Source organism: Flavobacterium sp. TR2, assembly GCF_025252405.1.
Taxonomy (GTDB): Bacteria; Bacteroidota; Bacteroidia; order Flavobacteriales; family Flavobacteriaceae; genus Flavobacterium.
In genome coordinates this window covers 4,612,793-4,728,135 of record NZ_CP104307.1, presented here as the reverse complement: position 1 = coordinate 4,728,135, position 115,343 = coordinate 4,612,793, and the positions used below count along the sequence as shown (strand labels likewise).

General features: G+C 34.9%; 100 protein-coding genes and 2 tRNA genes (2 of these 102 running past the window's edge). 31 read left to right on the top strand and 71 right to left on the bottom strand.

The genetic code is table 11. From position 1 onward, the window contains the following. The 3 genes from fumC to arsC all read right to left on the bottom strand — a co-directional run. Positions 1 to 1,261, bottom strand: the 5' portion of a protein-coding gene (fumC, locus tag N4T20_RS20145) for a class II fumarate hydratase (protein ID WP_260670847.1). Its footprint begins 125 nt before the window's first position; the window shows 1,261 of its 1,386 coding nt (coding positions 1–1,261); its start codon is at positions 1,259 to 1,261; its stop codon lies beyond the left edge, outside the window. A gap of 931 nt (positions 1,262 to 2,192) precedes the next feature. Continuing rightward, the gene (locus tag N4T20_RS20140) at positions 2,193 to 4,697 is read right to left on the bottom strand and encodes an outer membrane beta-barrel family protein (RefSeq protein WP_260670846.1); all 2,505 of its coding nucleotides are present in this window, start codon (positions 4,695 to 4,697) and stop codon (positions 2,193 to 2,195) included. A gap of 92 nt (positions 4,698 to 4,789) precedes the next feature. Beyond that, a complete protein-coding gene (gene arsC / locus N4T20_RS20135) occupies positions 4,790 to 5,134 on the bottom strand; it encodes an arsenate reductase (glutaredoxin) (protein WP_260670845.1) in 345 nt (114 codons plus the stop codon). A 115-nt stretch (positions 5,135 to 5,249) separates the two neighbouring features. On the opposite strand from arsC, the gene N4T20_RS20130 reads away from it, so the two are divergent. Both N4T20_RS20130 and N4T20_RS20125 read left to right on the top strand, forming a co-directional pair. Then, entirely contained in the window at positions 5,250 to 6,182 is a 933-nt protein-coding gene (locus N4T20_RS20130; RefSeq protein ID WP_260670844.1) for a CPBP family intramembrane glutamic endopeptidase, read from the top strand. Between the two features lie 4 nt (positions 6,183 to 6,186). Further along, entirely contained in the window at positions 6,187 to 7,230 is a 1,044-nt protein-coding gene (locus N4T20_RS20125) for an AMP-binding protein (RefSeq protein WP_260670843.1), read from the top strand. 174 nt (positions 7,231 to 7,404) lie between these two features. Here N4T20_RS20125 and N4T20_RS20120 read toward each other — a convergent pair whose 3' ends face one another. The 3 genes from N4T20_RS20120 to N4T20_RS20110 form a co-directional block, all read right to left on the bottom strand. Next, the gene (locus tag N4T20_RS20120; RefSeq protein ID WP_260670842.1) at positions 7,405 to 8,619 is read right to left on the bottom strand and encodes an RsmB/NOP family class I SAM-dependent RNA methyltransferase; all 1,215 of its coding nucleotides are present in this window, start codon (positions 8,617 to 8,619) and stop codon (positions 7,405 to 7,407) included. Positions 8,620 to 8,754: 135 nt separating this feature from the next. Further along, positions 8,755 to 10,728, bottom strand: a complete 1,974-nt coding sequence (locus N4T20_RS20115) for a KUP/HAK/KT family potassium transporter (protein WP_260670841.1) — start codon at positions 10,726 to 10,728, stop codon at positions 8,755 to 8,757. Between the two features lie 133 nt (positions 10,729 to 10,861). Then, positions 10,862 to 12,160, bottom strand: coding sequence for a hypothetical protein (locus tag N4T20_RS20110; protein WP_260670840.1), 1,299 nt, complete (start codon positions 12,158 to 12,160; stop codon positions 10,862 to 10,864). A gap of 252 nt (positions 12,161 to 12,412) precedes the next feature. Between N4T20_RS20110 and N4T20_RS20105 the strand changes: the two genes are divergently transcribed. Then, positions 12,413 to 13,474: an oxidoreductase gene (locus N4T20_RS20105; RefSeq protein WP_260670839.1), complete on the top strand. Its 1,062-nt coding sequence runs from the start codon at positions 12,413 to 12,415 to the stop codon at positions 13,472 to 13,474. Between the two features lie 70 nt (positions 13,475 to 13,544). Here the strand turns inward: N4T20_RS20105 and N4T20_RS20100 are convergent, their stop codons facing one another. From N4T20_RS20100 to N4T20_RS20085, 4 genes are all read right to left on the bottom strand, one after another. Beyond that, a complete protein-coding gene (locus N4T20_RS20100; RefSeq protein ID WP_260670838.1) occupies positions 13,545 to 14,003 on the bottom strand; it encodes a sensor of ECF-type sigma factor in 459 nt (152 codons plus the stop codon). 31 nt (positions 14,004 to 14,034) lie between these two features. Continuing rightward, the gene (locus tag N4T20_RS20095) at positions 14,035 to 14,454 is read right to left on the bottom strand and encodes a hypothetical protein (RefSeq protein ID WP_260670837.1); all 420 of its coding nucleotides are present in this window, start codon (positions 14,452 to 14,454) and stop codon (positions 14,035 to 14,037) included. Positions 14,455 to 14,487: 33 nt separating this feature from the next. Then, positions 14,488 to 15,030 carry an RNA polymerase sigma factor gene (locus N4T20_RS20090; protein ID WP_260670836.1) on the bottom strand — a complete coding sequence of 181 codons (543 nt, stop codon included), beginning with the start codon at positions 15,028 to 15,030 and terminating at the stop codon, positions 14,488 to 14,490. Positions 15,031 to 15,109: 79 nt separating this feature from the next. Next, positions 15,110 to 16,300, bottom strand: coding sequence for an SRPBCC family protein (locus N4T20_RS20085; protein ID WP_260670835.1), 1,191 nt, complete (start codon positions 16,298 to 16,300; stop codon positions 15,110 to 15,112). A 419-nt stretch (positions 16,301 to 16,719) separates the two neighbouring features. Between N4T20_RS20085 and N4T20_RS20075 the strand changes: the two genes are divergently transcribed. Continuing rightward, positions 16,720 to 17,100, top strand: coding sequence for a nucleoside triphosphate pyrophosphohydrolase family protein (locus N4T20_RS20075; protein ID WP_198856490.1), 381 nt, complete (start codon positions 16,720 to 16,722; stop codon positions 17,098 to 17,100). Between the two features lie 215 nt (positions 17,101 to 17,315). Here N4T20_RS20075 and N4T20_RS20070 read toward each other — a convergent pair whose 3' ends face one another. After that, positions 17,316 to 18,386: a branched-chain amino acid aminotransferase gene (locus N4T20_RS20070; protein WP_260670834.1), complete on the bottom strand. Its 1,071-nt coding sequence runs from the start codon at positions 18,384 to 18,386 to the stop codon at positions 17,316 to 17,318. A gap of 308 nt (positions 18,387 to 18,694) precedes the next feature. Between N4T20_RS20070 and mnmD the strand changes: the two genes are divergently transcribed. Beyond that, positions 18,695 to 19,357 (top strand): tRNA (5-methylaminomethyl-2-thiouridine)(34)-methyltransferase MnmD, encoded by a 663-nt coding sequence (gene mnmD / locus N4T20_RS20065; RefSeq protein ID WP_260670833.1) that lies wholly within the window; start codon positions 18,695 to 18,697, stop codon positions 19,355 to 19,357. Positions 19,358 to 19,523: 166 nt separating this feature from the next. After that, complete coding sequence (locus N4T20_RS20060; RefSeq protein ID WP_008468486.1) at positions 19,524 to 19,721, top strand: hypothetical protein; 198 nt, start codon at positions 19,524 to 19,526, stop codon at positions 19,719 to 19,721. A 28-nt stretch (positions 19,722 to 19,749) separates the two neighbouring features. Here N4T20_RS20060 and N4T20_RS20055 read toward each other — a convergent pair whose 3' ends face one another. Further along, entirely contained in the window at positions 19,750 to 20,697 is a 948-nt protein-coding gene (locus N4T20_RS20055; RefSeq protein ID WP_260670832.1) for a LysR substrate-binding domain-containing protein, read from the bottom strand. Positions 20,698 to 20,804: 107 nt separating this feature from the next. On the opposite strand from N4T20_RS20055, the gene N4T20_RS20050 reads away from it, so the two are divergent. The 4 genes from N4T20_RS20050 (at position 20,805) to can (ending at position 24,168) form a co-directional block, all read left to right on the top strand. Continuing rightward, complete coding sequence (locus N4T20_RS20050; RefSeq protein ID WP_260670831.1) at positions 20,805 to 21,284, top strand: Dps family protein; 480 nt, start codon at positions 20,805 to 20,807, stop codon at positions 21,282 to 21,284. A gap of 122 nt (positions 21,285 to 21,406) precedes the next feature. Beyond that, positions 21,407 to 21,688 (top strand): hypothetical protein, encoded by a 282-nt coding sequence (locus N4T20_RS20045; RefSeq protein WP_260670830.1) that lies wholly within the window; start codon positions 21,407 to 21,409, stop codon positions 21,686 to 21,688. A gap of 83 nt (positions 21,689 to 21,771) precedes the next feature. Next, positions 21,772 to 23,418 carry a SulP family inorganic anion transporter gene (locus tag N4T20_RS20040; protein ID WP_260670829.1) on the top strand — a complete coding sequence of 549 codons (1,647 nt, stop codon included), beginning with the start codon at positions 21,772 to 21,774 and terminating at the stop codon, positions 23,416 to 23,418. Positions 23,419 to 23,532: 114 nt separating this feature from the next. After that, a complete protein-coding gene (can, locus tag N4T20_RS20035) occupies positions 23,533 to 24,168 on the top strand; it encodes a carbonate dehydratase (protein ID WP_008468497.1) in 636 nt (211 codons plus the stop codon). Positions 24,169 to 24,210: 42 nt separating this feature from the next. Here can and N4T20_RS20030 read toward each other — a convergent pair whose 3' ends face one another. Together N4T20_RS20030 and N4T20_RS20025 are read right to left on the bottom strand one after the other, a co-directional pair. Continuing rightward, the gene (locus N4T20_RS20030; RefSeq protein WP_260670828.1) at positions 24,211 to 25,413 is read right to left on the bottom strand and encodes an LETM1-related biofilm-associated protein; all 1,203 of its coding nucleotides are present in this window, start codon (positions 25,411 to 25,413) and stop codon (positions 24,211 to 24,213) included. A 109-nt stretch (positions 25,414 to 25,522) separates the two neighbouring features. After that, positions 25,523 to 26,050 carry a superoxide dismutase family protein gene (locus N4T20_RS20025; RefSeq protein WP_260670827.1) on the bottom strand — a complete coding sequence of 176 codons (528 nt, stop codon included), beginning with the start codon at positions 26,048 to 26,050 and terminating at the stop codon, positions 25,523 to 25,525. A 212-nt stretch (positions 26,051 to 26,262) separates the two neighbouring features. Here N4T20_RS20025 and N4T20_RS20020 point away from each other — a divergent pair, with 212 nt between their 5' ends. From N4T20_RS20020 to N4T20_RS20005, 4 genes are all read left to right on the top strand, one after another. Continuing rightward, positions 26,263 to 26,688: an META domain-containing protein gene (locus N4T20_RS20020; protein WP_260670826.1), complete on the top strand. Its 426-nt coding sequence runs from the start codon at positions 26,263 to 26,265 to the stop codon at positions 26,686 to 26,688. A 4-nt stretch (positions 26,689 to 26,692) separates the two neighbouring features. After that, positions 26,693 to 27,211 carry a DUF4251 domain-containing protein gene (locus N4T20_RS20015; RefSeq protein WP_260670825.1) on the top strand — a complete coding sequence of 173 codons (519 nt, stop codon included), beginning with the start codon at positions 26,693 to 26,695 and terminating at the stop codon, positions 27,209 to 27,211. Between the two features lie 42 nt (positions 27,212 to 27,253). Next, positions 27,254 to 28,168, top strand: a complete 915-nt coding sequence (locus N4T20_RS20010; protein WP_260670824.1) for a transporter — start codon at positions 27,254 to 27,256, stop codon at positions 28,166 to 28,168. An 82-nt stretch (positions 28,169 to 28,250) separates the two neighbouring features. Continuing rightward, positions 28,251 to 28,736: a hypothetical protein gene (locus N4T20_RS20005; RefSeq protein ID WP_260670823.1), complete on the top strand. Its 486-nt coding sequence runs from the start codon at positions 28,251 to 28,253 to the stop codon at positions 28,734 to 28,736. 54 nt (positions 28,737 to 28,790) lie between these two features. On the opposite strand, the gene N4T20_RS20000 is transcribed toward N4T20_RS20005, so the two are convergent. From N4T20_RS20000 to N4T20_RS19965, 8 genes are all read right to left on the bottom strand, one after another. Beyond that, complete coding sequence (locus N4T20_RS20000) at positions 28,791 to 29,885, bottom strand: glycoside hydrolase family 18 protein (protein WP_260670822.1); 1,095 nt, start codon at positions 29,883 to 29,885, stop codon at positions 28,791 to 28,793. A 231-nt stretch (positions 29,886 to 30,116) separates the two neighbouring features. Beyond that, the gene (locus N4T20_RS19995; protein ID WP_260670821.1) at positions 30,117 to 31,907 is read right to left on the bottom strand and encodes an acyl-CoA dehydrogenase family protein; all 1,791 of its coding nucleotides are present in this window, start codon (positions 31,905 to 31,907) and stop codon (positions 30,117 to 30,119) included. Between the two features lie 49 nt (positions 31,908 to 31,956). Continuing rightward, positions 31,957 to 32,307: a four helix bundle protein gene (locus N4T20_RS19990; protein WP_260670820.1), complete on the bottom strand. Its 351-nt coding sequence runs from the start codon at positions 32,305 to 32,307 to the stop codon at positions 31,957 to 31,959. A gap of 130 nt (positions 32,308 to 32,437) precedes the next feature. Then, complete coding sequence (locus tag N4T20_RS19985; protein WP_260670819.1) at positions 32,438 to 33,619, bottom strand: thiolase family protein; 1,182 nt, start codon at positions 33,617 to 33,619, stop codon at positions 32,438 to 32,440. Between the two features lie 97 nt (positions 33,620 to 33,716). Beyond that, on the bottom strand, positions 33,717 to 36,107 hold the full coding sequence (locus tag N4T20_RS19980) for a 3-hydroxyacyl-CoA dehydrogenase/enoyl-CoA hydratase family protein (RefSeq protein WP_260670818.1): 2,391 nt from the start codon (positions 36,105 to 36,107) through the stop codon (positions 33,717 to 33,719). Between the two features lie 35 nt (positions 36,108 to 36,142). Next, entirely contained in the window at positions 36,143 to 36,628 is a 486-nt protein-coding gene (locus tag N4T20_RS19975; RefSeq protein ID WP_260670817.1) for a MarR family winged helix-turn-helix transcriptional regulator, read from the bottom strand. 221 nt (positions 36,629 to 36,849) lie between these two features. After that, positions 36,850 to 37,887, bottom strand: a complete 1,038-nt coding sequence (locus N4T20_RS19970; protein WP_260670816.1) for a YafY family protein — start codon at positions 37,885 to 37,887, stop codon at positions 36,850 to 36,852. A 186-nt stretch (positions 37,888 to 38,073) separates the two neighbouring features. Next, positions 38,074 to 38,688 carry a hypothetical protein gene (locus tag N4T20_RS19965; protein WP_260670815.1) on the bottom strand — a complete coding sequence of 205 codons (615 nt, stop codon included), beginning with the start codon at positions 38,686 to 38,688 and terminating at the stop codon, positions 38,074 to 38,076. 558 nt (positions 38,689 to 39,246) lie between these two features. On the opposite strand from N4T20_RS19965, the gene N4T20_RS19960 reads away from it, so the two are divergent. The 9 genes from N4T20_RS19960 to N4T20_RS19920 all read left to right on the top strand — a co-directional run bounded on the left by N4T20_RS19960 (position 39,247) and on the right by N4T20_RS19920 (position 57,292). Beyond that, positions 39,247 to 39,363: transfer RNA gene (locus tag N4T20_RS19960), tRNA-OTHER, on the top strand. 244 nt (positions 39,364 to 39,607) lie between these two features. After that, the gene (locus N4T20_RS19955; RefSeq protein WP_260670814.1) at positions 39,608 to 41,848 is read left to right on the top strand and encodes a hypothetical protein; all 2,241 of its coding nucleotides are present in this window, start codon (positions 39,608 to 39,610) and stop codon (positions 41,846 to 41,848) included. Positions 41,849 to 42,447: 599 nt separating this feature from the next. Then, positions 42,448 to 43,869 carry an RtcB family protein gene (locus N4T20_RS19950; protein ID WP_260670813.1) on the top strand — a complete coding sequence of 474 codons (1,422 nt, stop codon included), beginning with the start codon at positions 42,448 to 42,450 and terminating at the stop codon, positions 43,867 to 43,869. Between the two features lie 994 nt (positions 43,870 to 44,863). Continuing rightward, the gene (locus N4T20_RS19945) at positions 44,864 to 45,661 is read left to right on the top strand and encodes a TatD family hydrolase (RefSeq protein ID WP_260670812.1); all 798 of its coding nucleotides are present in this window, start codon (positions 44,864 to 44,866) and stop codon (positions 45,659 to 45,661) included. Between the two features lie 209 nt (positions 45,662 to 45,870). Beyond that, positions 45,871 to 46,809, top strand: coding sequence for a DUF1837 domain-containing protein (locus N4T20_RS19940; RefSeq protein WP_260670811.1), 939 nt, complete (start codon positions 45,871 to 45,873; stop codon positions 46,807 to 46,809). Further along, positions 46,806 to 49,466, top strand: coding sequence for a DEAD/DEAH box helicase (locus N4T20_RS19935; protein WP_260670810.1), 2,661 nt, complete (start codon positions 46,806 to 46,808; stop codon positions 49,464 to 49,466). The genes N4T20_RS19940 and N4T20_RS19935 overlap by 4 nt, the downstream gene beginning before the upstream one ends. A gap of 388 nt (positions 49,467 to 49,854) precedes the next feature. Further along, positions 49,855 to 50,289 carry a hypothetical protein gene (locus N4T20_RS19930; RefSeq protein ID WP_260670809.1) on the top strand — a complete coding sequence of 145 codons (435 nt, stop codon included), beginning with the start codon at positions 49,855 to 49,857 and terminating at the stop codon, positions 50,287 to 50,289. Positions 50,290 to 50,406: 117 nt separating this feature from the next. Further along, on the top strand, positions 50,407 to 55,479 hold the full coding sequence (locus N4T20_RS19925) for a DUF4132 domain-containing protein (RefSeq protein WP_260670808.1): 5,073 nt from the start codon (positions 50,407 to 50,409) through the stop codon (positions 55,477 to 55,479). Positions 55,480 to 56,788: 1,309 nt separating this feature from the next. Continuing rightward, positions 56,789 to 57,292, top strand: a complete 504-nt coding sequence (locus N4T20_RS19920) for a hypothetical protein (protein ID WP_260670807.1) — start codon at positions 56,789 to 56,791, stop codon at positions 57,290 to 57,292. Between the two features lie 428 nt (positions 57,293 to 57,720). On the opposite strand, the gene N4T20_RS19915 is transcribed toward N4T20_RS19920, so the two are convergent. The 5 genes from N4T20_RS19915 to N4T20_RS19895 all read right to left on the bottom strand — a co-directional run bounded on the left by N4T20_RS19915 (position 57,721) and on the right by N4T20_RS19895 (position 63,718). Further along, the gene (locus tag N4T20_RS19915; RefSeq protein WP_260670806.1) at positions 57,721 to 58,044 is read right to left on the bottom strand and encodes a phytanoyl-CoA dioxygenase family protein; all 324 of its coding nucleotides are present in this window, start codon (positions 58,042 to 58,044) and stop codon (positions 57,721 to 57,723) included. 3 nt (positions 58,045 to 58,047) lie between these two features. Then, positions 58,048 to 58,629 carry a hypothetical protein gene (locus N4T20_RS19910; protein WP_260670805.1) on the bottom strand — a complete coding sequence of 194 codons (582 nt, stop codon included), beginning with the start codon at positions 58,627 to 58,629 and terminating at the stop codon, positions 58,048 to 58,050. 142 nt (positions 58,630 to 58,771) lie between these two features. Then, positions 58,772 to 60,550, bottom strand: a complete 1,779-nt coding sequence (locus tag N4T20_RS19905; protein WP_260670804.1) for an AMP-dependent synthetase/ligase — start codon at positions 60,548 to 60,550, stop codon at positions 58,772 to 58,774. Between the two features lie 178 nt (positions 60,551 to 60,728). Further along, the gene (locus N4T20_RS19900) at positions 60,729 to 61,163 is read right to left on the bottom strand and encodes a hypothetical protein (RefSeq protein WP_260670803.1); all 435 of its coding nucleotides are present in this window, start codon (positions 61,161 to 61,163) and stop codon (positions 60,729 to 60,731) included. 143 nt (positions 61,164 to 61,306) lie between these two features. Continuing rightward, on the bottom strand, positions 61,307 to 63,718 hold the full coding sequence (locus tag N4T20_RS19895) for a TonB-dependent receptor domain-containing protein (protein ID WP_260670802.1): 2,412 nt from the start codon (positions 63,716 to 63,718) through the stop codon (positions 61,307 to 61,309). 183 nt (positions 63,719 to 63,901) lie between these two features. On the opposite strand from N4T20_RS19895, the gene N4T20_RS19890 reads away from it, so the two are divergent. After that, complete coding sequence (locus tag N4T20_RS19890) at positions 63,902 to 64,237, top strand: hypothetical protein (protein ID WP_260670801.1); 336 nt, start codon at positions 63,902 to 63,904, stop codon at positions 64,235 to 64,237. A 174-nt stretch (positions 64,238 to 64,411) separates the two neighbouring features. Here the strand turns inward: N4T20_RS19890 and purL are convergent, their stop codons facing one another. From purL to N4T20_RS19875, 3 genes are all read right to left on the bottom strand, one after another. After that, the gene (purL, locus tag N4T20_RS19885; protein ID WP_260670800.1) at positions 64,412 to 68,080 is read right to left on the bottom strand and encodes a phosphoribosylformylglycinamidine synthase; all 3,669 of its coding nucleotides are present in this window, start codon (positions 68,078 to 68,080) and stop codon (positions 64,412 to 64,414) included. 387 nt (positions 68,081 to 68,467) lie between these two features. Continuing rightward, positions 68,468 to 70,312, bottom strand: coding sequence for an endonuclease (locus N4T20_RS19880; protein WP_260670799.1), 1,845 nt, complete (start codon positions 70,310 to 70,312; stop codon positions 68,468 to 68,470). Positions 70,313 to 70,707: 395 nt separating this feature from the next. Further along, positions 70,708 to 72,219 carry a hypothetical protein gene (locus N4T20_RS19875; protein ID WP_260670798.1) on the bottom strand — a complete coding sequence of 504 codons (1,512 nt, stop codon included), beginning with the start codon at positions 72,217 to 72,219 and terminating at the stop codon, positions 70,708 to 70,710. A 329-nt stretch (positions 72,220 to 72,548) separates the two neighbouring features. Here N4T20_RS19875 and N4T20_RS19870 point away from each other — a divergent pair, with 329 nt between their 5' ends. The 4 genes from N4T20_RS19870 to N4T20_RS19855 all read left to right on the top strand — a co-directional run bounded on the left by N4T20_RS19870 (position 72,549) and on the right by N4T20_RS19855 (position 75,111). Beyond that, positions 72,549 to 72,980, top strand: coding sequence for a PaaI family thioesterase (locus N4T20_RS19870; RefSeq protein WP_012026684.1), 432 nt, complete (start codon positions 72,549 to 72,551; stop codon positions 72,978 to 72,980). 3 nt (positions 72,981 to 72,983) lie between these two features. Next, entirely contained in the window at positions 72,984 to 74,054 is a 1,071-nt protein-coding gene (locus N4T20_RS19865) for a chorismate-binding protein (RefSeq protein ID WP_260670797.1), read from the top strand. A 187-nt stretch (positions 74,055 to 74,241) separates the two neighbouring features. After that, positions 74,242 to 74,958: a bacillithiol biosynthesis deacetylase BshB1 gene (bshB1, locus tag N4T20_RS19860; protein ID WP_260670796.1), complete on the top strand. Its 717-nt coding sequence runs from the start codon at positions 74,242 to 74,244 to the stop codon at positions 74,956 to 74,958. Positions 74,959 to 75,037: 79 nt separating this feature from the next. Continuing rightward, positions 75,038 to 75,111, top strand: a tRNA-His gene (locus tag N4T20_RS19855). Between the two features lie 516 nt (positions 75,112 to 75,627). Here the strand turns inward: N4T20_RS19855 and N4T20_RS19850 are convergent. From N4T20_RS19850 to N4T20_RS19810, 9 genes are all read right to left on the bottom strand, one after another. Next, positions 75,628 to 76,479 (bottom strand): neutral zinc metallopeptidase, encoded by an 852-nt coding sequence (locus N4T20_RS19850; protein WP_260670795.1) that lies wholly within the window; start codon positions 76,477 to 76,479, stop codon positions 75,628 to 75,630. A gap of 168 nt (positions 76,480 to 76,647) precedes the next feature. Beyond that, positions 76,648 to 80,697 carry a PAS domain S-box protein gene (locus N4T20_RS19845; RefSeq protein WP_260670794.1) on the bottom strand — a complete coding sequence of 1,350 codons (4,050 nt, stop codon included), beginning with the start codon at positions 80,695 to 80,697 and terminating at the stop codon, positions 76,648 to 76,650. Positions 80,698 to 80,786: 89 nt separating this feature from the next. Further along, positions 80,787 to 81,584, bottom strand: a complete 798-nt coding sequence (locus tag N4T20_RS19840; protein ID WP_260670793.1) for a hypothetical protein — start codon at positions 81,582 to 81,584, stop codon at positions 80,787 to 80,789. A gap of 118 nt (positions 81,585 to 81,702) precedes the next feature. After that, positions 81,703 to 83,031 (bottom strand): aldehyde dehydrogenase, encoded by a 1,329-nt coding sequence (locus N4T20_RS19835; RefSeq protein WP_260670792.1) that lies wholly within the window; start codon positions 83,029 to 83,031, stop codon positions 81,703 to 81,705. A 75-nt stretch (positions 83,032 to 83,106) separates the two neighbouring features. Beyond that, positions 83,107 to 83,796 (bottom strand): RluA family pseudouridine synthase, encoded by a 690-nt coding sequence (locus N4T20_RS19830; RefSeq protein ID WP_260670791.1) that lies wholly within the window; start codon positions 83,794 to 83,796, stop codon positions 83,107 to 83,109. 56 nt (positions 83,797 to 83,852) lie between these two features. Beyond that, positions 83,853 to 84,203, bottom strand: coding sequence for a four helix bundle protein (locus tag N4T20_RS19825; protein WP_260670790.1), 351 nt, complete (start codon positions 84,201 to 84,203; stop codon positions 83,853 to 83,855). A 137-nt stretch (positions 84,204 to 84,340) separates the two neighbouring features. Next, positions 84,341 to 85,159, bottom strand: coding sequence for a 3-methyl-2-oxobutanoate hydroxymethyltransferase (gene panB, locus N4T20_RS19820; protein WP_260670789.1), 819 nt, complete (start codon positions 85,157 to 85,159; stop codon positions 84,341 to 84,343). 51 nt (positions 85,160 to 85,210) lie between these two features. Continuing rightward, a complete protein-coding gene (locus N4T20_RS19815) occupies positions 85,211 to 86,404 on the bottom strand; it encodes an SH3 domain-containing protein (RefSeq protein WP_260670788.1) in 1,194 nt (397 codons plus the stop codon). Positions 86,405 to 86,581: 177 nt separating this feature from the next. Continuing rightward, complete coding sequence (locus N4T20_RS19810; RefSeq protein ID WP_260670787.1) at positions 86,582 to 88,009, bottom strand: L-serine ammonia-lyase; 1,428 nt, start codon at positions 88,007 to 88,009, stop codon at positions 86,582 to 86,584. Positions 88,010 to 88,303: 294 nt separating this feature from the next. Here N4T20_RS19810 and N4T20_RS19805 point away from each other — a divergent pair, with 294 nt between their 5' ends. Genes N4T20_RS19805 through N4T20_RS19795 form a run of 3 tightly spaced genes read left to right on the top strand, consistent with a single transcriptional unit; the run spans position 88,304 to position 91,273 of the window. Further along, positions 88,304 to 90,451 carry a cation:proton antiporter gene (locus tag N4T20_RS19805; RefSeq protein ID WP_260670786.1) on the top strand — a complete coding sequence of 716 codons (2,148 nt, stop codon included), beginning with the start codon at positions 88,304 to 88,306 and terminating at the stop codon, positions 90,449 to 90,451. A gap of 15 nt (positions 90,452 to 90,466) precedes the next feature. Beyond that, a complete protein-coding gene (locus tag N4T20_RS19800; RefSeq protein WP_260670785.1) occupies positions 90,467 to 90,898 on the top strand; it encodes an SMI1/KNR4 family protein in 432 nt (143 codons plus the stop codon). A 12-nt stretch (positions 90,899 to 90,910) separates the two neighbouring features. After that, positions 90,911 to 91,273 carry a glyoxalase gene (locus N4T20_RS19795; protein WP_260670784.1) on the top strand — a complete coding sequence of 121 codons (363 nt, stop codon included), beginning with the start codon at positions 90,911 to 90,913 and terminating at the stop codon, positions 91,271 to 91,273. Between the two features lie 98 nt (positions 91,274 to 91,371). Here the strand turns inward: N4T20_RS19795 and N4T20_RS19790 are convergent, their stop codons facing one another. The 32 genes from N4T20_RS19790 to N4T20_RS19635 form a co-directional block, all read right to left on the bottom strand. Beyond that, positions 91,372 to 92,055, bottom strand: coding sequence for a 2'-5' RNA ligase family protein (locus N4T20_RS19790; RefSeq protein ID WP_260670783.1), 684 nt, complete (start codon positions 92,053 to 92,055; stop codon positions 91,372 to 91,374). A 6-nt stretch (positions 92,056 to 92,061) separates the two neighbouring features. Continuing rightward, entirely contained in the window at positions 92,062 to 92,430 is a 369-nt protein-coding gene (locus tag N4T20_RS19785; RefSeq protein ID WP_260670782.1) for an iron chaperone, read from the bottom strand. A gap of 1,148 nt (positions 92,431 to 93,578) precedes the next feature. Continuing rightward, a complete protein-coding gene (locus tag N4T20_RS19780; RefSeq protein ID WP_260670781.1) occupies positions 93,579 to 94,046 on the bottom strand; it encodes an SRPBCC family protein in 468 nt (155 codons plus the stop codon). A gap of 110 nt (positions 94,047 to 94,156) precedes the next feature. Further along, a complete protein-coding gene (locus N4T20_RS19775; protein ID WP_260670780.1) occupies positions 94,157 to 94,810 on the bottom strand; it encodes a porin family protein in 654 nt (217 codons plus the stop codon). A 61-nt stretch (positions 94,811 to 94,871) separates the two neighbouring features. Then, positions 94,872 to 95,453 (bottom strand): TIGR00730 family Rossman fold protein, encoded by a 582-nt coding sequence (locus tag N4T20_RS19770; protein ID WP_260670779.1) that lies wholly within the window; start codon positions 95,451 to 95,453, stop codon positions 94,872 to 94,874. Between the two features lie 75 nt (positions 95,454 to 95,528). Further along, positions 95,529 to 96,065 carry a GNAT family N-acetyltransferase gene (locus N4T20_RS19765; protein WP_260670778.1) on the bottom strand — a complete coding sequence of 179 codons (537 nt, stop codon included), beginning with the start codon at positions 96,063 to 96,065 and terminating at the stop codon, positions 95,529 to 95,531. A 128-nt stretch (positions 96,066 to 96,193) separates the two neighbouring features. Beyond that, a complete protein-coding gene (locus N4T20_RS19760; protein WP_260670777.1) occupies positions 96,194 to 97,318 on the bottom strand; it encodes a lactonase family protein in 1,125 nt (374 codons plus the stop codon). Positions 97,319 to 97,340: 22 nt separating this feature from the next. Next, positions 97,341 to 97,871: a GNAT family N-acetyltransferase gene (locus tag N4T20_RS19755; protein WP_260670776.1), complete on the bottom strand. Its 531-nt coding sequence runs from the start codon at positions 97,869 to 97,871 to the stop codon at positions 97,341 to 97,343. A 209-nt stretch (positions 97,872 to 98,080) separates the two neighbouring features. After that, on the bottom strand, positions 98,081 to 99,184 hold the full coding sequence (locus N4T20_RS19750) for an MBL fold metallo-hydrolase (protein ID WP_260670775.1): 1,104 nt from the start codon (positions 99,182 to 99,184) through the stop codon (positions 98,081 to 98,083). A gap of 1 nt (position 99,185) precedes the next feature. After that, entirely contained in the window at positions 99,186 to 99,608 is a 423-nt protein-coding gene (locus N4T20_RS19745) for a DUF1801 domain-containing protein (RefSeq protein WP_260670774.1), read from the bottom strand. A gap of 6 nt (positions 99,609 to 99,614) precedes the next feature. Further along, on the bottom strand, positions 99,615 to 100,655 hold the full coding sequence (locus tag N4T20_RS19740; RefSeq protein WP_260670773.1) for a serine hydrolase domain-containing protein: 1,041 nt from the start codon (positions 100,653 to 100,655) through the stop codon (positions 99,615 to 99,617). Between the two features lie 138 nt (positions 100,656 to 100,793). Then, positions 100,794 to 101,162, bottom strand: coding sequence for a nuclear transport factor 2 family protein (locus tag N4T20_RS19735; RefSeq protein ID WP_260670772.1), 369 nt, complete (start codon positions 101,160 to 101,162; stop codon positions 100,794 to 100,796). 79 nt (positions 101,163 to 101,241) lie between these two features. Beyond that, a complete protein-coding gene (locus N4T20_RS19730) occupies positions 101,242 to 101,454 on the bottom strand; it encodes an ArsR family transcriptional regulator (RefSeq protein WP_260670771.1) in 213 nt (70 codons plus the stop codon). A gap of 4 nt (positions 101,455 to 101,458) precedes the next feature. Further along, on the bottom strand, positions 101,459 to 101,875 hold the full coding sequence (locus N4T20_RS19725) for a hypothetical protein (RefSeq protein WP_260670770.1): 417 nt from the start codon (positions 101,873 to 101,875) through the stop codon (positions 101,459 to 101,461). Between the two features lie 35 nt (positions 101,876 to 101,910). Then, on the bottom strand, positions 101,911 to 102,399 hold the full coding sequence (locus N4T20_RS19720) for an SRPBCC family protein (protein WP_260670769.1): 489 nt from the start codon (positions 102,397 to 102,399) through the stop codon (positions 101,911 to 101,913). Between the two features lie 155 nt (positions 102,400 to 102,554). Beyond that, complete coding sequence (locus tag N4T20_RS19715) at positions 102,555 to 103,148, bottom strand: NAD(P)H-dependent oxidoreductase (protein ID WP_260670768.1); 594 nt, start codon at positions 103,146 to 103,148, stop codon at positions 102,555 to 102,557. A 62-nt stretch (positions 103,149 to 103,210) separates the two neighbouring features. Beyond that, a complete protein-coding gene (locus tag N4T20_RS19710) occupies positions 103,211 to 103,417 on the bottom strand; it encodes a helix-turn-helix domain-containing protein (protein ID WP_008468622.1) in 207 nt (68 codons plus the stop codon). 10 nt (positions 103,418 to 103,427) lie between these two features. Further along, positions 103,428 to 103,970: a DUF2975 domain-containing protein gene (locus N4T20_RS19705; RefSeq protein WP_260670767.1), complete on the bottom strand. Its 543-nt coding sequence runs from the start codon at positions 103,968 to 103,970 to the stop codon at positions 103,428 to 103,430. A 136-nt stretch (positions 103,971 to 104,106) separates the two neighbouring features. Beyond that, positions 104,107 to 104,787, bottom strand: coding sequence for a DUF4919 domain-containing protein (locus tag N4T20_RS19700; protein WP_260670766.1), 681 nt, complete (start codon positions 104,785 to 104,787; stop codon positions 104,107 to 104,109). Positions 104,788 to 104,951: 164 nt separating this feature from the next. Further along, positions 104,952 to 105,623, bottom strand: coding sequence for a DUF2625 domain-containing protein (locus N4T20_RS19695; protein WP_313771879.1), 672 nt, complete (start codon positions 105,621 to 105,623; stop codon positions 104,952 to 104,954). 75 nt (positions 105,624 to 105,698) lie between these two features. After that, on the bottom strand, positions 105,699 to 106,097 hold the full coding sequence (locus tag N4T20_RS19690; RefSeq protein ID WP_260670764.1) for a DUF1801 domain-containing protein: 399 nt from the start codon (positions 106,095 to 106,097) through the stop codon (positions 105,699 to 105,701). A gap of 16 nt (positions 106,098 to 106,113) precedes the next feature. Beyond that, positions 106,114 to 106,548, bottom strand: a complete 435-nt coding sequence (locus tag N4T20_RS19685; protein ID WP_260670763.1) for a GNAT family N-acetyltransferase — start codon at positions 106,546 to 106,548, stop codon at positions 106,114 to 106,116. Positions 106,549 to 106,647: 99 nt separating this feature from the next. After that, positions 106,648 to 107,154 carry a TPM domain-containing protein gene (locus N4T20_RS19680; RefSeq protein WP_260670762.1) on the bottom strand — a complete coding sequence of 169 codons (507 nt, stop codon included), beginning with the start codon at positions 107,152 to 107,154 and terminating at the stop codon, positions 106,648 to 106,650. 153 nt (positions 107,155 to 107,307) lie between these two features. Beyond that, positions 107,308 to 108,057, bottom strand: a complete 750-nt coding sequence (locus tag N4T20_RS19675; protein ID WP_260670761.1) for a DUF2314 domain-containing protein — start codon at positions 108,055 to 108,057, stop codon at positions 107,308 to 107,310. A 100-nt stretch (positions 108,058 to 108,157) separates the two neighbouring features. After that, the gene (locus N4T20_RS19670) at positions 108,158 to 109,114 is read right to left on the bottom strand and encodes a DUF6620 family protein (protein WP_260670760.1); all 957 of its coding nucleotides are present in this window, start codon (positions 109,112 to 109,114) and stop codon (positions 108,158 to 108,160) included. A 26-nt stretch (positions 109,115 to 109,140) separates the two neighbouring features. Continuing rightward, positions 109,141 to 110,085: a hypothetical protein gene (locus tag N4T20_RS19665; protein WP_260670759.1), complete on the bottom strand. Its 945-nt coding sequence runs from the start codon at positions 110,083 to 110,085 to the stop codon at positions 109,141 to 109,143. Between the two features lie 12 nt (positions 110,086 to 110,097). Further along, positions 110,098 to 110,340 (bottom strand): hypothetical protein, encoded by a 243-nt coding sequence (locus N4T20_RS19660; RefSeq protein WP_260670758.1) that lies wholly within the window; start codon positions 110,338 to 110,340, stop codon positions 110,098 to 110,100. After that, positions 110,340 to 111,293: an SPFH domain-containing protein gene (locus tag N4T20_RS19655; RefSeq protein ID WP_260670757.1), complete on the bottom strand. Its 954-nt coding sequence runs from the start codon at positions 111,291 to 111,293 to the stop codon at positions 110,340 to 110,342. Before N4T20_RS19655 ends, N4T20_RS19660 begins: the two co-directional genes overlap by 1 nt. A gap of 224 nt (positions 111,294 to 111,517) precedes the next feature. After that, complete coding sequence (gene lpdA / locus N4T20_RS19650) at positions 111,518 to 112,906, bottom strand: dihydrolipoyl dehydrogenase (RefSeq protein WP_073416603.1); 1,389 nt, start codon at positions 112,904 to 112,906, stop codon at positions 111,518 to 111,520. 438 nt (positions 112,907 to 113,344) lie between these two features. Beyond that, positions 113,345 to 113,929, bottom strand: a complete 585-nt coding sequence (locus tag N4T20_RS19645) for an NUMOD4 domain-containing protein (protein ID WP_095928832.1) — start codon at positions 113,927 to 113,929, stop codon at positions 113,345 to 113,347. A 223-nt stretch (positions 113,930 to 114,152) separates the two neighbouring features. Beyond that, complete coding sequence (locus N4T20_RS19640; RefSeq protein WP_260670756.1) at positions 114,153 to 114,917, bottom strand: LytR/AlgR family response regulator transcription factor; 765 nt, start codon at positions 114,915 to 114,917, stop codon at positions 114,153 to 114,155. Between the two features lie 133 nt (positions 114,918 to 115,050). Further along, positions 115,051 to 115,343 carry the end of a RagB/SusD family nutrient uptake outer membrane protein gene (locus N4T20_RS19635; protein ID WP_260670755.1) on the bottom strand. 1,027 nt of this gene lie beyond the right edge of the window, so the window shows 293 of its 1,320 coding nt (coding positions 1,028–1,320); its start codon lies beyond the right edge, outside the window — the gene reads right to left on this strand; it ends in the stop codon at positions 115,051 to 115,053.

Here is a 115,343-nt window from a genome sequence, read left to right as displayed (position 1 = left end):
TGTAATAGCCAATTTTAGTATTTAACGCCGTAACGAGCATTAACGAATTATCAACTAATTCTTTGATGCGTTTGTGATTTGGTTCGATTCCTTGAGCGCAATGTTCGTCAAAAGAAACACAGGCATCTCCTAACAATTGAGCCGATTGTAAAAAGTTGGCAGCCATAACAGGTTTGAAAACATTCAATTCGTAATGGCCTTGCATACCGCCAACAGCAATTGCCATATCATTTCCGATAACTTGTGCGCAAACCATTGTTAAGGCTTCGCATTGGGTCGGATTTACTTTTCCTGGCATGATAGAAGACCCCGGTTCATTTTCAGGAATATGGATTTCACCAATTCCAGAACGCGGACCAGAAGCTAGCATTCTCACATCGTTGGCAATTTTGTTTAATGAAACAGCCAGTTGTTTTAAAGCTCCGTGAGTTTCGACAATTGCATCGTGTGCGGCCAGCGCTTCAAACTTGTTTTCTGCGGTCACAAAAGGATGTTTTGTGAATTTGGCAATATATTCTGCAACTTTTACGTCGTATCCTTTCGGGGTATTTAGTCCAGTTCCGACCGCTGTTCCTCCTAGTGCAATTTCTGATAAATGGGCTAAGGTGTTTTTTAATGCTTTTAAACCAAATGCCAATTGAGCTGCGTAGCCAGAAATTTCTTGGCCAAGTGTTAATGGCGTTGCATCCATTAAGTGTGTGCGCCCGATTTTGACAACGTCTTTATATTCTGCTGCTTTTTTAGCTAAAGTAGCATGAAGTTTTTCTACTCCGGGAATAGTAGTTTCTACGACCATTTTATAAGCTGCAATGTGCATTCCGGTTGGGAAAGTATCGTTTGAAGATTGCGATTTATTGACATCGTCATTGGCTTTTATGAATTGCTCGCCTTCACCAATTTCGAAGCCTTTGAGAACCTGTGCGCGGTTGGCAATTACTTCGTTTACATTCATGTTGCTTTGCGTTCCAGAACCAGTCTGCCAGATTACGAGAGGAAACTGATCGTCTAGTTTTCCTTCAAGAATTTCGTCGCAGACTGCAGCGATCGCATCTCGTTTTTCGATTGGTAAAACGCCTAAATCATAATTGGCATAAGCGGCTGCTTTTTTTAGATAGGCAAAACCTTCTATGATTTCTTTTGGCATTGATGCTGCGGGTCCAATTTTAAAATTATTTCTAGAGCGTTCTGTTTGTGCGCCCCAATATTTATCGGCTGGGACTTGAACTTCGCCCATAGTGTCTTTTTCTATTCTGTATTTCATTATGTGGGATGTAAAATGTTATTTGTAAAATGTGATATGTTGTTATGATGTTAAATAGAACACGGATAACGTTGATTTACTTCGTAAAGCCGCGGACTGAAACGGATTTTTTATTTTTAAGATTAAGATTTCTTTTGAATACAGATGCCCTAGCCCCGATAGTAGTGAAAATCCTTTTGCTTTTTTCTTTAAAAAGCAAAAGATTGTAACGGATAGCGGGAAACAGCTCCTGAAAACACTCCTATTATTCTTTTTTGGACAGTGGAATAAAAAACGGTTAAAAAAGCTTATTTAAAATGAGTATAAATATACGGATAAATGTTATTTAACGAAAATTGATTTAGATTTTATTGCTGAGAAAAAATATATACCCTACATTTGTCGTAACATTCAAAAATTCCGGAAAACATGTTTGAATTTTCACAGTACTTAGGCTTTTTACTTTTCTTAACCATACTTACTATAGGGTTTTGGTTAATGTTTTTCTTAGTTGGTTTCGTATCTTACTGGGTTACGGGTGCTAGCTGGGAAATGATTAAAGAAAAGAGAGCCAGAAAAAGACAAGAAGAACAATCTATTTAATTTTAGATTGATGTCATAAAAAAAGAACCCAAAAGGTTCTTTTTTTTTTGTGCCAAAAAAAAGGAAATTCCAATATTTGAAATTCCAAATTCCAAATTGGATCGTATTTAAACCCAACAGGTTTTTAAAACCTGTTGGGTTTAATTATAAAATGAGAAATTCAATTTAATATAATTTGCGTTTAGAACTTTGTCAAAGTTTTAAACTTGGACAAAGTTGGATAATTAAGAATAGGCTTAAAAAGAAAAATTCCAAATCCCAATTGTAAAGTTGGAATTTGGAATTTTAATATTGAGTTTTCCAAAAAGAATTGGAATTTGGAATTTTTGATATTGGAATTTAAACAAGTTTATCCAGGAAAATCTCCGCCGCCTTCTCCGCCGCCGTCATTTCTTGGCTGTGCATTTTTGTCTCTTTCGCTTTTGGGTTTATTGAAACGGTAAGTGAATGATAAATTGAATTGGCGTTTACGGAATTGGAATTCGCTATATGAATTTACATCATCTAAATAGGTGTAAGATCTCATTTTTCTTGAATTAAATACGTCGCTAATGTTAAAAGCAATGGTTGCCTTGTCCTTCATGACGTCTTTACTGAAAGCAGTATTCATTCCAAATTGGCCTAAGTTTTTACCTTGAGCTGTTTTTTGCTCTCCGTTGTACATTGCCGTCAATTGCCAGTCAATTTTGTACGGAAGGGTAACTTTAGAGTTTACTCTTGCGAACCAAGAATTAGCTTGATTATCTAAATTTTGAACAATAACATTTCCACGCGTATCTGTGTAGCTGTGTTCTCCAGTTGTTTTTACGTTGAAAAAGTTGAAGTTGCTGTTTAATTTCCACCATTTGTATGGAGTGTAATTGAATGTAAATTCAAAACCAAATTTTTGCTCTTTTCCTAAGTTGATAGGCTGGCTTTTGATTATTGGCGTACCTTCAACAGTCTCGCCAGGCGCAGGAGTTACCACTTCGCCGTCAGGAGTTACAACATCTCCTGTAGGAGATCTTACAAAACTGAAAACATCTTTTGTGTCTTCAAAATAGGCAGATGTATTGAATGTTACTTTGTCCCATTTTTTGATGTATCCAATGTCGTATTTGTCTGTTAAAGAAGGATCTAAATCTGGGTTTCCTTGAAAAATATTAACATTGCTGGCATAGTTTACCGCAGGGTTCATGAAACGACCTCTTGGTCTAGACAAACGTTTGCTGTAGCTTGCAGAGAAGTTGCTTTGATCTGAGATTTCGTAACTAACAAAAGCACTTGGAAACAAGTTGTTGTATTTTTTAGTGTTGAAAACGCTGTTGTCTAATAAGTTAACATGAATATCTGTGTCTTCCCATCTTAAGCCAAATAAATAAGAGAATTTATTTACTTTGAAGCCATATTGCGTGTAAAGCGCGTTGATATTTTCTTTGTATTCTAAAGTATTAGATAAATTAGGGTTTTTTATAGAAACACCATCTACTAATGTAGCAACATAGTATTCATTATTCAAATCTCCGAAGCTTCCTTTATATCCTGCTTCAAACTGACCTCCTTTTCCTAATGGAAGAACATAATCTGCTTGAAATAATACTTGTTTTTGTATTTGGTCGTTTAGTGTATTATTGAAATTTGGTGAAGCTGTAATGGTGCTAAAACTGTCATCTGTATTTCTTGAAATAGAAAGATCTGCAGTAAGTTTATGTCCTTTATCGTTGAAATTTTTGATTAAGTTTGAAGTATACTCAAAGTTTTCACTTCCAGTATCTGCATCGTTTAAACGGTATGATGTTCCAGTATAAACACGATTGGCATCATAATTATAGTAATTGATCAAATCCCTGTCGTCACCAGTATTTTTTTGGTAGTTGATGGCATTTGTCCAGAATGTAGATGGCGTTATTGTCCATTCTACACCAGCTCTTCCATTAAAACCGTTTCTGATACGTTTTGTATCACGATCTTCATCTAAGAAATTTTTTGTTGTTTTATCTGGATTTAAATATTCAGAATTTGTCTTACCAGCTCCTTCTGTGGTTCTGTAGTTGTAGCCAGCAGTTGTAAAATAGTTTAGCTTCTCGGTTTTATAGTTCACATTGGCACTTAAGCCGTACGTTTCTGGTAAACCTGTTGAAGCAATAAAAGTTCCGTTAAAGCCTTGATTTTTACCTTTTTTAAGGATAATATTGATGATTCCTGAACCTCCTTCAGCATCGTAACGCGCTGATGGATTTGTAATTACTTCTACTTTGTCAATTGCATCTGCTGGAAGCTGTCTTAATGCTTCTGCTATATTTATGGCTTGAGAAGGTCTTCCGTCAATTAAAATGCGGATGTTGTCGCTTCCTCTCAAACTTACATTTCCTTCAGTATCAACAGAAACAGAAGGAACGTTGTCTAAAACATCACTAACGCTTCCGCCTTTTACAATCATATCTTGGCCAACATTGTAAACTTTCTTGTCGAGTTTAATTTCTACAGTTGATTTTTCAGCGCGAACTACCACTTCATTAAGTTGCGCAGCATCTTCTGATAAGTTTACAACGCCCAAATTGGTGTCGCCTTGAATGCTTTTTTGTTTAATTTCAGTCGATTTGAACGAAATAAACTCCACTTTTATGTCGTAAGTTCCAGGTGCAACTGCAACTTCAAATTCTCCTTTTGGATTTGTAATACCGCCAGCGACAACTTTGGTGTCATTTGGGGCAGTAAGCGAAATTGTAGCATACTCTAATGGTTGTTTGCTTACTTTCTCGAAAACTTTTCCGGTGACTTTTACTTTGGGTCTGCCTCCCGGACCTTGTTGAGAGTAATTGTAAAAACTTGTAAACAAGAATACAAGCAATACAGCAAATTTGATTTTTTTCATTTTTCTGGTTTTCTTTTTCTCTTTAGACCGCAAATGTAGTTTTTGGTTTAAAGCTAAAAATCACAAAAAAATGTTAACAGTATATTTTAGAATCAATCTAAAAAAGAAGCTACCAATTCTGGATCTCGGCCAATTATGGCTTTTCCGTCTTTTACCACAATCGGGCGTTCAATTAAAATAGGATTTTCTACCATTGCAGTTATGATTTCTTCATCAGTCAAAGTCTTGCCTTTAAAGTTTTCAATCCAGATTTTTTCTTTGGTTCTAATCAGCTGTATCGGCTCAAGATTTAATTGGCCTAATAATGTTTTTAACTCTTCAAAAGTAGGAGTTTCGGTTAAGTAAGGTATGATTTCAAAATCTTGGTTCGATTGTTCAATAAAAGCAAGGCAATTTCTTGATTTTCCGCATCTCGGATTGTGGTAAATTTGTATCATTTTGTTATTTTTAAATGTTCAAATATTCGTAAAATAAAAAAGGGGTATTTTAGCAATGCCAAAAGTAAGATTTACTTACCGAATTTGAATTCTCATTTTTTAAAATTTTAAATTTATGTTTTTAGAACAAGGGATTAAACCCGAAAATAAATTTTGGAAATATCTTTTAGGATCAGTCTTTATTATTTCAGCATCTTTTATAGGCCAAATTCCAATTACCCTAGCTGTATTTTATAAAACATTTACCGATCATATTGCTTTTCCGACAACAAATGAAGGGATAATGAAAATGTTTGAATCGAATACCACTCTTTTTTTGATAATGATTTCATTTGTTTTTGCTTTTGCAGGAATTTATTTTGTTGTAAAATATATTCATCATCAAACTATATTGTCCGTTACAACTTCAAGGCCTAAAGTAGACTGGAAAAGAATCTGGTTTTCTTTCTTTTTGTGGTCTTTTTTCTCGTTCCTCAGCTTTTTGTTTGTGTATCTAAAGGCGCCCGAACAATTTGTGTTTCAGTTTAAATTAATTCCTTTCTTGATATTGGCAGTTTTAGGAAGTGTATTGATTCCAATTCAGACTACTACTGAAGAATATGTCTTTAGAGGTTATCTCATGCAGGGATTTGCCAATTTAGCTCAAAACAGATGGTTTCCGCTGCTGATGACTTCTCTTATATTTGGCTCGATGCATTGGACAAATCCTGAAGTTGGCAAAATGGGGAATATCATAATGGTTTATTATATCGGAACGGGATTGTTTTTAGGGATTGTCACTTTGATGGATGAAGGAATGGAATTGGCACTCGGTTTTCATGCCGCAAACAATCTTGTTGGAGCTTTATTGGTGACTTCAGATTGGACCGTTTTTCAAACAAATTCAATATTTAAAGACCTTTCAGAACCGTCAGCAGGTATAGATGTAATTCTGCCTGTTGTTGTTATTTATCCTATTCTGTTGTTTATTTTTAGTAAAAAATACGGTTGGACAAATTGGAAGGAAAGGCTAACAGGAAAAATTAGTAATGTCAAATTAAATGCTTAAGAATATGCAAAACTTAACTCAAAATAACGTTCATAATTATTTTAAATTAAATGGCTATCATCTAAATGCAAAAGATTTGTGCCGTGTCGCTTATAGTTACATAAAAGAAGGCGATGCCTACGAACAGTCAATTGGAGAATTCTTCTTGGATTGGTTTGATAAAAAAGATTTTATAGAAATGACCACTTCTGGCACAACAGGTCTTCCAAAATTAGTCAGGCTCAAAAAGCAGGCTATGATTCAGTCGGCATTAGCAACGGGTGATTTTTTTGATTTGAAACCTGGCGATAAGGCTTTATTATGTCTGCCAACGCAGTTTATTGCGGGAAAAATGATGCTGGTAAGGAGTTTGATTTTAGGATTAGAATTGGATGTCGTTTCGCCAAGCCTGCATCCGCTGGAGTTAAATACGACTACCTACGATTTTGTAGCAATGGTGCCGCTTCAAGTTCAAAATTCTATAAAAGGGCTTTCTAAAGTGCGCAAACTTATTATTGGCGGTGCAAAATTAGATTCGGCTCTTGAAGAAAAACTTCTGCCTCTAAAAACAGAAATCTATGAAACATATGGAATGACCGAAACGATCACGCATATCGCAGCGAAACGTTTGGGCGATTCTGTTTTTTCGATTCTGCCGAATGTGAAAATTTCTCAAGACGATCGCAGCTGTCTGGTAATTCATGTGGCAACAATCTCAGACGAACCAATTGTTACGAATGATTTGGTAGAATTGCTGAATGAACAGCAGTTTAAATTTTTAGGAAGAATTGATAATGTAATCAATAGTGGAGGAGTGAAGCTGATTCCAGAACAGATAGAAGCTAAATTGATCGGAAAGATTGCCAACAGATTTTTTGTCACGGGACTTCCAGATACTACTTTAGGAGAAAAATTAGTTTTAGTCATCGAAGGAGAAAAACAAGAATTTGCTCCTGATTTCTTTGATGTTCTGGGGAAATACGAAAAGCCAAAAGAAATTGTTTTTGTCTCAAAATTCAAAGAGAACGAAAACGGAAAATTGCTACGCAAACCCACCCTTCAAGAGTAAAATTCCAATATTTTATCCCGAAGCTTCGGGACCAAATTCCAACGTTTTGAGTTTAGAACTTTGTCAAAGTTTCAAACTTTGACAAAGTTGGACTAAAAAATAAAAAATCCCAAATTTCAATAACTCAGATTGAAATTTGGGATTTTAAATATTAAGCAATTCCAAGGTTGGAATTTATTTTTTACGTTCCAGTAAAGCCATATAAAATCCGTCAAAACCAGACTCTGAAGCTAACATTTTACGGTCTTCAATAAAAGTAAACTGCTTTCCGATTTCTGTTTTTAAGAACTTTTCTACCTGCTCTTGGTTTTCTGATGGAAGAACCGAACAGGTTGCATAAACTAATTTCCCGCCTGGCTTTACAATTTTAGAATAGCTTTCTAGAACTTCGCTCTGAACTTTACGAATGTTGTCGATAAATTCTGGCTGTAATTTCCATTTAGAATCAGGGTTTCTTTTCAAAACTCCCAATCCGCTGCAAGGTGCATCAATTAAAACGCGATCAGCTTTTTCGTGTAATTTTTTAATCACTTTTGTACTGTCGATAATGCGGTATTCAATATTAAATGCGCCGTTTCTTTTGGCTCTGAGTTTCAATTGTTTCAATTTGCTTTCGTACAAATCCATTGCAATCAGCTGTCCTTTATTTTCCATTAAAGAAGCCATATGCAATGTTTTTCCGCCCGCACCTGCACAAGTGTCAACCACACGCATACCAGGTTTTACGTCCAAAAATCCTGCAACCAATTGTGAATTGGCATCTTGAACTTCAAAAAGTCCCTGTTTGAAAGCATCTGTCAAAAATACATTGGCTCTTTCTTTTAAAACAAGAGCATCTGGCTGGTCTTTTAAATATTCTGTTTCAATATTTAAATCCATTAAAGTATTTCTAAGGCTTTCTTTGGTTCCTTTTAAAGTATTAGTTCTCAAAATAACTTTTGCCGGCTGATTTTGTGCAGCAATTTCTTTTGCCCAAACTTTTTCTCCAAGTTCTTTCACACCCAATTCATCCATCCAATCTGGAATAGATTCTTTAATTGCTCTAGTTTTTGATAATTCGTCAAAACGCCCTTTGATTTTTCTTTCAGGAGTTCCTTCCAGTTGTCTCCAATCTGGAATTGGGTAACCGCGTAAAACAGCCCAAACGGCAAACATTCTCCATAGATTGTCTCTGTCGTAAGGTTCTTTTACTTCGGCAATTTCAGCGTATAATCGTTTCCAGCGAACAATTTCGTATATCGTTTCAGCAACAAATTTCCTGTCAGAACTTCCCCAACGTTTGTCTTTTTTTAATGCTCTGGCTACCACTTTATCAGCATATTCTCCTTCGTTGAAAATTGCATTCAAAGAGTCAATGGTAGTATAAACTAAATTTCTGTGTAATCTCATTTCTATAATTTGAGTTGCAAAGGTACTATTAATTGATTGAAAGTTAAATTTTTAATACCGAATCTTGTTCCGACTCGCATTAAAAGAAAAAAACACTCCATATTAGAGTGTTTTTTTGAATTATTTAAAAGTGTATTATTTTGTAATACGCGTTAATCCAATGTTTTCTGGAGCGTGAAGCACCATTGGGAATTTCTCTATTTTAACAGAACTGCTGTCTAGACCAAAAGCTCTTTCTTCAGACAAACTCAGTTTTTTAATGAAGAAATAAGAATTCATGATAATGTTTTCATGCCATCTTAAATCGTTGTCGTTTGATAGGAATTTCTCAGACAATACAAATTTAAAGTCTCCAATAATATTGTTTTTGTTTAAAGATTCATAACGGCTCGTAATATCTACTTCGCCTCGTTTTACCATGTCTTTGATAACTTCTCTAAACATTAAATTGATTTTGGTTGGTTCTCTAAAACCTAAGTTGAAATCAATTCTGTAAATATCATCTTTAGCAATTTCAGTTACTTTATACTGTGTTTTGTATGGCTCAGTCAAAATATTTACGTGAACAAACCAATAAATATCGGCTCTTTTTGGACGTTTTTGAAGGATAGAATAAATGATTTTTTCCTCCAATTCATCCACACGATTCGCATTGGTCATATAAACCAAGTGCGTAGCATATTTTGGAATAGATAAATCTTGGCTTAACTCTACTAGAACTTGTTTGTAATCGTCAACTTTAACCACTTTCGTGTAGTTTTTGTTGATTTTCTTAGCCAAATACCAGATTGTCATTACAGAAATCAATAAACTCGCAATGATTAACGTTACATAACCGCCTTCTGCAAATTTGGTAATATTAGCAAAAAGGAAACTGAACTCAATCAACAGATAAATAGTGATCAACGGCACCATAAAGTACAGTTTTACACGTTTCATGATCAAGTAATAGTTTAACAGAATCGTTGTCATGATCATACATAAAATAATGGCAAGACCATACGCGTGTTCCATGTTTCCTGATTTCTCGAAATGCAAAACAATTCCAACACAGCCAAAAAACAACAGCCAGTTGATGGATGGAATGTATAATTGGCCTTTTACTTCTGTCGGATATTTGATTTTTACTTTTGGCCAGAAGTTCAGACGCATTGCTTCGTTAATTAATGTAAACGAACCAGAGATAAGCGCTTGTGAAGCAATTACCGCTGCAAGAGTTGCAACTACAATTCCGAAAGGTAAAAACCAATGCGGCATGATTAAGTAAAACGGATTTCCGTTTTCTCCGCCTAATTGCTGCAAAGTGCTTCCTTCGTGGTGGATTAAATAAGCTGCTTGACCAAAATAGTTTAAAACCAATGTCGCTTTTACAAACATCCAGCTGATTCTAATGTTTTTTCTTCCACAGTGACCCATGTCAGAATACAAAGCTTCGGCTCCAGTTGTACATAAGAATACGAAACCAAGAACGAAGAAACCGTCAGGATGTATCGATAATAAATGATAAGCGTAGTATGGATTAATCGCTTTGATAACTTCTGGGTAGTTAATTACTTGAATTGCCCCTAAGGTGCCTAGCATAGCAAACCAGATCAGCATCATCGGGGCAAAGAATTTACCAACCAATTTGGTTCCGAACTGCTGAATTGTAAATAAAACGAATAAAATGGTTATTACGATATACACAATGGTTTGGGTCTCCATTGTCGGGTAAAATGCCCTAATTCCTTCTACAGCAGAAGAAATTGAAATGGGAGGCGTAATAATTCCGTCTGCAAGCAGGGCGCTACCTCCAATAATTGCGGGAACTATGAGCCATTGAATTTTTGTTTTCTTGACCAATGCATACAAAGCAAAAATTCCTCCTTCACCATGGTTATCTGCACTTAAAGTAATAAGTACATATTTAATTGTAGTTTGTAATGTTAAGGTCCAAAACACACAAGAAATACCTCCTAGAACAATGTCGGCATTTATCGTGTGATCGCCCAAAATAGCCTTCATTACGTATAATGGAGAAGTACCAATATCTCCATAAATAATCCCTAAAGTAATCAATAAACCCCCAATAGACAACTTACTATGTAAGTTTTTATGCGATGCGCTCATGTATAATTTTATAAAAAGACGGTTGCAAATTTACTGTTTTAAAACAAATTAGCAGCAATTAAAATTAAAAAGATAAAAAAAAGCACAATCGTAAAATTGTGCTCTCTTTTTTGAGTATTATTTATTTTGAAAATTAACCTCTTCTTCCATAATTTCTAGAATTAGAACTGTTATCTCTTTGGCTTTGTCCGCCTCGAGATTCTTGGCCTCCTCTAGAAGATTCCTGGCTCACTCGTGGAGATTCTGAACGCTGGCTTTGTTGCGGTCTAGCAGAGTAATCTCTGTTTGAATTGCTAGATTGGTTTTCAGAATAGCTTCTTGAACTTCTTTCGGCTCTTGGAGCAGATGCTTCGCGTGTCGAATATCCTCTTGATGTACTTGAATTATTGCTATTTCCGTAATCTACTCTTTGAGTATTTTGTACTCTTGCGCTGTTTTCTGTTCTTTGAGGATTGTAGCCATTATTTGAATAACCGCCACGGTTTGTGCTTCTTTCTGTGCTTACGCTTTCAGAACTTCTGCCTGTAGAGTTGTATCCTCTATTGCTGTTGCTGCTTCTGTCTGCAGATGTTCTGTTTGTTGCATTTCTGTTTTCGGCGTATGTTCTGTTAGAATTTCCGTAGTCAGATGTTGTTCTTCCAGTATAATTTCTGTTGGTATTATATGTATTTCTATTAGCATCTCTGCTCGCTACACGTCTTTGGTCCAACTCGTATCTGTTTGTTGTGTTAGAATGTCTTTCGGCAAAGCTATAATTCGGACGCATTCTTTCGTACCCGTAAGTACGTCTTGTTTCATAAATAGCAGGAGCTCTGTAACTTCTTCTCACGTTTACATAGTTGTATGTATTGTGTACATTGATGCAAACATTAATGTTGTTTCTATATCTGTAAACTGGATAAGGTCTCCATGCGCTATAGTATGTTGGATAATATCCCCAATACCAAGTAGAATAGTAAGGTCTATAATTTGTTACCCAAAATGAGGTGTAAATTACAGGGACAACACTATAAACAGGTTCGTAAATATAATTTGCTCCATACAAGTAAGAGTTTCCAACAATTTGAACGCTAACTTTATTGTAATTGTCTCTTTCTACATCTATTGTAGCAACGTCTTGGTAAACATCACGATCTAAAACCGCTTGGATAATAACAACGTGAGTTCTGTTTTCAACACTTTCGATTACACGAAGATAATCTACTTCGTCGTCACCGTTAAGGTCAAGGTTTGATATTTGATATTTAGGATCATTCAAACGTCTTTCAAAATCTTGAAGGTTAGCAGATTCTCCAAACATCGAAGCAACTGCTCTTAAATCTAAATTATCGCTTATATCTGAGTTTTTTGCATATACAGTAGTTTGGCTTTGTGCAGCACAAGAACCAAAAAGTAAGGCAGTTATCGCTATAAAAAGTAAATTCGCTTTCATGGCTAATTTGTATTAAATTATTTTCTGTAATGAGATATTCAATTACTGTGCCACAAAATTTATGTGCTAAAATATAGTTATTAAAGTATTGGTTATTAGTTTGTTGTTGTTTGTTTGGAATTATTTGGAATGTTTTTTAGATAAATATCTGTAAATGAAATAACATATATTCTTCTCGAAAAAAATAAAGAAATTAATTTTCCATGTGGGAATTAATTGTATTTTAGCGTTAACCAAATTTTTAAGTTTCCTATGAAAAAACTCTCTTTATTTTGTGTTATTTTTATTTTATTGATGTCTTTTAGATCATTTAATAATAAAACTGATATTGTTTACAATAACGGCTTTACTTCAATGACAATTGATACATTATTTAAGGACAGAATTAGTATTAGAGCAATTCTTATTGATAAAAATAAAGTTTGGTACGGAGCAGATAATTCTCGTTTTGGTTGCTATGATTTGGATAAAAAAGAAAAATTCGAAGAGCATATTTATCGCGATACGCTCAAATTAGAATTTAGAAGCATCGCGCAAACCTCAAAAGATATTTTTTTATTGAGTGTGGCAAATCCAGCGCTTCTTTATTCAGTTTCAAAAAAGGACCGCAAGGTCAAATTGGTTTATAAAGAAGTTAATCCGAAAGTTTTTTACGATAGTATGCAGTTCTGGAACGATAAGGAAGGAATTGCGATTGGAGATCCAACAGAAGATACTTTTTCTATTATTGTTACTCGCGACGGCGGAGAAACTTGGACAAAACTGCTTTCTGATAAATTGCCAACAAATAGTACTGGAGAAGCTGCTTTTGCAGCCAGCAATACGAACATTGTTATAAAAGGTAATGATACTTGGCTAGTTTCGGGCGGGAAAAAAGCGCGTGTTTTTTATTCTCCTGACAAGGCAAAAACATGGAAAGTTGTAGAAACTCCAATTGTGCAGGGAAAACAAATGACAGGAATTTTTACTGCTGATTTTTATGATTCTAAGCAAGGTTTTATTGCTGGAGGAGATTATGATCTTCCTAATAATAAAGCCAATAATAAAGCTTTTACAAAAGATGGTGGCAAAACTTGGCAATTAATTGGCCAAAATATGGGATTTGGTTATGCATCATGCGTACAATATGTTCCTGGAGGCAATGGAAGAGAAATTGTTTGCGTAGGTTCTGAAGGAATACAATATTCTCAAAATGGAGGAGAAAACTGGATGCAGCTTTCTACAGATACCAAATTTTTCACTATTCGATTTGTGAACAGAAATACTGCCATCGCAGCTGGACATAACAAAGTGGTTAGGCTTAATTTTAAATAAAAAATAAGAACCCTAAATAATAAAGTAAGTATTATTATATAGGGTCCTTATCACTGTTGTATCGTTAAGTTTAATCCTTATTAGCTTTATCGCGGTATTGCTGCAATAATTTTCGATTAAAATCGTCTTCAGATTTTTTAAGCAATAGTATCTTTTTTGCAGGAAGCACTTTTTTCAGACTGCTCATGTATTTTTCGCGAAGCTGGTATATTTCTTTATCTGTACTTTCGATTTGAGATAGTAACGTTGCCGCTTCTTTATCTGAAAGGTTTTTAAGATTGTCATCTTTTAACTGTTTCAGATAAGTTTTCATTTTCAAATACTTCAATTCATACTGTTTATCGTCATAAGCATTATAAATTGGCCAAAACTTTTCGGCTTCAGTTGAAGTCAATTCTAATTCTGTAGTTAAAAATGACACTTTAAAAGCTTTAATCTTTTCACGCTTTTCATCAATTTTTCCATTTTGTGCAAAAATTGAAAAACTTGTCAGAAAGAGCAGTAGCGGTAAAATGTTTTTTATTTTCATTGTTAAGCTAAGTTGTTGAGTTAAGTTTGATTTAATTTTGTTCTGAAATTAAGTGTTCTAGGTTTGGACTTGTTGCCAAGATGTCTTCTAAGGTTTCATCTTCCAAAGTAACATCGTTGCCTAATTTTTCGATATCGCTGTCGTCTAATTTTTGTATCAAGTCGTACTGGCTTATATTCGAATGATAAGACAAATAATTTTCTAAAGTTGCTTCGTCAAGATCGTTTGAATTTGCTTTATAATTATTTATTGCAGGAATTAACAATGCAAAGCCAACTACGGCAGCTGCAGCCGTCCAAAGTGTTTTTTTACGTTTGTAAAAAGGAATTACTTTAACTTCTTTTTCGTTTAATTGCTGTAAAACCTTTTCTGAAAAATGATCAAAATAGTTTTCCGGAGTTTTAAAGCCGGATTTTATCTTGGGTTCGTTTTCTAATTTAAATGTTTTCATAATACTTATAAGACAGTTTTAGTTACAAAAGGTTTAATTTGATGTAACATATAATTCGATTTTTTTTACTGCGTGATGATAAGATGCTTTAAGAGCTCCGACGGATGTTCCTAAAATATCTGCAATTTCTTCATATTTTAATTCTTCAAAATATTTCATTTTGAAAACTAATTGCTGTTTTTCTGGAAGCGTTACAATTGCTTTTTGAAGTTTGATCTGAATTTCATCTCCGTCAAAATATAGGTCAGCTTTTAAGCCGTCTATTGTTTTGTTCTGCAGATCTTCAGACGTAATCCCGCTTAATTTTGCCTTTTGCGATAAAAAAGTCAAAGCTTCGTTGGTGGCAATACGATACATCCAGGAAAAAAGTTTGCTCTCTCCTTTAAAGTTTTTAAGATTTTGAAAGACTTTTACAAAAGTGTTCTGTAATACATCGTCGGCATCATCATGATTCAAAACGATGTTTCGAATATGAGAATACAAAGGTTTCTGATAATCAGACAAGAGTTTTTGAAACGCAATGTTTTGCGTTTCAGGGGTTAATAATTGTTTTATAAATTCTTTCTCGTCTATCAAACTTTTTGTTTTGTAAACTTACTTTAATGGAAGTTAGACAGAATTTAAAACAAAAGGTTTAATATGCTTTTGAAATTATTTAAAATTCTGAATCTTCTTCTTGTGCAGGTGTTTGCGCGGGAGCAGGTGCAGGTGCAGCTGGTTTGCGTTTTACAGGTTCTGTGCGCGGCTGTTCTGTACGAGGTTCGCTTGGAGTTTCTCCGCCAGCGCTTTCTGGAGTATAAACAGGTTCGGCAGCTACAGGAACTACTTTTGGTTTTATTGGAAAATAAATTTCGGTTACCAATTTTGAAGAAGCTTTTACATCCAATTTGCTTAATGTCAAAATTTCAAGATGCGACCAGCTTAAATCTGGAATAATCTTTTGATTGTTGATATAAGCTGTTGTTTTTGCAATAGCTTCGTTTCTATGAGAGTAATCTCCGTTAAGAGTTGTTTTTACAGCATCAAAACCATTTAGTTTTCCTGCTAAAATATCGCTTCCTGAGCTTGTTAAAATTTCTTTATTGATTGGAAGGCAAATCGAAATTTTGGCCAAACCAGTCTTAGTGTCATAGGTATGATAAATGATAAAAGGTTTTCCTACCGCAGATAAACCATTTGTTTCGCTAAAACGAATAAGCTTCGGAATTACAATTCTTGCATTTTTGCTTACTTTGGCAATTTCGCTGGTAAAAGTCTGCTTGATGTAAGGAGTTTCTGTTTTCTTAACCACTCCGTCTACTTTAACAGCATAAGTTTTGGTTTCGTAATCTAAATTTTTGTCAATATTGGCTAAACTTTTCTCATAGATAGTTCCAATAACTCGATCAGAACCCCCATGAAGAGCAGTGTATATTTTAAATAAAAAACTCATAGTTCCTTTTCCTTTCCAAGTAACTTTTGTTTTTCCGTTCAAAGTATCTTTTAAAGTCCAATTTACATCTGCTTCAGTACCGTCAAACTGCATTTTCTGATCGATGCTTTCTCCGTCTTTCGTTTTAAGGATAATAGAATTTCCTTTTCCTTCAGCACCATCCCAATAAAATGTAGCCCCATTTCCGCTGGTTTTATTAGCGTAGGTCATTTTAATTGTAGGATCTTCAACAGACCATGATTCAAAATCTTCGTAATTTCTAAAGTCGTTCAGATAATTATAAACTGTTGTACGAGGCGAATTGATAACTTTACTTCTTTCTACAGAAAAATCTCCTTTCTGTGTAGCAACAAAAACAGTAAGGGCAACAAAGCTTAAAAGTGCAAAAAGAAATAAATACTTTAGAATTTTCATGGTAGATTGTTTGGTTTCGGTAAAGTTATAAATTTTATTACGAGTCTTACTAATAACCCATAATTATTAGGTTTTATTTTATTGTAACCAGAATAATTTATCTTTTTAGAAAGATTTTAATTACGAACAAAAGGACAATGAAAAGCAGAAAGGCAAGCAATACTTTGTAATTTCCTTTGTAAAAGACTTTGTGTAATTTTAAATCTTTTCGATAAGCAAAAATCATAATGATTACAAAAGCGATAAAAAAGCATACTCCAAATAGTATTTGTCCTTGACTAAACATAGTTATAAAAATTTTTAGCAAATTTAGAGATTTGTAAACGATTTGCTGCTAAATTGCCTTTTCATTTCGTTCAATAAATTTTCAGATTTATAAGAAAGTGACTTAAATTAGCCAAAAAAAAGAAAACTACTATATGAAAAAACAACTTGATGCCGTTACAGAATTTCACACTGCTTTTAGAATTGGCCACAGCACGACTCCAAAGGCTGATGTGGGAGCAGAGAAAAAATTGCTTCGTTATAATTTAATGAAGGAAGAAAATGAGGAATATTATGAAGCGGTACAGAATAATGATTTGGTTGAAATTGCAGACGCGCTTGGAGATATGATGTATATCTTGTGCGGAACCATTATCGAGCACGGACTTCAAGATAAAATAGAAGCTGTTTTTGATGAAATTCAGCGCAGTAATATGAGTAAATTAGGAGAAGACGGACAGCCAATTTATCGTGAAGACGGAAAAGTGATGAAAGGGCCAAATTATTTTAAACCTGATTTTTCTAAATTATTTTAAGTGCTATAAAATTTAAACGCATAAAAACATAGTTTTAGATACTTAAAAAAGGCGTTTCACTTTTATAAATACACATAGCTCTATGTGTTAAGAAACATATTTCTTTTTGTGCTATTTTATAAAAACAAAAAATCTATGTTTCTATATGTTATAAAATCAAATGAAAAACCCGATAAAACTTAATTTATCGGGTTTCCTTTTTATATGGTTTTGGATTATTGAACTTTAACTGTCCATCCGTAAGTATCTTCAGAAAGTTTGTTTTGAAGACTTGTTAGTTTCTCTTTTAAGAAAGAAGCGTAAGAATTTTCGACTGGAGCCATTTCAAAATATTCATCTTTATAAGAGAATCCTTTGATAACGCTAATTACAGCTGCCGTTCCTGCTCCGAAGATTTCTTTCAAAGATCCGTTTTTAGCAGCCTCTACCAATTCTGAAACAATTACTGGACGAACTTCTACTTTTAATCCTTCTTTTTCAGCCATTGCAATCAAACTTTTTCTAGTAACACCATCTAAAATTCTTTCGCTTGTTGGAGCTGTCAATAAAGTATCGTTAATTCTGAAGAAAACGTTCATTGTTCCCGCTTCTTCTAGTTTTGTGTGCGTTGCATCATCAGTCCAGATAACTTGTTGGAAACCATCTTTGTTTGCCAAGTTAGTTGGGTAAAATTGAGCTGCGTAGTTTCCGGCAGCTTTTGCAGCTCCGATACCGCCATTTGCAGCTCTACTGAAATGTTCTGCAATAATAACTTTTACTTCGCCTCCGTAATATGCTTTTGCAGGAGAAAGTAAAATCATAAATTTATATTCGTCAGAAGGATTTGCGATAACTCCAGGACCTGTAGCAATCATAAAAGGACGAATGTACATACTTGCTCCATTTCCTCTCTGAATCCATTGTTGGTCAATTTTCAATAATTCATTTAAACCATCCATAAAAATAGATTCTGGAATTTCTGGCATTGCCATACGAACAGCAGAATTATTGAAACGTTTGTAATTTTCATCTGGTCTAAACAGCCAAATGTCATTGTTTTCGTCTTTATAAGCTTTCATTCCTTCAAAAATAGCTTGCCCATAGTGGAAGACTTTTGAAGATGGATCCATCAAAATAGGAGCATAAGGCTTAATGACAGGATTTTGCCATTGCCCGTTTTTAAAATCGCATTCGAATAAATGGTCTGTAAATACAGCACCAAAACTTAAGTTGTCAAAATCTACTTCGTTTATTTTTGTAGAAGCAGCTTTAATGATTTCAATTTTGCTCGTTTGAGTTGTACTCATAATTATGTAGTTTTTTGTGAGATATTTTTCACTGTCAGAAAATCTAAAGTGATGATATCGTGTAAAATAGAATTTATTGAATGCAAAATTACGTAAAAATCTGTAAAACACTTAGTGAAAAATCATTATTTGCTCGTTTTGACTGAGATTTATTTATCCTATAATAAACTCAAATATTTAATTGGTTTTTATAAAGATTTTATGAAAAAAGTATCGTTTTTTAAGGCTTTACGCATTTGTTTTGACTAATTTTGAATATTAAAATAGCTTGAAAATCAATAAAAAGCTATTGCTAAATTCTTAAAAAGGTGAAAAGAGAAATAATTAAAACGCTAGATGGCTCAACTACAATTCGTTTGCCAGAATGGGACGAATGCTATCATTCCAAACACGGAGCAATTCAGGAAGCAAAGCACGTTTTTATCAAAAATGGACTTTTATTATTTGAAAATCCTATAAGTATATTAGAGATAGGTTTTGGTACTGGTTTGAATGCTTTTATTACTTTTTTGGAAGCTATTAGAAAAAATCAGAAAATAGATTACGTAGGGGTAGAGGCGTATCCTGTTGATGCAGATGAAATCTTAGAGATGAATTATGCCGCTGAACTTGAGGCATTGGAATTTGAGAACATTTTTGAAAAAATGCATAAAAGCGAATGGGATGAAAAAGCAGAAATTTGCGATCTATTCTCGTTAACCAAAAGAAAACAATTTTTTCACGAAATAAACGATTTTGAAACTTTTGATTTGATTTACTTTGATGCCTTTGGGTATAGAGTGCAGCCGGAGCTTTGGAGTACCGAGATTTTTCAGAAAATGTACAATAGCTTAAAACCTAATGGTGTTTTGGTTACATACGCTGCAAGAGGAGTTGTTAAAAGAAGTATGATAGAGGTTGGATTTACGGTAGAAAAATTAACAGGTCCACCAGGAAAAAGAGAAATGTTTCGAGCTTATAAAAAGGTTTAAATGAGTTATTTAGAATAATTCTACATTGATTTATATGTTTTAAGAAAACGTATTCGTTGCTAAAGTTTTTAAAAAAATAAGTTAAAAGTAATATTTATGTTAGTTATTTGATTAAATTTGGTTCGAGTTTAAAAAAATAGATAACCCCCGAAAATCTTATTTTATTATGTCAAAAATGATGTTTGATTACACGAAATCAATACTTGAAAGAGTTAGTTTCGATCCGGTACTTTTCTGCAAAGAGTTAGAAAAAGCTATCAAAACACTGTTACCTTACGAAATGGAACAATTGCAAGAATGGTTGCTGAATTTCGTTGTCGGAAAACCAGAATTAAAACAAAGTCTACAACTAATTAAAGTATAAAAAGAAAGGAGCCAAATTGGCTCCTTTTTTATTGCGCTTTCTTTTGTAATGGACTAATGATTTGAACATTTTGAAAAACAATTGCACCTTTTACAACGCCAGCAATTGTAGATCTGAGTGCATCAATGATTTGCATCTTTAATTCGCTCTTTGGGTAGATCAAACTTACCTCTCGAGCCGGTTTAGGTTCCTTAAAATTTCGAAGTTTCAGTTTATCGGATTCTTTTAAGTCTAAGGTGTGCAAGTACGGAAGTAACGTTGTACCAAGGCCTTCGTCTGCCAATTTAATCAAGGTTTCAAAACTTCCACTTTGAATCTGGAAATTATTCTGGTCGGCGTCTGAGACATTTTTGCACAAATTCAAAATGCCATCTCTAAAGCAGTGACCGTCTTGCAAAAGCAGAATTTCATTCAGGTTTAAGTCGGCTACTTCAATTTCTTCTTTCTGGAAACTGGCATGATGCTCAGGAATGTAGGCCACAAATGGCTCAAAGTACAATACGATTTCTTTGATTTTTTCGTCTTCAAGCGGAGTTGCAGCAATCGCCGCATCAAGATGTCCGTTTTTCAATTTCAAAATAATTTCCTCTGTATTAAGCTCTTCGATTAAGAGTTTTACTTTTGGATATTTTTTAATGAAGTTGTTCAAGAACATTGGCAAAAGTGTAGGCATAATCGTTGGAATAATCCCTAAACGAAATTCTCCGCCAATAAAACCTTTCTGCTGTTCTACAATATCTTTTATGCGATCAGCCTCGTTTACGATGTTTTTTGCCTGACTTACAATTTTTTGCCCTATATCAGTAAGCTGGATCGGTTTTTTGCTTCTGTCGAAAATTAAAATGTTAAGTTCTTCTTCAATTTTTTGTATCTGCATACTTAAAGTTGGCTGTGTTACAAAGCATTTTTCAGCAGCAAGGGTGAAGTTTTTATGCTCAGCAACCGCTAACACATATTGCAATTGAGTTATAGTCATATTGATAGTAATTTGTGATGCAAAAATAAGAAAATATAATTTTTATTTATATATATTTTAGTAAAGTTACCCTAAATTTGTAGTAAATTAGTGTAAAAAATTAAATTATGAAGACAAATATTTTAGGATTACCTGTAAAAGAATCAGAATTGTTAGTAAAAGAACTGAATGTTTTATTGTCAAACTTTCAAGTGTATTACCAAAACTTGAGAGGAATTCACTGGAATATTCGTGGAAAGCGTTTTTTTGATTTACATGTAAAATTTGAAGAATTATATACAGACGCACAGTTAAAAATTGATATGATTGCAGAAAGAGTGCTAACAATAGGAGGAACGCCACTGCATACTTTTGAAGATTATATTAAAAACAATAAATTAGCGGTTGGGAAGAATATTTCTAACGACGAAAAAGCAGTTCAATTGATTGTTCATTCGCTATCAGATTTATTAAAAATCGAAAGAGAAATATTGAACAAATCTGATGAAATTAATGATGAAGGAACCAATTCTATGATGAGCGACTTCATTGCTGAGCAGGAAAAAACAATTTGGATGATGAATGCTTGGTTAGAAGAATCATTATAAAATATTGGTTTTTAATAAAATAGAAGCAGAATGGAATGAAAATTGCATTCTGCTTTTTTATTTATGTTAAATTTCTATAAAAATCTCTTTGATTTTATTTGTTTAACGCTATTTTTGCTTTAATGAAATTTATAGCTCGCATATTATTATTCATATTCATTGCCTTCTTATCGACCCCAACAATTGTTCAGGCGTTAAAGAAAGGAAATAATACGGCTATATCTTTTAGCATTGCTGAAGAAGAAGTGCATAAAGAACTTAAAAATGTAGTTCACCCTGCAATTCTTGAGCACGAAGTTTTGATTCCGGTTTACATCGAGAAAAAAACAATCATTTCTGAAAACATTGTCAAACTAGACAATATATCTCCGAGCATATTTGCTCCACCGCCAAACGTAGCATAATACTTTCGATTATTTTGATCTTTATCTGCATTTCTGTCGAGATGCGGAAAATCTTTAATGAATAATTTTTTTAGTATTATATTATGACAAAAAAAATCAATCTTTTTGCCAACCTTAAATCTGATTTTGCCTCAGGTTTAGTGGTTTTCTTGGTGGCTCTTCCGTTGTGTTTAGGTATTGCAATGGCTTCTGGAGCGCCGTTATTTTCTGGAATTATCGCTGGTGTTGTGGGGGGTATCGTTGTAGGATATTTGAGCCAGTCGCATATTAGCGTATCAGGTCCAGCTGCTGGGTTAACAGCTATCATTTTAACCGCTATTACCGATTTAGGTGCGTTCAATGTATTTTTAATGTCTGTTTTTATTGCTGGATTAATTCAATTAGCATTAGGATTTTTAAAAGCGGGAAGTATATCGAATTATTTTCCAACAAACGTAATCGAAGGAATGTTAGCGGGTATCGGAATTATCATCATCTTAAAACAGATACCGCACGCTTTTGGCTATGATGCAGATTTCGAAGGAGATCAAGCTTTTATTCAAAATGATGGAAGCAATTCATTTTCATTTTTGTTTGATGTTTTAAATCACATTCATTTAGGAGCTGTGGTGGTTTCGGCAGTTTCATTGGTCATTTTATTAGCTTGGGAAAAAGTGCCTTTCCTAAAAAGAATAAAACTGGTTCCAGGAGCTTTGGTTGCTGTTATTGCTGGAGTAGTTTTAAACGAAATATTTTTATCTACAGGAAGCACTTTGGCAATTGCGAAAGAACATTTGGTTTCTTTGCCAGTTCCAAAATCTTTTGAAGACTTTAAATCAATTATAATTACGCCTGACTTCACTGCTATTACAAATCCGCAAGTTTGGGTAGTTGCCATTACGATTGCCATTGTCGCTTCTATCGAAACGCTGTTATGTATTGAAGCTTCTGATAGAATGGATGTGCAAAAACGTTACACCAATACAAATGTAGAGCTTAGAGCGCAAGGTGTTGGTAATATTGTAAGTTCTCTTTTGGGAGGTTTGCCAATGACTTCTGTCGTAGTTAGGTCATCTGCGAATAATAATGCAGGTGCAAAATCTAAAATGTCTGCCATCATTCATGGTGTGCTTTTATTGATAAGCGTATTGTCTATACCAGCTATTCTAAACAAAATTCCATTGGCAACATTGGCTACCGTTTTGATTTTGGTTGGATATAAATTAGCAAAACCAGCAACTTTTATGCATTTCTGGGAAAAGGGAAAATACCAGTTTGTACCTTTCATTGCAACTTTGGTCTTTGTTGTTGCGACAGATTTGCTAAAAGGTGTTGCGTTGGGAATTATCATCAGTATCATCTTTGTTTTGAGAGGAAACCTAAAAAGAGCTTATGTCTTTAAAAAAGAAGAATACGAGGATGGGGATATCATTCATATCGATTTAGCTCAGGAAGTTTCGTTTTTGAACAAAGCGGCTATCAAACAAACTTTAAATGAAATTCCGGAAAACTCAAAAGTCGTTATCAATGCTCATGATACGGAGTATATTGCGCATGACGTTTTAGATTTGATTCGCGAATTTAAAGAAACCAGAGCAGTTGATGAGAATATCAAAGTGAAGCTCAAAGGGTTTAAAGAAGCCTACGAATTGGAAAATACGCCAGAAAATAGTAACCACGTAACGATTGAACATTATTATGATGTGGCAAAAAGAGAAATGGTTAAAAGAGAAGTTGTTAGAGAAGAATAATTAAAATAAGGTGTTTTTAAAGCCAAAGAAATGTCAAAATTTAGGTAACTTTACATCAAGTTCATTTTTTGAGACTATTATAACTTAGAAATTACCACACAAAAAATAAAAGAAATGAGAAAATTTTATGAGCAGTTATTAGAGAACAATAAAAAGTGGGTAGAAACTTCATTAGCAAAAGATCCTAATTATTTTGCTGATTTAGCAAAAGGACAGCAGCCGCCATTATTATGGATTGGATGTTCTGATAGCCGTGTTCCTGCAAACGAAATTGTTGGTGCAAAACCAGGTGAAGTTTTTGTGCACAGAAACATTGCCAATATGGTTGTACACTCTGATATGAATATGTTGAGTGTTCTTGATTATGCAGTAAATGTTTTGAAAATTAAGCACATTATCGTGTGCGGGCATTACGGATGCGGTGGCGTGAAAGCTGCAATGGGGCATCAGTCTGTTGGAATTATCGATAACTGGCTGCGTCATATTAAAGATGAGTACCGTCTGCACGATAAATATTTAAACTCAATTGAGAATGAAGAAGAGCGTTTTAATGCTTTTGTTGAAATCAATACTAAAGAGCAAGTTTACAACTTAGCAAAAACATCTATTGTTCAAAATGCTTGGAAAAATGGCCAAGACTTAATGCTTCACGGATGGGTTTACGGATTAAATTCAGGTTTTGTAACTGACTTAAATGTAAACATTGCTTCGAATGATGAGCTGGACGAAGTTTACCAATTAGATCTTTAATAGTTAGAAATAGAAATCGCCCTGTAAAAAGGGCGATTTTTTTTATTCGTTCTCGTCTAAGTTCTCATTAAATGCTGAGGGCAGCATTGTTGGAATAAACTTAATCAATATAGGGAGCAGCAAACTTCCTCCTGGAAGTAAAAATATGGTGAGCGACGGAATGGTTTTACAAATGTCTAAAAGCTGTTTTTTTACCTTCTTCTTTTCTTTTGCATCCAAATCTCTCGTTGTAGAGTAGGCAAGAAGCACCATTAATTCTTTGCTTTGAACAATTTCTTTAATCAGCCTGTTTTTGTTTCGTATGATTAATTTGACTACGCTATGCGTCATTTGGTCATAAAAATGTTTAACAGGATTCGAATAATTAAAGTACGGAATCTTCTTTTTGTGAGTGGTGATAAAAGTATTGGTTGTATCCATACTTTTCGTTACAAATTCGTCTGGAACTCCCATTGTTGATCCTAAAGCATATAAGAAATACGATTCTTCGTTTTCTACTACACCATCACTCCATAAAGCCATTCCGGCCATGTCGATTAGGTAATATTGTTCAAGTCTGTTTTTGAAGTAATCAAGATTCAAAGTCTCCAGAGTTTCGACAGTAACTTTTGAAAATTTCGAATAGCGTATTGAAGCCTCAAAAAGTTTTATTAAAAGGTCGTCGTGCTGCGATTTTACGGTTTTGGTTTTTAAAGCCAAACCAACAATTCCTAAAACAGTTTCTTCAATCCTTTTTAAATATTTTTCAGGAATTTCTCCATGTTCCAAATATTGTCTAAATGCCAAAACATCAATAAATAATAGCGCATTGGTTACCAAATGCGAAAAGTTTTTACTGATGATGCTGTCATTGGTTTGAACTCGCTGATCTATAATGTTTTCCAGAGATAGCGAAGGAGTGTCTTTGGGCAATAACATTTTAAACAAATTAAATCCCTCTGGATTCATTTGTTTGTAAAACTTTAAAACTTCTGAAATAAAATTTTTAGGTTCCGAATTTCTTTTCTCCAAACAAAAAACATGATAGAGAGTGTTCAGTAAAGCTACTTTTGAAATTTCGGTTTTAAACCAGCCTTTGATCGGGATTGGAACTTGAGAATCTATAGCAATAATATGGCCATAAATAAACCCTGTTTCTCTTACTTTATAGTAAAACGAATCTACAGTTTCAAAAGGAATAGCTTCTGAAAACTTCTGTTCACTAAAAAACTTATCGATCCAGCCTGGTGCTGATGGGTTAATCATTGACTTTATTTTGCTGATGCAAAGCTATGTCTTTTTCTTGTTTTAGAATTCATTTTAAAATGAAATAACCGCTAGATTTTGTTAAAAATAGCGGTTATTATGATTTTTCTTATTTGATGATTCCTGCACAAGCTACTCTTCCGCCGGCATTTCCAGTTGGCTGAGTGGTAAAGTCATCTGTTCCTGCGTGTACAATTAAGCCTTTTCCTAGAACATCTTTGTTGCTGTCACCACATCCAATACACCATTCGTCAGTGCTTAAAGTGATAGATCCGTTACCTTTTTCGTCAGTGGTAAAGTTTCCGATATCGCCTTTGTGATATTCTCCAACTCCCCATTTTCCGTGTTTCTTGAAAGTAGGATTCCAGTGTCCTCCAGCAGAACTTCCGTCTGCAGCGCTGCAATCTGCTTTTTCATGAATATGGATGGCGTGAACGCCTGGCTCTAAACCAGTTATTTTTGCGGTAAAAGTTACTTTGCCATTTTTCTCTACAAAAGTAGCAGTTCCGGCAACTTTGCTGTTGCTTTTTGGTTCTAATGCAACAGTTAGAGTTTTAGCATCATTTGACTTGTTATTTGTTTTACAGCCAATGATTAAGGCTGTAATTATAGCGAAAGAAACAATTAGTTTTTTCATATCTACGGGCATTTTAGTTAAAGATTAAGTAAATTTAACATAAAATAACGTAATTGATTAACTCTAAAAGTTAAAAAAAAGTCAAACTATACGTTATAATTTGACATCGATTGAGTTAAAAGTAGAAAATATTGCGTAAATTCGTAGAGGTTTTTAACGAATAATTTCCGAAAATCATTTATCTAATTCGCTCACATTTAATCCTTAATGTTATGATGAAAAAGATTTTTACCCTCGTTTTTTTAAGTTCGTTTTTAATTTCCTGCAAATGCGCAAAAACGGATGCAGTTTCTAAACTTGATGGAACATGGGAATTGAATTATATTTCCAATTCTCAAACTTTTGATGCTTTATATCCGAATAAAAAGCCAAGCATAAAATTTAATACTAAAGAGAATCAAGTGTCTGGAAACAATGGTTGCAATTCTTATACTGGAAAACTGAACGTCACTGGAAATAAAATAGATTTTACACAGCCAATGGCAGTAACTAAGATGATGTGCATGGATGGCAGTAAAGGTGAGCAGGCGTATATGAGCACATTGCCTAAAATTACATCATATGATATTACAGATGATGGCAAAACATTGAATTTTATTTCTGGAGATATTGCCATGATGCGTTTCACTAAAAAATAGCGTTATGAAAAAGAAACTATCTGTTTTGCTGTTTTTAGCAAGTGTTCTTAGTTTTTCTGTTTCTGCACAGGAAAAAACTAAGAAAGAGCTCAAGCAAGAAAGAGAACAAAAAAAGCAAAATGAAATTAAAGCGCTTATCGATTCTCAGAATTTTGTTTTTGAAGCCCAAAAAGTAACGCCTCAAGGCGGCAGATTAATTAATTTGGACTATAATACTTATTTCTTAAAGTTTAAAGCTGATAGCACAACTTGCGATCTTCCTTTTTTTGGACGTGGCTACAATGTTGGTTACGGTACTGATGGCGGAATAAAATTTGAAGGAAAGCCTGAAAATATTAGAGTTGAAACCAAAAAGAATAATACCACTCTAAAAGCAACCGTAAGAGGCAAGAGCGATGTTTACGATTTAATGTTTTCTATATACTATAACGGAAGTACAACTCTTTCTGTTAATAGTAATAATAGAGCCCCAATTAATTACGATGGAATAATCTATGCTCCCAAAACAACGGAGAAAAAATAACATAATTCATTAGCTAAACTTGTCACAAATTCGTCTGAATATATGGTAAGAAATTCTTTTAGGTTATTAAAGTGGCAGTTTTCGGTTTTGTTTTTCTCTTTTGGTGCTTTCACTGCGTTTGGTCAGGATTTGGAGCCTCGAGCGTATGCAAATGTTCCTAAAGGCTTAAATGTAATTGCAGCTGGGTATGTTTTTATGAATGGAAATGTGCTTACAGATCCTTCTCTACCCATAAAAGATTTTACCCTTCAAAGCCACAATATGGCTGTAAATTATATCAGAACTTTTGGGTTGGCAGATAAACTGGCGCGTGTACAGGTAGCGCTACCTTTTACTTTTATGGATGGATCTGCTGTAATTAGCGATCAGCTGGTTACTGGCTCAAGAACTGGTTTTGCAGATATGAAAGTGCGTTTTGGAATTAATTTGCTAGGTTCTCCTGCACTTGATAAATCTGAATTCAGAAGTTTTGAGCAAAAAACAATTCTTGGAGTCAGTTTGGTTACTTCAGTCCCAACAGGAAGATATTATGGCGATAAGCAAGTAAATATTGGAACAAACCGTTGGGCTTTTAAACCTGAAATAGGGGTGTCTAAACGGTTTGCTCATGTGTATGCTGAGGCCTATGGGGGAATGTGGTTTTATACGGATAATAATGACTATCTAGGAAAAAAACTAGAGCAAAAACCAACCTATAGCCTTCAGGCTCATGCAAGCTATTATTTTAAAAACCAAATGTGGGTTGGCTTCAATACGACTTGGTTCTTTGGCGGAAAAACGATCATTGATGGTGTTGCCGATGACAGCCAAATCGATAACTGGAGAGTAGGAGGGACTTTTTCTACTCCAATTGCAAAAGGGCAGTCTATTAGATTTCAATATCATGTTGGGGCATATACCAACAACGGTCTAAATTATTATGCGCTTTCCGCAGTTTATCAATATTCTTTTTTTTAGAAATTGATTTGAGTTTAACGTGTTTAAAATCAGTATATTTGAGTATGCATATCTTTTTAAAAACAAATTTAAAATTAAAACTATGAAAAAATTAGGACTTATTCTTATCATGGCGGCAGCCTCGTTTTCATCTTATGCGCAGTCTTCTTATAAAGAGGATCTAGAAGTGGTACAAAGTGTTTACGGAAAATCTAAAAGTGAACTGGTGAAACAGTACATGAATTTATCTGATGCGCAAGCGGCTGCTTTTACAAAAGTTTATGATAATTATGAAGTCTCCCGAAAAGCATTAGGGCAGACTAAATTTCAACTGATAAATGATTATGCTGCTAATTATGAAACCTTAACTGATGCGAAAGCTGACGAATTGGCTAAAGCTACTTTGAAAAACCATATTGATTATGAGAAACTTTACTCTAAAACTTATAATCAGGCAAAAAAAGCAATAGGTTCAATAAACGCGGCAAAATTTATTCAGCTTGAAGTTTATCTTCAAACAATAATTAGAAGCGAAATTTTAGAAGCAATTCCGTTTATTGGTGAGATGGATAAAAATAAAGTAATGTAGATTTTTACGATTTATAAAAAATGGCTGTCTCAATTTTTAAGACAGCCATTTTTTTTATTTCTCAGTTTTAACTTTGTAAATTTCATTTACCATTCCGTCGCGGAAACTATCTAGAGTAAGTTCCCAAAACATGATTCCGCCCAGTTTTTTTGCTTTTACATATTCTGCTTTAGCTTTGATCGATTTTAAATCATCTGACGTAGCAAAAGTTTTAGTCGAAGCGTTGTACCAATAAGGAGCTTTTGCTTTATCGTCCCAGAAATATTTCCATCCGTTGGCCTCAGTATAAACTGTTGAGTAGTTTTTAAAATCAACACCTTGAAAGTGCTCTCCTGCTTGATATAAACCGTTGTTGATGTTTTCTACGTTTTTCCATTGTCTGGTATAAAATGCGCCTCCGATTACTAATTTTTCAGCAGGTACTCCTTCTTTCAATAAAAACTCAACAGCTCTATCTGTAGATTCTTCCTTAGGATTTGTGCTGTATAATGGAGTATGGTGTCCAGTAACTTTTGAATATCCGTTTACCAAATCGTAACTCATAATATTAATGCGATTTACAAATGGAGCAACAGCTTTCCAGTCTATAGATTCGTCTAGACATTTTTGAAAACCTCCCGCAGCAAAACTCAATTCATATTTTTTGCCCAATGTTGAGCGCAATATTTTAACCAATTCAGTAAAATTAGGTTTATCAGCCGCTTGATACAAATGCCCAGGAAGTCCTTCAATTGATGGATATTCCCAATCTAAATCTAAACCGTCAACCTTAAAATAGTCGCTTACTTCTTTTACCGATTTTGCAAATTTTAAGCGCCCTTCTGCTGTCGAAAATGCTTCAGAGCAAGGTTCACAGCCTCCCCAGCCTCCAAGAGAGACAATAATTTTAAGCTGTGGATTTTTTGCTTTAAGCGAAACCAAATGTTTGATGGTAATAGAATCTTTGGCAGAATCAACGCTTAATTTACCATCTTTTAAATGGCAAAAACTAAAAATAATCTGGTTCAATTTTCCAACTTCATATTGATCAATAAGCTGAGAATCGCCAGTGTAATAGGCAATAATGTCCATTTTCTTATTTTTTTGCGCAAAAGCAGCAGTAAGGCAAAAGCATAATAAAAATGATGCAATTAGGTTAATTTGTTTCATTATTCTGTTTTTTATAGTTTTTAGAATGTTAAATATACTCGAATGCATTTGATGTTTAACTATTCCATAGCAGTCTGAAAGCAAATTTTAACAAATATTTTGCAAATAAATGCAAAAATATTGCGGGATATAAGAAATATCTTTCGCTAAAAATATCAGAAAAAATAAACCCGCACAGTTTCGGACTTGTGCGGGTTTATAACAAATTAAAAGCTAAAAACTATTTTGAAATTAGAAGCAGTATGAATTTTCTGCTACTAATTTTTCTGCGATTTTTTCTCTTAACGCTACCACGTTTGGCAGGTTAGTATATTTAGTGAAACGTTTAAGTCCCATTAACATCATGCGTTGTTCGTCACCTTCAGCAAAAGAAGCAATTCCTTCTTTTCCTCTTAAGTTTACGATATCTACAGCTTTGTACAAGTATAATTTTGCCATAGCGATTTGCTCCTGAACTTTGTCTTCGCCTTCTTTTTTAGCTAATTTCTCAGTTCTCAAAATTGTACTTTCAGCCATGTAGATTTCGATTAGGATATCAGCAGCAGCCATCAATAATTGTTGGTGAGAATCTAAATCCGGACCATATTTTTGAACAGCGCTTCCTGCAACCATTAAGAAAACTTTTTTCAAGTTAGCTACGATTACTTTTTCTTCAGAGAATAATTCAGAGAAATCTGGAGTATCAAAAGATGGAATTCCCATTAATTCTTCTTGAACTTTCATTGCCGGTCCAAGTAAATCAACGTGACCTTTCATTGCTTTTTTAATCAACATACCTACAGAAAGCATTCTGTTGATTTCGTTTGTGCCTTCGTAGATACGAGCGATACGAGCATCTCTCCAAGCACTTTCCATTGGAGTGTCTTCAGAGAATCCCATACCTCCAAAAACCTGAATACCTTCGTCAGAACAGTTTTGAACGTCTTCAGAAACTGCTACTTTCAAGATAGAACACTCGATAGCATATTCTTCAACACCTTTCAATTCTGCTTCTTGGTGAGAAGTTCCTTCCGCTTCACGAGCAGCGATTCTGTCTTCAATGTCTTTTGCAGCACGGTAAGAAGCACTCTCTCCAGCGTAAGCGTTAGTGGCCATTTCCGCTAATTTAGAACGGATCGCTCCAAAAGATGAAATAGATGTGTTGAACTGAATTCTTTCGTTAGCATATTTTACCGCTCCTGTAGTAACTCTTCTTTGAGCATCAAGACAAGCAGCAGCCAATTTAATACGACCAACGTTCAAAGCATTCATCGCAATTTTGAAACCGTTTCCTCTTTCAGATAACATATTTTCAACCGGAACTTTCGTTTCGTTGAAGAAAACCTGACGAGTAGAAGAAGCACGGATTCCTAATTTGTGCTCTTCTTCATTCATAGAAATTCCGTTTGAAGGATCGTTTTCTACGATGAAACCTGTAATATTTTTATCATCTCCAATTCTAGCAAAAACGATGAAAACGCTACAGAAACCTGCATTCGAAATCCACATTTTTTGTCCTGTGATAGAGTAGTATTTTCCATCTTCAGATAAAACAGCTTTTGTTTTTCCTGAGTTTGCATCAGATCCTGCGCCTGGCTCCGTTAAGCAATAAGCTCCAAACCATTCTCCAGAAGCCAATTTTGGAACGTATTTTTTCTTTTGTTCTTCAGTACCGTAAAGTGTAATTGGCATAGTTCCAATTCCGGTATGCGCACCAAAAGCAGTTGAGAACGAACCTGTTGCTCCAGAAATGTAGTCGCAAACCAACATTGTAGATACGAATCCCATTCCTAATCCTCCGTATTCTTCAGGAACTGCAACTCCAAGAAGTCCAAGTTCACCAGCTTTACGCATAGATGATTCTGTATAAGCGTAATCTTTTTTCTCAAAACGATCTTTATGCGCCCATAATTCTTTGTCTACGAACTCTTTTACAGAGTCACGCATCATTAACTGCTCTTCTGAGAAATCTTCTGGTGTGAAGATGTCCTCGCATTTTGTTTCTTTAACTAGGAATTGACCTCCTCTTGTTTTGTCGCTCATGACTTTTTGTTTTTAGATTGATAAGATGAAAGAGGCAACAAGCAAAATTTTAATTTAACTTACTTATGAAGCCTGATGTCATCCTTTGAAATTCAATTATTTTGTTTTCTATTTCTTCTGTTTTTGTTTTTGATAGATAATCATTTTGAGAAGCTATCAGCAATTGTGTCTGCAATTCAAATGATGATCCTAAACTGATATTCAGATAATGCTGAAAATGTTTATTACCTCTGTTGGAGCCTTCAGCAATATTAGAAGGCATTGAAACAGAACATCTATTCATTTGATTTGACAAGCTATACGTTTCTGACTTTGGAAAAGTGGCGGTTAGTTTATAGATATCATTAGTGATCTCCATAGCTAAAATCCAAATTTTCAAATTCTTAAAATTATGTCTCATGTTTTTTTGAGGCAAGATAAGAATTAAGACTTCAAAAAGTAGGTTTTTTATTACTTTTTAAGATACTTGTTTTCAAAATATCTTCATTCCAAAAATCAAGTCTTGCTTCTTGCTTCCTTCCTCTTAAAAACTACAACACCTCGTAAATCCCCGCAGAACCTTGTCCAGTTCCCACACACATAGAAACGATTCCGTATTTGTTACCTCGACGTTTCATCTCGTCAAATAACTGAACAGAAAGTTTTGCTCCTGTACAACCTAGAGGGTGACCTAAAGCAATTGCGCCACCATTTACGTTTACGATTTCTGGATTAATGTTTAATTCACGAGTTACTGCTAAAGCTTGAGAAGCAAAAGCCTCGTTTAATTCAATTAATTCAATATCGTTCAATGTTAAACCAGCTTGTTTCAAGGCTTTCGGAATTGCTTTTACCGGTCCGATACCCATAATTCTTGGCTCAACACCAGAAGAAGCAAAGTTTACTAAACGTGCAATTGGTTCAAGGTTTAGTTCTTTTACCATTTCTTCACTCATGATTAAAACGAAAGCGGCACCGTCGCTCATTTGAGAAGAGTTTCCGGCAGTTACACTTCCGTCAGCAGCAAAAACGGGTTTTAAACCTGCTAAAGCCTCTTTAGAAGTTCCAGCTCTTGGTCCTTCGTCTTTATTTACAACATATGATTTCGTTTCTTTCTTTCCATTTTCGTTGATGAAAGTCTGCTCAACAGTAATTGGAACGATTTGTTTGTCAAATTTTCCTTCTGCTTGTGCTTTCAAGGCTTTCATGTGAGAGTTGTAAGCAAACTCATCCTGATCTTCTCTTGAGATTTTGAATTGGTTGGCAACCGCTTCAGCAGTTAAACCCATTCCCCAGTAGTAATCTTCGTGACCTGCAGCGGCAACTTTATAATCCGGAGTCGGTTTGTAACCTCCCATCGGAATATAACTCATGCTTTCTGCACCACCTGCAATGATACAATCTGCCATTCCTGATTGGATTTTAGCAGTTGCCATTCCGATAGTTTCTAGTCCAGATGCGCAGTAACGGTTTACAGTAACACCAGGAACATCTTCTACTTTCAATCCCATTAAAGAGATCAAACGTCCAACGTTAAGACCTTGTTCTGCTTCCGGCATGGCATTTCCTACCATAACGTCATCGATACGTTTTTTGTCGAAATTAGGCAGTTCGTCCATCATAAACTGAATGGTTTCAGCGGCTAATTCATCAGGTCTTTTAAATCTAAAAACACCTTTTGGAGCTTTTCCAACTGCTGTTCTGTATGCTTTTACTATATATGCTGTTTTCATTTGTTTTTGTTTTTTTAAGATTTATAGAAGCAAGAGCCAAGAGAAAAGACAAAACTTTGTTTTGAAATTTTGCTTCTTGCATCTTTCTTCTACTTTTCTAATTACGAAGCGGTTTTCCTTTAGTTAACATATATTGAATGCGCTCCAGAGTTTTTCTTTCTGTACATAAACTCAAGAAAGCTTCACGTTCGATATCTAATAAATATTGTTCAGATACTAAAGTAGCTTCAGATAAATCACCACCAGCCATTACATAAGCCAGTTTGTTAGCGATTTTCTTGTCGTGCTCAGAAATGTATTTTCCAGCCTGCATTTGGTCAGTTCCAACTAAGAACATTCCAAGAGCCTGTTTCCCTAAAACTTTAATATCATTTCTTCTGATTGGCTGCGTATAACCAGCTTCTGCCATTAATAATGCGTGCTTTTTAGCTTCAGCAATCTGACGGTCTTTGTTTACTACGATAATGTCTTTTCCGTGTTGAAGAAGTCCTGTGTCGAAAGCTTCATAACCAGAAGTCGAAACTTTAGCCATAGCAATTGTTAAGAAATACTCTTGAAGAACGTTCAATTCCACATCGTTTTTGCGGAATAAATCTGAAGCTCTTAAAGTCATTTCTTTAGATCCACCACCACCAGGGATAACACCAACACCAAACTCAACCAATCCCATGTATGTTTCGGCAGCAGCAACTACTTTATCAGCGTGTAAGCTCATTTCGCATCCACCTCCAAAAGTCATTCCGTGAGGCGCTACAACAACCGGAATAGAAGAGTAACGAACGCGCATCATAGTGTCCTGGAACAATTTAATCGCCATGTTCAATTCGTCGTATTCCTGCTCAACCGCCATCATGAAAATCATTCCGATATTAGCTCCCACAGAGAAATTTGCAGCTTGGTTACCAATTACTAAACCTTGGTGTTCTTTTTCCGCTAATTCAATTGCTTTATTGATTGCTGAAAGAACATCGCCACCAATTGTATTCATTTTAGATTGGAATTCTAAGTTCAAAATTCCGTCTCCTAAGTCCTGAATAATTGCACCGCTATTGCTCCAAACTTTTTTGCTTTCGCGAATGTTGTTCAGAATAATGAATGAATCTTGTCCAGGAACTTTAACTTGTGATTTTGTTGGAATGTTATAGAAATAAGTCGCTCCTTCTTTTACAGAGTAGAAACTTTCGCTTCCAGAAGCCAACATTTCAGTAACCCAAGCAGCAGGCTCTAAACCTTCCGCTTTCATGATTTCAATTCCTTTGGCAACACCAATAGCATCCCAGATTTCGAATGGACCATTTTCCCATCCAAAACCAGCTTTCATGGCATCATCAATTTTGTATAATTCGTCTGAGATTTCAGGAATTCTGTTTGACACATAAGCAAACATTCCGGCGAAACTCTTACGGTAGAATTCTCCCGCTTTGTCTGTTCCTTTTACTAAAACTTTAAAACGATTGATTGGTTTATCAATAGTTTTTGTTAGTTCAAGAGTAGCAAAATTTGCTTTTTTAGCAGCGCGGTATTCTAATGTATCTAAGTCTAAAGAAAGAATATCTTTGTCTACTTTTTTGTAGAAACCTTGTCCGGTTTTGCTTCCTAACCAATTGTTTTCCATCATTTTGTTGATGAAATCAGGAAGTTTAAACAATTCGTGCTGTTCGTCATTAGGGCAGTTTTCGTAAATACCGTTGGCAACGTGTACCAAAGTATCTAGACCAACAACGTCAACCGTACGGAAAGTAGCCGATTTTGGACGACCGATAACTGGACCAGTCAATTTATCAACTTCTTCAATCGTTAATCCCATTTCTTTAACTAGGTGGAATAAACTTTGAATTCCGTAAATACCAATTCTGTTTCCAATAAACGCTGGGGTATCTTTAGCGACAACCGAAGTTTTTCCTAAGAATTTAGATCCATAATCGTTTAAGAAATCCAATACTTCTTTTGAAGTTTTTGGACCCGGAATAATTTCAAATAATTTTAAGTAACGCGCAGGGTTAAAAAAGTGAGTTCCGCAGAAGTGCTTTTGGAAATCTTCGCTTCTTCCTTCACTCATAAAGTGAATTGGAATACCAGAAGTGTTAGAAGTAACCAAAGTTCCCGGTTTACGGAATTTGTCGATTTGTTCAAAAACCAATTTTTTGATGTCTAAACGCTCTACAACAACTTCGATAATCCAGTCTACATTGGCAATTTTTGCCATATCATCTGTCGTATTTCCAGTCGTAATTCGGCTAGCGAATTTCTGACTGTAAATAGGAGAAGGTTTTGATTTTAATGAATTCGCCAAATGTTCGTTTACCACACGGTTACGAACGGCTTTACTTTCAAGTGTTAATCCTTTTTTAGCTTCAGCTTCGGTCAGTTCACGCGGTACAATGTCTAGAAGTAAAACTTCGACACCAATGTTGGCAAAATGACAAGCTATACCTGAACCCATGATTCCGGATCCAATTACAGCAACTTTTTTAATTGTGCGTTTCATATTTGTTATTATTTGTTTGTAGGAGGAAAAGAATGCTATTCTTTTTCTTTGTTTTCTGTTTGCTTCGCCAGTTCGCTGGCGCTCGTGTGATTAAATATGTTTTTATCGTGAATCAGTTCGTTGATGATTTCAGAAACTTCGATAAAATGATTCAGTTTTTCTTCCGAAACGTGCTTTCTAACGGTTTCATTAAACTTTAGAACTGTATTTTTAGATAAATCTCTTTTTTCTTTTCCAAACTCAGTCAGGTAAATTAAAACACCTCGGCCATCGCTTGGGTTTTTCTTGCGAACAATCAAACCTTTTTCTTCCATTGATTTTAAGGTTCTTGTTAAGCTGGTGGCTTCCATTCCCATTCTCGGGCCAAGAGCCGTTGACGGAGTTCCTTCTTCCTTGTCCATACTTAAAAGAGCAAATCCTGTCGCCATTGTTGCATCGTACTTTGCAGCTTCTTCATTATACATTCTTGAAACAGCCTGCCATGTTGCTCTTAAAATATAATCTATCGTTTTGTCTTTCATAGGTAACTATATCGATTTCAAATATAATTAAAAAATACTATGCACGCATATAATTTTTTAATAATTTTTTGGTTAGTTATAAAATATCCCTGATTTAGAGGGTTTTGGTCGTTTATTTTAAGTGTAATATACTATTCTTTTTTTAGATTTTAACATTTTTAATGCGGTAAAAATCCTTTTTTTGTTTTTAAAACGCATTTAATTCTGTATTCTGTAAAAAATTATGAATTAATTTCAGTCGGTTCTTCTCGATTATAGCGCAAAATAGCATCTTGAAGTATCTTTTTCATACGATTTCTCAGACCTTCTGGCTTTAGAATTTCAACACAGCTTCCAAAACCTAAAAAAAGCCTTTCCATTTCATAATTCGGTATCACAAACAAATGCACGATAATGCTTCCATCTTCATTTTGCTTAATGATGCGTTGCGAAATATGCAGCGGTTTTGTGAGCACGTAAGGCGCATTCGAGGCATCGACCCATAATTCAACTCGTCTTGCTTTTAGTCCCGAATTAACCGTAACGCCAATGACATCTTTATAATAATCATCGGCATCAAAATCTTCATCCAAATAATGATGATTAAAATCGTAGTCAATCGAGATGATTCTATCCAAAGCTAAATTAGTAATCGGCTGTGACGCTTTTTTCTTTCCGATCAAAAACCAGCGGTTATTAAATTCCTTCAAAATAAAAGGATGAAAATGAAATTTTGTTTCTTCAGCAGATTTAAAAGATTTATAAGTAATGATGAGAACCATTTTCTTGATTATGGCCTGATAGATTTCATCGAGATAATGCAGTCCTTTTAGCTTCTCATTTTTGTCCAGATAGATAACTGGTTTGGTATGCGATTTCTCAGCGTAAATTTTATCTTCCAAACGCTGAAGAATATCTGAGACATCATTAAATAGAGAGAAATCTTTAAATTGCTTCAACATTGAAACGGTTTCTGTCAAAACATTCATATCTGTTTCCGTCAGCGGAATATCGGTTATCGAAAAATCTTCGTCGTCATATTTATAATACTTTTTATCGTAAACCACGATTGGAGCGTTATAACCCAATTTTTCGCTTCTCATCAGCTGAATATCCATCTGTATGGTTCGCTTGCTGATTGGGTTCTGACGTCCTTCGTACTCAGAAAGGGCTTCAGAACATTCTTCGATTAAATCTTCGAGCGTCCATTGCCTGTATTTATTCTGAAGGCATTTATCGATCGTTTTGTACCGAATTAAGGCATTTTTGTTTTGTGACATTGGTTGTGTTGTTTAAACGTAGAGACGCAATTCATTGCGTCTAAACATTGTGGATATTCATTGCGTCTAAACATTGTGGATATTTATTGCGTCTAAACATTGTGGATATTCGTTGTGGAAAATCATTGGCTGTGCGTCTAACACATTTTGGATATATTCGTTGTGTAGACGCAATGAATTGCGTCTCTACATTAATAATGAAATTTCCTTTTCGATATTTTGTCTTGCTTTCTCTTCATACAAACTCCTAAATTCATCGGTTTGAAAAATAAATTCATTCTCCAGAAAATGCTTCAGCGCTTTCGCGCGCCCAGGTTTGTAGAGAAAATCAGGATAGATGCGGTATTCTTTTCTGATCTGTTCAAAATAGATTTTATAATCGTCCCAATCTTTAGCCAGAATTTTCAAATCAAAATCAATTAGCCAATTAATGTCTTCAATAGAATTATGCTGATGTTGCTGCGTGGCACAGATCGCATCAAAGACCAATTGTTTATTAAGATTGATATTTTTGGGCAGAATCGATAAAGCATATTCGGCACTTTTGAGTTCGTTATCTTTTTTGGAAGCCGAATACACAAAATCGTGATAGAAAATAGAAAACAATATTTCGTTTGGGTTTTGAAGTTTGCCACGATACGTTTCAAAACTCTCAATCATTTCTTCTAAATGCGTGAGATTATGATAATGTCTTGATTTTTTAGAATATGCCTTTTCTAAATCCAACCAGTTTTGCTGAATTTCATTTGCTGAAAAGCCAATATTGGAGAGTAAATCAGAATATATTTTCTTTAGAATCATTTTGTTTTTTATTTAAATCTATGAAAAGCTTCAAAGAAGCGTAATATTTTAAAGCTTAATTATAATTGATTAATATTCAAGCCGCATAAATAGCTCTGGAAGAGCTAAATATTTATAGCAAATTTATAGACGATAGTAAAAAAGCTCCAGCGGAGCGACACCCACAATTTTTGCATCTCATTAATATATGTCACCCCGCTGGGGCTCTTTTTAGGCATAATCAAAAAGCTTTAAATATTCAGTCCCGCTTTGACTTATGTGACTTTTGTAAATAAATGTTTTACTCAAATTTAAAATTCTTTTTTTACTGCGCAAAATAATTGCGTAGTAGTTTCGAAATCTTTGCTCAAGAAATAAAACAAACAGTATTTCTAAAAAAATGAAGCAAAAATTTTACTGCGCAAAATAACTGCGCGCTAGTTTTGAAATCTTTGTTCAGAAAATAAAAACAAACGTTCATAGAAATAAAATAAAGAATAAAACAGGTCAAGTTTGAGTTACTTCGAAACACTTTCCACGTACACACTTACACCATTACCTTTTTATTCCATTATATAGGAAGCAGTAGCTCAGTGGTAGAGCAGGTAGTTTTGAAATTATCCATCAAAGGTCAATCAAAATTTACTTCTTACACTTTTAATGTCCGGGTCGTGGGTTCGAATCCCACCTGCTTTACAATTAATGGTCAATTAAAACTTACTTCAGGAAATTGGATACTACGGTTCGAGTCCGGCAAGTTTTAAAATCATCATTAATAAAAATCGAGGGTCAAGATTAACTTACTTCTTTCGCGGTAGCCCGCTCCATTTTAGCTTAGTTAATCCATTATCGTCAAATTTCAGGTCAAGTGTTTCTTACTTCAAAATCTTTTAGGTAGAACTCAGAAACACCATTATCTAAATTTTAAAAATTAAAAAAAATGAAAACAAAAGAATTATTAAAAATCAGTTTACGCCAAAATGCTATTTTCATTCCGTCAGAAATGATTGCGAATGACGTTAAAAATTTATCAGGAACAACTTCAGTTTTGTTAGCCAATGTTTCTAAACTTGGATTTACATTTTCTGAGTCTTTGCTTCATGCTTTAAACAATGTGAGCCCGACTTATAAAATCGAGGTTTTAGAAGTCTTGAGAGCAATTTTAGGAACAGATAAAAATTGGACGCCATTGGTAAAAGAATGGAATATTCCAACCAATGAATCTGTTGTAGATCATATCATCACGTTTTTTGGAAATATTTTTCAGACTAAAAATGGAACTAAATTACAGTGCGGTCATAGTATTCCAGATAATACTTTTCCACTAGAAAGATACAATGGTTGTCCGTTCTGCGGAACTCCGTTTGAATTTGGAAAACTGGAAAATATCGGACAAGGAAGCAAATTGAAAATGTTGGAATTATGGACAGAAAAAGATTTAAATGATTTCTATATATCGTTATTGCAATCTAAAACCGCTTTAGACGCTACTCAGGTAGATAGTTTAAAAATGGCGATGCACTATTTGCCTTTGCCAAAAACAGAAGTGGCAATGAAGGAAACTTTAATGCTGGTGATCGATCTTTTGATTGAAAATGGTAAAGAAGACCAAGCATCTCAGTTTTTGAAAACGCCAACAGATATCTTGCGATACTTGTGGTATAAAAACACAGGTATGCTTCAAATTATTGAGCCAAAAACAATTATCAAAAGAACATCAAAAAACGGACAGCATTTTCATAATGTTTTGGATACAAGCGTTCAGGCGAGAATTGCATCTCAGAAAGATTTGAAACTGAAATATTCTCGAAAAGAATGTTTGATGGTAGCAAATTGGCTGAATAATATGGATATGGAAGTTGAAGCGATGTGCGAATCCATGCATCCAAAAAGAGGAATGTGGGTTCGTTTTATCCGAGCGCTTCGTTTGGCAGAATACAGCAAAAGAAAAGGATTCGAGAAATTGAATTTTTTAATGGATGTGTTCTACAACCAAGTGTATGACGTTTGGCAAAGCAAAGTGAATTCGTCAAGATTAAAATTTGATGCCGATAAAACATTTGCATTGTTAAAACAGCGTCCAGGCTTATTTGCACGTTCGTTATTTTCGAATATGCTTTGGTTTGGTGCGGACGAAACTGTTGCCCATTTTGAGGAAATCATCGATAAAGTTCCGGCTCGATTGGTGTTTACTTTAAATATGTATGCTCAAAATTATTTTGATAAAAATATGCAGAGAAGCGTGAAACCTTTGGGCGGAACAAACAAACGAATTGAAGCTAACGCTTTATTGAAGTTGTACGAAGATTTTCAGTTGGAAGCAATGAAAAACCAAATTGAAGAATTATGTCTTTTGGCCATAAAAAAACGATTTGCTGCAGTTCCAAATACCAGCAAAACAATCTATATCGATCCGCAATTGTTTAATATTCCGGTTTCTATAGGAGATCGAAGCGAAACAGTTCAAGATTTGCCAGTTGCTTTAATGGGAACCCGTTTTCCAGTTGAAGGAAACGAAGTGCGATTGTTTATGCAATGGGGTAAAGATCTTCCTGCACAACATTTGGATATGGATTTAAGCTGTCATATTGCCTACGAAGATCGTTCAGATATTTGTTCTTTCAGCCGATTGACCACAACAGGTTGCCAGCATAGCGGTGATATCCGAAGCATTCCGAATAAAATTGGAACTGCCGAATATATCAACATCAACATCGACGAATTGGCGAAAGCCAAAGCTAAGTTTGTAACGTTTACCTGCAATGCGTACAGCAACGGAAGTATTACGCCAAATTTGGTTGTAGGTTGGATGAACAGCAAGTATCCGATGAAAATTTCGGAGAAAACAGGTGTCGCGTACGATCCGTCGTGTGTAGATCATCAGGTTCGTGTGACGCAGAATGTGGCCAAAGGTTTGGTTTTTGGAGTGTTGGATGTAGCCAAAAGAGAAATCGTTTGGTTAGAGATGACTTTCGGAGGTCAGGTTGTAGGCGGATTGGATTTCAAAGGTGTTCAGGCGTTGTTGGCAAAACTAAACAGCAAATTGAATATTGGTAGTTTGTTACAGCTTAAAGCGGAAGCTCAAGGTTTGACAATCACCGAAAATGAAATTGCCGATGAGGTGTATACAGCGCAATGGGCAATGAATCCAGCGGTTGTTACACAGTTGTTAATAGATTAAGAAAAAAGGTGCTGAGGTACTAAGGTTCTGAGATGCTAAGGTTTTTGTAGAGGCGCATTGCTGTGCGTCTCCGCAAAGTTTGGTAAATTAGGTACAAAGGTTCAGAGAGGCAAAGGTTCAAAGGTTTTTGTAGAGGCGCATTGCTGTGCGTCTTCGCAAAGTTTGGTAAATTAGGTACAAAGGTTCAGAGAGGAAAAAGGTTCAAAGGTTTTTGTAGGGGCGCACTGCTGTGCGTCTCCGCAAAGTTTGGTAAATTAGGTACAAAGGTTCAGAGAGGCAAAGGTTCAAAGGTTTTTTGTAGAGGCGCACTGCTGTGCGTCTTCGCAAAGTTTGGGAAATTAGGTACAAAGGTTCAGAGGTTCAAAGGTTTTGTAGAGGCGCACTGCTGTGCGTCTCCGCAAAGTTTTTTTGCCACTCCCCATAGCTGTCGGGATAGGATTAAGATGATGAAAAAAATCTCCTTAATCTGCTCAATCTGCGAGAGAAAAAATTTAGCGATTTTGCGAGAAATAAAAAAACCTACGCAAAATAACTGCGCAGCAGTGCAAAACCTTTGCACCTATGAACCTCAGGACCTTTGTCCCTTAAAAAAAGAAACAATGAAAACACAAATAAGCGGTACAGATATATTAGAATTAGGATTCCCAGAAGGAAAAATAATTGGGATTGCCTTAAAAATAAACAGCAAAAGAAACGGATTCACAAGAGACGAGATGATCGCTCATTACAAAAATGTTCTAGAAGCTCCTGAGAATTATATAGACGATAAAGTGTTCAGCAAACTGGCTGTTGCTTTAATCGAAAAATCGAATGAAAAACCAGAAGATTTCATTGCTTTAAATCAGAACCCGAATGCGTATTCTGCTTACGGATTGGATCATATCGAAGATGGAGCCAGAAAACAGATGGAAGTGGCCATGAAGTTGCCTATTACGGTTGCAGGAGCTTTAATGCCAGATGCGCATCAAGGTTACGGATTACCGATTGGCGGAGTTCTAGCTACAAAAAATGCCATTATTCCATATGGTGTTGGGGTGGATATTGGATGTAGAATGGCGTTGTCGGTTTACGATATTCCAGAGGATTTTTACTTTGAAAACGAAGCCAAATTCAAAAAAGAATTAATCTCGAATTCCATTTTTGGAGCAGGTCACGGATTTCACGGCCAGTACAGATCAGATCACGCGGTTTTGGAGAACGAGACTTTCAATATGAATCCGTTTGTGAAGAACTTGAAAGATAAAGCTTGGTCGCAATTAGGTTCTTCTGGCGGCGGAAATCACTTTGTAGAATTCGGAATCATGGAATTTGCACAAGACGATGCGGTTTTGAATATTCCAAAAGGAAAATACGTCGCTTTGTTAACGCATTCTGGTTCACGCGGAATGGGCGCAACCATTGCCGGACATTACACTAAAATTGCCAAAGACGAGTGCAGACTTCCAGAAGTGGCTAAGAATTTAGCTTACTTGGATATGAATTCGCAATTGGGTCAGGAATATTGGCTGGCGATGAATTTGGCTGGAGATTACGCTTCTGCTTGTCACGAGATTATCCATAACAAAATGGAACGCGCTTTGGGTGCGGCGATTTTAGCCAAAGTCGAAAACCACCATAATTTTGCTTGGAAAGAAATCTGGAACGGCGAAGAAGTGATCGTACATAGAAAAGGAGCAACTCCAGCCGGAAAAGGCGTTATGGGAATCATTCCCGGAAGTATGACCGCACCGGGATTTTTGGTGAGAGGAAAAGGCGAGGAGAACGCCATAAATTCCGCTTCGCATGGAGCAGGAAGACAAATGAGCAGAACCCAAGCCATAAAAAGCATTACACAAACCGAGATGAAAGCGATCCTGAGCGATCATGGCGTTACGCTTATCGGAGCAGGCCTAGACGAAGCCCCAATGGCGTATAAAGATATCAATCAGGTTATGGAAGCACAACAGGATTTAGTAGATGTGGTTGCCAAATTTACCCCGAAACTAGTTAGAATGGCAGATGATGGAAGCAAGGAGGATTAGTGGTCAGTGATCAGTTTTTTAGTGTTCAGTGTAGAGGCGCACTGCAGTGCGTCTAACGCATTGTGGCAATTTTAACCGCAAAGTTCGCTAAGATCTACGCAAGGTTCGCAAAGGTTTTTTCCTCATTTTATGTCATTTCGACTGAAGGGAGAAATCTCCACGAGAAACTCCACAAAGATTGGACTCACGTTGCGGAGCTACTTGTGCAGATTTGTTTCGCCTGTTCGCTATCGCCCAGTCTCCTAACGTCGAAATGACAAATATTGTGGTTACTTTGACTGTAAATAATTTTTCATGCAGATTTTGCAGATTCCAGCGGATTTAAAAAGATTTTTACAAATAATCTGCGCATATCTGCTTAAATCATTTTAAATCTGCGTGAAAAAAAACTTTGCGACTCAGCGACTTCGCGAGATTAAAGATCTAGTTAGAATGGTAGATGATGGAAGCAAGGAGGATTAGTGGTCAGTGATCAGTTTTTTAGTTTTCAGTGTAGAGGCGCACTGCAGTGCGTCTAACGCATTGTGGCAATTTTAACCGCAAAGTTCGCTAAGATCTACGCAAGGTTCGGAAAGGTTTTTTCCTCATTTTATGTCATTTCGACTGAAGGGAGAAATCTCCGCGAGAAACTCCACAAAGATTGGACTAATGTTACGGAGCTACTTGTGGAGATTTGTTTCGCCTGTTCGCTATCGCTCGGGTCTCCTAACGTCGAAATGACAAATATTGTGGTTACTTTGACTGTAAATAATTTTTCACGCAGATTTTGCAGATTCCAGCGGATTTAAAAAGATTTTTATAAATAATCTGCGCATATCTGCTTAAATCATTTTAAATCTGCGTGAAAAAAAACTTAGCGACTCTGCGCCTTTGCGAGATTAAAAACAAAAATCTTAGCGTCCTAGCGCCTTAGTGGCAAAAAAATAAAAAATAATTTAAGGCAATAGAGAGAAAAAACCTTAGTCTCTCAGAACCTTACTAACTTTTAAAAAAAATGACATATATAGATATCGGAATTAATTTAACGAATAAACAATTCCAAAACGACATAGACGATGTCGTACAAGACGCGCTCGACGCCGACGTATCGCAGATGATACTCACGGGCACGAGCGTACGTAATAGCGAAGAATCTGCGAAGATTGCGAGACAGTATCCGGGCGTGTTATACGCTACGGCGGGAATACACCCGCATGATGCGAAGAGTTTTGATGCGCAGAGCATTTCGAAACTTAGGAAATTATTAGAACAGAAACACGTCGTTTCGGTTGGGGAGTGCGGACTCGATTTTGATCGTGACTTTTCGCCCCGAAATAAACAGGAAGAATGTTATAAAGCCCAATTAGAATTGGCGATTGATGTACATAAACCGTTGTTTTTGCACGAAAGAAGCGCTTTTAGTTCGTTTATGAATATTACCAAAGACTATCTGCCGAAACTGCCCAAAGCCGTTGTGCATTGTTTTACAGGAACTTTGCAAGAAGCCAAAACCTATCTCGATAACGGATTTTATCTGGGTTTTACGGGAGCGATTTCAGATGCCAAGCGTTTCAGCCATTTAAAAGAAGTCATTCAGTACGTACCGCTCGACCGAATGATGATTGAAACTGATGCGCCGTTTATGCTTCCTAAAAATGTCCCGAACAGCCTTTTGAAGAAATACCACGAACGCCGTTGCGAACCTGCTTTTCTACCGTATGTTGCCGGAACAATTGCACAGTTTAAAGGAATTACTTTGGCTAAAGTAGCGGAGGAAACAACTAGGAATTCTAAAAGCTTTTTTGGGATTTAGGTTTATCTTCCTAACAGGTTTCTAAAACCTGTTAGGTATTTATTTGTTGGCTTTTAAATCAGGGGTTTGTACTTGGTTTGAAGGCTTTTTGTTTATATACAATTTAGAAAACAATAAGTTTTCTAAATTGTGGTGATTATGGAAAACCGTAAAATTATGTAGTAAAAATCTTTATATATTTACTGTGGAAATAATATAAGAAATTATAAATGGCAAGTAGAATTAAAGAAATAGATTGGTTAAAGCTTATTAAAGTAGATAGAGATACTTTTTTAAAGTGGTTTTTTCTACATGAAGAAGAAGTGATTTCAGATGATATAAAAGTTAAATTTTACAGTTTAAAATGTGAAAATAATGAGCTGAATATAGAAGGTTTTATAAATTACCTGTATTGTGAAGTTGAAAAATATGTATTTGATGAAAAAGAAATAAAAGAACTTATTGAGGATGGATATAGTCCCCTTGAGAAAGCTCTAAGCTATTTTGGAGATATTGACCCTTTAACTGATGGACGATATGGAGAACTAATTCTATATCTATTTGTTGAGTCTGTATTGCAAGCACCAATGATTGTTCATAAAATTTCTCAAACATATAATAATAATGATCAGGTAAAAGGAGCAGACGGAATTTTTATAGGAAATATTAATGATAAGGCAACTCTATTAATTGGTGAATCTAAGATGCGTAATAATTTTAATTTATGCGTAGGAGATGTAATGGAATCACTAGGAAGATTTATAAGTGATTCTGGAACAGTAGAAAGAGAACTTGATGTGGCAAAAAAACATTTAAGTAGGAATTTACATAATTTAGAGCGAGGTGATTTGGATTTTATTTATCAAAGCTTAAGAGTCAAACAAAAAGAATTTAAGGAATACAGTATTTGTTATCCAGCTTTTTTAATGTATAAAGAAAAAAAAATTGGTAAAATAATTGACGAGGACTTAACAGAAATAGAAAACGAAGTTTTAAAATTAATTAAATCAGTTAAATCTAAAAGAGCCAATTATATTAAAAAATCGTTACCTGATGTTTTAGATACCACGCTTGAATTTTTTATGATGCCAGTGAAAGATGTTAGTTCTTTTAGAGAAATGTGTTATCAGATTTTTCATAATGGAAAGAAATATGAAAGGAAAGAATGACTAATTTAACGATTAAATCAGCAAAAGAGCATCCTGTTTTTAGAGAGGTTTTACATTCTTTAATAACTAATAGATTTTATTCAGAATTAGATTTAGAGTCTAAAAAAAACTTGATAGATGAAAATAATCTAGACAAGGCGATATGGCTTGCTTCTATAATTGCTACTAGTACAGAAGAAAGTGACAAATATTTGAGTTCAGTATTTGGAATTGCTCTTTTTTTAGAATTTGAATCTAAAGAGTATAGAAAGGTTGCATATATAATTTTATCGAGATCTGGTAATTTGATTACAACTCGTTTTTTTAAAGAGCTTATAACAATAAATTCAATATCAGGAGATTTATTTTTTGATGATAGTTTTGGTACTGTAATGGATTTTGAATTGGGATCCAAAATAGCATTAAATGAAATTGAGAGTGGGAAAGGAAAAATTATTGGTTCAGATTATCAAAAGTATTTATGGACTATATTAACAAAAAGTAATGAAAATGTAGCGATATCTGCCCCAACTTCTGCTGGTAAATCGTTTATAGTTCAAAATTTTGTTAGACATTCATTTTTAAATAGAAAATCTTTTTTTGTAGTTTACATTGTTCCTACAAGAGCTTTAATTTCAGAAGTTTCAGAAGATTTTAGGAAAATATTAGATTCCGATGTAAACATAAATACTGCATTCATTGAAAAAGAAGATCTTACTTTAAAAGAACAATTTTCAGATAAAGAGATATTTATATTAACTCCAGAAAGAACATTAAAATTAATACAGTATTCTTATAAAAATGATTTTTATCCAGATATAATTTTTATAGACGAAGTTCAAAATATAGAAGATGAAGGGAATAGGGGTTTTATTTTTGAACATTTAATCAATGAAATAGAAGCTATTTGGAAAAAATCTAGAAAGGTAACTGCAGGACCATTTTTGAATAATCCAGACTTCTTATTAAAACAAATGTTTAAAGAGTTTAGTGAGAATTTAAAAACAATATTCTCGCCAGTATTTCAATTAAAAATTAGTCTAAAACCACTAAAAGATAGTAAGTTCGTTTTGGCTAAAATTTTTTTTCTTGAAGAATTAATTAATAAAGTTGAGGTTCCAATTGATTTTGATTATGGAAAGCAGATAACGGATAATAAGTTAAAAACTACTGTAAAGGTTTTGTTGAGATTTGGAAAGAATAGCAAGAATTTAATCTATTTACCAAAGACAAATTTTGTAGAGCAATTTTCGAATTATTTGGCAATAGAAAAAATGAATGAAAAACCGGAATTGAGTGAAGAAATATTTGAATTGATTGAATTGATAAAAGAGGAGATTCATCATCAATACAATTTAATAGATATACTAAAAATTAAATCTGCTTTTCATCATGGTAAATTACCTGAAATTATAAGAGGTGAATTAGAATATCTTTTCTCAAATGGCTATCTCGATAATATTATTTGTACTTCAACATTAGTAGAAGGAGTTAATCTTCCCGCTGAAAAAATTTTCATTCCATATCCAAGAAAAGATAAAAAGAAATTAAGCCCATTTGAATTTGGAAACATCGTCGGTCGGGCTGGTAGGATTAGAGATGCACTTACAGGAACAATAATTTGCTTAGAAAAAGAAGAAGAAGAATGGGCTGAAGATTTTTTTGAAAATGAACCAGATAAAGAAATTATTCCAGCAATTAATAAAATATTAAGTTATCCGATTGATGATTTAGTTAATGCTTTAAATCAACCACTAGATATTGGAAATAAAAAAATAGAATTTGGAGTTATTTTTCTGAAACTAAAGTACCTAAAAGGAGAAGAAAAACTTGTTGAATATTTAAAAGATAAAAATGCTGATAAGGAATCAATAGAAGTGATAGTAAGTAATCTCTCTAAAAAATTAGAAGATATTAAACTTCCTAGTGATGTATTAAGGCTTAATCCAAGCATAGATCCTGAACTTCAAAATGCACTATATTTAAGAATAAAAGAAGAAGGTATAAAAAATTGGGTTCTCCATATGCATAAACATATAAATGCAAAATGGAATAGGGAGACGTTATCGAAAAAGGTTCACGAGGAAAGTAATTTTTATGGTCAATTGAAGAATATTTTATATAAGTTGGATGAAGTATTTGATTTTAATAGAGAGGCATATTTTAAGCATGATATTTCCCGAACGGTTCCACAAATGGTATTTTATGCCACTTTATGGTTAGAAAATAAAAGTTTTAAAGAGTTGATAATTAGGGAGATTAATTTTAATGCAGATACTAAGAAAAGTATTGATAGGGATAATAAAAAAGATGTGAATAAAACAATAAATGAAGTAATAAAAATTTATTCATCCATTATAAGTTATGTTTTAGTAAAATATACAAAGCTTCTGGCGGATATTTTAGAATATATGCTTACAGAAGAAGAATTAGAGTTGTATAAATTAAGTCTTTCTTTACCTACAATGTTAGAGTTAGGAACTAGAGATAATTTAGTTTTATTTTTAATTTCTAAAGGGATTTCGAGATCAATTGCAATTAAAATTTATAAAATTATACCTGAGGAACATATTGAAAAACCAATAGAATGGTTGTCAACTCAAAAAGAATTAAAAATTCAAAAAATTTATAACGATTATCTAAAGAGAAAAGGTTATTTATTAATTGAGGAAAGTTAAGGTAGCTAAATATCAGACGAATTGTTTGAGGGAGATTACAAAGAACAGCCCTTGTATTTGCAGGAAATCTTCGAGCTTTTAATGCATACAGAGTTTGGCGACGATATCAATTTAAGGCAAAAAATACTAAGCTGTTTAAGAACCAGTCGTAATTTGGCAGAAACTTTATCGCCATTTTCAGATAGGCAGATTCATAAGGCTTGTGTAAGCAATCGTAAAATAACCCAATAAAAACTCAAATCCCGATAACATCAGCTATCGGGATATTTTTTTAGTATAAAATAGCCGTTTTAACGCCTCGATTTTTTAACATTAAAAAGATATTATTTTAAGAGAAAATTGCTTTAAAAATCTTACTTTACAGCTTCAAATTAAATGCCACTAACTAATGAATATAAGCATATCTGTCAAGCAATTAGGCAAAAAACATCCGCTTCTTCAGGAAAAAAATATAGCGCTGGCTATAGAAAATCCAGTAATTTCCGTACAAAAACTCATTGAATCGATTGTAGATTATCAAGTTCAATTGTTTCATTCTTCTTCTTTTGAGTTTGAGGACGAAGACAAAATCCATCTCCCAAAAGAAAATTACCTTCCCATTTTAACCGATACCGGAAAAGTCGGTTTTGGCGCACTTTACAACCATAACAAAGTCGATTTGGCCAAAGCGCAGGAAAATGCAATTGTAGCTTTCGAAGACGGTCTGTACGCAGTTTTCTTCGGCGACGATCAGCTCGAAACGCTAACAGAGGAAATTGATTTATCTCAAAATAAACCGATCACTTTTATCAGGCTTACGTTCTTGGCGGGAAGCTACTGGTAATTAAATTCCAAAAAATAAATCCCAAATTCCAAAATCTGTTTGGGGAAATCCTTCGACTTCGCTCAGGACGACAAAGTGAAGTAATCTAAAATCTGCAATCTAAAATCTAAAATAATCATGACGATAGAAGATCTTTTAAAAAATAAAATAGTCGAGAATCCGATTAAGAGGTTCAAGAAAGAACTGGAAGAAATTGTAAACAGCAATCTGGTTACGAAATTATTTTCTGGAACAAAACTCAAAAAAGAAGTGGCCGAGTTTGGTCTGGAACTGGTTAAGTTTGAGGACAACTATTATGGCACGTATATTTCTTTGGGCTCAAAAGAAGCCGAAAAGTTTGAAACGCTGGTAAAAGAAAATATCTGGGAAGACAAAAACTATTATGAGCTTCTGGTTTTCTTTTTTGGAGAAGAAAATGCCGCTTTCGTAAAAGAAGCTTGGAACAGACTGCCTCAAAAAATGTATCAGACAGGTTATTCCAGACGATCTTTTAGAGCGCCAAATCACAAGAGTTATCTGCTCGTAAATCAAGTTAATTTTCTGCGTTCGTTATTGAATGGCGCCAGTAAATACTATTATCAGGACGCTAAAATGGTCTATTATAATTTGAGTATAGAAGATCGAATTCGTTATGATACGGAGATTTCGAACTCGCATAGCCAATTTATGGTGTGGTCTGCAGCGCTTGATTTGAATAAAGAAGGCCTTTTTCAGCTGTTTGAAGATATTATTTTCAATAAAGATCCTCAGGGAAAAGTTTCAAGAAATATCATCAAAGGACTTTTAAACAGTGAGAAAAAAGAAAACTGGGAGCTGGTAGAAAAACTGCTTTTGTCTGCTCAGCGTCAGGAAGGATTGCGTCAGGTTGTTTTAGAAGCGCTGGACGAAACCAGTATCGGCGCTTTGCAATACATGATTAAAGTGATTATCGATAATAAACTGAGCCGTTTTTCATCGGTTGTGCGAGCGATAGACACGTGGACAGGTTTGGGCTGGGATGCCGAAAAAGAAACTACGGTTCGCAATATTATCGAGTTGGCTTATGGCTATTTTTCAAATCCGGAAACGATTCCGACAGGCATTCGCAGCAAAAATAATAATGAAGCCTATATGGCGCTTTGGGTTCAGGGCGTTTTGGATGTCGAAAAAACAGTTCCGTTTCTGCATGAGTTGTTAGAAAAAGGTACGGTAGAAAAGAAATGTCTAGCGCTGAAATTTGCGGGAGAAACGCACGATCCGTATATCGAAATGCCGCTTTACTTTAAAGCTTTAGAAGACGAAAATCTTCAGGTTTTGGCATTTGCCGCTCCGAGATTGAACGCGCTTTTGGATGCCAATATCAAATCGAAATATTATATCGACAATGCCGATTATCCAGACTTTTTCAATAAAGTGTATAATCTTGCGCAAAGCATAACGGTAAAAGAAAAAGCGTTTGAAGGAAAAGTATTTTCGTGGCTGAATGCGAAGTTCGAAAAAGATACTTTGTATTCGTCGGCTATTAATTTAATTGGTGATCATAACGATAGATTAGAACTTATTTTAAGCCAGTTCGAAAGTTTCGCCATCAATTTGAGAGAAAAACTTACGCGCCAGATTTTGGGCGGTTATTACTGTTATTCGTTTTACAATTTTCAAAGCAATAGCGGAAGGGAGAAAAAAGCTCCAACCGATTTTCAGCGAAGTTTTGCTTTAAGAATCCTGAAAGATAGGGGAGAATCGCTTGTCGCTTCGGCAATTTGCACATTGAACAATCTCACGCTGACGTCTGATGAATTGACTACTTTTCAGGAATTGTACAAACGTAAAAATTCCAATTTAAAGAAAAACCTAACGGCAATTTTACTGAAACAGGAAGAGCCTCAAATCACTTCTTTTGTAGAAGCTATTCTAGAAAAAGGCGATCTGGAACAGCGTATGTCGGCTTTGGACATTATGCTGCAACTGCAGAAAAACAATAAATTGGCTGATAAAGTAAATGACTGGGTAAAAGCATATTCGGCGAGACCAAAAATCACCGAAAAAGAAACCAAATTTATAGAGCAGTTAGAACCATCGCAAAATAAAAATATTCTAAGCGCCGAAAACGGTTACGGATTTTTTACGCCAAACTTTATATCGGCTTATGAGCTTCCAAAACCTGCTTCGGATTCTTTGTATTCAAAAACGGTGAAAGAACAGCAATATGGTTTTTCAAAATCAATGTCGCATATTAAAACCGAGATTTCGAAACTCTATAAATTGTTTGAAGACAATCGAAATTTTGAATACGAAATTGAAAACTACGATAACAGTAAAGAGACTGTACTGCTCGGAAATACTTTTAGACAATTTAAAAAGCTGAAAGACGAAAAAGACCAGGAAGCTGCAGCGACAAATTATCCTTTGTATGAGGTCTGGTCGGGCTGGTTTCAAGATTCTGGATTACAAGAAAGAGATTTGTTTTTATTGACGCTCGTAAGCAATTGCGATCGAAAAATCTGGCGTGATTTCCTTGAAAAACACGTTTTTTACTATAAAGAATTATTGCCGCATCCAAACAAAAGAGGTTACGATTGGGACAATGCAATCCTGAATATTTTGAATGCTTTACAGCTGAAATATGTCTTTAAAGAAAAAACAGATTTCTTAATTGATGCCTGCGCAGCTTTGTATGCCGATCTTCCAGAATCGATCTTGGAGTTTGAATTCAAACCGGGAAAAGATCAATACTATTATAATTCGGATAGCGGAAACGGCTGGCAGAATCAAGGTTTTTTTGATGTTTATCTGAATAAAATCAGTTTAGGCGATTTAACGGCAGATCAGGAAAATAAGATGTGGAATCTGTACAGATGGCGACAACTTAACGGATTGGAAAGAAATATTTCGTACTGCAGACCGCCAATTCATTTGTACTGCACCGCTTTTGAACAAAAATTAATTACTGAAGGCGAATTGTATGAAGGCATTTTGGAACCTGAGAGAATTTCGGTTTTAACGGGCGGAAGCAGGCATTACAGACATTTTGGAAGCGAAGAATTATTGGTTAGATTTCCGTTTCTAGTGCCGATGATTGATAAAATCAGAGAAACATTTTTGGATATTGAGGTCAAAAGAGGTGATTCAAATACTTCGGTTACGCCTTTGGTTCAGAGTTTCCAGAAAATTTATGGCGTTAATCGTTTAGTCGAGATGCTTACGGCGCTTGGAAAAGCAAGTTTGTACAAAGGCTACATTTATTCGTGGAGCTATACCGAATTGACGAAACAAAAACTGTTTAGCTATTTGCTGAAAAGATGTTACCCTTTAGCTTCAGATACGCAGAAAATCTTTAATGAGGCCGTTAAAAAGGCTAAAATTTCAGAAGAAAGATTAATTCAGACTGCAATTTATGCTCCGCAATGGCAAAAGCTAATCAGTAATTATTTAGACTGGAAAGGTCTTGATGAAGGAATCTGGTGGTTTCATGCGCATACTAAAACCGCAACATACAGCGCCGTAAATTCGGAGTTGGAAAGCGAAATGGCAAAATTCTCGTCTATCGATTTGCAGGATTTTAAAGATGGAGCGGTTGACAAAGACTGGTTTGTATCGGCTTATAAAAAATTGGGCAAAGCCAAATGGGAAATGCTCTACGAATCGGCTAAATACGTAACAGACGGAAACGGACACCGCCGTGCGCGCTTGTACGCAGATACGATTATGGGCGATTTGAAAATCAGGGAAGTAACTGCAAAAGTAAAAGACAAACGCGATCAAGACTATTTGCGCGTTTACGGTTTAGTGCCCTTAAGCAAAGCAAGTCCAGAAAAAGATATTTTGGCGCGTTACGAATATTTGCAGCAGTTTAAAAAAGAAAGCAAAGAATTTGGTTCGATGAAACAGGCTAGCGAAGCTTTGGCAATTCGCGTAGCATTAGAAAACTTAGCTCGAAATGCAGGTTATCCAGATCCCGTTCGCTTGACTTGGGCGATGGAAACCAAACAAATTCAGAATATTTTATCTAAAGAAACGGAGCTAAAATTAGATGATGTAACTATAAGTCTTGTTATCAGTAAAGAAGGAAAAGCTGATTTGGTTACTTTGAAAGGAGATAAAGAATTAAAATCGATTCCGCCAAAATACAAAAAAGATAAAGGAGTACTGGAATTGACCAATTATCGCAAAACCATGCGAGAGCAGTGGACGCGTTCGAGAAAAGGCCTAGAAGAAAGTATGATTCGCGGAGACGAGTTTTTATTCGCAGAAATGCAAAACCTTTTTGAGCATCCAATTATTTCGAAACATTTAGAAAAACTGGTTTTTATTTCAAACGAAGAACAAGTTGGTTTTTATGTAGATGGAAATCTGGTAACGGCTTTGGGAGAAATGATTCCATTAAACGAAAACCAAACTTTTAGAATTGCACACTGTTTTGATTTGCATAAAAATAAGGTTTGGACAGATTTTCAGAAATATTGTTTTGACAATAAATTGCAGCAGCCGTTTAAACAAATCTTTAGAGAGCTATATGTTCCAACGCCAGACGAATTGAAAGAAAAATCAATTTCAAGACGTTACGCAGGACATCAAGTGCAGCCAAACCAAACTTTGGCATTGCTGAAAGGAAGAGGTTGGAAAGTAGATTATGAAGAAGGTTTGCAGAAAGTTTTTCATAAAGAAGGCTATCAGGTCAAAATGTACGCATTGGCAGACTGGTTCTCTCCAGCAGATGTAGAAAGTCCGACTTTAGAAACGATTGAATTCCATTCGCTAAAAGATTATAAAAATGTAGCTTTTGAAGATATTAATCCGAGGATTTTCTCAGAAGTAATGCGTGACATTGATTTGGTGGTAAGCGTTGCCCACGTGGGTGGAGTTGATCCAGAAGCGAGCCATTCTTCTATCGAAATGAGAGCGGTATTGCTAAGAGAAACACTCCGTCTGTTCAAAATTAAGAATGTTGAAATTACAGGAAACCATGCCATTATAAAAGGACAAATGGCAGAATACAGCGTGCATTTAGGAAGTGCAGTGGTGCATCAGGTTCCAGGCAAATATTTATCAGTACTGCCAATTCATTCGCAGCATAGAGGGCGTTTATTCTTGCCATTTGCTGATGATGACCCGAAATCGGCTGAGGTAATGTCTAAAGTATTGCTATTTGCCAAAGACAATGAAATTCAAGATCCTACTATTTTAAGGCAGATTGATAAAACGTACGCTTAATTAAATAGTGGATTAAACCTGTAAAGTTTGTTACTTTGTCAAAGTTTAAAACTTTGACAAAGTTCTTTATCGATTTAAAAACAAATTCAATAGAAGATTCGACCAGCTGTTTTTTTTTGTTGTAAAAAATATATTTTAAGTGTATTTTGTTAAATTATTCTAAAATATAGTATATTTGTACCTGTAATTAATAATTAGAAAAATATATATGAAACTTTTAACAAGCCCATTTTTTGAACCTTTAGCCGGAGATTCTTCAGCTGAAAGATCAGGATGCATATATATTTTTATGAAATTATAAGGTAGAACTTAGAGTCAAACTCATCATAGAATAGAAAAGCGTCCTCATTTTGGGACGCTTTTTTTGTTTTTAGGCATTTCGATATGTTACTAAAAAGTAATTTTCTCGAAGCCTCGGGATCGCTCAGTGTGATAAAAAAGATGTTTAAAATGATAGAAAACAAACCATAACTAAAAAAACTGAAAAAATAATTAGCCAAAATGTTTAATGATTAATCAAAATAGGGAAATATAGTCTTGAAAAGTAATCTGATGAGTAACAGTCATTTGATAAAAAGATGAATCTGCACAAGTATGCGGACAGGAATTTCTTTGCTTTTATTTTGCTGTTAACTAATTGATAATCATAAAATTATTATTTGTAAACATTTGGAAATATGAATTTTTCCATCATATCTTTGCCGAACAAATTTGAAACAAAGCGTTTCAGAAAACAACAACAACAACAACAACAATTATAAAAAATAAATAAAATGAGTTTTAAATTATACATACACAACCCAGGACTAGTAGCCGCGACTTCGGATCGTGAATGCTTTTTCATATCGGTGCATCAATATAGGCAATAGGATAGTGATATCGTATTTGTTATAGAAGCACCTTAATAGGGTGCTTTTTTTGTGCTTATTTGTTAGTCGCAAAGGCACAAAGGCGCAAAGGTTTTTAAGAAAACAAAAAATAAAACTTAGACTCTTAGCGCCTTAGCGGCAGAAAAAAGTTTAACAATAAAAATTTAAGGATGAATCAAGAAATAGGATTTACGTCGGGCCATAGTGGTCAAACAGATAAACTGGAAGGAAGTGAACCGTCATTTGCCTCAATTAAAAAGAAAGATTTGGAACTGATTAACCTGTGGAAAGAAAGGGTCAATTTTAGGGAAACCATATATATCATTTAGAGATATTTCTCTGGTAAAGCAAGGGTGCTTTTAAACTTTTGTGATATTGGATTTCCCAGAAAACCTTCGATTTCCTGAGATTCCCAAGAATTGCAAAAACCAAAAAATACCATGCAAAACAATACACTAGATAAATACAAAAAAGCAATTAGAAAAAAATACGAAATAGAAAAAGAAGGCAAATACTTTGATTACTTGTACAAGCCTTCTCGTGGAAAACTTCGTGATTTGTGCTGGCTAATTTTCGAAAATAGCCCAACAAAGGATGACTTGAATGTTTTCAGCAACCTATTGGGCTTAGATTTCGATCACAGCAAAAAGAATAAGTTTAAGGAGAAAAAAGATAAGTTTAGACCTATCGAAACCTTCTTAAAGGGAGAAACAGATCCATCAAACATTGACGCTATAAACATGGCTGCAATTTTGGTTGATTTTGAGCCTCGTCCTTTCAAAAAGTTTTACGAAAATTCTAAAACTGAAGGGACAAAACCAGTTAAGCGGATAGAGAAAGCTAAAGCTGTTCTTGAAAAAAAGAGTGCTGCAAAAAAAGAGAAGCATGAGAAAAAGTCTAAGAAAAGAAGTTTCTTTCTAGATTTTAAAAGTATGTTTTTCTAGGGTTTTGCCACAAAGGCACAAAGACGCTAAGTTTTTTATCCGCAGATAAATCTGCGTGAAACTAATCTTAGCGTTGCTTTGCCCAAATCTTAGCGCCCTTTGCAGTTAGAAAATTTCGCAAGGCGGTCAGAGATAAAGAATTAAAAAAGATTATTAAAAAATCTGCTCAATCTGCCCAATCTGCGTGAAACTAATCTTAGCGTTGCTTTGCGCAAATCTTAGCGCCCTTTGCGGTTAAAAAATCTCGCAAGGCGGTCAGAGATAAAGAATTAAAAAAGATTATTAAAAAATCTGCTCAATCTGCCCAATCTGCGTGAAACTAATCTTAGCGTTGCTTTGCGCAAATCTTAGCGCCCTTTGCGATTAAAAAATCTCGCAAGGCGCAAAGACGCAAAGTTTTTTACATAAATACCCAGAATGGTTCAAATTCACTCTCCAGCTGCATTGTAATCATCTGGAAGATACGTGAGATATTGAACCATTCGCGGTTTTTCTCCTTTGTTTGGAGCAGCACAATGCGGAAGCGTTTGATTCCAAATGATAAAATCTCCTGCCTGCCCCTCAATTGGTTTGGGCTGTAATGTCTGCAATGCTTTTTCTCTCGGATTTTCAAGAGGCTGAAGCGCATCAAGCCACTGATCGATTTGGTTATGAAAACCAGGAACACAATGAAAAGCGCCATCATTTGGTCCGCAATCGGTTAAATAAAGCAACCCCTGAAGTCTAAAGGCAAAGGGCCTTTTTAAACTCATATCCTAATGAAGCGGACTTCCCAGAAATTTGAAACTCTCCGTTTCAGGCGGATTAAAACTTACCTTATCTATCGTTTTGTAGATTTTTGTGGTATTATAAAGCTGCTCGTACGTTTTTTTTATCCTTGGAGAAAAACGGTTCCTGTTTAAAGTTTCATGATCAGAAAAGTTAAGCATTAGCCCTTTTTGATCTTCATGTCTTTTGTACCAGCTTTCCTTTTCATTAGGATCCATTTTCAAATATTCCCAAATAGCTTTTTGAGTATTTTCGCAGTCTTCTGCTGAGATTGCATTTTTAACCACTATATAGCCATTAAGGTTCCAGAATTCCAGATCTTCTTCTGATAGCACATTTTCTGCTAAATCTTCGACCTCAGAAAAAACATCTCGTTTTCGGTCGCCGATCCATGTTTTAAAAGATTCAAAATCTGGTTTTTTCGAATACAAAAATAGTAAAGCATCTTCCATGCCAATGCCCAGCTGATACAAGGTTCTGATTTCGTTGTTCCAGTTCGTCTGGTCAAGATTGGTATTTTCAGGATCAACAGTACGTTTCCATAAATGTTCAAGAGTGTTCCAAGGCATAGCTTTACAGTTGTAGAAGATAAAGCTAAAATACTGTATTTACGGATCGATATTCAAAGTATAAATACCTGTTTTTGACGCATTAAAAAAGGCTGTCTCAAATGGGACAGCCTTTTCGTTTTGGTTATATTATTCTGATTTATTAATTGTTTCCGTAGATTTTAACGTATAGATCTTTGTAAATCTCTTTAATAATTTTACGTTTTAATTTTAAAGTAGGAGTAAGCTGTCCGCCATCAATTGACCAAACGTCTGGAGTAAGTTCAAATCTTTTCACTTGTTCCCAGTGTCCAAATTTTTTATTGATGCCTTCCACTTCTTCATCGATGCGTTTAATTACATCTGGATTTGCACTAATTTCGGCATCAGAAGCTCCTAAGGTAATTTTGTGGATTTTTGCCCATTCTTTTACAAATTCAAAATTTGGCTGAATAAAAGCGCCAGGCATTTTTTCGCCTTCGCCAATAACCATAATCTGCTCGATAAAACGAGATTGTTTCATGGCATTTTCGATCATTTGCGGAGCGATATATTTACCTCCAGAAGTTTTGAACATTTCTTTTTTACGGTCTGTAATCTTTAAGAAACCTTCACTGTCAATTTCTCCAATGTCTCCCGTATGGAAATAGCCATCTATTACGGCTTCTGCAGTTTTTTCAGGATCTTTATAATAGCCTAACATTACGTTTGGACCTTTTAATAAAATTTCTCCGTCTTCGGCAATTTTAACTTCTACATTGCGAATTGGTTTTCCAACGGTTCCAATTTTGAATCCTTTGTTTCTCTGATCGTTTACAGCAATTACCGGAGAAGTTTCCGTTAGACCGTAACCTTCCATAACTGGAATTTCTGCAGCAGCAAAAACTCTCGTAAGACGTGGCTGTAAAGCCGCGCTTCCAGAAACCATTAAATCTAAATTTCCGCCCAAACCTTCTTTCCATTTACTGAAAATAAGTTTACGTGCGATTTTTAGCTGAAACTCATACCAAGCGCCATTTGCTCCGTATGGTTCATATTTTAAACCTAAATCGATGGCCCAGAAAAACAGTTTTTTCTTGATGCCTGTCAATTCAGCTCCTTTAGCATAAATTTTATCGTAAACTTTTTCTAAAAGTCTTGGTACAGCCGTAATTACAGTTGGACGGACTTCTTTTAAGTTATCGCTGATTTTGTCTATAGATTCTCCAAAATAAACCGATACGCCATAATATTGATAGATGTACAAAATCATTCTTTCAAAAATGTGGCAGATTGGCAAGAAACTTAAAGCAGTGCTTTTTCCTGGATCAAACGGAATTCTTGGAGAGCTGTCTAAAACATTTGACACAATATTTTTGTGCGAAAGCATAACGCCTTTTGGTCTTCCTGTTGTTCCAGAAGTATAAATAATGGTAGCTAAATCGTCTGTTTTGATGCTGTCTTTTCGAGCTTCAACTTCACTTTGATTGCTGTTGTCCTCGCCTAAAACCAATAAATCTGACCAGTGTTTGCATCCTGAAATTTCATTAAAAGAATAAACTTCTTTTAGCGAAGGCACATTGGCTTTAATTGCATTTACTTTCTGTAAAACTTCTTCATCAGAAACAAAGCAATAAATACTGCCGCTGTGATTTAAAATATATTCGTAATCTTCCTCAGCAATTGTTGGATAAATAGGAACATTCTGCGCACCGGTCTGCAAAATACCAATATCCATTACATTCCACTCGGTACGGTTATTTGAACTAATTAAAGCAATTTTATCATCTTTCTGAACGCCCATACGCAATAATGCTCTCGAAATAGCATTTGCTTTTGCAATATATTCCTCGCTAGATGTTTTTTCCCAGACTCCATTTTTTTTGGTTGCAAGAGCAACTGGAAGGTTGTAAGTTTCTTGTTGATAATAGGGAAAATCAAAAAGGCGTGTGATTGAAACCATGTTTAATATATTGAATTTTATTGCAAATTAAATAAAAATTGGGTATGATTTTCAGTTTTATAAAATTTAATGGGAAAATTTATAGAGACTATTAAAAATCAACGAAAACGTTTTCTTTTTGATAGGAAATTTTATCAAAAATGAAGAAAAATTTAATGAGAGGGCAAATTTTTATAGGCTACTGAACATTGTAATCTACGTATTCTTTTACTCTTTCTCCCATTAAAAACATTTTTTTCTTGGCAAAATGAATAGAAAATTGAGAATAGTACCATTCTTCGCTGTCATTTGGTCTGTACCAGAAAGTGTAAGAGGCACTATTGAATCCTTCTTTGAATACAGGAACTCCTTCTTCTGAGCATTCTATTCCCCAATTTATTTTTTGCTTGCTTAAATCTTCAGCTTGAATAAAACCTGTTCCGTCTGGATTTAGAACGGTAATAGGCTGTTTTTGGTTTAACGGGGCATAAGTTCCTGGAACCGGATAACCGATTGTTGTCGTGATATAACGCTCCTTAGAATTGTGAATGATTTGGTCTACGTGAACTTGTGAATGTGATGTGGTAACAGCAAAGAATAAGCTGCAAATGAAAAGCAATTTTAAAAATTTCATTCTATGTAGGTTTAAGTGTTTTTGGGCTGAAAAAATCTGTCGGGCTGATTTCTTTCGGCGAATATAATTCAATTTTTTAATAGAATTATAGCTTAAAAATACAAGAATGAAATTTTTACATATTATTTATTTTTGACCAATTTTTATTCCGTAGAAAACTGATTTTCGAGTAATTTTTCTTTAAAATCAGATCTGAAAGTATAGGCAAAAGTAACCATCAGAGCACGTGTGTCTGACTTGTTGGTGCGGTGATTGCTAAACAAAAGGGTATTGTTTTTGTAACCGCTTTCTAAAGTGTTGAACATATCGGTGACAACCAAACCTAATCTTGCATTTCCTTTTCCTAATTTCTGCTGAAATCCCATATCCACATTATAAATTGGAATTCTTTTTCCTTGCGGAGTTGCAACGGCAGAATTGTAATTTCCGATTAGTTGAAGTTTTCCTCCCTTCCAAGGAACAAAGTTGTTGATTATTTTTCCGTACCAGCTGAAAGCACTGCTGACAATATCTTGCGCTTGCGGTAAATTGTCTGCATTGATGTTTTGCTGAAAAGCGGTCAAACTAATATTTGCATCATAAAATCCAATTGGCTTAAGGCTGAAAATGGTTTCTAAACCATATGTAACAGTGCTTCCAATGTTTTGAGGCTGAAGTAACACTACGCCATTGTCCAAAAGCTGGGCATATTGTCTAATAGCGTCGGTTGCATTTCTGTAAAAAGCATTGGTCGAAAAAGAATAATTTTTCCAGTTTTTATTATAGCTCATTTCAGCAATATGAATGATCTCCGGTTTTAAGTACGGATTTCCTCCATGCGGATTCAGTGCATCTGTAATATCAATGAAAGGGTTCAAATCATCAAGATCAGGACGATTAATTCGTTTGCTGTAACCTAATTTGATAAACTCATCTGATTCTAAATTCAGCTGTAAAGAAGCCGATGGAAATAGTTTCAGATAATTATTGCTGAATCGATCGCTATTATTTTGCGTTGCTCCTGTATTGGAAACATTTTCTGCACGCAGACCCAAATTGTATTTCCATTTTGGATTTTCGCTTTCGCCAATATAGGAGTTCATCAGACCGTAGACAGCATTTATCTGTTCGTTAAATTTGAAAGTATTGCTCGCTAACGGATTTACAACGTATTCTCCATTAACCATATCAGCACTTTCAAAATCTGAATTGAAAAATCTAAAAGTCCCTTTGTAGCCCGTTTCTATAATCGATTTTTCTGAAATTGGAAAAGCATAATTCACAATTGCATTAGAAATATTCTGATTTTCATAATTGTGCGTTCGCTGTAATTGCGCATCGCCAATCTGCTGCTGGTATTCATCGTAATTGTACGTGTCAATATCGGTATTTTCTCTGTGTTTTCCGAACGAAGAAGTAATTGAAGCATTTAAACTTTTTCGCTCATCAGAAAATTTTCGATCATAAGTAAAAGCAAGCTCGCCAACTTTTGAACGTTCCAGTTCTAAAGAATGTCTTCTGTTGTTTGAGAAAAATGCGTTTGTATTTGTATTCACCTGCGTATATAAAGTCTCGTCATTGTCTTGAGTTTCAATATTTCCCAATGCTTCAAAAGAAAAGCTGTTTTTGTCATTTGGAGAAAAATCAATGTTTAACTTCAAATTCTGCAGGCCTTCAGTTCGCTGGTCGCTTCTGTTTTGATAAATATAATGCTCATCATCAATATAATAATTTGTTCGATCGGCATTTATTTTTTTCGTTCTTCCTGCAAAACGATTATCATATCCTAAACCAAAATTCCATTTTTCAGTTTTATGGTTAAAAAGAACAGAACTATTAACTCTTCCTTTTGCTCCAAAACCTGCGCCTAAAGCTACCGCACCATTTGTACCGCTTAGGTTGTTTTTTTTGAGCTTTATATTGATGATTCCGCTTTCGGCATTTGCATCATATTTAGCCGTGGGATTACTGATCACTTCGATGCTTTCGATACTGCTCGCGGCAATTTGATCCATGTTGGTAATGGCAGAATTTTTTCCATTGATCAAAATCATAGGCGATTTTCCTCTTAAAGTAATGCCGCCTTCAGCATCAACAGCAACAGTTGGAATGCTCTTAAGCATATCTGTAGCAGTTCCGCCTGTTTGCGAGATATTCGAAACGGCATTAAAAATAAAACCTTCGTTTGTTTTCTGAATCTGTTTTTTCTGTGAATTTACAACTACTGTATTTAGCTGTTTTGCATCTTCTTGCAAAGCAATTGTGCCAAGTGAAATTGAGGAGCCTGTATAAGTAATTTTTTTAGTATTCGTTTTAAAGCCTATTAGCTTAAATTGAAGCAAATAATCTCCAGAAGTCAGATTGTCTAATGAGAAATTTCCTGAAACATCAGTAACAGTATAATTGGCAATTTTTGTTGAATCGCTTACATTTTTTAGAACGACATCGACAAATTCTATGGGTGATTTTCCGTCTGTGACTGTTCCGCGCAAAGAAGAAGTTTTTTGTGCAAAGGAAAATTGGCTTATAATCACTAAAAGAATCGGAAGGTATGTTTTTTGTATCATATTTTTCATTTGGCAAAGATATTTATCGAATGAAAAGAAGCTTTAAAATGCGCCTTAAGATATCATTAAGCTATTCTTATATGTTAATTAGAGTATGGTTAATGAAGAAAAAAAGGGTCTTTTTCCCCTTTGAAAAACAGTGGTTTGCCTTGTGATATGCAATTGGCCTTGTCCTAATTTTACTTTACCGAAATGCGAAAGCCGAAAAGCAAAAGAGTAGGCGCAAAATTAAATCATGAAACTATGGAAACTGCTTTATTTTTAGCAATGGGCTGGTGCGGAACCAAATACCCAGGCTGGTGGAGACGTTTTTGGAAAAATCCGCCGCCACCGCCAGATCCAGAACCTTGGTGGACTATTGCATTAATTGGAATAGGACTTATAGCGGGAGCTGCAGGCGGATTGTTCTTTAGCAACGCCATTGCCGAAAATCAATTTTTTGCTGGTCAGAATGCTGTTGCTTCAGGGCTGTTTGCTTTTGGAGCTTCAAATGTGGTAACTGGCATCGCTTCTTCCTTTAGAGGCTAAAAAAAATGCTTCGACTTAGGGATAGCGTCGAAGCGTTTTTTTATAATGAAGAATTTGTTTTGAGATATATTTAATAGCCACAAATTCAAGAATTTTTATAAGTAATAATTCGTGAATTCGCGGCTATAAAAAAACGCCCGATAAATTCGGGCGCTTTTAGTAAAAATATATTTCTTAGTTTTTCTCAATCCATTTTCTGGCATTGACAAAAGCTTCGTGCCAAGGCGTAACCTCGTCATTTCTGTCTTTTGGATAATGAGCCCAGTTCCATTGGAAAGTTGAACGTTCAATGTGAGGCATCATAACCAAATGTCTTCCGGTTTTATCGCACATCATAGCAGTGTTGTAATCAGAACCGTTAGGGTTTGCAGGGTAACCTTCGTAAGCATATTTAGAAACAATGTTGTATTGGTCTTCTGAGTAAGGCAATTTGAATTTACCTTCTCCGTGAGAAACCCAAACTCCCAAAGTGCTTCCTGCCAAAGTTGATAACATCACAGAATTGTTTTCCTGAACTGTTACAGAAGTAAAGATGCTTTCGTGTTTCTGGCTTTCGTTATGAAGCATTTTTCCGTGAACTTCATGCTCAGGATTAATCACTTCCAATTCCATAAACAGCTGGCATCCGTTACAGATTCCAACAGATAAAGTATCTTCTCTTTTGAAGAAATTATCTAAAGCAGTTTTTGCCTTTTCGTTGTATAAGAAGGCTCCGGCCCAACCTTTAGCAGAACCTAAAACGTCAGAGTTAGAGAATCCTCCAACCGCTCCAATGAACTGAATATCTTCAAGAGTTTCACGACCAGAAATTAAATCCGTCATGTGAACGTCTTTTACATCGAATCCTGCTAGATACATTGCATTTGCCATTTCACGCTCAGAATTACTTCCTTTTTCACGAATAATAGCCGCCTTAGGTCTTGGTTTAGAATTGTCAATTTCTGGTTTTTTTCCTGTAAAGTGTACAGGGAAAGTATAATTTAAAACCTGATTTTTGTAGTTTTCAAAACGTGCCTGAGCTCTTCCGTTTTTAGATTGTTTTTGATCTAATAAATAAGAAGTTTCGAACCAAACGTCTCTATACTTCGCAATGTCCAAATTATAAATTCCAAATTCCAAACTTGCTGTACTTTGAACTGAACCTAATTTGAAGAACTCGATGTTATTCGCTTTTAATTTAGCCTCAACAGCCGCATCAGATTTTGCCTGGAAGACGATTCCGATGTTTTCTGCGAAAAGGATTTTCAATAGGTCTTTTTCCGCGAAAGCGCTGAAATCAATTTTAGCTCCAAGATTCACATCAGCAAAACACATTTCTAATAAAGTTGTGATTAAACCACCGCTTCCGATATCGTGACCTGCTAAAATTTGGTTGTCAACAATTAAATCCTGAACTGTATTAAATGCATTTTTGAAGAAAGAAGCGTCTTTAATAGTAGAAGTTTCGTTTCCAATTGTATTTCTAATTTGTGCAAAAGATGAACCTCCAAGTTTGAAATCATCCTGAGACAAATTGATATAATAAATAGAATCTCCGTTTCTCTGTAAAACAGGTTCTACTACTTTTCTAATATCAGTACAGTTTCCAGCAGCTGAAATAATAACCGTTCCTGGTGCGATTACTTCATCGTTTGGATATTTTTGTTTCATCGAAAGTGAATCTTTTCCTGTCGGAATGTTGATTCCCAATTCAATTGCAAATTCAGAACAGCCTTCAACAGCTGCGTACAAACGAGCGTCTTCACCTTCGTTTTTACAAGCCCACATCCAGTTTGCAGACAATGAAATTCCTTTTAATTGGTCTTTAATTGGCGCCCAGATAATGTTTGATAATGATTCTGCAATTGCATTTCTAGATCCCGCAACAGGGTCGATCAAAGCCGCGATAGGAGCGTGCCCGATAGAAGTTGCGATTCCTTCTTTACCTAAATAATCCAGAGCCATAACTCCAACATTATTCAATGGCAATTGTAACGGACCTGCATTTTGCTGCTTAGCTACTTTTCCTCCAACGCAACGATCCACTTTATTAGTCAACCAGTCTTTTGAAGCAACTGCCTCTAAACGTAAAACGTCTTTTAAGTAGCTTTCAAAGTCAGCTGAATTGTAAGCAACATCAGCATATTTTCTATCTACTGAATTGTCAGTCATAACCGTTTTTGGAGAACTTCCGAAGAAATCTTCTAAAGCATAATCCATCGGTTTTGAACCATTTGATTGTGATTGGAAAGTAAAACGGTGATCTCCCGTTACATCTCCAACCTGATACATTGGCGAACGCTCTCTGTCAGCAATTCTTTGCAAAGTATCGATATCTTTTTGACCAATAACCAATCCCATTCTTTCCTGAGATTCGTTACCGATAATTTCTTTTGCTGAAAGCGTTGGGTCTCCAACTGGCAATTTGTCCAAGTCGATCAAACCTCCAGTTTCTTCAACCAATTCCGAAAGGCAGTTTAAGTGTCCACCCGCACCGTGATCGTGAATAGAAACAATTGGGTTATTGTCGCTTTCTACCAAACCACGAATCGCGTTTGCAGCACGTTTTTGCATTTCTGGATTTGAACGCTGAATGGCATTTAATTCGATTCCTGAACCAAAAGCACCTGTATCTGCAGACGAAACCGCAGCACCACCCATTCCGATTCTATAATTTTCTCCTCCAAGAATAACGATTTTATCGCCTTCTTGTGGTTTCTTTTTAATTGATTGATCTAATTTTCCGTAACCAATTCCACCAGCCTGCATGATTACTTTATCGTAACCAATTTTACGCTCGTTTTCTTCGTGCTCGAAAGTTAAAATAGAACCTGTAATCAACGGCTGACCAAATTTATTTCCGAAATCAGAAGCTCCGTTTGAAGCTTTGATCAAAATATCCATTGGTGTTTGATACAACCATTTTCTTTCTTCAACCGCGTTTTCCCATTTTCTGTCATCCTGAGTATCAGATGATTTCAAACGAGAGTAAGAAGTCATGTAAACTGCAGTTCCTGCTAATGGCAAAGAACCTTGTCCACCTGCAAGACGGTCACGAATTTCTCCTCCTGATCCTGTTGCAGCTCCGTTGAAAGGCTCAACTGTTGTTGGGAAATTGTGTGTTTCGGCTTTTAAAGAGATAACCGAATCAAATTCTTTTATTTCGTAAAAATCAGGTTTATCGGCCGATTTTGGTGCAAATTGCTGCACTTTTGGTCCTTTTACAAAAGCAACGTTGTCTTTGTAAGCAGAAACAATATCGTTAGGATTTTCCTGAGATGTTTTTTTGATTAATTTGAAAAGAGAAGTTTCTTTTTCTTCTCCGTCGATCACAAATGTTCCGTTGAAGATTTTGTGACGGCAGTGCTCTGAGTTTGCTTGCGAGAAAGCAAAAATCTCAGAATCAGTTAGTTTTCTTCCTAATTTAGTCGAAAGATTGTTTAAGTAATCAACTTCTTCTTCGCTTAAAGCTAAACCTTCAACTTTGTTGTAAGCTGCAATATCATCAATCTCCAAGATTGGTTCCGGCTGAATGTTGATAGTGAAGATTTCCTGATCTAATTCGTTGAATTTTTGTGAAAGCATTGGATCAAAATCAGTAAAATCTTCCGTTGCAGGATGAAATTCTTCGATTCTAATGATGCCAGAAATTCCCATGTTTTGAGTAATTTCTACAGCATTTGTACTCCAGGGCGTAATCATGGTAGCGCGAGGACCAACAAAAAAACCTGTCAATGCAGATTTTTCGATCTTACTTGCGTCGGCAAAAAGCCAGTTTAATTTTGAAATGTCTTGAGCTGAAATTTCGTTTTGCGTTTGTACGGCAAAAACAGTTTTGCTTTGGTTTTCAAAGAAATGGATCATTTGTGTAGTTTGTTGTATTGAGCTGCAAATTTAATGTAAATAAATAGTAAGCGCAAATTTGAAAACCATCTCTTTTCAAAAAAAATGAAATTGCTTTTTTCTTGCATTTTTTCTACCAAAAAGACGCAATATCAAGTGGTTTCGGTCTTTCGTGAAATTTAATGTTTTATTAAATTTTCTTTTTTGATATGTTCTGTAATATTAAACTTTTAGAAAGGAAAAAAGCAAAAATGAAACAGCATAATTTTTATGCTGATACTTGGACTGATTTGCAAAATTTACGAAAAGCTGAAATAGATTAAAAAAGGATTTTAAAAGAAAAATCTTTCATGAGTTATGAAAAAAGCGGCAATTCGCCGCTTTTTTAGTTGATGAAAAATCTAATTTTTAATTAATAATGACCTTTTTAAAAGCTGTTTTGTTTCCCTTTGTAATTTTTATAATATAGATTCCTGTTGAAAGATTATGCACAGAAACTTCTGGAGAAGTGGTGTTTTGTTTTTCAAAAACTTTCTGGCCGGAGAATGAGAAAATTTCAACTGAATAAGGATCATCTGTATTGCCTGGGTTAATATCGAAATTTCCATTCGAAGGATTTGGATAAATTGAAATTTCATCTGCAGCAATTTCTTCTTCGATTTCAGGAGCCTGAACCATTTTGCTGGCTAAATTGTTGCAAGTGTCTTGTGAATACGAATCCCATTGTGCGCTTAAATTGAATGTCGTGCTTGGAGAAGTCACAGTCGATTTTCTTCTTAAAGTAACATCTATCGCAAAATTGGCTGTTCCGCCATTGAAAGTACCAATAATATCAATTAAAACACCATTTTTGAATAAGCCTACAGCATCATTTCCGTTAAAAGTTAGTTCGGTTGCGGCTGTCGAAATATTGGCAGCGCTTGTGGAAAAACAGCTTGATGACATAGAACTGTTTACAATTACAAATTTGCTTCCTGTTGCCAAATTGCCAGTCAATGCTAAACCTGTGCTCCAAGAACCTGCGCCATTTGTTTGTTTTTTGATTGTATACGCAGATAAATTAACAGAAGCTCCAGTGTTGTTTGCAATTTCTAGAGCTTTGTTGTTTCCAGAACCTTCAATATATTCAGAGAAAAGAAGATCGGTTGCTGTTCCTGTTCCGTTGCTGTCAGTAGTGACTGAAATAGTGTTGCTTAATGCGGAAGAATTTCCAGCGGCATCTTTTGCTTTTACATAAATTGAATAAGCTGTTGAAGCTGTTAAGCCTGTAATTGTTGCGGTTGTGCCGGAAACCGTTGTTTTTAAAGCACTATTTGCATAAATTTCATAACCTGTAACGGCTACATTATCTGTTGAAGCTGTCCACGAAAGCGTAATTGAAGTAGCAGTTTTTGATGTCGAAGCCAAACTCGTCGGAGCAGTCGGTGCTTGAGTATCTCCAGAAGGTGTTCCTCCCCAAATTTGATTTACATATTCAGGATGGTCAATAAACGGATTTCGATTGTTTTGTCTTGCATAAACGGCATTGTTTCTGGCAATTTCTCTTGCGCTTACAGGATCTTGCGCGTGCCAAGCCAAAAGCACATTCAAGAAAGCGGTTGTAAAAACTTGGTTGCTTGTGCCATTAAACATGGCATAAGAATAACCTGCAACTGTATTTTCATATCGTGTCGCAAAATAGAAATACATTCTCGCGATATCTCCTTTAAAATCATTTATTGGTTCAAAAACGGTTCCTGAATATCCAGAAACTGCGCTTGATCCTAATTTGCTTCCGTTTTGCGATGTGTATGTTGCAGAACTTACATTTCCATGCGGATAATTGGAACGCATTCCGTTTACTTTTCCGTCAGTTGGTGTAATAAAATGTGCATCAGCAACCATTGGCGACTGCTCGTTAAAAACAGATTGCGGAATAATATGCTCTCTATTGTAGCAGTCGCCTTCTGCAGCATAATTGCCGCATCGTTGAGTGCTTCCTGTGCTGTAATTGTAAGGGTCTGTTCCAGAAGGATTTTCAGAATACATATCTAAAACAGTTCCGTCATTTTCATAAAAATTATCAACATCAGAAGTTTGATAAGTGGTATACAATCCAGCGTAACCGTTATCAGTATGTCCTTTGATAATGTTGTACAATTGAGTTTTTAAAGTATAGCCCGTTCCAGTTGCAGTGCTGTAATATCCAGAAGGAATTTGGGCAAAACCAAGTGTAGTAAGAAATAATAACAGTAAAAAGTAGTTTTTTTTCATAAGTAATAGTTTTTAAGATTTGGTTGAGAAAATAATTTTAAAAACTTGATTGTTAGTTTTTTAAAATCTTATTGTAGCAAATCTACTACTTTTATGAAAGCAATGCGTTAAGTGATGTTTAATTTTAGATATATTTTCTTACTATCGTTTTGTTTGCCGCTAAGGCGCTAAGTCACTAAGATTTTTTTTTTACTAAAGTTAATCTCCTTAAGAAGTCTAGTAAAGATTGAATTTTTAGCCCAATTATTTCGTCGAGACGCACTGCTGTGCGTCTAATGAATTGTGGATTTTCTTTGCGTAGACGCACTGCAGTGCGTCTCGACAGATATACTTTGTGAGATCAAAAAAACTCAAATTTTCTTATATCACTTATATGGTGAAAAAAAAATATGGCTTTATTTTGGAAAGTCTTTACTCTGATAAGCGCCCAAATCGGGTGGAGAAGTTCTGGTAATTCCTAAAATATCAGTCTGGATTATGTAGACCTGATTTCCTTTCGCGAAAGCAGAAGAAGTTTTATCGATATTGAATTTGTTCTGCGAAACATTATAAAACTTCGGATTTTCATTCAGAATGATGTTGTTATAATGTTCAGCATCTGTTTTGAATTGGTAATCAGGATTTGTTGTTGAACTGCTGAATTTTAAAAGACAGTTATTTAACTGATAGACAAAAGGCGCATTGATATTCTTACTCAAATTAAATTCGTTTGTGCTTGAGCCGTAGATAATGCAGTTGTTAAAAGTAGCCTGTGTCAACGGATTGGTTTCTGGAGTTGCTCCTGCCAAAGAATTGCTTAAATGGACTGCAAATTGTGAAGGAGTCGGCCAGCTGTTGTTGAAAGTGCAATGTGTGAATTTGTAATTTCCGCCGTAAACGCAGGACAAACTCGCTAATCCAGCATAATTAATCACTAGATTTTCTCCAATAATCTGAGTATTTTGGGCTAAAATTCCGTACTCGGCGCAATTGTAAATCTGCGAATTTTTGATTTCAATAGCATTTAACGGACTTCTAAAATCTAAGCCGACAGTCGCATTCTTTAAAGTTAGATGATTAATGGAATGATTGGCGCTTCCTTTTTCAAAAATAACCGATTTCCACTGTCCAGGAATATCAGAATAAAGCGATTCTAAACGATCGCCTTCAAAAATGACTTCGTTTTCTAATTTTTCAGTTGAAGAAGCGGTGCCATTAATTTTAAGCGAAGCATTTTTACCAACATATAATCCTGAATTGGCATGAAAATGAACTCTTGCGCCAGCTTCAAAAGTTACGGTTTTGTTTTCGGGAATTCCTGCGTAGCCGTAAATAACGTAAGGCTTGTCGTTTGTAAAAATAAGTTCGTTTCCGTTTGTTGGATCATTTTCGCTTAAATAAAATCCGTCAACATCTTTGCCGTCGATTTTTATTTTTTCCTTAGTCCCATCAGGATTCTGGTTTGGATATAAAAAAATAGCATCTTGAATCAAAGTCACCAAAGCCACTTCCTGAAGATTGGCTCCGCTGTCAAATTGGATTTCGTCGGTATATAAAAAATCTGTTGGATTGGCATCTGTAATGTCTGCGGTGGTTTCTATAAAAATGTATAAACTGTCTTTTGCTAAAAGCGTAACATCTTTAAAAATCTTTCCGTTGTTGCCGCTCATTCCGTCAACGGTCATTCTGTACTTAGAATTCAGGCCCTTTTTAAATTGGACAATTGGAATCGAAATATCATTTTTACTCTGGTTGTACACTTTTAATTGGTAAGTGCTTGAGCCAATGTTTTTAAAAACAGTATCCAAATAAACGGTGTCTTTTGAAAACTTTAAATTTCCATTACTGGCAACGGTATCAAAGTCAGTTCGGCAGGAACTAAAAATTAGAATTAAACCCAGAATGAAGATTGTAAAATATTGACGCATTGTTATTTTTCTTTTTTTTGCCACAGATTAAAAGGATTAAAAAGATTTTTTTTCGCCACGAATTCACGAATTGTTTATTTTTTAAATTAGAAAAATTCGTGAATTCGTGGCGGAAAAAATCAACACAAAGTATTTTAAAATCCCTTTAATCTGTGTAATCAGTGGCAAAAAAAATGAGCCAAAGATTGATTTTTGATTGTTTTTGTAAAAATAGCAAAAAACTGATTAGTTCATAATTGAATTCTAATTTTAGTCCCGAAATTTCGGGATTGATTTTACGATTTGTGTCTTATCTTTCTTTAATTTTACGTTTTTTAAAGTTTATTTTAATGAATTATACAAAAGAGCAGATTTTAGCGCGATGTAATGAGTTTTCTAAAAACACATTAATGGAAACGCTGAAAATTGAATATATCGACGCCGGAGAAGATTTTTTAACTGCAAAAATGCCTGTAAATCCAAGCGTTCACCAGCCAATGGGATTGCTTCATGGAGGCGCCTCTGTAGCTTTGGCAGAAAGTGTTGGAAGTGCGGCTTCTTTCTTTTTTATCAATCCGAAAGAGCAGGAGGTAAGAGGCATCGAAATCTCGGCAAATCATCTAAAAAGCATTCGTGAAGGCTATGTTTTCGGAACAGCCAGAATTATCCACAAAGGAAGAAGTCTTCATCTTTGGGAAATTAAAATTACCGATGAGGAAGGAAATTTGGTTTCGCTTTGTAAACTGACGAATATGGTTTTGGATAGAAAGAAAAGTGAGTAAATTATGAATGCATTTTTCTTAAAAATTAAAAACCATAAAGAACAAAATTTGCCTTTTGTACTTTATTCCAAACCCAATGCAACAAACTATGTTGGAATTTTACAGCAAAATAATCTTCTGAATACTGTTTCAGATTACAGTGAAAAAGGATTTGTTTTTGCTTCTTTTGATGAAAAACAATTGATCTTGATTCCTGAAAATGAATCTGAAATTATTACTGCCGAAAAAGAACTGACTTCATTTGAACCAATAGAAATTGATGATTTGAATTTTGACGTTGAAGCTAAATTTCAATATGAATATTTGGTTGCACAGGGAATTCAAGCCATCAAAAATGAAGAATTTAAAAAGGTGGTTTTGTCACGAAGCGAAGAAGTTCCGTTGGCTGAGTTTGATTTTATCGAAACTTTCCAGCACTTGGTTCAATTGTATCCTGCAACTTTTTGTTATTGCTTTTTTCACCCAAAAGTCGGACTTTGGATGGGAGCGACGCCCGAAAAGTTGTTAAAAGCGAATGATAGTGTTTTTGAAACTATGGCTTTGGCAGGGACGCAGAAAGATAATAAGGAAACAGAAATTGTCTGGCAGCAAAAAGAAAAAGACGAACAGCAATTTGTGACTGATTTTATTGTAAAGAGACTTCGAGAGTTTACTGCTTCGGTAGTAGTTTCTGAACCTTACAGTTTAAAAGCGGGATCGATTTGGCATATTAAAACCGATATTTCAGGTGTTTTAAAAGATAATTCAACTTTAGAAGAAGTAATTGACACTTTGCATCCGACACCTGCCGTTTGCGGACTTCCTAAAAAGAAATCGAAAGCCTTTATTTTGGAATATGAAAATTATGAAAGAACTTTCTATACCGGTTTTCTAGGCGAATTAAACAGCACTTTTGCAGGAAATAATTCGAGTTCTGATTTATTTGTAAATTTACGATGTATGCAGATTCAGGACGATAAAGCGATTCTGTATATGGGCTGCGGTATTACTAAAGAAAGTATTCCCGAAAAAGAATGGGAAGAAAGCGTCAACAAATCGATGACAATGAAAAGAGTCTTGAGAATTATGAGTTAGAAGTTATGAATTATGAGTTATGAGTTATGAGTTATGAGTTTTCAGCAGTGTGTCACCCTGAGCGAAGTCGAAGGGCTCAAAGGGCTTCGACTTCGCTCAGCCTGACAGAACGAGCAAAACTTGAAACCTGATCCCGAAGCTTCGGGAGAAACTTGAAACCTGAAACAAAACAAACAAAAACAAAAAAATGAAATTAGACATATTAGCATTCGGTGCGCATCCAGATGATGTAGAATTAGGTTGTGCCGGAACCATTTTAAAGGAAGTTTCCCTTGGAAAAAAAGTAGGCATTGTAGATTTAACCCGAGGCGAATTGGGAACGCGCGGAACTGCAGAAATTAGAGATCAAGAAGCAAAAGATGCTGCAGAAATTTTAGGGGTTTTAGTACGTGAAAATTTGCGTATGCGCGATGGATTTTTCGTTAATGACGAAAAACATCAATTAGAAGTCATAAAAATGATTCGTAAGTATAAACCAGAGATTGTCTTGTGCAATGCCGTTGACGATCGTCATATTGATCACGGAAAAGGGAGTAAGCTCGTTTCTGATTCTTGCTTTTTGTCTGGATTAATGAAAATAGAAACTTCAATAGACGGAGTGAAACAAGAAGCTTGGAGGCCAAAAATAGTTTACCATTATATTCAATGGAAAAATATAACCCCAGATTTCGTTGTAGACATCACAGGATTTGAAGAAAAGAAAGTAGAAGCGATAATGGCGTATAAAACGCAATTTTACGATCCGAATTCAAATGAACCTGCAACGCCAATTACGAGTAAAAACTTTTTTGAAAGCTTAAATTATCGTGCAAAGGACCTAGGAAGACTAGTTGGGAAAGATTTTGCAGAAGGTTTTACAGTTGAAAGATGTTTGGCTGTCAATAGCTTAGGAAATTTGATTTAATTTTTTGAAAATTTTTTCATTTTTTTCTTTGTAGAACTCAACCTTTGTTCTATATTTGCACTCGCTAAGCAGAAAAATGGTGGTTGTAGCTCAGCTGGTTAGAGTAGCGGTTTGTGGTGCCGCGGGTCGCCGGTTCGAACCCGGTCAGCCACCCAGATTTAAAGCCTTGAAGAAATTCAAGGCTTTTTTTGTGCGTTTAATTTTCTTTTTAACTATATAAGTTATATAAGTTCATTTTAGATTGCGCTCTAACTTCTTGAGTCTAAAAAATGGACGTTTGGAAATCCTATATTTTATTTTTTACGATAATTTCAAACATAGCCCGCGGTTTCAATCTCGTGGACGATACGAATGCGCGTTGCGGTGACATTGCGTTCCAGCGAGTGAAAACGTTGGTTATGTCCTCTGAAAATAAAACGAATATATTTCAAACCTAGCCCGCGGTTTCAACATCGTGGACGATACGAATGCGCGTTGCGGTGACATTGCGTTCCAGCGAATGAAAGCGTTGGTTATGTTTTATATTAACCAATATTTGTTAGAAATGAGATTGCTCATTCCTAATCGTATTACAGATTAGAATTTAAAAATTAAAATATTAGAAATATAAAAAAAAGCACAACTGCTTAAGTTGTGCTTTTCTGGTGGTTATTATATTTGGTTTATGTATTATCGAATTTCTTCAAATGTAGTGCCTTGTGTAATGTCTCCAGTTTTGAAGCCTTTTTTAAACCAATACATTCTTTGCTCTGACGTTCCGTGGGTAAAAGAATCTGGAACTACGTGTCCTTGCATTTTACTCTGAATGGCATCGTCTCCAACAGCATTTGCGGCACTTAAAGCTTCTTCAATATCGCCAGTATCTAGATTGGCTTGATTGTAGTGCGCCCAAACTCCAGCATAAAAATCGGCTTGCAATTCTAATGCTACCGATAATTTATTGGCTTCTGCTTCGCTTTTTCCTTGTTGCATCTGACGCATTTTAGAAGATGTTCCCATTAAAGTTTGAATGTGATGGCCAACCTCATGCGCAATAACGTACGCAATGGCAAAATCGCCTCCTTTTGCGCCAAATTTGCTTTTTAATTCTTCAAAGAAACCTAAATCCATGTAAACTTTACGGTCTCCAGGACAATAAAAAGGACCTGAAGCAGATGACGCACCGCCACAAGCTGTTTGTACAGCGCCTTTAAAAAGAACTAATTTTGGGGTTTCGTAAGTCATGCCGTGTTCGGCAAAAATTTTAGTCCAAATATCTTCATTATCAGCTAGAGCAACTCTTACAAAATTCCCTAATTCTTCATCCTCTTTGCTTAATGGGGCTGTAGCTTCTGTCTGCTGGCCTCCGCCTTGCATTTGTTCTAAAATTGGAGCTATCTGCTGGCCAGTTTCACCGCCAAAAACATTAAGCAGCAAAACAATGATTCCGATAACGCCACCGCCAATTATTGCTTTACCACCGCCAGAAATTGATCTTCTGTCTTCGACATTATCACTTTGTCTTCTGCCTTGCCATTTCATATTGAATTGTTTTTTAACTTGTTATTTAAAACGTTGTACGAATTTATAGATTTTTTATGATAAATTTTTAAAATTAAAGCTTTATGTTTTGAAAAAAATTAGGTTTTTAATCTCAGTTGATGCTACGGTTTTTAGTAGCTGTTAGCGGTTTGGAACTTAAAATCAATTTTATCCCAACCATTTGATTAAAGCCTCTTCTACAGTTCCTTTCATAATAGGTTTAGAGATGTAATCATCCATTCCGGCAGAAAGACATTTGTTGCGTTCTTCTTTTTCGGCACCAGCGGTAACAGCGATTATCGGGACATCACGGCCTTTTTTAGTGTTCCTAATGGCTTTTGCAGTTTCGTAACCATTCATAATCGGCATCTGGATATCCATAAAGATGATAGTTGGATTAATTTGTTCAAACTGTTGAATGGCTTCGTATCCATTTTCGCATTCGTAGATATAAGCGTTGTTGTAAAGGTTTTTTATAATGGTTTTAAGAAGGAGCATATTTACTTTGTTGTCTTCAACAATTAGAAAAGTAATATTGCTGCCATTTGCTTCTATTTCGCTGGCATCTAAATCAATGTTTAAACTTTTGAGTTCGGCGTTGTATTTGTCATTAATGCTTTGGTTGCTTGTTTTTAGATTCAAATCAAAGAAAAAAGTGCTTCCCTCATCAATTTTGCTTTCCAGCTGTAAACGGCTTTCCATTAAAGCCAACAGCTGATTGGATATGGTTAAGCCTAATCCTGTTCCTCCAAATTTTCTTGTAGTAGAACTATCTTCTTGTAAAAATGCTTTGAAAATTTTCTTTTGATTTTTTTCCAGAATACCAATCCCAGTATCGACTACAGCAAAACGAATAGTAGTATTGTTTGATTTTTTTTCTAAAACCGAAACATTTAATTTGATAGAACCTTCGGTTGTAAATTTTACAGCATTTGAAAGCAGATTGATTAAAATCTGTTTGATGCGGACAATATCTGTCCAGATATATTTTGGAACATCTGGATCAATATTCAATTCAAGTTCGAGATTCTTTTTGTTGGATTCATAAACAATCAAGTCAAAAACCTGCCCTAAGATTTTTTTAATATCATACAGATCAATAAACAGCTCCAATTTTCCAGCTTCAATTTTTGAGAAATCTAAAATATCATTAATAATTTCAAGAAGAGAATGTGCCGATTGGTTAATTGTGGTCATATATTTCTCTTGAATTTCCTCCAAATCTGTTTTCATTAATAAGTGTGTAAAACCAATAATTCCGTTTAGAGGAGTTCTGATTTCGTGCGACATATTGGCTAAAAAGTCAGATTTTGATTTGCTTGCGGCTTCTGCCAGCTGTTTGGCTTTTATGGCGTCTTCGATTTCTTTTTTGCTTGTAATGTCAAAATAAATTCCGCCAACAAATTCAATTTCATCATCTCGCTTAATTACGTCTCCAAATTCTTCTATCCAAATATACTCGCCAGTTTTGCGCTTAATGCGATACACATTATGCAGAGGCATTCCGTTTTGGAGATTATCGATTTGATTGTTAATTACTTCTTCTTTGTCTTCTGGATGAATTAACGATAGAAAAGACAGATTATTTTCGATGAATTCAGATTTTGAATATCCCGTAAGATTTAAAACTTCGTCGTTTAAGAATATTTTGGTCGAAAAAGCATCAAATTTGGATAAATAAACTGTGCCGGGAATATTGTTGGCAATCAATTTAAATTTTTCTTCACTTTCAATAATCTTCGTTTCGTTTCGGTTTCTTTCTAATGCAGACGAAATATTATTTGCCAGTACCTGAAAGATATTGATTTCATCTTCAGACCATTCTCTTTCGGTAGTGCAATCATCAAAACCAATAAAACCGGTAAAAATATCATTAATGTAAAGCGGTAAAATTAGGATGGATTGAATTTCATTATCGATTAGAAGTTTTTTGAAATAACCGTCATGAAGATTTCGAGTTAATGTGTTTAAGATTTTTCTCTGCAATGCCGCATCATAGATTTCTTGCAGATTTTGTTCGGTCATAGTGCGCAATGGCGTAATTTGATGCGTAACACCGTCGCGAGACCACTTGTATTTTTGGCTGACAGTATTGTAAATCGCGTCTTTTTCGTAGTAGTACATATGATCTACTTTGGCCGCTTTTCCAATAATATTATACGTTTCTTCAAACATTTGATGCGTAGTTTTGCTAAGCAGAAATTTTTCGGTGCATAAAGAAAGTGCAGACAAAAGCTGGCTTTTAAGTTCTAATTTTCTTTCTGCTTCTAAACGCATTTGGGAAGAAATGGCAAGCGAAATCACATCTGAAATTGTTCTCGCATAATTAATGTCTTCATTATCCCATTCTCTTTTGTGTTCTGTACTTTCAAAACAAGCTACACCGGCCAGTTGCCCTGTTAAAAAAATAGGCACATCAAGCATGGATTTAATATTGTTTTTTGTAAAGTAAAGTTTTTGAAACTCAGATGTTTCCAGTTTGTTGAATACATCTGGTGCATTAATAATCGCCTTATTGTTTAATGTTTCAAAATAAATGGGATAGGATTCTTTGTTTAAAATATTTTTATCAGTTAAACTCTGATTGTCAAGACTGAAAAGGTTTTTACAGGTAATTAAATCATTGTCATATTTCCAGAAACTTACACGATTTACTTGACTTATCAATGAGGCTTCTTTTAATATTAGATCTATGACTGTATTTAAATCGTCATATTTGCTAAAGTCTGTGGTTGATAGTTTTTTTGTTGAATTGTTATAGGCTTCAATTTTTTTAAGACGTCGTTTTTTCTCATTTTCGATGTTCTTTTTTTCGGTAACATCTCGTGCAATTCCAGAAAAACCAGTCGTAAGTCCTAAATCATTTTTACGGACAATGATCTTTTGCGACATCCATATTTCTTCGCCATTTTTCTTCAGGATCGGAATTTCAATAATTGGGTAATTATTTTCATTGAGTTCTAAATTTTCGTAAAAATCTACAGCACTAGTGATGTAGCTTTCATGAATAAAATTGGAATAATGTTTCTTAATGATTTCATTTTCAGCGTAGCCAAGAATAGAAAAGCCAAAATCATTCATAAAAGTAAAGTAACCTTCGGCGTCAATTTCAAAAATGATGTCAGTCGCAGTCTGGATTAGGTTTTTATATTGATCCTGAACGATAATCTGCTCTGTGACATCTTGCCCGATACTGATAATTAGATCGTCTGAAAATTTTTTATCTTTCCACTGAATGTACTTGTATTCGCCGTTTTCGGTTTTTAATTTTCTAATGTAAAGTTTGTTTTCTTGATTTTCTGCCGGATTTGATTTTCCTAGAGATTCCGAATCTTCGGTTAGTTCCCAGAATTTTGATCCAATGACTTCTTCAGGGAGATATCCTAAAATTGGGGTTATGGTTTCGCTGCAAAAGAGTATTTCTCCTTTTTTATTGGATGCTATCGTGAGCGAATTTCCTTTATGCACGATTTCGTTTGCAAACCTAAAGTTGTCCCGATTGTTTAATAAAACAGCATATTTTACTTGGTTTATGATAAAAATCAGAATGCAGAAGTTAAGCAGTAAAATAGATGATTTTATTGGAATCAGATGAAGCGCTAATGTGGCAATTAGAAAGGTAAAGGTTAAGCCAACAAAAAGCCAGTAAATTTTTATGGGTTTAAGGATATTATAGGAAAAGAAAAAAGAAATGAGGAAAACAATAATCGGTACAACATCATTTCTTAAAGTGACAATATTGTAAGCAACGTAACCGATGTAGATGAAAAAACAGGAAATAAAAATTTGCTGGATTTGATCTCTCATCCATTTGATTTTATCTGTTACCATGTAAATGCCAAGGACAAAAACACCAATTAGAACATTTACAAGCAATAGACTTTTGGGCCTGATCTTGAAAATTTCATTGATGATTTCGATGACAATTACAGCAATGCCAAAAAATAAAATGTAAAGCTGATATTCTTTACTGATGGTATCTTGCTCTTTCTTTTTTTCGATGAAATATCCAATTTTAGCTTTAATTCTAAAAAATTGGTAGATCAAGAGTGCAAGAAACGCAATGAGCGACAAACCTAAAACAACAAGTTTGTGATTGCTGTAGTAAATGATGTCAGAATTAAACACATACCATCCGGTCATAATTGATTCGAAGGCACTCCCGACAGCGGAAATTCCTGAGATCACCGAATTGAAAAAACTACAGTTTGCGGCCATAGAATTTGGGGTATGTTGGTTTAGTAAATAGCGTTTTGAAAATTCTTAAAAGAAGTGGTTAGGTTCTCTGTAATTAAGAAATTTCGATTTTAATCTACATCGTATTTTCCAATTGAATCAATTGAATCTTCCTCTTCAGATTCTGTTCCAAAAATTGCGAAATAAGTTGCATAAATCATAGAGCTGTTGAAAACAACGGTAAAAATGATTCCGACACAACAGCCGATCAAACCAACCATTGAGCCAAGAAAGCCGATGATGAAAAAAGCAAATATATTAAGCGGATTTTTTGTAACGATAGTAATGCTAGATTTGATTGCATCGATTGCTCCAAGATTTCCGAAAACAATTAATGGAATTGTTAAGTACATGAAGTAAGAAACCGTTAGCGAAATGATGTTGCCAACAAAAAGAACGCCTGAACTTTCGATTAGAGTGGCAAGAGCTGTTCCTAGCAAAGCAGGGATAAAAGCCGCTGCGAAAATTTGTCCAAAGTAAGGAGCTTTGTAATAGGTGAAGATGGTTGAAACATTAAATTCGACATCTTTATCTGCTGAATCTGCCATTTTAAGAAAACCCGCGCCAAAAGGAGCTGTTATTCCGGCAATTAAAGAAACCGCAACGGTTTGAACTACAAGCTGTACAGCTGTAAATTGCTGGTTTTCGAAATTTTGAATGAAATCTCTTGTCATGGCTTCGGCTCCAAAATAGGCAATCACTATGCCCATAAAAGCAACTGCGGCAATAATCGAAAAAACTAAGATGATAAGCCCCGAGTACAGTGCTATTTTTTTGTAGTTTTCGAAAGCGTGATTAAAAACTGTAGCAAAATCAAGGGAATAGCCATTTTTTTTTATGTCCTCAATTTGGTTAAGTGTAGATTTCATTTTATGTAAAATTGTTTTATAGACTTGTAATAATTAAAAGTATCTTGACGTAAATATAATATTTTTAATCAATACCATATAAAAATCTACAAAACATTCCGAAATGTTTTTAACTGATTTATAACCAGTCTAAAATTCGTTTTATGGAGGCCAATTTGTCTTTATATGGAGCATATCGCATAGGCAGATCAAGCCAATTTCCTTTTTTTACAATCGCTTTATGATGGGAAAATGTATCGAAACTGCGTTTGCCGTGATAAGCCCCGATTCCGCTATGTCCGACGCCGCCAAAGGGAAGCCTTTTATTAGAAAAATGAATAACCGTATCGTTTATGCATCCGCCTCCAAAGGAGTATTTCGAAATTAATTTCTTCGCGAATGCATTATTTTCGCTAAAAATATAAAATGAAAGAGGTTTCTCATATCGGCTGACGATCTTTTCGATGTCATTTTCATTTTCGTAAATAAGAATCGGCAGAATAGGGCCAAAGATTTCTTCTTTCATAACCGGGCTATCCAAATCTGGCTCTTCGAGAAGGGTTGGTGCAATATAAAGTTTGTTGGCATCGCTTTCTCCTCCAAACAAAATATGTTCGTCATGAATCATATTGGTTAAGCGATACCAGTTTTTTGTATTTATAATTCTTGCAAAATCAGGTGATTTATCAATTTTCTTTCCGTAAGCTTTAATGATTTCTTCAATTAAATAAGAAATGAAATTGACCTTCATGTTTTTCTGGATCAGAATATAATCGGGGGCAATGCAAGTTTGGCCAGCATTAATGAATTTTCCCCAGACAATTCGTTTTGCCGCTAGTTTTAAGTTGGCAGTTTCATCAATAATGCAAGGGTTTTTTCCGCCTAATTCGAGTGTGACCGGAGTTAAATGTTCTGCGGCCGCTTTTGCAACAATTTTACCGACTGCAACGCTTCCGGTAAAAAAGATGTAGTCCCAACGCTGTGCCAGCAATTTATTCGAAACTTCGACACCGCCTTCATACACTTCGACATGATTGACATGAAATGTTTTTTCTATGATCTTCGCAATTATTGCAGAGGTATGAGGCGTAAGTTCAGATGGTTTTAAGACAACCCTGTTTCCTGCAGCAACTGCGGCAACAAGAGGGCATAAAGCAAGCTGAAAAGGATAATTCCAAGGAGCAATAATCAGTACATCGCCATAAGGTTCTTTATAAAGGTAGTCGCTAGAAGGAAAGTTAAGCAGTGATGGAAAAACGCGTTTAGGTTTTGCCCATTTATTCATGTTTTTTATAACATCTTTAAGTTCTGAAATGACGTAATTGGTTTCGGTCAAAACAGCCTCGAACTCAGGTTTTTTAAAGTCATCGTATAAAGCTTTTACGATTAAATCTTCACTTTTCTGAATATTATACAATAACTTTTTTAGAGTTTCCTTTCGATATCTGATATTGCTTTTATAATCCATTTTCTGGTTAGCTTGAATTTTCCCTATGCAAGTTAATTGATAAAATTTAAAAATTTAACAATTAAATCATAAAAATCATACAGCATTCCAAATCGGATCATCTGGAGTAGGAGCAATAATGGTAATGTTTTCTTTAGAAACAGGATGTACAAAAGTTAGTTTTCTGGCATGAAGATGAATTCCTCCATCTGGATTGCTTCTGTCTGCGCCATATTTTAAGTCTCCTTTTATCGGTGAACCAATTGCACTTAACTGGGCACGAATCTGATGATGCCGCCCAGTATGTAAATTGATTTCCAATGCCGTATAATTTTGAAGTTCTTTAATTATGGCATAATCTAAACTTGCTAATTTGCTGTCGGGAACTTCTTTTAAATGCGCTTTTGAAGTATTGTTTTTTTCGTTTCGTTTTAAATAATGAACCAGTTTCGATTTTGCTTCCTTTGGTTTGTTTTTGACAACAGCCCAATATGTCTTTTTAGTTTCGCGATTGCTAAACAGTTCATTCATTCGCGATAAAGCTTTGCTTGTTCGGGCAAAAACTACGATTCCAGTTGTAGGCCGGTCCAAACGATGAATAACACCTAAGAAAACATCACCAGGTTTGTTGTACTTTTCTTTGATGTATTCTCTCACAACATCAGAAAGAGGTTTGTCGCCAGTTTTATCTCCCTGCACAATATCGCCTACACGCTTATTGACCACAATGATGTGATTGTCTTCATGAAGAATTTGCAGATTGTTTTTGTTGGAAAGGATTTTCATATTAGACTTGCTTAGATTTTAGACTTGCTTAGACTTCTTAGATTTTGACTGATTTTTTACAATAATGTCGCTCTAAATCGGGATGTCATTTTAGTGATTTCTTCCAATAGATTAATTAATTCAATTGTACTTTCTTCGTTTATAAACCCTAAATCAGAAGAAATTAATAGCTGTGTTTCAACTTCATATGCTGACTCAATAGCAATTTCTAAAAATCGAGCAAAATCTTTGTTTGAATTTCTTGAAGAACCCTCTGCAATATTTGAAGGAATTGATACTGCCGCTCTTCTTAATTGATTAATTATTCCGAATTTTTCTTCGCTAGGAAATGTGGCTGTTATAGAATAAATTTTAGAACAAAATGATCTGCTTTTCTTCCAAATCAAGAGCTCTTTAAATTGATGCATGGCTTAAATTGTTGATAGTTTTCAGAAATAGCTCAAGATTTCAAAAATTAGACTTCTTAAAATTTACGCAATTAAACAAAATTTAAGTGTAATTTCTAAGAAGTCTAAGTATGTCTAAAATCTAAGCCAGTCTGATTTTAGTACTGTTCACTAGCATTTGGAAAATCGCTAGACTTGACATCTGCAGCATATTGTCCGATTGCTTTTGTCATTTCTTCGTAAAGATTTAAGTAGCGGCGTAAGAAACGCGGACTGAATTCATTGTTCATTCCCAGCATATCGTGGATTACTAAAACCTGACCGTCAACACCGCCACCAGCGCCAATTCCGATGACAGGAATAGAAATGCTTTCTGCCACTTTTTTAGCAAGTGCTGCAGGAATTTTTTCCAAAACAACTGCAAAACAGCCTACTTTTTCAAGCATTTGAGCATCTTCAATTAATTTTTCCGCTTCCTCTTCCTCTTTGGCGCGAACAGTATAAGTACCGAATTTATAGATTGATTGAGGAGTTAGGCCCAAATGCCCCATAACAGGAATTCCGGCGTTTAATATTTTTTTGATAGACTCTTTAATTTCTTTTCCGCCTTCAAGTTTTACAGCGTGTGCACCGCTTTCTTTCATGATTCTGATAGAAGAACGTAAAGCTTCTTTTGAATCTGATTGATAACTTCCAAAAGGCAAGTCAACTACAACCAAACCTCTTTCTACAGCACGAACTACAGAAGAAGCGTGATAAATCATCTGATCTAAAGTAATTGGCAGCGTTGTTTCGTGACCAGCCATTACATTTGATGCCGAATCGCCAACTAAAATTACATCGACACCAGCAGTATCAACAATTTTAGCCATTGTATAATCATACGCAGTCAGCATAGAGATTTTTTCTCCATTGCTTTTCATTTCAATTAATGACTTTGTTGTGATTCTTTTATAATCTTTTTTTGCTACTGACATTTTATTGTTTTTTTGATATTGTAAAAGTATTGAATAATTGTAGAATGGGTATCAGCAATAATAGAATATTTCGACAGAAAATAGTTTTCCGTCTTTAAATTCTAATCGGAATTGACTGTCTTCCATTATGATACTGTAAAAATGAGGCGATTTTAGTGAAGCTTCAATATACGTTCCATATTTTTCAATGAAAGCTTTTTCAGACAGCGTATGGTCTAAAATAGCGCTGGAATTTATAATGAATTTATTGTTTTCGTTGATGAAGACTTTGATGATTTCTCCCTGATTCTGTTTTTCATCCACAGAAACTTCCAAATCTGGATAGTAATAAAATAAATCGCTTAAATAAATGCCGCATTCATCTGAAATGCGAGCTTTTTTGGTTGGATTTCCCATTGTTTTAATCAAGTCGGTTTGGGAAATGGTGACCGATTTTGTTTTAAAGCCTTTTAGAGAATAATGAGATTTTTGACTGAATGCAATAATCTGTTCCGACAGTTTATGATTGGCTAAACCTTTGGCTAAAGTCATATTCAGTTCAGTTTCAGAAAGCAATTTAGGATCGTTGAGCTGTTTTATGACTTCGTAATATCGCTGATAGGCTGGAATTAGTTTAGCATAATCGCTGTTCCAAGCCAGTTCCACAATTCTTTCGCTAACAGTTTTGCGATCATTAAGCGCGCTTGCATCCAGTTTGTCGAAATCTTTTAATAATGAATCAAAGTTTGGTCTCGGGCCAAGAAATTTTCTAAGCGTAAATTTAGAATACTCTTCATTAAAGCTTCCGTTGATATTTACCCATTCGTCAGGATTTATTGGGAGATAATTTACTGGGACAGGGTCTCCTGTAAATAGAATTTCTCTAATTTTTGAAGTTTTATCAGGCAAAGCTCTTGCTTTCAGCCCAGCAGCAAGAACAAAAAGATGATTGCCACCATAATAAGCATCGCCACCTTCAAGAATAGGGTTTTTAGGATCTTTAACTTTTACATCTTTTGCATTCAGGCTTTTGGCAATGTATTTTTCTTGAATATATCCTTCGTTAAAATTATCAGCCTGTATTCTGTACCAGCCATTCTGATTTTCAGATAGCAAGCGAACTTCGGCACCATATTTAAAATAGCCTAAAAAATCAGCAGATGCATTAGGAGAAGTAAAAAGTCTTGTGTCTGAATTTAGAAAATAACGTTCTTGAGAATGCAGTAGAATGGAGCAGAAAAAGAGTAAGAAGTAAAGTTTTTTCATGAATGTTTCTAGGTTTTTTGCCACAGATTAAAAGGATTAAAATGATTTTTCCACGCAGATTTGGCAGATTCTAGCAGATTGAAATAAAAAATTTGCGAATATCTGCTTAAATCTTTTTAAATCTGCGTGAAATAAAAAATCTGTGTGAATCCTTTTAATCGGTGGCAAACAAAAATTTTAGCAATCAGCCATGTTTACGGCAACTGCTAGACCTCCTTCAGAAGTTTCTTTGTATTTTGAATTCATATCTTTTGCCGTTTCCCACATTGTGTTGATCACTTTGTCTAAAGGAACTTTAGCATTTTTAGAATCTGTTTCTAGAGCCAATTCGGCAGCGTTTATTGCTTTTATGGCGCCCATTGTATTTCTTTCGATGCACGGAATTTGAACCAGACCGCCAATAGGATCGCAAGTTAAGCCCAAATGATGCTCCATTGCGATTTCTGCCGCCATTAAAACCTGAGCAGGAGTTCCGCCCATCAATTCGCATAAAGCGCCCGCTGCCATCGCAGAAGAAACGCCAATTTCAGCCTGACATCCGCCCATTGCAGCAGAAATAGTAGATCCTTTTTTGAAGATACTTCCAATTTCACCCGCAACCATCAAAAATTGTTTGATTTCTTTTTCGCCTGCGCTATGGTTTTCAATCACCATATAATACATTAAAACGGCTGGAATTACTCCAGAACTTCCATTTGTAGGCGCAGTAACCACACGGCCAAGAGAAGCATTTACTTCATTTACGGCAAGTGCAAAACAGCTAACCCATTTTAAAATCTGGCGAAATTTAACTTCGGTTTTTCTAATTTCTTCCAGCCAGCTTTGAGGGTCTGTATAATTTGATAGTCCAATTAGATTTTGGTGCATATCAAAAGCCCTTCTTCGCACATGAAGCCCTCCAGGAAGAATACCTTCAGAGTGACAGCCAATGTACATACATTCCAGCATTGTATTCCAGATACGCATTAATTCGGAATGCACTTCAGCTTCCGGACGCATCGAAATTTCATTCTGATATACAATTTCAGAAATCGATTTGTTTTCAGAAATCGTATAATTCAATAATTCAGCTGCGTTTTGAATCGGGTAAGGAAATGCACATTTTATAGCCTTTTTTTCTTTGGCATTGGTACGTTCTTCTTTTACGACAAAACCGCCTCCGATAGAATAAAAAGTAGATGCATATTCAGAATCATCTGCTTTATAAGCCGTAAATTTTAATCCGTTGGCGTGAAAAGGAAGAAAATCTTTGTTGAAGACAATGTCTTGAAGAAAAAAGAACGGAATCACTTTTTGGTTGCCCAAATTGATTTCGTTTGTAGTTTCGATTTTTTTTATGATTCCTGCGATGTCTTCAACAGGAATATATTCAGGATCTTGTCCGCTCAATCCGAGCATAACGGCAAGATCTGTTGCGTGGCCTTTTCCAGTTAAAGAAAGTGAGCCATATAAGTCGACTTTTACTCTCGTAATGTCGTCTAAAATTGCTTCGTCTTTGAGCTCTTCAAGAAAACGTTCGGCAGCGCGCCAAGGACCTAAAGTATGTGAGCTTGAAGGGCCAACGCCAATTTTAAGCATATCAAAAACAGAGATACATTCTTCCATTGTTCAATTTTTATTAAGACAAAGATAATCGAATAATGCAATTATGATTATTTTTGACTGTTAATCTTGCGTATTTGTTAAAAATTATATTAAAATTTAATAATTCGATAACGAAATAAATTTAAAGTCTTAATATGCACTTTACGTAAAAAGTTCACTATTTTTCGGTATTTTTGTAAATGAACGAGTTGTTAAAATACTCGATTCTTCAATATTAATACTTCATGGATTTTGTTTTAATTCTGAAAAATGTCTTTTACAAATTATAATACCATAAGAAGATAAAGTTACCATATGATAGAATTTTTCAGACATCTATTACAAGAATTCGAATTACCATTAAGCAACCCCGTATTGATTTTTTCATTAATACTTTTTATAATTCTGCTTTCGCCAATTTTACTTAAAAAGATTAATATACCAGGAATTATCGGGCTTATTATTTCAGGGGTTATCATTGGACCGCATGGTTTAAATATTCTTGCCAAAAACTCAGCAGTCGATCTCTTTTCAACGATTGGACTTTTATACATTATGTTTATTGCAGGGTTAGAGTTGGATATGAATGAGTTTAAAGCCAACAGAAATAAAAGTTTGCTCTTTGGTTTTTTTACATTCATTCTGCCGCTTTCTATTGGTTTTCCAGTCTGTTTTTATTTGCTGCAATACGATTTTAATGCCAGCTTCTTAACTGCCAGTATGTTTGCGACTCACACGTTGGTTGCATATCCGATTGTGAGCAAATTGGGAATTGCCAAAAATCAAGCAGTTGCCATTACGGTTGGAGGGACAATTTTGACCGATACAGCGGTTTTGATTATTCTTGCCGTAATTATGGGAAGTGCTCAAGGGAGTTTAAATCAGGCTTTTTGGATCAAATTGACAATTTCGCTGGCTATATTTTCTGCCATCATGTTTTTGCTTATTCCAAGAGTAGCCAAATGGTTCTTCAAGAAACTGGAAAGTGAAAAACACGCCCATTACATTTTTGTGCTTTCTGTGGTCTTCTTTGCAGCCTTTTTGGCCGAAGTGGCAGGAGTCGAGCCTATTATTGGAGCGTTCGTTGCCGGTTTGGCGCTTAATCCTTTAATTCCGCATTCTTCAGCCTTAATGAATAGAATTGAGTTTATTGGAAATTCGTTATTCATTCCGTTTTTCTTGATTTCTGTTGGAATGTTGGTTGATGTAAGCGTTATTTTGAGCGGACCAACTGCTTTGATCGTAGCGGGAACTTTGAGTGTTGTGGCAATATTCGGAAAATGGATTGCGGCATTTTTTACTCAAATTGTATTTAAATATACCAGAACCGAAAGACAGCTTATTTTTGGGTTGAGCAGCGCGCACGCGGCAGCAACTCTGGCAGTAATTTTGGTAGGATTTAAAGCTAAAATTTTAGACGAAAATATCTTAAATGGAACCATTATTCTAATTCTGATTACGTGTATTGTGGCTTCGTTTGCGACTGAAAAAGCAGCAAAAAAAATTGCAATCTGCGAAGAAGAGTTTTCTCATGAAGATGCTGGAAGAGACCAAATTTTAGACGAACATATTCTTATTCCGCTGGCTAAAACTTCTGCCGCAGCAAGTTTATTAGACTTTGCACTTTTGATAAAAGATAAAAAATCATCTAATCCAATTACTTTATTGACGATTGTTCCCAACAATAGTCAGGCAGAAAAGAACATTTTGAAATACAGAAAAGCGGCTGATAAATTTGTTATTCAAGGTTCGGCTTCAGAAGTTAAAATCAATACCATTGCCAGAATCGATCACAATCCTGCGAGCGGAATTGCCAGAACTTCAAAAGAAATTATGTCGGACATTGTGATTGTCGGATGGCCAAGAAAAACTGGGTTTATTGATAAAATCTTTGGAGAGAATGTAGATTCAATAATTAACAATGTTGATAAAAATTTGTTTATCTGTAGATTTCAGAAAAATTTTATCGAAGAAAAAAAGCTCGTTTTTATTTGCCCGCCATTTTCTGAAAGAGGTGTTGGATTTCATTTACTGCTCCAGAAAATATGCCGTTTATCGCAAGAATTGAGTATTCCAATTGTAATTTATGCCGAATATAAAAGCTACGAAATTATTCAGCAGATTGCTAACAATTTGAAATTAAATGCCAAATTAGGATTTAAAAATGTTTCGGATTGGGAAGATTTTGAAAGCATCTCAGACGAAATAAAAACAACAGATTTAGTAGTTTTCAATCTTTCTAGAAAAGGCTCTGTTTCTTATCAGTCCATTTTTGATAAACTGCCGCAGAAATTTGAAAAATACTTCAACGATAACAATGTGATTCTCGTTTATCCGCAAGACGATAGAAAAGAAAGTTCAATGGACGCTTACGAAGATTTTACATCATCGCCTTTGGCAAAAGGAATCGAAGCCATAGAACAGATTGGACGTGGTTTGGGAAGTATTTTAAAGAAAGGATAACTTATTTATTGCTTTATGACAGAAGAATTAGAAGAAATTTTTAGGAAGCACGATTTTCCAAAAAGGGATGAGAATTCTTCAATGAAAATTGAAAGCATTCAAGAGCATTTAAAATTTGATCTTCCAGAAGATTATGTTTATTATCTTGAGAATTACTTAGGAATTGACCAGTTTATAGGAGTTGAGTTTATAAAGCTTTGGAGTTTGGAAGAAATTATTGATGCAAATTTAGAATATCATATTTTTGAAAAATTACCCCAAACACTTGCTATTGGCACAAACGGAAGCGGCGAGTTTATTGGAGTTGAATTTGATGATGATGATACGGTAAAGATTATTCTTTCTCCCTTTATTGATTTAAATGCTAAATATCATGTCGAAATTGGAAAATCATTTACAGATTTTCTTGTTCGGTTAGATAAGGGAGTTGAATGGTTCCAAGATTAAAAAACAAGTAATATGAATCACAAAATCAAATCAATCAGGCCTTTTATTGGAGCGAAAAATTTCGAAATCTCGAGAAGCTTTTATCGCGATTTAGGATTTGAAGAAGGTGTTTTAGAATCTAATTTTTCAGTTTTTAAATCAGAAGAAATTGCTTTTTATCTTCAAGACTATTACGATAAAAACTGGATTGAAAACACCATGATTTTTGTAGAAGTCGATGATGTTGAACGTTATTACAGCGAGCTTTTGGCTTTGAATCTTCCCGAAAAATATGAAGGAGTAAAATTAACTCCGATCAAATATTTAGATTGGGGAAGCGAATGTTTCCTGCACGATCCTTCTGGAATTTTATGGCATTTTGGGAAGTTCAAATAAGACAGAATTCTTTTTTGCCACTAATTTTACAAATTTCCGCGAATTTATTTTGCTTTTTATTTTACTTGATAATTAGTGGAAATTTGCAGCAAAAAAAATCAACGCAATCCAAAATCACCCAAAACACGTGTTGTATTTTTTCGCTGATACCAGTCATTATAAACCAATTCTAAATTTTTGACTTCAAATGTTCCAAAATCGTAATCGCGGAATTTTTCTGCAATTTCAATTAATTTCTTAGGGTTTTGAAGCTTTTCCTGAAAACGCATTACAGTTGAATGCGCAGTAGAAATTTCATAGCGACTGTCTATAGATTGCTGCAATCCCGATTTTTTAAAATTTTCGCGAAGTCTATTTCTAAGATTATTTAAGGTTTCATCGCTTGGAAATCCCTGAATCATAATTGCTGAAGGAGAAACGGTTATGCCTTGGTAATGAATTTTGATTTTATCCACTTCAACAAGACTTCTGCAGATGACTTCAATATATTCGTTTGGAGAAATCTGATTCAAAGTAAAGTTTTCTGAGCAAGAAATAATCGACATTACTGTAATATGAATATCTGAATCTGGATAAAAATACTGCTCAGGTTCAGCTTTTTTCAATTCGTTGATAAATGTTTGGATATTGGCTATAATTTCATCGTTTGGACGAATAAGCAGCGTGATTCCAAAGCGGGAATCGGATTCGTTTTTAAGTTCAGAATCGATCGCGTATTTTCCTGCTGAAATGATTTCAGAAGATGTTTTATAAAGCTGATTGTAATGTTCGGTTAAATTCATTGCTGTTTATTTCTTTTTCGCTTTTTCCAGATTTTCTTTGACTCTAAATTTTACAATTTTCGTAATGAGATCATATGGCATTGGATCTTTCAAAGGAAATTGCACAGAACCTTTCCCTGATTTATACTTAGAAAGTTCAGTAGCAAAAGCTTCGTGCCCAGAAGGCAGCGCGTAAAGTCCGATATGGTTTTTAAAGGCCGCAAAATAAACAACAATTCCGTTCTGATCAAAAGCGGGCATCGAATAGCTAATTTTTTCCTTAGCATCGGGAGCCGCTTTCTGAATTGTCATGCGAACTTTCTCTAAAACTTCCTGAACATCATTCGGAAATCCGCCAATGTATTCGTCTATGTTTTCGGGTTTTTTAACGTCCATTATCTTTTGTTTTTGTTGTTTCAGGTTTAACGTTTCAAGTTGCCTTCTTTTTTGGGGTAATTTTTTAACGCAGAGCTCGCTAAGAAAATTTAATGTGCTTTAAAAAGCTTAGCGAACTTTGCGTAATCCTTTGTGCACTTTGCGGTTAGAATTTTAACGCAAAGTACGCTAAGGTATTTTAATAGCGAGACGTATCGAAATCTATATTTTAAGTTCGCAAAGCTTTGTCTGCAAAGCTTTATCTAAACAAAGCTTAGTGAACTTTTCATTTTAATGATTCTCAAAAAAGCTTAGCGAACTTTGCGTAATCCTTTGTGCACTTTGCGGTTAGAATTTTAACGCAAAGTACGCTAAGGTATTTCAATAGCGAGACGTATCGAAATCTATATTTTAAGTTCGCAAAGCTTTGTCTGCAAAGCTTTATCTACGCAAAGCTTAGTGAACTTTTCATTTTAATGATTCTCAAAAAAGCTTAGCGAACTTTGCGTAATCCTTTGTGCACTTTGCGGTTAGAATTTTAACGCAAAGTACGCTAAGGTATTTCAATAGCGAGACGTATCGAAATTTATATTTTAAGTTCGCAAAGCTTTGTCTGCAAGTCTTTATCTAAACAAAGCTTAGTGAACTTTTCATTTTAATGATTCTCAAAAAAAGCTTAGCGAACTTTGCGTAAACCTTTGCGATCTTTGCGGTTAGAATTTTAACGCAAAGTACGCTAAAGTATTTTAATAGCGAGACGTATCGAAATCTATATTTTAAGTTCGCAAAGCTTTGTCTGCAAGCCTTTATCTACGCAAAGCTTAGTGAACTTTTCATTTTAATGATTCTCAAAAAAGCTTAGCGAACTTTGCGTAATACTTTGCGATCTTTGCGGTTAGAATTTTAACGCAAAGTACGCTAAGGTATTTCAATAGCGAGACGTATCGAAATCTTTATTTTAAGTAAACAAAGCTTTGAGAACTTTTCATTTTAATGATTCTCAAAAAAAGCTTGGCGAACTTTGCGTAATCCTTTGTGCACTTTGCGGTTAAAAAATTAACGCAAAGTACGCTAAGGTATTTTTAATTGCTAGACTTAGCAAACTTTGCGCAACTCTTTGCAATCTTTGCGGTAAAAAAGAACACACAGATTTTTGCGTTTAAATAATATTAAGCAAGACCTTTTGGAAAACGATCCAAGACCAGATTCAATCTTAAATTATGCTCCAAATAAGCTTTTGCTCCTGCTAAGACCAAAGTAAAACCTTCGGTTGAATTGCGAACCTGATCGATTATTTTATCGGTGTCACCCTGAAAACCAGAATTGGTGATGCTTACAAAAGTTTCATTTTCGTTCAACGGACTAAAAACCCATTCGACTAAAGTAATTTCGTCTGGATTTCCCCATTCTATGACAATCTTTTTATTTTCTTGTAAAACAAGCGTTGTAACCGAAAGTGAAAAACCATACATTTCCCAAGTCCATTCGGTTTTTTGGTTTTCTTCTAATTTTCCCGATCCTTTTGTAAACCAAAATTTACTGGTTATCTGAGGATCAATAAAAGCCTGAAAAACTTCTGAAACAGGTTTCCGAATCAGCATTTCGGCTTTTGCAAATTTGTTATTTTCCGTTTTCATTTTTTTTAGGTTAGAGGTAGTTTGTTAGAAGTTTAAAAGTATGTTTTTAAATGATTTACTTTTAAACTTCTAATTTAGGAATTCAGATATTAATATGTGCTAAAATTTAATTAAAATGTAAATCCAGCGATTAAATTAAGAGAATTTGTTTTCATTGATTCATCAGTTGGCATTGCAGGTTTAGCAATGTCTGTTAAGCCTAAATTTTCTCGTAATTCAATATAAATATTATGGTTGTCATTTAGTTTAAATTCTTTTCCAAATCCAGCGGAAATTCCAAAATCCATTGATTTTCGATATTTTGTATCTTCCAAATTCTCATCTTGTTGACCAGAAGTTTCATATTTCCAACCAGATTTAAGCAAATAACCTAAATAAGGGCCTCCATTAATATAAAAACTTTTATTACGGGTAAAACTGAATTTTAACATTATCGGAAGTGTGATATAATTCAAATAATTGGTGGCTTTAATGTTATAACGGCTATTTGGGATTTCCAAAGTATTAACCTCTCCTTTTGAAACTTGTGTTTTTCTGTCGTAGTCCAAATCTGCTTTTAAAGATAGGCTTTCATTTAGTTTGTATTGAAATGAAACTCCAAATAAATAAGAAAAGCCAGGGTCTTCATCTAAAAAAGGTTCATAGCCTCTAAAACTTGAGTAAGTTAATCCTGCTTGCACTCCAAATTTTATTTTTGATTCTTGTGCGGTAGTTTTGAATGTGATTAAGGCAATAGTAAAAAGTAGTAATGTAATTTTTTTCATTTGATAGCAGTCTGATTAATTTTGAAGGGCGAATATATGTAATTAGCTTTTGCGATTGTAATTAAACGTTCTTTTTATCAATCCATTTTCCAACGGTTGGAGCAACATAATTTTTCATCTTTTGCAGCAAATCATCGATATTATCGCTAACTAAAAGCATTTCTCGATTGATTTCTTTTAGCAGTCCTTTTTCTGTCATGGTTTGCAGTAAAGTTATCAAAGCATCATAAAAACCGTTTATGTTTAAGATACCTATTGGTTTTTTGTGCAGTCCTAATTGTGCCCAAGTCAGCATTTCGAAAAGTTCTTCCAGCGTTCCAAAACCACCAGGAAGTGCAATAACACCATCGCATAAATCGTTCATTTTGGTTTTTCTTTCGTGCATACTTTCCACCAAAATTAATTCGGTTAAGTGCAGATGCGCAATTTCCTTAGATCGTAGAAAGTTGGGAAGAACGCCAATCACTTTTCCGCCGGCATTTAAGGCTCCGTCTGCTACTGCGCCCATTAAGCCTACATTTGCACCTCCGTAAACCAATTCAATATTTTGTTCTGCTAAGGTTTTTCCCAAAGCTATTGCTTGTTCTTCGTAAATTTTTTCAGTGCCAAAACTAGAAGCGCAGAAAACGGTTATTCTTTTCATTTTTTTGTTTTTTTTGACAAGATGAAAGAAGCAAAAAGCAAAAAGCAAGACGATTTTTCTCTTGCTTCTTCCTTCTTATTTCAAGTCTCTGTTTTTCTTCAATTCATATTCAAAATACGGCACTTCTGTACCATTAACAGTAAATAACAGTTCATTTACTTTTTCTGCACCCAGTTTTAGAACGGCTTTTTGAGAACGGAAATTTTCTGATCCGACATGAAAAAGCACCGAATTAACGTGCTGGAAAGCATAATCCATCATTAGTTGTTTGTTTGATTTATTGTAGGATCCGCCCCAATATTTTCTTGTAATAAAAGTATATCCAATACCAACGCTCGATCTTTCGGGATTGTAGTCGTAAAAACTAGTTGTTCCCATAACTTCATTGGTTTGTTTATCAAGAATTAAGAAAGGGCTTTTGGTAAGTATCATTTCAAAAAAAGTTTTAAAACCCTCTTTTGTATGTCGGTCTTTTGCAGGATTCTGCTCCCAAATTAAGGGGTCTGAAGCTGCTTCAAACAATGCGTCAAAATGTTTTTCTTCTAACGGGATTAATTTTGAGATTTCGTTTTCTAAGAAATCTGGCTGTAAATTGAAGTTTGATATTTCCATTTTTTTTTGTTTTTAGAATGGTTAATTTTTATTCCATTCGGTTTTTCGTTTTTAATCTTTGTCGATTCAATAGCAATCCTTCGACTTCGCTCAGTTTTAATCGGCAAAATCTGCGTGCAACAGAAAAATTAAATCTGTTTGATCTGCACGCACGAAACATTTTGCATTTTAATCTGTTTGCCTACTTTTTTTAGTAATCCAGTTTCCGGATTTCTTTTAAAAACAATAACATTCCCAGTTATAACATTTGAAGCTACTAAAAACTTTCCGCTATCATCAATAGCAAAAATACGCGGGTGCTTTCCTAAAGTTGACTGATAACCAATGTTTTTGAGATGTCCATTTTCATCAATCGAGAAAATGGCGATGTTGTTTTCTTTGCCGCGGTTTGTGGCATAAAGAAATTTTCCATCAGGGGAGATGTGAATATCAGAACTTTCAAAACCTTCTTTTATTGTGTCTGGATGGGCGGCAATGCGCTGAATTTTGTTTAAAGTGCCATTTTCATAATTATAAACGCTTATCTGTCCTGCCATTTCTTCAATGCAATAGACCCATTTTTGATTGGGATGAAAAGTAAAATGTCTTGGTCCAGCTTCTAAATCGGTTTTTGTAAATGGATTTTTAGTTTCTGCCAAAGGTTTTTTCTGATTTTCATCAAAAGCATAACAGCGAATTTTATCTGCTCCTAAATCGGGTAAAAACAAATAATCGCCTTGTGGCGAAAATACGGCTGAGTGCACATGAGATTTGGTTTGCCTTTCTTTATTTATGCTTCCATCTGCATATTGAAAATTCTGTGCAATCGAATCGATTTTGCCGTTTTCCAAAAGCGGATAAACCGAAACGCTCCCTTCTGTATAATTAGCATTGGCAAGCCATTTTCCGTTTTTATGAACGCTTACGTACACAGGATTTTCTCCACCGCTTCTTTGGCTGTTTAGAAAAGTCAAAGTTTTTGCTGACGGATTAAATTCAAAACTGCTCACGCTTCCTGCATTTGGCGTTTTGGTATCAGTACAGGCATAAACGTATTTGCCGTTTGGAGAAACCGTCAGAAAGGAAGGATTCACAATGTTTTTTGCCGAGGTAAATTTAGTCAGTTTTCCGCTCAATGTATCCAATTGGTAAACCTGAATTGCTTCTGCTGTTTTATCGCGATTATAAGATCCCAAAAAGACGTAAGTGTTTTGAGAAAATACATTGAATGTGAAGAGAAATGTTAGAGTTAGGTAGGTTAGTTTTTGTTTCAAAGCTTTTAGTTATTTGTTTCGATTACGAAATAATCTTTAGTCTAAATCCGAAAACAGGCAGTTCTCCTTGCATAAAGTCTAAATCTTCAGATCTTTTAAATCCTAGATTTTCATACATTTTCCAAGCTGTTTTCATTGCTAAAGTCGAATGGATAATGAGCTGGTTTTGATTGTTTTCGGTTGCTTTTTTAATGCATTCTTGAGTTAGCAGTTTTCCTATGCCTTTTCCGCGCGCATTAGGATCAACGCCCAATAATCTAAATCCGGCAACATTTTTTTCCTGTGTTGCAGAGCCTCCAGAACCATAATATTGCATATCGTTAAAAAAGACAACCGCTCCAAGAATCGTATTGTTCTCATCAACAGCTGCTAGAATCTCAGTCTCGCTATGATTGGTGAAATTTCCAATATTGGCCAGCATTTTATAATAATTGGGCTGTTCATTTTCTTTTGGAAAGCCTTCCAATTGTGAATAAACCCGAATTAAAAGCCTGCCAATCTCTTCAAATTCTGAAGGAAAAGCATTTCGGATAATATAGTTTGAGGTATTCATTTTTTTTAAAGTTTGTTTTAGGTTTCTCCCGAAGCTTCGGGATCAAGTTTCAGGTTTTTCCGCGTTATCAGGCAGAGCGCCCTTCGACTTCGCTCAGGGAGACATCGTGTAAAATTGTGATTCGGTTTAGAATTCACAATTCACAATTCACAATTCACAATTCACAATTCACAATTCACAATTTACAATTTACAATTTACAATTTACAATTAATTAACCCCTTTCCACCATTGTTTAAATTCTTGTTTATCATTTTTCAGTTCAACCATTTCGCCAATCATTGGGGTAATTAGCGGAATAGGATTTTCTGATAAACTATTCAATTCTGTTACTTTTATTAAAGGTTCGTCCCAAGAATGGAGCGACAACGAAAATTTAGAAGAATGTACAGGAAATACTCTTTTGGCTTTGAGTTCTTTCATGGCTTTTATGACATCTTCTGGCATATTATGAATGTATTTCCATTTTTCATTGTATTGGCCATTGTCAAGCAGGGCAATGTCAAACGGGCCATATTTTTCGCCAATTTCTGCAAAATGCGAATCATAGCCGCTGTCTCCGCCCAAATAAATTTTAAAATCGGCGGTTTCGAGAATAAAGGAAGTCCAAAGCGTATTGCATCTTTTGAAACTTCTGCCCGAAAAATGACGAGAAGGAGCAGTGTGGATGGTTATATTTTCATCTAATTTGATCGTGCTGTACCAGTCTTTTTCTATAATTTTTTCTGACGGAAATCCCCAAAATTCCAAATGCGAACCTACGCCAAGTGCCGTGATTATTTTTTTAATTTTTGGTTTTAGTTTTAAAATTGTATCGTAATCCAAATGATCGTAATGATCGTGCGTAATCAATAAATAATCAATTTCTGGAAGATCGTCGGCCGTATAAATGTCAGATCCTTTAAACGATTTTGTTGTGCCGGGAATAGGAGAGGTGTTACCGCTGAAAACGGGATCAATTAAAAAACGTTTTCCTTCCAGCTGAATAAAATAAGAAGAATGCCCAAACCAAACCAAAATATCTTTATCTAAAGGAAGCTCCAATAAATTGGTTTTTACAGACGGAATCAAATCGGTTGGAATTTTTCGATCTACTTTTTTAAAGAAAAATTCAAACAAAACTCCAGCCATACTTGCTCCTTCGGCAAGATCTGGCGTAAAACTCTGATTTTCGAATTTTCCGTTTTTGTACTGAGGAGAGTTTTGAATTTGAGCAAGTCTTTCGCCAGAAGGCGCTTTTCCAAATTTTGGATGCTGAAGAAAGCTATAAACGATAATGGCTATTAATGCGATCAGGATTAAGAATGTAATCATTTTATTTTGAGGGATATAATTTTTGGGTATATTTTATAGAAAGTAAAATTATTTCTTTTAAAGTTTCGATATCAATATCAGCCAGTTTTTTAATGTAAATGCAAGCTTTTGAAGAAGTGTGTTTTCCTAACTGAGATAAAAGCGCTTCTCTTTTTTCTTCTGGAAGGTAAAAATAAACGGTCATTGCGGCTTTTCTTGGCGAAAAACCAGCAAGCGGTGCATCTCCTTCATGTCCGCTTCCATATTTATAATGGTAAGTTCCAAAGCCAATAATGCTTGGACCCCACATTTTGGGTTCAAAACCTGTTATTTCCTGCATGATTTTCAGAAGTTCAAAAGCATCATTTCTTTTTCCTTCACTTTCAACAGCGTTAATAAAATCAGTAACGTTATTTTGAGTTTCTGTGGTTTTATTTTTGGCCATTTCGGTTTACTTTTTATTTAATAAGCTACTTTTCAAAAGGACATTTTTGATTTTAAATTCAGATGCATAAAACAAATTCGAATCTTCTGGCATCTGATTTTCCATAACAATCAGACTCACGTCACTTTGTGGGAAATACAAATTTACAGAAGAAAATCCATCTCCTAAACCTGTATGGCCGAGATATTTAACAGGTTCGTTCTCGATAACTCTAATCCCGTATCCATAACCGTCTTTTTCTTTTCCGAAGAAATTATGCTGAGACAGAATGGTGTTTTGGGTTAATAGCTTGTACGATTCTGGTTTGAGGATTTTTCCTTTGTGAAGATTGTTATTCCAAATCGCTAAATCTGATGCAGTCGAAATAATTCCATCTGCCCCAAGGCTTTCATCGTTAATTTGTCTGGCTGTAATAGGTTCCAGTCCATTTTTTGAATTGAAATATCCTGTTGCAAGATTTTGAGCGTTATTTTCAGAATAACAAAGAGTATGATTCATTTTTAGTCTCTTGAAAAGTGATTCGGCAACTTCTCTATAGCTTTTTTTAGTGCTGAATGCTACAATTTTGGCAACCAAATTAAAACTTAGATTTCCATATTTAAATTGCGTTCCAGGTTTAAAATCCAATGGTTTTTGTAAATCGACAATTCCATGCGAATGGTTTAAAAGCTGATGAACCGTAACAGAATCTGCCCAAGTTTGAGTAAGTTCTGGCAAGTATTTTTTGATTGGAGCATTCAGATCAACTTTTCCTTTTTCAACTTCCAATAAAAGCAATGTTGCAGCAATTAATTTGCTGTTTGACATGATTTCAAACTGAGTATCCATTTTTAAAGGCTTTTTTGTCTCGAAGTTTGAAAAACCTACAGCTTTTGAATACAACGCTTTTCCGTTTTGCGAAATTAAAACCACGCCATTAAACTTAGGATTTGAATTTTGAAGTATACTGTCAATGCTTTTTTTGTAATCATCGTTTTTTTGAGCTGATGAATGGCAAGAAGCAAAGAGTAAAACGAATAAGAAGGAAATTTTGGTAATGAAGTTCATTGAGGGATAATTGTGAATTGTAAAATGTTATCTGTAAAATGTAAAATATGAATTGTTATTTGTTAAATGTGAAATGTTGCCGTATGACTTAGCCGTTATTTTTGAATTAATAATTAACCATTTACAATTCACAATTATCTAAAACATTCCATTTTCGTTAATCGAATCTTTAGGAACAGGCTGGCCTAAATCCCAAAGTTCGATGATTTTGTCTGATTCAAATTTGAGAATATGCACGACGGCAAAACCTATGTCTGATCGCGTTTGTTTGAGATGCGAATGTACGGCAACCAAATTTTTGTCTTCTAAAATATGATGGATCTTAAAAAGTTTATTCGGATTTGTTCTGGCAGACTCTTCCATAGCAAGCATCAATGTTTCAGCATCGCCTTTGAAATAGGCATTATGATGTTTGAAATTCTTTCCCACATATAACCGAAAAGCTTCATGAGAATGTCCGTTGGCTGCCAGTTTCAGGAAGTTTTTAGCGATTTCTTTCTTAGTCATGATTCAGGATTTAAAAACAAACTAAGTTATGAAATAAAGTGCTACGAATTTTGCAGAAAATGAAAGGGAATTTATAAAATTAAATGGTTTCAGATTTTATTTTACTGAGGTCTACGCCGAGTTTGGCAAATTCTTTTTCTCCCAATTCGGTAATGTAAAAGTGCTTATCTGAAGGGGCATTTTTAGCAATCCAATTTTTTTCAGCAAACGTTTCCAGAAGTAGTTCGCCGAGTTTGCCGCCAATATGGCTGTAGCATTTTTTGGCAGGTTTGATAGTGTTTTTGGTATCCATTTTTTTAGATTTTCTTTTTTACGGCAATTTTACAAGCCAGATAAGCCATTGGCAAATAGGCAAAAACTAAATCTGCAATGCTAAACCAAGTTGGAGACGGAAGTGTGAAAACCATTGTGATGCCGCCAAACAAAAAGAAGGCTCCAATAATAAAAGCCAGTTTTGTTTTATGAGTAGCCGCAGACAATGCAGTTGTGAGTGCTCCTGCAAACGTCCCAATGGCATGAGCTAAAAAGGGAAATAGAAAATGCTTTGGCTCGAATAAATGCATGGTTGCCTGTAGACCTTCTGTAGTGGTAACATCAGCGCCATTTGGGGGCGGAATTATAGAACCGCTTACTAAAATGATACTCATATTGACAATGCTTCCGATGACAAGACCTGCAATTACGGCCAAAGTATTTCTAAAAAAAGGGTTCATAATTTTCGTTTTTTATTTTAACGAATTTATGAAATTTATTCTTTTGATGATAATGCTCTTTCGGTTTCTATTTGAGGTTTTCCGGTTGCATTAGGCTGTCCTTTTCCAGTTTCTATTAATTTTTTTAAACTGTTCTCAATATAATTCGACCAGCCTTTCGTGCACACGTCAAAACATTCGTATTCTGGAACCAGACCAACGTGTGTAAAAGTGAGTTTTGTCTTATGGTCTTCTTTTGAAATGTCAAAAACGGCTGTTGTGTTGGTCCATTCAGTATCGTCTTCGGTAAAACTGAAATAGTTTTCCTCAATTAGCCAGACTATTTTCTGATTCGGAATTACTTCTGTCAGCTTAACTTTACAGCGATGAACATCTTCATAGTGGTATTTAAATTCGTCGCCTTCATTTGCTGTTTTTCCTTCAATTTCTTCAGACCACCAGCCTTTAACGTTTTGTATGGCTTTAAAAACTTCTTCTGGAGATTGATCGACAATTATGGTTGTGGTAAAATCTTTAGTTTTCATAATTAACTGACTTTTAAATTAGTAATGTAAAAGTACAATCTAAAAATCAATTGGTTAAGGTGCTTAAAAGACAATTTTAAGGTGTGTTTCAGACAGATTCTTATATTTCAGATTTTATATTTCAGATTTTAGATTTTAGATTTTAGAATGTGGGTTTATAGGATTGCCTTGATTTTTTTTGGGATTTTACTGATGAGTTCAAAATGTTTTGCCATTACGTTTTCAAGTTCTAATGTTCCGCCTAGAATAATCATTTCTTTGTGTGTAAAACGTTTTCCAAGTCTGTCTTCAAGCATGATTTTTTCCATGCTTTGTGCGATTTCAATTTCTTGTAAAAACTCATTTGGATGTCCTGCAGTGCAAATTACAAGTCCATACGGAATGGTTTTCATTTTTCTTGAAGTTTCATTTTGCCCGTAGGCATAGCCAACAGAATAAACTCGGTCAAACCAGCCTTTTAGTTTTGCAGGACAGTCGCTCCACCAAACCGGATAGAGAAAAATAATGCAATCTGCTTTTTCTATTTTTTCCTGTTCGGCTAAAACATCGGCAGGAAGATGAAGCTGTGTTTTAGCAAAACCTTCGCGTTCATATTCCGTCTCAGACATATCGCTCACAAAATGCGATGCGTATAAATCGGAGATTTCTACATTCCAGTTTTCATTATTCAGAGTTAATTTTAATCTTTCCAAAACCTGAAAAGTGTACGATTTTTTGCTCGGATGCGCGTAAACGATTAGAATATTCATTTTTGGATTTTTTAAATATTAACTATTTAGAAATCAGATCTAATTTGAACTAAAAATACAAATTAATCTTCAGAAAATTCTAAAATATCGCCTGGCTGGCAATCCAAAACTTTGCAGATAGCTTCTAGCGTGCTGAAACGGATTGCTTTTGCTTTGCCTGTTTTTAAAATGGAAAGGTTTGATAATGTTAAGTCTACTTTTTCTGAGAGTTCGTTTAATGACATTTTTCTCTTTGCCATCATGACGTCTAAATTTACTATAATGGGCATAATTTTTCGTTTAAATGGTTAAATCAATTTCAGACTGCATTTCGATTCCTCTTTTAAAAACCTGTCCAATTACAAACATCACAATTGCCATAAAAATCCAAATGCTGTGTCCTTCTAGATTCAGCAATTCTAATGAAGGAAGTTTTACGCCTTTAAGAGTCAGCCAGCTATTGAATTTGAAAGCCCAATACGAAAACAATCCAATTCCGAAGGCGAGATAAGAAAGATAAGAGATAAATTGTCCAGTTTCTGGGGTAAAAGGCTGCTGCATATTTAATTTTTTTTCGTGCAGCATTTTTACAATCAGATAAAACATAATCGCTTTTAGTATTGCCACAATGCTGATAAAACATATTTCTTGAATATAATGGCTTGGTTTGTAATTGTATAAGTCAATTAAACCAAGAAAATGGGCATTATAGGAATTTATGGTTATGGTATAAATTCCGTTAAAAAGATACATTCCGGCTTCTACGCATAAGCCGACAAAAATAATCCATGATAAAATATTGAGGATTTTTAGAATCTGCGGTGTTCCAATTTTAATTTCCATGATATTCTAGATTAGAAGTTATGCTGCTAAAATAATAAAAATTTATTGATAAACAATAAATAAATAGTTTTTATCAAAAAAAAAGCTTCAGCATTACAATCTGCTGAAGCTATGTTTTTCTTTTTTTATAATCTTGTTATCGAAGCATTTTCTTCTCGTTTTCGAGCATTTTTTCAATGTTGAAATAAATCCCGTCCACGTTGTAAACCCCTTTTTCGAAGCTTAAATAATCGCAATTATCAACCAGTGACTGTCCTTTCGATTCAATTTCAAAAAGGTTAAGCAATATGTATTCGTGATCGACCATTATGACATGAAAACCAGTTTCGCATTTTTTTCCGTCGCCAGAAGAGAGAATTACATTCATGATGCTATGAAATTTGAAAGAGGCAATTTTTGCGGCAGTTTCGTCACCTTTTAAGTGATAAATATACGCCAGATAGTTAAGCTGTCGCAAGTCAAATGGGAAGTCGCGTAAAGAATTATTGGCCAGTTTTATGATTTCATCGTAATCTGAAGTTTCTAGTTTTTCTTTTGCATAATAAGTGCGAAGTTTTTCATCCTCAGGAGATGTCCAAAAAGCATTGTATTTGGGTTGAAAAATATAGCCTAAATATAAATGGCGGTATTCATCATGCGTTAAAAGTGTATCATTTTTTACAAGTCTTTCCATTAATTTCGGATAAAAGAATTTGGAATTTTTATCACCGATTTCTTTTTCGATTGCTTTATAGTCAGGTTTTGTAAAGCCTATATCTTGGGCATTTAACTGAATTCCGAAACAAAAAATGAGGACAGCAAAAAAAGTTTTTAGCATGATCTGGAAGGTTTTAGGTTATGGTCTTACTAAAATACAAATTATTTTAAAGCAAAAGGTTCTTGTAAAATCCTGAACGGAGGGCTATTATTTTGCTTCATCTGCTATGCATAAGCTAAAGATCAATTAATTTTTGAAAATTAGCTTATTATGTATTTTTTTGTTTATTGCTGAATCTGTTTTCTTAGATCTAAATTGAGATTGTATTGTTCTTCAACAGGAATAATTTTTCTTTGCACTTTGTTGATGTCGCTTCCGTCTTCTGTCCAAAGAAAAGGGTAAAAATTAAAGACTTGATCTCCTTGTAGCGCAACGACTTCTTTTTTCCAATCTTCCCAGCGGCTGCCTGCATAATATTTGTCGAGATCGTTGTTAAAGCAGAATTCCAGAAATTGGGAATAGGTAATATCCAGAGGTTCAAATTCTAAATTATCGGGAGCGAAATAATATATTTTGCCAAGATCTGTTCCAAACGCACCTCCGTTTAATAAATAAAAACCGCCCAAAGCATCATCGGCAATTAAAAGATAAGAAGGAGTTTCTCCAAATTCTTTAAACGATTTTCCCTTGTTCCAATCGGGAAGGCTGCGGTTTAGTTTGGCGCTTCCGGAGCCAAGAATTCTAATCCAGCCATTATCGACTAGAATGCCTCCGGTTTTGTATACAATTGCGCCCATTGGCGAACTGGTAGTTACTTGGGTATGGTACAAAGCGTCTTTTGCTTTTTGAGGATCTGCAGGAAGAATTTCGACTTTATTTTTAGCAGAAGCTGTCCATTCTTTTATTAATTTCCATCCAGAATCATTCTGATCGATAAGTTCGTTTATTGGTCGCATTTTTGTCTGTGAAAAGGTTATTGAAGTTAAAAATGTAAAGGCGAGTAGGGGTAAAAATTTCATTTTGTTTTTTGGTTAATAGGGTTTGGTTATTATTCGGATTAAAACTCCTTTGCGTTTTACAATGTTTTTGTAGTCCCATTGAATTTCTCTGCCTTTTTGGAGCCATCGTTTCAGCTCTTCTTCATTGATCTGGCTAGAGTTTGTATAGCGTATTTCTGCAGCTTTAAAGGAACCTTCATTTTTAAGTTTTTCTTCTTCAAAAGATTGTCCGCTCCAGAAAAGAAGTCTCACCGAATCTTTTAGTTTGCTATAGCCCACAATCGGATTTCCGTCTAGAAACCAAACCGGATGGGCGTGCCAGATTTTGTTTTCGGCCTCTGTTAAGTTTTCATGTATAATGGTATAAAGAAGATCGCAGATTTCTTTATTTTCTGCTGTTTGAGAATCGTTGTAATCCTGAATCTGGGTCATGTCTTTAGCCTTTTAGTTATTTTATCTCTTTTGTTAGTTCAAATAAAATATAGATTCCGTTGCTTGAATGTCCTCTCGATTTTTCTGTAAATCCTTTTCTAACATAAAAATCAGCTGCTTTTGTGTTGCTGGCAAGGCATTTTAAAGTAATAGGAAATGCTGCTTTTTTTGTAGCGGCTTTTAATAATGCTGTGCCTATGTTTTTTCCCTGATGTTTAGTATCAACGTATAGATGATGGATAAAATTGTTGGGCATCCAAATCGAAATAAATCCGACAGGAATATCATCTATAATTGCAGTCAATATATATTCTCCTTGCGTTTGCTTGTCAAAATCTTCTAATTTAAATTCTGATATATCCTGATCTGCAAATGTTCTTTTCCTTTCCTCTAAGAATAGTTTTCTCAAGTGCTGTAAATCGATATCTCTGTATGCTTTTATAGTTGCCATCAATTTAAAATTTACTAGGCTAAACCATTTTAATGTTTTTTTAGAGAGACAAGATAAAAAAAAATCCGACCTGTTTGTACAAATCGGATTTGATCCATTTTATGGCTGGAGTTTTTTCATGAATTCATTTGAAGCCAATTCTAAAGCTTTATAATAGTTTCCTTTTTTAAGTTCAGGAACAGAGTAGGTGCTGATTATATTTTGCGTGTCTTCAGTACTCAATTTGTATCGTATAAAATCGACGCTTATAACCTGAATCTGTCTTAATGTTTTACTTACGATTATTAAAAGAGTTGGGTCTAGACGAGGGTCTTTTGATAGAAATTTATCCAGTTCCAATGTATATTCTTCCAAGGACTTGAATGGCGAATAAGAAGGGGTCGTGATAACAACAATTTTATAAAGATACTTTTTTTCGAATCCGTTTAAATTGGTGTTCAAAGATTTGAGCTCGGCTGGTGTCAGTATTTTTTCGAAGTCATTGACACAGTCTGTAGATCCTGAAAAAGAATTTTTTAGTTGAGCAGCAAAATCAGTGTCGTTTTTTGTTTGGGCAGATAAAAGAACTGAGGTTAGCAGTACTAGCGTATAGAATAATTTTTTCATTCTGTGGCATTTTAGATTTGGTGCAGCAAAAGTAGCACATTCTTTATTTTAAACAGATGAAAAATAGAATAGTTTTGGTTTGGATATGAAAAAATATTTAGCGTTCTAAAAATAAAAATCCGATCTGTTTTTGCAGATCGGATTATTAAAATCTTATTGTAGTAATGGCAGCAAATGTGCCCATTTTAATTCTTTAGCAAAATCTAAAGGGGTTTTGCCAGTTTCTGTTTTTGCATTTTTATCTGCTCCAAATTCGAGTAAAACTTCTACAGATGTCTGGTTTCCTGCAATTGCTTCTCGATGCAGAAAAGTGTAGCCTAATTCATCTTGAGCGGTTACTTCTTCAGGGTTGTTTTTGACAAAATCAATAAGACTTTCTTTCATGTTTTTGCTCATTGGGTGTTCTGTCAGGTTTTCTGGTTTTTCTTTCTGTTCATTTACGACCAGAATATCATTAAAATCGCCAAAATCTAATCCCCATGCTTCATCATGTGATGCTCTTTCTTCGTCACTCATTTCTGAGCGCATGGCCTGTATTGTAAATGCTCCATACGTCGTGCCGCCAATTGCAAAGAGCCAGTCGCTAATTTGATTAATTGGAATCGCAATTTCGTCTCCATTATTTACATTGGTCAATTCATCGGGATCATTTACCAAAATTCCGTATATAGTTTCTCCGTCAAAGTTCACGTCGTTAATCCACATATGTTCTACGATGGTTTCGTTTTCAATTTCTTGCGTAAAAGCCAGTTTTACACAAGCAACGTCCAATCCTGGAACTATTCTTCTGTATTCCCAGGACAATTCTCTCCAGAAATATTTGAAAGTTTCTTGAGCTCTTTTGTAAGCTTCAATCATTTTTGGGTTTTCTCCGTCGGCGTAGAATATTTTTGTTTCTTCCATTATATGTAATTTTTAATGATTTTATAGAATTGAATAGTTTTAAACGAATAAAAAACCGATTTGTTTTTGCAAATCGGTTTTTTACTATGAGGGATAAATTTTAAAAATTCACATCGTCTGCAATATTTCCTCCTTGTTCGGCAGCAAATTTTGCGGCATATTCTTTTTGTTTTTCCTGCTGATAATTAGAAAATTCGATGATATCTTCAGAATTCCAATTTTGATTTTGTTCTGTCATCCATTGCATTGCTACAGATTGGAAATCAGCAAGATTGATTCCAAAGTTTTCCAAAATCCATTGCGCTCCGTCAATTCCGTATTCGTATGCAGCTTGTCTTGCTCCAGCAAGTTCTTCGTAGAAATAACGATCGTTTTTTATTCTTTCTAAATTGGCAGCGCCTTCTTCAGAAATTTCAGCTTTTAGATTTTCTAACTGAGGAACAGTTACATTTTCAGCATAATATTGACCAAATAAAGTTGTAACGGTAAACGAAGTGTCTTCGCCCATACGCTGTGGCCAGATTGTGTTTAATTCTTCCCAAACCGCTGGCTCAAATCCCATGGCTTTGCAAACTTCTAGATAATCGATTCCTGCACTGATTTTAAGACACATTGCTGTGTAAGTTCTTAAATCAACACCGTGTACTGGTTCTAAAAACGGATTATTATCATCTGCTTTTACAAATCCAGAAGTTTGAACTCCTGTATATTTTAATGAATTTGCATGCTCAAAACGAATCATTTGGTCAGAATCACAATTGTTCCATTCTGTATAAACCGTTCTTCTGTAATTAAAATAAATGTTCTGAATATCTTTTTCGTCAAGGTTTTCTCCACTTGCGCGCTCATCTGCAATCCATGCTTCAGCTCTTTCAGCTACTTCGTTATCAAAATCTTCAACAGAATAATGCGTTCCATGCAAAGTTTCAGGATCGTATTCTACTTCTTGATAATTATCTTTATAATCATTTTCATAATTGCCATTCGATGTCTGAGTCTCGTAATTCTGGTTTTCTTGTTTGTCTCCTGTTAGAGCTCCAAAAAGTTTTTTAAACATTTTTAAATTTTTTAAGGATTAATAAATTATAGGTATTGCAATTGATTTTGATACATTTTTTCGTTGTGCTCTTTTAAGTCTGGCGTAATTTTATTCCATTCGTCATACATTGCTCTTAAATATTCTTGATGCAATTTTGGAGCATTTTTAATAGCGAATTGTCTTTGCTGTTCAAGATCATCCATTATTGCCCGAACTTCATTAACTACTTTTTTATCTGATTCATGAATAATGCTCAAACTTAATTCATGGCGCTGATGATACAAATCACGTTCTTTGTCTTTTTCGGATTCATAAGCTTCGTACAAATGCGCTGTTCGCTGCTCAGCGAGATTTCTTGCAATATTCTGAAGGTTTCTGCCGAGCGTGCTTGGAGCAAATGTATTTTGTGTTTGGCAATATGGACACGAAATATAGGTTTCAATTAAAAATATTTTCTCAATCACGATATTTCCACCGCATTGTGTGCAGTTGAATTTGTTTTTAATGGCTTCGTATTCGTCTAATATTTTTTGATATTCGGTTTCGAGATCGCGTTCTTGAGTTTTGTCTATCTGTTTTCTCCAATAGTCATATTTATTTTCAAATTCGCTATAACGATCAGAACATGCACTTCTAAAATCTGAAAGCAAATTGTGATGTTTGCTTAAAACTGAAATTTGCGAAGTGAGACTGTAGTAAACATCATTTACTTTTTCTTCATAAACATCTCTGGCTTTTTCTCTAATGTTATTTAACTGACCGTTTACACCCGAGTAGACTCTGTGAAAGGTTCTTTTATATATATCATCATCGCTTTGCATAATTTCTTTAAGCTCTGGAATTGCAGCTGCGGCAAATTCTTCCATTTTAGCGTCAAGTTTTTCTAAGAAAGCAAACCATCTTTGTTGATTTTCCTGAAGTTCTGAGTACCATTCTGGAGCAGATTCTCCATTTTGGTTGTCTTTTGATTTATTGAATAATCCGAACACTTTAGTTGAATTTTAAATTGAATTGTCTTCTTTTTTGATATAAACTCCATCGGTAAGTTTTATGTTTAAAAACTCAAATCCGCAGTAGGCACAATGTGTCAGTCCATCTTGTTTGGCTCTTCCAGCGCCACAGTTTGGACAGTCTTTAGCATTCATTTTAGCTTCTGTAATTTCCATTTCGCCTCCATAATTGGTTTGTTTTTGAGCATTTTCTTTGAGTCTGTTCAAAAACGAATTGACTTTTTTCTCTTCCATTACAATTGGCTTAATAATTCCGATTTTTTAGTTTTAAATTCATCTTCATCAATTAAACCAGCGTCAAACAGTGATTTTAATTTTTGAAGTTTGGAGGTTAAATCGTCTCCCGTTTCCTGTTTTGGAGTTTCTTTATTCTGTTGCAGCTGATTTAAAAGAATTCCCATACTCAATGCATTTTGAGTTGCATCGTGCAGAGCGGTTCCTTTATCGCCAATAGCAGTTGCGGTATTGAATTTGGTAAATTTATCCATATCGGTTACCATATTCATATTGGTGATTTTATCATAATGCGCAGTTACTTCTTCTGGTAAGGTTACGCTTGTAATGACAAACTGAGTAAGTTCTATTCCTAATTGCTCAAAATACGGTTTAAGGTACGGTTCTATTTTTTTGCCTAATTGGGTAATGTTTCCAGCTACATCTGTAACGGTTATATTTTCATTGGCTAAAACTTCTCCGAATTTTGGCGCCACAAAATCTCTTAATTGGCTTTGTAATTCAAAAATCGTAAGCTGTTTGTAAGTTCCTGCATATTGACGGAAGAATTTGGCAGGATCATTTATTTTAAGGTCAAAACTTCCAAAAGCTCTGATTCTGATTTGTCCAAACTGTGGATCATTCATTAGGATAGGAGCAGGAGTTCCCCATTTATTATTAATGAATTGATGTGTATTGAAAAAGTAAACATCGGCTTTAAACGGACTTTCGAATCCATATTTCCAGCCTTTTAGTTTACTTAGAATTGGAATATTTTCTGTAGATAAAGTATGAAGTCCTGGAGAAAAAACATCAGCAAGTTGTCCTTCATTTAAAAGCATTGCGTGCTGACTTTCACGAACGGTTAGCTTTGCTCCATTTTTGATTTCTTTATCTTCATCGGGAAACTGCCACATTAATAAGTTAGGATCGCTTGTCGTGGCTTCGATAATTTCTATAAAAGGTAATTTCATCACTTATCTTATTTAAAAAGAATAAAAATAACGATTTAGATCTAGTGACAAAATTTTCTTACGTAAAGTTTTAAACAAATTTTTGCTTTGCTTGTTTTTTTCCTACATCGGAAATTATAAAAATAGGAGAGATTTAATTAGTGGGAATAAAAAAAATCCGATCTGTTTTCACAAATCGGATTTTATAAATTGAGAATTATATATAACCGTAAAACGGTATATTTTTACAAGTGAATTACTTCGCCGTAAGCATCAGCTACAGCTTCCATAACTGCCTCGCTCATTGTTGGGTGAGGGTGGATTGATTTAAGGATTTCGTGCCCTGTAGTTTCTAGTTTACGAGCTACAACTGCTTCAGCAATCATATCTGTAACACCAGCACCGATCATGTGGCATCCTAACCATTCTCCGTATTTAGCATCGAAAATTACTTTTACGAAACCGTCAGCATTTCCAGCCGCTTTTGCTTTTCCAGATGCTGAGAAAGGGAATTTACCAATTTTCAATTCGTAACCTTTTTCTTTTGCTTGTTTTTCTGTTAAACCTACAGAAGCGATTTCTGGAGTTGCGTACGTACAGCCAGGAACGTTTCCGTAATCGATTGGATCTACGTGAAGACCTTTGATTTTCTCCACACAGTTGATTCCTTCAGCAGAAGCTACGTGTGCTAAAGCTTGGCCTGGAGTAACGTCTCCAATTGCGTAGTATCCTGGAATGTTAGTTTCGTTGTAAGCGTTTACTAAGATTTTATCTCTGTCAACAGCGATTCCAACTTCTTCTAATCCGATGTTTTCAATGTTTGTTTTGATTCCAACAGCAGAAAGTACAATGTCAGCTTCTAAAACTTCTTCTCCTTTTGCTGTTTTAACGAATGCTTTTACTCCTGCGCCTGTTGTGTCAATGCGCTCAACAGAAGAGTTAGTCATTACTTTAATTCCTGATTTTTTCAAAGAACGCTCAAATTGTTTTGAGATATCTTCGTCTTCTACAGGAACTACGTTTGGCATAAATTCTACGATAGTAACATCTGTTCCCATTGAGTTGTAGAAATGAGCGAACTCAACTCCAATTGCTCCAGAACCAACGATAATCATAGATTTTGGTTGAGTTGGCAATGTCATTGCCTGACGGTATCCAATTACTTTTACACCGTCTTGAGGTAAGTTTGGCAACTCGCGAGAACGAGCTCCAGTTGCGATGATAATGTGATCAGCGCTATATTCTGTAACTTTATTGTCTTTATCAGTAACGTCAAGTTTTTTTCCTGGTTTTAGTTTTCCAAAACCTTCGATAACGTCAATTTTGTTTTTTTTCATCAAGAATTGAACTCCTTTGCTCATTCCTTCTGCAACACCACGGCTGCGTTGAATAACTGCAGGGAAATCTTTGTCAAATTCAGAAACTTTCAATCCGTAGTCTGAAGCGTGCTTAAGGTAATCAAAAACCTGAGCAGATTTTAAAAGCGCTTTTGTTGGGATACACCCCCAGTTAAGGCAAACTCCTCCAAGATTTTCTTTTTCTACTACAGCTGTTTTAAAGCCCAATTGTGAAGCTCTAATCGCTGTTACATATCCTCCAGGACCACTTCCTAAAACAATAACGTCGTATTTCATTTTTTTTGTTTTTAGTATTAACTATCGAAAATGAAGTTTATATTTCCGAAACTCATCTTTCGATTTATTCTTTTGTTATTTGTGATTGCGAATTTAAGGATTTATTTTATATGAACACCTGAAATTTTGTTTTTAAAGACAGACATTTTGGTCTTTTCACAGAAACCGAATGAATTGTGAATTGTAAATTGTGAATTCTGAGGTGATTTTTGTGATTTAGTGAGTAATTGTTGGTGCTGGTGGTTGATGGTAATAAAAATGAGCCACAGATTATACTTATACAGATTAAAATGATTTTTAAAAAATCTGTATTAATATGTGTAATCTGTGGCTTTTATAATTTTTTATTCAGATGGAAAGACTTTGCGTGGGCTTCGACTCCGCTCAGCCTGACAACTGTTAATCGACAATTAATAATTAACAATTAATAATTCATAATTAAATTTTAACGTGTCCCCAGTTTTCTCCGCTGGCAATTCTTCTGATTTGCATTTCGCTTACGCCAAACTGTTTTGCGATCATTTTAAGACGTGTTTTTTGTTCGGGTCTTGCAAGGATTTTTTTGATGAGCATGACTTTTGTGGTTGTCAGCTTTCTTCCGTCTGCTTTTAGGTTGTGTTCGATTAAATTCTTTTTTGCCTGAATAACACGCGGGCTTTTGCGGCTATGCGCCATCATTTCCTGTTTGGTTGCCCAGCGCAAATTGCTTACGTCATCGTTGGCTCTGTTGTAATCTAAGTGCAGCACATACGTTTGGTCTTCAGAATCTTTAGGGATAAAATATTGAGCGACTAATTTGTATAAGAAGAGGTATTTGTTAACGATTTTATCGTCTTTTTTAACCTTAAAACGGAAAGTCGGATATCCGTCGCTTAAGCCTCCTTTTAAAATGCGTCCGTTTTCTATGTCGTCAGTAAAACTTATTAGTCTACCTCTGTTCGAAATGGCGTATCTTAATTGTAATGAGGCATTTATTTCTATTTCTTTGAATTTTTCATCAGGATAAAATCTATTTTGTGGCATTGTCTTTTACATTTGATTTGTATATTCTCAAAGATAAAAAATAACCAAAAATTTTAGCTATCTCATTGATTGTGAAAGGCTAATTTTATGATTTCTATAACGCTAATTTAACGTTTTGACGACTTTTTGATACTTTTCGTCGGATTTTAATTGCCAATTTGTGAATATTGCAATTTTTGAATTTAAGAAACCGACATCAATTTATAGCTAAATAATTATTAATTTATTGGTCTAGCCAGTTTTTGAAATTATTGATTTCTTTTTTGCTTATTAAAATAGGATCAGATTCGACAGGAGGAACGGTCAAAATCAATTCGATTTTCTGATTGGAATGTTTTATGACTTCTTTTATCGTATTTCGATGGACAATATACTTTCTATTAATTTTAAAGAAATTGAACGGATCAAGACTGTTTATAATCTCTGTTAGGGTGCTGTTGTACAAATAGCTGTTTCCAGATTTTACATAAATAAAAAGATGCTTTCCTGTGGCAGCAAAATAGGTGATTTCGTTTTCATTAATAGAAATTAGTTTGTAGCCGTGATTGACGAGAAAATGGCGCTGGATTTTATTGGTTTCAGGATTTTCTATTGCTACCAAAGACTGGATTGTAGAATCGCTGTTAAAACTGTCTTTTATTTTTTTGAATTTTTGGAGCGCTTCCAACAATTCTTCTTCTTCAAATGGCTTGAGAAGGTAGTCGATTGTAAAATGTTTGAAAACCGAAATGGCATACGAATCGTAAGCTGTTACAAAAATAACAGGGCAGGAGATATCTGTTTTTTCAAAAATTTCCAGACTTTTTCCATCACCCAAATGAATGTCCATAAAGGCAAGGTCGATTTTGTTTTCGCTAAAAAAAACAACGGCTTCTTTTACTGATTTTAGAACGCTGATTGCTGCAATCGATAACACATCCTGCTGTTCTAAAATAGATTTTAGATAGCTAGAAGCAAGATATTCATCTTCAACAATAGCGATTTTCATTTTACGGACATTTATGATGCAAAGATAAAATCAGTAATTATTATTCGCAATAAAGAAGGCGATTTGTTGTCTAAATTTTTTGTAAAAAAAAGGTCCAGCATATTGCTGAACCTTTTTAGGAATTTAATAGGTATTATAGATTGGGATTGTTCAATCTCGCGTTTGCCGGATAAATAATGGTATAACGCGGATCATTTTGTATAAGAGTGCTTGATACGTTCAAGAAACTATGAACGATTTGTTTTTGAGTTGTTCTTCTTAAATCAAACCAGCGGTGGCCTTCTACAGCAAATTCTCTATGTCTTTCTTCGTAAATGAAGTTTGTTAAATCTGCAGCGTTCATAGCATTAACTTCGCCTTCTAACTGCGCATATCCAGCTGTTGAATATCTGTTTTTAATGAAATTTAAAACAATTGCCTTAGAAT

Coding starts and splice junctions, on each gene's coding strand:
- N4T20_RS20140 (WP_260670846.1), bottom strand. CDS start 4,697: ATGAAAAAAATCAAATTTGCTGTATTGCTTGTATTCTTGTTTACAAGT.
- arsC (WP_260670845.1), bottom strand. CDS start 5,134: ATGATACAAATTTACCACAATCCGAGATGCGGAAAATCAAGAAATTGC.
- N4T20_RS20130 (WP_260670844.1), top strand. CDS start 5,250: ATGTTTTTAGAACAAGGGATTAAACCCGAAAATAAATTTTGGAAATAT.
- N4T20_RS20125 (WP_260670843.1), top strand. CDS start 6,187: ATGCAAAACTTAACTCAAAATAACGTTCATAATTATTTTAAATTAAAT.
- N4T20_RS20120 (WP_260670842.1), bottom strand. CDS start 8,619: ATGAGATTACACAGAAATTTAGTTTATACTACCATTGACTCTTTGAAT.
- N4T20_RS20115 (WP_260670841.1), bottom strand. CDS start 10,728: ATGAGCGCATCGCATAAAAACTTACATAGTAAGTTGTCTATTGGGGGT.
- N4T20_RS20110 (WP_260670840.1), bottom strand. CDS start 12,160: ATGAAAGCGAATTTACTTTTTATAGCGATAACTGCCTTACTTTTTGGT.
- N4T20_RS20105 (WP_260670839.1), top strand. CDS start 12,413: ATGAAAAAACTCTCTTTATTTTGTGTTATTTTTATTTTATTGATGTCT.
- N4T20_RS20100 (WP_260670838.1), bottom strand. CDS start 14,003: ATGAAAATAAAAAACATTTTACCGCTACTGCTCTTTCTGACAAGTTTT.
- N4T20_RS20095 (WP_260670837.1), bottom strand. CDS start 14,454: ATGAAAACATTTAAATTAGAAAACGAACCCAAGATAAAATCCGGCTTT.
- N4T20_RS20085 (WP_260670835.1), bottom strand. CDS start 16,300: ATGAAAATTCTAAAGTATTTATTTCTTTTTGCACTTTTAAGCTTTGTT.
- N4T20_RS20075 (WP_198856490.1), top strand. CDS start 16,720: ATGAAAAAACAACTTGATGCCGTTACAGAATTTCACACTGCTTTTAGA.
- N4T20_RS20070 (WP_260670834.1), bottom strand. CDS start 18,386: ATGAGTACAACTCAAACGAGCAAAATTGAAATCATTAAAGCTGCTTCT.
- N4T20_RS20060 (WP_008468486.1), top strand. CDS start 19,524: ATGTCAAAAATGATGTTTGATTACACGAAATCAATACTTGAAAGAGTT.
- N4T20_RS20055 (WP_260670832.1), bottom strand. CDS start 20,697: ATGACTATAACTCAATTGCAATATGTGTTAGCGGTTGCTGAGCATAAA.
- N4T20_RS20050 (WP_260670831.1), top strand. CDS start 20,805: ATGAAGACAAATATTTTAGGATTACCTGTAAAAGAATCAGAATTGTTA.
- N4T20_RS20045 (WP_260670830.1), top strand. CDS start 21,407: ATGAAATTTATAGCTCGCATATTATTATTCATATTCATTGCCTTCTTA.
- N4T20_RS20040 (WP_260670829.1), top strand. CDS start 21,772: ATGACAAAAAAAATCAATCTTTTTGCCAACCTTAAATCTGATTTTGCC.
- can (WP_008468497.1), top strand. CDS start 23,533: ATGAGAAAATTTTATGAGCAGTTATTAGAGAACAATAAAAAGTGGGTA.
- N4T20_RS20030 (WP_260670828.1), bottom strand. CDS start 25,413: ATGATTAACCCATCAGCACCAGGCTGGATCGATAAGTTTTTTAGTGAA.
- N4T20_RS20025 (WP_260670827.1), bottom strand. CDS start 26,050: ATGAAAAAACTAATTGTTTCTTTCGCTATAATTACAGCCTTAATCATT.
- N4T20_RS20020 (WP_260670826.1), top strand. CDS start 26,263: ATGATGAAAAAGATTTTTACCCTCGTTTTTTTAAGTTCGTTTTTAATT.
- N4T20_RS20015 (WP_260670825.1), top strand. CDS start 26,693: ATGAAAAAGAAACTATCTGTTTTGCTGTTTTTAGCAAGTGTTCTTAGT.
- N4T20_RS20010 (WP_260670824.1), top strand. CDS start 27,254: ATGGTAAGAAATTCTTTTAGGTTATTAAAGTGGCAGTTTTCGGTTTTG.
- N4T20_RS20005 (WP_260670823.1), top strand. CDS start 28,251: ATGAAAAAATTAGGACTTATTCTTATCATGGCGGCAGCCTCGTTTTCA.
- N4T20_RS20000 (WP_260670822.1), bottom strand. CDS start 29,885: ATGAAACAAATTAACCTAATTGCATCATTTTTATTATGCTTTTGCCTT.
- N4T20_RS19995 (WP_260670821.1), bottom strand. CDS start 31,907: ATGAGCGACAAAACAAGAGGAGGTCAATTCCTAGTTAAAGAAACAAAA.
- N4T20_RS19990 (WP_260670820.1), bottom strand. CDS start 32,307: ATGAGACATAATTTTAAGAATTTGAAAATTTGGATTTTAGCTATGGAG.
- N4T20_RS19985 (WP_260670819.1), bottom strand. CDS start 33,619: ATGAAAACAGCATATATAGTAAAAGCATACAGAACAGCAGTTGGAAAA.
- N4T20_RS19980 (WP_260670818.1), bottom strand. CDS start 36,107: ATGAAACGCACAATTAAAAAAGTTGCTGTAATTGGATCCGGAATCATG.
- N4T20_RS19975 (WP_260670817.1), bottom strand. CDS start 36,628: ATGAAAGACAAAACGATAGATTATATTTTAAGAGCAACATGGCAGGCT.
- N4T20_RS19970 (WP_260670816.1), bottom strand. CDS start 37,887: ATGTCACAAAACAAAAATGCCTTAATTCGGTACAAAACGATCGATAAA.
- N4T20_RS19965 (WP_260670815.1), bottom strand. CDS start 38,688: ATGATTCTAAAGAAAATATATTCTGATTTACTCTCCAATATTGGCTTT.
- N4T20_RS19955 (WP_260670814.1), top strand. CDS start 39,608: ATGAAAACAAAAGAATTATTAAAAATCAGTTTACGCCAAAATGCTATT.
- N4T20_RS19950 (WP_260670813.1), top strand. CDS start 42,448: ATGAAAACACAAATAAGCGGTACAGATATATTAGAATTAGGATTCCCA.
- N4T20_RS19945 (WP_260670812.1), top strand. CDS start 44,864: ATGACATATATAGATATCGGAATTAATTTAACGAATAAACAATTCCAA.
- N4T20_RS19940 (WP_260670811.1), top strand. CDS start 45,871: ATGGCAAGTAGAATTAAAGAAATAGATTGGTTAAAGCTTATTAAAGTA.
- N4T20_RS19935 (WP_260670810.1), top strand. CDS start 46,806: ATGACTAATTTAACGATTAAATCAGCAAAAGAGCATCCTGTTTTTAGA.
- N4T20_RS19930 (WP_260670809.1), top strand. CDS start 49,855: ATGAATATAAGCATATCTGTCAAGCAATTAGGCAAAAAACATCCGCTT.
- N4T20_RS19925 (WP_260670808.1), top strand. CDS start 50,407: ATGACGATAGAAGATCTTTTAAAAAATAAAATAGTCGAGAATCCGATT.
- N4T20_RS19920 (WP_260670807.1), top strand. CDS start 56,789: ATGCAAAACAATACACTAGATAAATACAAAAAAGCAATTAGAAAAAAA.
- N4T20_RS19915 (WP_260670806.1), bottom strand. CDS start 58,044: ATGAGTTTAAAAAGGCCCTTTGCCTTTAGACTTCAGGGGTTGCTTTAT.
- N4T20_RS19910 (WP_260670805.1), bottom strand. CDS start 58,629: ATGCCTTGGAACACTCTTGAACATTTATGGAAACGTACTGTTGATCCT.
- N4T20_RS19905 (WP_260670804.1), bottom strand. CDS start 60,550: ATGGTTTCAATCACACGCCTTTTTGATTTTCCCTATTATCAACAAGAA.
- N4T20_RS19900 (WP_260670803.1), bottom strand. CDS start 61,163: ATGAAATTTTTAAAATTGCTTTTCATTTGCAGCTTATTCTTTGCTGTT.
- N4T20_RS19895 (WP_260670802.1), bottom strand. CDS start 63,718: ATGAAAAATATGATACAAAAAACATACCTTCCGATTCTTTTAGTGATT.
- N4T20_RS19890 (WP_260670801.1), top strand. CDS start 63,902: ATGCGAAAGCCGAAAAGCAAAAGAGTAGGCGCAAAATTAAATCATGAA.
- purL (WP_260670800.1), bottom strand. CDS start 68,080: ATGATCCATTTCTTTGAAAACCAAAGCAAAACTGTTTTTGCCGTACAA.
- N4T20_RS19880 (WP_260670799.1), bottom strand. CDS start 70,312: ATGAAAAAAAACTACTTTTTACTGTTATTATTTCTTACTACACTTGGT.
- N4T20_RS19875 (WP_260670798.1), bottom strand. CDS start 72,219: ATGCGTCAATATTTTACAATCTTCATTCTGGGTTTAATTCTAATTTTT.
- N4T20_RS19870 (WP_012026684.1), top strand. CDS start 72,549: ATGAATTATACAAAAGAGCAGATTTTAGCGCGATGTAATGAGTTTTCT.
- N4T20_RS19865 (WP_260670797.1), top strand. CDS start 72,984: ATGAATGCATTTTTCTTAAAAATTAAAAACCATAAAGAACAAAATTTG.
- bshB1 (WP_260670796.1), top strand. CDS start 74,242: ATGAAATTAGACATATTAGCATTCGGTGCGCATCCAGATGATGTAGAA.
- N4T20_RS19850 (WP_260670795.1), bottom strand. CDS start 76,479: ATGAAATGGCAAGGCAGAAGACAAAGTGATAATGTCGAAGACAGAAGA.
- N4T20_RS19845 (WP_260670794.1), bottom strand. CDS start 80,697: ATGGCCGCAAACTGTAGTTTTTTCAATTCGGTGATCTCAGGAATTTCC.
- N4T20_RS19840 (WP_260670793.1), bottom strand. CDS start 81,584: ATGAAATCTACACTTAACCAAATTGAGGACATAAAAAAAAATGGCTAT.
- N4T20_RS19835 (WP_260670792.1), bottom strand. CDS start 83,031: ATGGATTATAAAAGCAATATCAGATATCGAAAGGAAACTCTAAAAAAG.
- N4T20_RS19830 (WP_260670791.1), bottom strand. CDS start 83,796: ATGAAAATCCTTTCCAACAAAAACAATCTGCAAATTCTTCATGAAGAC.
- N4T20_RS19825 (WP_260670790.1), bottom strand. CDS start 84,203: ATGCATCAATTTAAAGAGCTCTTGATTTGGAAGAAAAGCAGATCATTT.
- panB (WP_260670789.1), bottom strand. CDS start 85,159: ATGTCAGTAGCAAAAAAAGATTATAAAAGAATCACAACAAAGTCATTA.
- N4T20_RS19815 (WP_260670788.1), bottom strand. CDS start 86,404: ATGAAAAAACTTTACTTCTTACTCTTTTTCTGCTCCATTCTACTGCAT.
- N4T20_RS19810 (WP_260670787.1), bottom strand. CDS start 88,009: ATGGAAGAATGTATCTCTGTTTTTGATATGCTTAAAATTGGCGTTGGC.
- N4T20_RS19805 (WP_260670786.1), top strand. CDS start 88,304: ATGATAGAATTTTTCAGACATCTATTACAAGAATTCGAATTACCATTA.
- N4T20_RS19800 (WP_260670785.1), top strand. CDS start 90,467: ATGACAGAAGAATTAGAAGAAATTTTTAGGAAGCACGATTTTCCAAAA.
- N4T20_RS19795 (WP_260670784.1), top strand. CDS start 90,911: ATGAATCACAAAATCAAATCAATCAGGCCTTTTATTGGAGCGAAAAAT.
- N4T20_RS19790 (WP_260670783.1), bottom strand. CDS start 92,055: ATGAATTTAACCGAACATTACAATCAGCTTTATAAAACATCTTCTGAA.
- N4T20_RS19785 (WP_260670782.1), bottom strand. CDS start 92,430: ATGGACGTTAAAAAACCCGAAAACATAGACGAATACATTGGCGGATTT.
- N4T20_RS19780 (WP_260670781.1), bottom strand. CDS start 94,046: ATGAAAACGGAAAATAACAAATTTGCAAAAGCCGAAATGCTGATTCGG.
- N4T20_RS19775 (WP_260670780.1), bottom strand. CDS start 94,810: ATGAAAAAAATTACATTACTACTTTTTACTATTGCCTTAATCACATTC.
- N4T20_RS19770 (WP_260670779.1), bottom strand. CDS start 95,453: ATGAAAAGAATAACCGTTTTCTGCGCTTCTAGTTTTGGCACTGAAAAA.
- N4T20_RS19765 (WP_260670778.1), bottom strand. CDS start 96,065: ATGGAAATATCAAACTTCAATTTACAGCCAGATTTCTTAGAAAACGAA.
- N4T20_RS19755 (WP_260670776.1), bottom strand. CDS start 97,871: ATGAATACCTCAAACTATATTATCCGAAATGCTTTTCCTTCAGAATTT.
- N4T20_RS19750 (WP_260670775.1), bottom strand. CDS start 99,184: ATGATTACATTCTTAATCCTGATCGCATTAATAGCCATTATCGTTTAT.
- N4T20_RS19745 (WP_260670774.1), bottom strand. CDS start 99,608: ATGGCCAAAAATAAAACCACAGAAACTCAAAATAACGTTACTGATTTT.
- N4T20_RS19740 (WP_260670773.1), bottom strand. CDS start 100,655: ATGAACTTCATTACCAAAATTTCCTTCTTATTCGTTTTACTCTTTGCT.
- N4T20_RS19735 (WP_260670772.1), bottom strand. CDS start 101,162: ATGACTAAGAAAGAAATCGCTAAAAACTTCCTGAAACTGGCAGCCAAC.
- N4T20_RS19730 (WP_260670771.1), bottom strand. CDS start 101,454: ATGGATACCAAAAACACTATCAAACCTGCCAAAAAATGCTACAGCCAT.
- N4T20_RS19725 (WP_260670770.1), bottom strand. CDS start 101,875: ATGAACCCTTTTTTTAGAAATACTTTGGCCGTAATTGCAGGTCTTGTC.
- N4T20_RS19720 (WP_260670769.1), bottom strand. CDS start 102,399: ATGAAAACTAAAGATTTTACCACAACCATAATTGTCGATCAATCTCCA.
- N4T20_RS19715 (WP_260670768.1), bottom strand. CDS start 103,148: ATGAATATTCTAATCGTTTACGCGCATCCGAGCAAAAAATCGTACACT.
- N4T20_RS19710 (WP_008468622.1), bottom strand. CDS start 103,417: ATGCCCATTATAGTAAATTTAGACGTCATGATGGCAAAGAGAAAAATG.
- N4T20_RS19705 (WP_260670767.1), bottom strand. CDS start 103,970: ATGGAAATTAAAATTGGAACACCGCAGATTCTAAAAATCCTCAATATT.
- N4T20_RS19700 (WP_260670766.1), bottom strand. CDS start 104,787: ATGCTAAAAACTTTTTTTGCTGTCCTCATTTTTTGTTTCGGAATTCAG.
- N4T20_RS19695 (WP_313771879.1), bottom strand. CDS start 105,623: ATGCGACCAATAAACGAACTTATCGATCAGAATGATTCTGGATGGAAA.
- N4T20_RS19690 (WP_260670764.1), bottom strand. CDS start 106,097: ATGACCCAGATTCAGGATTACAACGATTCTCAAACAGCAGAAAATAAA.
- N4T20_RS19685 (WP_260670763.1), bottom strand. CDS start 106,548: ATGGCAACTATAAAAGCATACAGAGATATCGATTTACAGCACTTGAGA.
- N4T20_RS19680 (WP_260670762.1), bottom strand. CDS start 107,154: ATGAAAAAATTATTCTATACGCTAGTACTGCTAACCTCAGTTCTTTTA.
- N4T20_RS19675 (WP_260670761.1), bottom strand. CDS start 108,057: ATGGAAGAAACAAAAATATTCTACGCCGACGGAGAAAACCCAAAAATG.
- N4T20_RS19670 (WP_260670760.1), bottom strand. CDS start 109,114: ATGTTTAAAAAACTTTTTGGAGCTCTAACAGGAGACAAACAAGAAAAC.
- N4T20_RS19660 (WP_260670758.1), bottom strand. CDS start 110,340: ATGGAAGAGAAAAAAGTCAATTCGTTTTTGAACAGACTCAAAGAAAAT.
- N4T20_RS19655 (WP_260670757.1), bottom strand. CDS start 111,293: ATGAAATTACCTTTTATAGAAATTATCGAAGCCACGACAAGCGATCCT.
- lpdA (WP_073416603.1), bottom strand. CDS start 112,906: ATGAAATACGACGTTATTGTTTTAGGAAGTGGTCCTGGAGGATATGTA.
- N4T20_RS19645 (WP_095928832.1), bottom strand. CDS start 113,929: ATGCCACAAAATAGATTTTATCCTGATGAAAAATTCAAAGAAATAGAA.
- N4T20_RS19640 (WP_260670756.1), bottom strand. CDS start 114,917: ATGAAAATCGCTATTGTTGAAGATGAATATCTTGCTTCTAGCTATCTA.